Origin of the sequence: Cognatilysobacter terrigena, from assembly GCF_004361065.1 — a bacterium.
Taxonomy (GTDB): Bacteria; Pseudomonadota; Gammaproteobacteria; order Xanthomonadales; family Xanthomonadaceae; genus Cognatilysobacter; species Cognatilysobacter terrigena.
Window position 1 is genome coordinate 1 of the sequence record NZ_SELT01000005.1, and the last position, 115,343, is coordinate 115,343.

The following is a 115,343-nucleotide window of genomic DNA, read 5'->3' on the forward strand; positions in this document are numbered from 1 at the left end:
ACGCTCGCCAGCACGACATCGCCGCGCGCTGGGGCGGCGACGAATTCGCCTTGCTGCTCGTCGATTGCACGCTCGAGCAGGCGCTCAGCGTGGCGGAGCGCATCCGCAGTGCGGTGGAGGTGATCGACTGCGAGCCGTTCGCGCCGGGCTTCAACGTGACCGCGAGCGTGGGCGTCGCCTGGAGTCGCGGCCGTGCGCACAGCGCGAGCCTGCGTACGCTGGTGCCGCGCGCCGACGAGGCGCTCTATCGCGCGAAACGCGAGGGCCGCAACCGCGTGCGGGCGGCGGTCGAACCCGAACCCGCGGCCTGAGCACGGCGTCGCCACGATGCTCACGGCCCTTCGCTAGGCTGCACGCATGAAGACGCTGATCGCCCTCCTCCTCGTCGCCGTTCTCGCCCTCGCCGGTTATGTGGCCGCGGGGCCGTTCCTCACCGCACGTTCGATCAGCGACGCCGTGCAGCGGGGCGACATGCGAACGCTGGAGCAGGACGTCGATTTCCCGATGGTGCGCGCGAGCGTCAAGGCGCAGCTGGAGGATTACCTAGCCCGCAAGATGGGCGACCCCTCGACGGACAGCCGACTGAAGGAGCTTGGACGCCAGGTCACTGCGACGATGACGGGCGGCGTGGTCGATGCGCTGGCGACGCCCGCGGGCATCGGCGCGATCCTGCAGGGCCGCAGCGTCGTCCGTCGCGCGATGGGCTACCCCGTCGAGCATTCGAGCGAACCGGGCGGCAAGTTCGACCCGCTGCAGGGTGCGGCCTACCACTACGAATCGGCATCCCGCTTCACCGCGACCGTGCAGAACGCGGACGGTGTGCCGGTGGTCTTCGTGTTCACCCGCGACGGCCTCAAATGGCGCGTCACCGACGTGCGCCTGCCCGTCGACGACCTCGTCAGGTCGCTGACCGGCTGACGCCCAACACCGAGATCAGGCGCGCGGCGTGTTCGCGACGCCGTGCGGAACGTGGCCCGCCGCGACGTGATCGCGCGCCGACACGATGTTGTGTTCGGAATCGTCGAAGAAGATGTCCGCACCGAAGGCTTCGAGGAACGGGCCTTTCGGGCGGCCGCCAAGGAACAGCGCTTCGTCCAGTCGGATGCCCCACTCGCGCAGCGTGCGGATTACGCGCTCGTGCGCGGGGACGCTGCGCGCGGTGACGAGCGCCGTGCGGATCGGTGCGTCGTCGCCGGTCGGGAATGCCTGCTGCAGGCGATGCAGCGCATCAAGGAACCCGCGGAACGGGCCGCCGGACAGCGGCTCGCCCGCATGTTGCAGCTCGTGTTCGGTGAACGCCGCCAGTCCGCCCTCACGCGACACGCGCTCACCTTCGTCGTCGAAGATCACCGCGTCGCCGTCGAACGCGATGCGCAGCTGATCCGGATTGCGTGCGGCCGCGGAATGCGCGGAACGCGAGGTCGACGGCAGCAACATCGCCGCGGCGATGCCGGCGTCGAGCGCGGCGCGCACATCTTCGCCATGCGCGGACAGAAAGAGATCCGTATTGAACGGGCGGATGTACGGATACGGCGGTGCGCCGTTACTGAAGGCAGCACGTCGGATCGACAGGCCGTGGTGCGCGATCGAGTTGAAGATGCGCAGGCCCGTGTCCGCCGAGTTGCGCGAGATCAGGATGACCTCGACGCGCGGCGCTTCCGGCGGTGCGCCTTCGTTGAGGCGCAGCAGCTTGCGCACCAGCGGGAATGCGATGCCCGGCGCGAGCACGTCGTTCTCGCGGCTGCGCTGGTAGTCGGCGTAGGCCTCGAGGCCCTCGCGTTCGAACAGGTCGTGCCCTTCCTCCAGATCGAACAGCGTCCTGGAGGAAATGGCGACGATCAGGGGGTCGGCATCGCGGTCGGGCATGCGCCTATTCTGCACGCGCCCGCGTCGGCCGGCCGCACCTGACAACCGGCCGACGTTCGATCAGTGCAGCTTCCCGTAGCCCTTCATGACGTCCTGCGGGCCGCCGAACTCGTCCATCTCGATGTCGTTGATGAGCTGCATGATGTCCCGCGGCGCACCGTTGGCCTGTGCCGCCTGCAGCAGGTCGCCCTTGGTCGCCGGGTACTTCACGCCGGCCAGGTAGCGCTCCACGTTCGACGGCGATTCGCCGCCCAGTCCACGCGTCATATCGATCTCCTCTCTTCGGTCAGGTATTCGGTGTGCCGTGCGTGCGGCCGTCCTCGCTGGCGCGATACAGCGCGCCTTCGCGATCGCGCGATGCCGGTTCGTCGCGTTGCTGGCGGTCGGCCTGCATGGCGGACATGCGGTCGCCCACGCTCGGCATGAGCTTCGCCGTCATCGTGTTCATCTTCGACATGGCGCCGACCTTGACGTCGCGCCCGCCCTCCGTCGCCGCCTTGAGGATGGCTTCCGCGACGTCCTCGGGTTCGATCATCGGCGTCGGCAGTTTCGGCTCTTCTGCCATGTAGTTCGCGGCATGCTGCGGATACGGCGTGTCGACAGCGGTCGGCTGGATCAGCACGACTTCGACCGGCGCCTTGTCGATCAGCTCGAGTTCGACGCGCAGCGCATCGGTGAAACCTTTCACCGCGTGCTTGCTCGCCGAGTACATGCCCTGCAGCGGGATCACGGCGTCGGAGACTTCGCTGCCGACGTTGATGAGCGCCCCGCCCTGTCGCTTGAGGTACGGCAGCGCGACGAGCGAACCGTTCACCACGCCCCAGAAGTTCGTTTCGAACAGACGGCGGCTGTCCTCGTCGCTCACCTCGTCGAGGCGGCCGTAGATCGACACGCCGGCGTCGTTGATCCATGTATCGATGCGGCCCCAGCGTTCGATCCCCTTCTGCGCCGCTTCTTCCAGTGCGCCGCGATCGGCTACATCGGCCGGGCACACGATCGCGTCGCCGCCGGTGTCGGCCAGGCCCATGCGGACTTCTTCGAGTGTTTCGCCGCTACGCGCCACGAGGACGAGCTTCGCGCCCCGTTGCGCTGCCATGAGTGCAGTGGTGAGACCGATGCCGCTGCTGGCACCGGTGATGACGATCACCTGATCGGAAACGGGTTTGAGCTGCGCCTTCATCGAGACCTCCGGATCGAGGTCTTACATCCTTGCGATGCGCGCGTTAGCGATCCGGCAAGCCGGCGTCGAGATTCGCGAAGAACTCAGCCGCTGGTGAACTGTTCGGCAAGCATGCGCTCCTCGAGATTGTGTTCGGGATCGAACAGCAACGTCACCGTGCGATCGCGGGACTCGCGAATGGTGACTTCGACAGCGTCGCGCACTTCGTGCGAATCCGCGGTGGCACTGACCGGCCGCTTCAACGGATCGAGCACGCGGAAACAGACTTCCGTGTCGGCCTTGAGCACCGCGCCGCGCCAACGACGCGGCCGGAACGCGGCGATCGGCGTGAGCGCGATGACGTTCGCGCCGAGCGGCAGGATTGGCCCGTGCGCGGAGAAGTTGTACGCGGTGCTGCCTGCGGGCGTCGCGACCAACACGCCGTCGCAGATGAGTTCTTCCAGTCGAGTCTGCCCGTTGAGATCGATGCTGAGATGCGCGGCCTGGCGCGTCTGTCGCAGCAACGACACTTCGTTGTAAGCGAGCGAGCCCACCGTTGCACCGGATTCGCTCTGCACGATCATCTCGAGCGGCCGCAGCACCGCGGGCTCGGCCTTGTGGATGCGCTCGACCAGCGCGTCCACGCGCTGATGATTCATCAAGAAGCCGACGGTGCCGAGCTTCATGCCGTACACGGGCTTGCACAAGGCCGCGTGGCGATGGAGCGTCTGCAGCATGAAGCCGTCGCCCCCCAGCGCGACGAGCACGTCCGCTTCCGCCGGCGGCGTGTCGCCGTGCACGTCGACCAGCGCCGCGCGCGCAGCCTGGGCCTCGGGGGTCGGCGCGGCGAGAAAGGCCAGCCGGGGGTTCGCTTTCAGGAGCGTGTCGGTCGCCATGACCGCAGCATAGCGGCTCGAACGTGGAGGCGTGCGAGCGCCGCAAACGAAAAGCCCGCCGCGGATGCGGCGGGCTTCGTGACAGCCTCGGCGCGGGCGAGCCGCGCCGGCACTCCCGTTACGCGGCCTGCGCGAGCTGCGCGAGACGACGGACGGCCACCGACACCGTCGGGTAATCGAGCGACTTCTGCGACGCCAGCTCCGACAGCATCGTCAGAGTGAAGCGCAGGCTCGAGTCGTCGCGCTGCAGCCAAGCCTCGACCTTGCCGTCGGCCGGCTTGCGGCCGCCTTCGGCGAGGATGTGGCCGACCAGCGCACGCTGCTGCGCGCCCAGTTCGTCACGCAGCGAACCACGGGCCAGCGCCTGCCAGCGGCTATCGACCGGCAGCGCCTCGATCTGGTCGTACAGCCACGACAAGTGCAGCGCGCTGCTGAAGGCGAAGTAGGCCTTGGTGACCTCGGCCGCCGGCAGCTTGCGGGCGTGCGCGATCTCGACGATGTCGGTGACGGCGTCGAGCAGCGGCAGCGCGGCGAGCTGCTGCGCGAGCGCCGCCGGAATGCCACGACCGCGCCAATCCGCATCGCGCTTGTCGAACGCGGCCCGCAGGTCCTTCGTCATCGCGGTCGGCAGCGCAGCACGCACCGCGCGGATACCGTCGCCGTAGCGGGCAACCGCAGCCTCGATGGCGGGAATCGCACCCGGACGCGACAGCAGCCAGCGCGTGATCGAACGCATCAGGTGCCAGATCGCCATCAGCGCATCGACCTGCGCGGCCTCGGCGACCTTGCCGTCGAGCGCGTCGATCTGCGCCCACATGTCGCGCGCTTCCAGCGCCTCGCGGGCGATGGTGTAGGCCTTCGCGATCTCCGCCGGCGTGCGGCCGGTGTCTTCCTGCATGCGCAGCACGAACGTCGCGCCCATGCGGTTGACCATCGAGTTCGTCACCGCCGTTGCGATGATTTCGCGCTTGAGGCGATGGCCGTCCATCTGCTTGGTGTACTTCTCCTGCAGCGGCTTCGGGAAGTAGCGCACCAGCTCCTTGGAGAGGTACGCATCTTCCGGCACGTCCGACTGCACGAGCTGCGGGAACAGCACCAGCTTGCTGTACGACAGCAGCACCGACAGCTCAGGACGCGTCAGGCCCTGGCCGCGCGCCTTGCGCTCCGCGAACTCGGCGTCGCTAGGCAGGAACTCGATCTGGCGATCGAGCAGGCCCTGCGATTCGAGCGTGCGGATGAAGTGCTGCTTCGAACCGAGGCGCGACACGGACATGCGCTCCATCATCGACAGCGCCTGGTTCTGGCGGTAGTTGTCGGTGAGCACCAGCGCGCCGACCTCGTCCGTCATCGACGCGAGCAGCTTGTTGCGGTCGTCGAACGTGAGCTTCCTCTGCTGCACGGCGGCGTTGAGCAGGATCTTGATGTTGACCTCGTGATCCGAGGTGTCGACGCCCGCCGAGTTGTCGATGAAGTCGGTGTTGAGCAGCACGCCATGCTGCGCCGCTTCGATGCGGCCCAACTGCGTGAAGCCGAGGTTGCCGCCCTCGCCCACCACGCGGCAGCGCAGGTCGCGACCGTCGACGCGCAACGCGTTGTTGGCGCGATCGCCGACGTCCGCATGCGTCTCGCGGCTGGACTTCACGTACGTGCCGATGCCGCCATTCCACAGCAGGTCGACCGGCGCCTTGAGGATCGCGCTCATCAGCTCGGTCGGGCTCATCGACTCGACGGCCGCATCGATGCCCAGCGCCGCCTTGATCTGCGGGCTCAGCGCGATCGACTTCGCGCTGCGCGGGAAGATTCCGCCGCCCTTGCTGATCAGCTTGGTGTCGTAGTCCTCCCAGCTCGAACGGGGCAGCTTGAACATGCGTGCGCGCTCCTTGAAGGAGATCGCGGCGTCCGGCGTCGGGTCGAGGAAGATGTGGCGGTGGTCGAACGCGGCGACCAGCAGGATGTGCTTCGACAGCAGCATGCCGTTGCCGAACACGTCGCCGGACATGTCGCCGATGCCGACGCAGGTGAAGTCGTCCTTCTGCGAATCGCGGCCCATCGCGCGGAAATGGCGCTTGACCGACTCCCACGCGCCCTTGGCGGTGATGCCCATGCCCTTGTGGTCGTAGCCGACCGAGCCGCCCGACGCGAACGCATCGTCGAGCCAGAAGCCATGCTCGCGCGCGATGCCGTTGGCGATGTCGGAGAACGTGGCCGTGCCCTTGTCCGCCGCGACGACGAGGTACGGATCGTCGTTGTCGTAACGAACCACCTCGTTCGGCGGGACGATCTTGCCGTCGACGATGTTGTCGGTGATGTCCAGCAGGCCGTTGATGAACATCTTGTAGCAGGCGATGCCTTCCGCCTGGATCGCATCGCGATCGCCACCCGCCGGCGGACGCTTCACGAAGAAGCCGCCCTTCGAGCCGACCGGCACGATCACGGTGTTCTTCACCATCTGCGCCTTCACGAGGCCGAGCACTTCCGTGCGGAAGTCCTCGCGGCGATCCGACCAGCGCAGGCCACCGCGCGCGACCGGACCGAAACGCAGATGCACGCCTTCGACGCGCGGGCCGTAGACGAAGATCTCGCGATACGGACGCGGCTTCGGCAGGTCCGGCACCTTGGCCGAGTCGAACTTGTAGCTGACGTATCCGGTATCGGCGCCGCCGCGGGCGCCCTGATAGAAGCTGGTGCGCAGCGTGGCTTCGATGACGCCCATGAAGCTGCGCAGGATGCGGTCCTCGTCGAGGCTGGACACGCGGTCCATCAGACCGAAGATGCCTTCGCGCGTCGCCTGGACCTGGCCGTCGCGCTTGCCGGCGCGGGCTTCGATTACCGGCTTCACCGCTGCCGACAGCGCGGCGTCGTCACCGGCGAGGCGCTCGAGCTGCGCCTGGAACTTCTGCATGCCGGCGCGGATCTCGGCCTTGCTCTCCTTGCCGGTGCTCGGATCGAAACGCGCTTCGAACAGCTCGACGAGCAGGCGTGCGAGCAACGGATAACGCGCGAGCGTCTGCTCCATGTAGGCCTGCGAGAACGTCACGCCGACCTGCAGCAGGTACTTGCAGTACGCGCGCAGCATCGCGACCTGACGCCACGAGAGACCCGCAGCGAGGATGAGTCGATTGAACCCGTCGTTCTCGGCCTGGCCGCGCCAGATGGCGGCGAAGGCTTCCTCGAAGTCCTGGTCGATCTCGGTGACTTCGAGCGCGCGCGGATATTCGACTTCGAAGTCCTGGATGAAGAAGACCTTGCCCGCCGCCTCGATCCGGTACGGGTGCTCCGCGATCACGCGCAGGCCCATGTTCTCCATCATCGGCAGCGCGTCGGACAGCGGGATGTCGTCGCCTTCGCGATAGAACTTGAAGCGCAGGCCACCTTCGCCCTGATGCGAGCGATACAGGCTCAGGCGCAGATCGTCGGCGCCCTGCAATGCCGCCAGATGCTCGACGTCGTTGGCAGCCACTTCCGCCGACACGTTCTCGATGTAACCCGCCGGCAGCGCGCGTCCATAGGCGTTCGCGAGCGGCAAGCCGGTGTTTTCGCCGTGGCGCGCGATCAGCGCATCGCGCAGGTCGTCGGCCCAGTTGCGCACGATCTCGGCGAGACGCGATTCGATCGCCGCGACATCGACGTCCGGCACGGTGCCGGAATGCCCGTCCGACGGCTTCGGACGCACCATGATGTGCAGCTGCGCCAGCGGCGATTCGCCGAGCTGCACCGACGAATCCACGTGCTCCGCGTTGAGCATCTCCTTGAGCATCGACTCGATGCGCAGGCGCACTTCGGTGTTGAAGCGATCGCGCGGGATGTAGACCAGCGCGGAATAGAAACGCCCGTACTTGTCGCGACGCAGGAAGATGCGGCTGCGCACGCGTTCCTGCAGGCCGAGGACGCCCATCGACGTGCGGAACAGCTCGTCTTCGCCTGACTGGAACAGCTCGTCGCGCGGCATCGATTCGAGGATGTGTCGCAGCGCCTTGCCGCTGTGGCCATCGGTCGGCAGGCCCGACTTCTCCATCACGTGTTCGTAGCGGCGACGCACGAGCGGGATGTCCCACGGGCGACGGCTGTACGCGCTCGAGGTGAACAGGCCGAGGAAACGATCCTCACGCACCGGCTTGCCGTTCTTGTCGAAGCTCAGGACGCCGATGTAGTCCATGTAGCCGCGACGGTGCACGGTGGCGCGCGCGTTGGTCTTCGTCAGGATCAGTGCGTCGACCGAACCCGAGTGCTCCATATAGTGCGCGGCCAGCGTCGACAGCGCGCGCGGCTTGCCGCGCTCCTCGCCGTGCAGCAGGCCGAGGCCCGTACCCGGCACCGCCTGCAGCACTTCCTCCTTGCCCTGCTTCGCGACTTCGTACTCGCGGAAGCCGAGGAAGGTGAAGTGGTTGTCCGCCGCCCAGCGCAGGAATTCCTGCGCTTCCTTGACGATTTCGGCCTTCAGCGGCGACTTGCGCTTGCCGAGGTCGTCGGCGACCTCGAGCATCTTCGCCTGCATCGCCTGCCAGTCGCCGACCATCGCACGCACGTCTTCGAGCACGCGACGCACCGCGCCCTCGATCTCGCTCATCGACTCCGCACTCTGGCGATCGATTTCGAGATGCATCAGCGACTCGCGCTCACCCTCGCCCACGCCGGTCACGCGGCCCGCGCGATCGCGCGCGACCTTGACCACCGGATGCCCCATCACGTGCACGGCGATGCCGCGCTCGGCCAGCGCGAGCGTCACCGAGTCGACGAGGAACGGCATGTCGTCGTTGGCGACCTGCAGCACCGTGTGCGCGGATTCCCAGCCGTTCGCCTTGAGCGTCGGGTTGAACAGGCGCACCAGCGCCGTGCCCGGCTTGCGCGTGCGCATGAAATCGAGGAAGCCGGCGGCCAGCGAGGCCCAGGCCTCCGGCGAGTGCTGCGGAAATTCGTCCGAGCTCATGCGCTTGTAGAAGACGCGCGCGAAGGCTTCGGCGAGGCCCTGCTGCGTCTTCGGCAGCGTCGCGGTCAGCGCGTTGGCGATCTGGTCGACGGCGCCGACGTCGTTGGTGCGTTTGGTGGTGCGAGTGGCGGTGCGTTTCGTGGTCATGTGAGGCGACTCCCTGTGCCGGCATCCGTACGCCGGCGTTCGGATCCTTCAAAAAGGAAACGCCGGCGCCGGCATCGCGCCCGGATGTGCATCCGGGCATCGACGCCGATTCGCCGGCGAGCTGCTCATCGCGGGCTCAGCGCAGGCCCGTCTCGTTGCGTGCGATCACGAGGCGCTGGATCTCGCTCGTGCCTTCGTAGATCTCGGTGATCTTCGCGTCGCGGAAATAACGCTCGATCGGCATCTCCTTCGAATAGCCCATGCCGCCGTGGATCTGAAGCGCCTGGTGCGTGATCCACATGGCGGCTTCCGATGCGGTGAGCTTGGCGATGGCGGCTTCATTGCTGAAGCGCGCGCCGCCCTTGTCGAACTCGCCCTTCTGCCACGCGGCGCGCAGCGTGAGCAGCAGCGCGGCGTCGAGCTTGCACTTCATGTCCGCGATCTTGGCCTGCGTCATCTGGAACGTGCCGATCGGCGCACCGAACGCCTTGCGCTCCTTGACGTAGGCGAGCGTCGCCTCATACGCGGCGCGTGCAATGCCGATGGCCTGCGACGCGATGCCGATGCGGCCGGCGTCGAGCACGCTCATCGCAATCTTGAAGCCTTCGCCTTCGGCGCCCAGCACTTCATCGGCCTGCACGACGTAGTCGTTGAACTCGATCTCGCACGTCGCCGACGCACGGATGCCCAGCTTCGGCTCGGTCTTGCCGCGGCCGAAACCGGCGCGGGTGGTGTCGATCATGAACGCGGTGATGCCGCGCGCCCCCTTGTCCGGGTCGGTCATCGCGAACAGCACGATGTACTTGGCGACCGGGCCGGACGTGATCCAGCTCTTCTTGCCGTTGACGATGTACGTGCCGTCGGTCTGCTTCGTCGCCTTGCAGCGCATCGCGGTGGCGTCGGAACCCGACTGCGGTTCCGTCAGCGCAAACGCGCCGATCTCACGGCCTTCTGCAATCGCGCGGACGTAAAGCTGCTTCTGCGCCTCGGTGCCGTACTTCAGGATGCCGTTGCAGAACAGCGAGTTGTTGACCGACATGATCGTGGAGTGCGCGGCGTCGCCGGCCGCAATCTCAATCATCGCGAGCACGTAGCTGATGGGGTCCATGCCGGCGCCGCCGTACTCGGCCGGCACCTCGATGCCCATCAGGCCGTTCTCGCCCAGCGTGCGGATGTTGTCGAGGGGGAACTCGCCCGTGCGGTCGAAGTGCTCGGCGCTCGGCGCGATCTTGTCCTGCGCGATGCGCCGCGCCACGTCCTGGATCATCAACTGCTCTTCGGTGAAGCGGAAATCCACGTCGGCACCTCGAATTGGGCGAATGACAGCAAAGCCCGCGAATTGTACCGGGATGGACGTTCCGGCCGCCTCCCCGCTTGACCCCCGCGGCCCCGCAGCCGACACTTATCGCTCTATCGCGATACGTTGATAAATAGCCCCATGGACCTCGAAGCCTGGTCGGGCCAGCTCAAGACCTTCGCCGATGCCACGCGCGTTCGCCTGCTGGCGCTGCTCGAGCACGAGGAGCTCACGGTGGCGGAGCTGTCCTCGATCACCCGCCTCGCCCAGCCGCGCGTCTCGACCCACCTCGCGCGGTTGAAGGACGCAGGCCTCGTGCGCGACCGCCGCGCCGGCGTGTCGGCCTACTACCGGTTCGACGATGAAGCGCTCGACCCGGCGCAGGCGTCGCTCTGGCGCATGCTGCGCGATGGCAGCGACGACCCCCTGCTGCGGCAGGACGCCGAACGCGTTCCGGGCGTCCTCGCGGCGCGCGCGGTCGAGCAGAACTGGGCGGACACCGTAGCCGGCGACATGGAGCGCCACTACTCGCCGGGCCGCACGTGGGAGGCGCTGGCGCGATCGGCGTTGCCCCTGATGGAGACGGGCGACGTGCTCGACATCGCGTCGGGCGACGGCGTTCTTGCCGAACTGATCGCTCCTCATTCGCGCCGTTACGTCTGCCTCGATGCGAGCAGCAAGGTCGTAATGGCCGCCTCCGAGCGCCTGCGTCGCCTCGGCAACGTCGAGGTGCACGAAGGTGACATGCATGCGCTGGCGTTCGACGACGGAACGTTCGACCTCGTCGTCCTGATGCACGCGCTGACCTACGCGGACGAGCCGGCCAAGGCCGTCGCCGAAGCCGCGCGCGTGTTGCGGCCGGGCGGTCGCCTTCTGCTCAGCAGCCTCGCGAGGCACGAGCATCGCGCGGTCGTCGAGGCCTATGGCCACGTCAATCTCGGCTTCACCGAAAAGGATCTTCAGCGTTTTGCGACCAAGGCCGGTCTGGACGTTCTCAGTAGCGGCGTCGTCACGCGCGAGCGTCGACCGCCGCATTTCGAGGTGCTTTCGATCATCGCGCGCAAGCCGGATGCGGCCGCGCGCGCAAGGAGCGCACGATGAAGACCCTGCCCTGGCTCAACCCGCAACGCGCCGAAACGCTGCAGGCACTGCTCGCCGAGCGCATCCTCGTGCTCGACGGCGCGATGGGCACGATGATCCAGCGGCACGAGCTGTCGGAAGCCGACTACCGCGGCACCCGGTTCGCGGGCGGCTTCGACGACGCACGCACGGTTGACGGTCACACGCACGGCGCCTCGTGCGGCTGCGCGCACGACCAACGCGGCAACAACGATCTGCTGAGCCTCACGCGCCCCGACATCATCGCCGGCATCCACCGCGAGTACCTGCTCGCCGGTGCGGATCTCGTGGAGACCAATACGTTCAACTCGACGTCGATCTCCCTCGCCGACTACGGCCTGTCGCATCTGGCGCGCGAGCTCAACGAAGCCGGTGCCCGCCTCGCCCGTGAGGTTTGCGACGAGGTCGAACGTACCGACGGCCGCCCGCGTTTCGTGATCGGCGTACTCGGCCCGACCAACCGCACCGCCTCGCTGAGCCCGGACGTCAATCGCCCCGGCTATCGCGCCGTCACCTTCGATGATCTGCGGAACGCCTATCGCGAAGCCGCCGATGGCCTGATCGACGGGGGCGCCGACGTGCTCATGGTCGAAACCATCTTCGACACGCTCAACGCGAAGGCCGCGCTGTTCGCGATCGAAGAAGCGTTCGACGCGCGCGGCGCGCGCCTGCCGGTGATGATCTCCGGCACGATCACCGACGCCTCGGGCCGCACGCTCTCGGGCCAGACCGCGGAAGCCTTCTGGTACTCGGTACGCCATTCGCGCCCGCTCGCGATCGGCCTGAACTGCGCGCTGGGCGCGAAGGATCTGCGTCAGCACGTCGACGTGCTCGCCCAGGTGGCCGACGCCTACGTCAGCGCGCATCCGAACGCCGGCCTGCCGAACGCGTTCGGCGGCTATGACGAGACGCCCGAGGACATGGCCGAGGTGATCGGCGAGTTCGCGCGCTCGGGCCTCGTCAATCTCGTCGGCGGTTGCTGCGGCACGACGCCCGCGCACATCGCCGCAATCGCCGCCGTCGTGCGCGCTCTCGCGCCTCGCGCGCGCCCGCAGCTGGCGAACGCCGCCTGATCGCAGGCACCTGATTCACGCGATGCCCGCCGGGCGTCGCCCGCATTGCAGACCGATGACCGAACTCTTCCGCCATACCCGCCTCGCCGGCCTCGAGCCGCTCGTCGTCACGCCGCAGACGAACTTCGTCAACGTCGGCGAGCGCACCAACGTCACCGGTTCCGCGCAGTTCAAGAAGCTGATCCTCGAGGGGCGCTATGACGAGGCCGTCGCCGTCGCGCGCCAGCAGGTGGACAACGGCGCGCAGGTCATCGACGTCAACATGGACGAAGGCCTGCTCGACTCTGAGCTGGCCATGGTCACCTTCCTCAACCTGATCGCCGCGGAGCCCGACATCGCCCGCGTGCCGGTGATGGTGGACAGCTCGAAGTTCTCGGTGATCGAGGCCGGCCTGAAATGCCTGCAGGGCAAGGGCATCGTCAACTCGATCTCGATGAAGGAAGGCGAAGCGGAGTTCCTTCGCCAGGCCGAACTCGTTCGGCGCTACGGTGCGGCGGTGGTCGTCATGGCGTTCGACGAGCAGGGCCAGGCCGATACCATCCAGCGCAAGGTCGACATCTGCTCGCGCGCCTACGAGCTTCTGACCAGCGAAATCGGTTTTCCGCCGGAAGACATCATCTTCGACCCCAACGTGTTCGCGATCGCCACCGGCATCGAGGAGCACGACGACTACGCGGTCGCGTTCATCGAAGCCACACGCGAGATCAAGCGGCGCTTCCCGTACAGCCACATCTCCGGCGGCGTCTCGAACGTCTCGTTCTCCTTCCGTGGCAACGAGCCGGTGCGCCAAGCGATCCATGTCGTGTTCCTGTACCACGCGATCCGCGCGGGCATGGACATGGGCATCGTCAACGCGGGCGCCCTGCCCCTGTACGACGACCTCGATCCGGATCTGCGTGAGCGCGTCGAGGATGTCGTGCTCAATCGACGCAAGGACGCGACGGAGCGGCTCCTCGAGATCGCGGATCGCTACAAGGGCAAGAAGGGCGAGAAGAAGACCGAGGATCTCGCCTGGCGCGAGAAGCCCGTGCGCGAACGCCTGACGCATGCGCTGGTGCACGGCATCGATGGCTTCATCGACGGGGACGTCGAGGAAGCGCGCGCGCAGTCGACGCGCCCACTCGATGTGATCGAAGGCCCGCTGATGGACGGCATGAATGTCGTCGGCGACCTGTTCGGCGCGGGCAAGATGTTCCTGCCGCAGGTGGTGAAGTCGGCGCGCGTGATGAAGAAGGCCGTGGCTTACCTGCTGCCGTATATCGAAGCCGAGAAGCTGCGCACGGGCGACACCGGCCGCTCGAACGGCAAGATCGTGCTCGCGACGGTCAAGGGCGACGTCCACGACATCGGCAAGAACATCGTCGGCGTGGTGCTCGCCTGCAACAACTTCGAAGTGATCGACCTCGGCGTGATGGTGCCGGCGCAGGTGATCCTCGATCGCGCGAAGGCCGAGAACGCGGATCTGGTCGGCCTGTCGGGCCTGATCACGCCGTCGCTCGAGGAAATGAGCCACGTCGCTCGCGAAATGCAGCGCCAAGGCCTGGAGATGCCGCTGTTGATCGGCGGCGCGACCACGTCCCGTGCGCACACCGCGCTGAAGATCGATCCGCACTACAAGGCGCCGACCGTCTGGGTGAAGGACGCCTCGCGCGCCGTCGGCGTCGCGCAGTCGCTGATTTCGATGGACCTCCGCGCGCCGTTCGTTGCGGCCAACGAGGCGGATTACGCGGAGATCCGGCAGCGTCATCGCAACCGCGGCGACGGCAAGCGGCTGGTCTCGCTCGAAAAGGCCCGCGGGCAGCGCTTCGACGGCGAGTGGGCGACGCATGTGCCAGCCGCCCCGCGCATCACGGGCCTGCACCTGTTCGACGACTACCCGCTCGCCGAGCTTGTCGAGTACATCGACTGGACGCCGTTCTTCAACACGTGGGAACTGGCGGGCCGCTACCCCGAGATCCTCGACGACGCGATCGTCGGCGTGCAGGCGCGCGAGCTCTATCGCGATGCGCGCGCGATGCTCGATCGCATCGTCAACGAGCGCTGGCTGCGTGCGAAAGCCGTGTTCGGCATCTGGCCGGCGAACGCAGTCGGCGACGACGTCGACGTGCGTCTCGTTGCGGGCACAGCGGCCGTCGACGGCCCGCGTCATGTCGCGCCAGCGGCCGACGTCGCCGACTCGACCGTTCGCCTGCACTTCCTCCGTCAGCAGGTGGACAAGCCGGCCGATCGCCCCGACTTCTGCCTCGCCGACTTCATCGCGCCACAGGGCAGCGGCCGCGAGGACTGGATCGGCGCGTTCGCCGTGACCGCTGGCCTCGGTATCGAAGAGCATGTCGCGCGCTTCGAAGCCCAGCACGACGACTACAACGCGATCCTGCTGAAGGCGCTGGCGGACCGCCTTGCCGAAGCGCTTGCCGAACGCCTGCACCAGCGCGTGCGCCGCGAGTTCTGGGGTTACGCCGCGGATGAAACGCTCGACAACGATGCGCTGATCGCCGAGCGCTACGTCGGCATCCGCCCGGCGCCCGGCTATCCGGCCTGTCCGGAGCACAGCGAGAAGTCGACGCTGTTCCGTCTTCTCGACGCGCCGACGAACGCGAACGTCGACCTCACCGAAAGCTTCGCGATGTACCCGGCGTCGTCCGTGTCGGGTTACTACTTCAGCCACCCGAAGAGCCAGTACTTCGTGGTCGGGCGCGTGTCGAAGGAGCAGGTCACCGACTACGCGCGCCGCAAGGGCGTCGACGTCGTGCGGGCCGAACGCTGGCTGGCGTCGAATCTGGACTACGATCCGGAATGACGGCGCGGGGGCGCCCGACTTTCCGATCCGCATGGACAACGCCCAGTTCCTTCTTGAGCACGCCGGTCCCGGCCGTATCGGCCTGTGCGGCGGGCGCGATGCGATCAGCCGCCTGATCCGCAAGGCGCAGGCGCCGCTGACCGAGGACGGCCATCGAAGCCTGTGGTCGCATGCCTTCCTGTTCACCGAGCGTCGCATCGACGGACGCTGGTGGGTCATCGAATCGGACCTCGACGTGCGCTATCGCCAGGTGCGTCTCGGCGCGCAGGAAAACCGGCTCGATCGCTATTTCGACGTCGAGGCGTTTCCGAACGTGGCGGTACTCGATTTCGGCCTTGACGCCGCGCAGATCGCCGCCTGCCAGACGGCCGCGCTCGACGTCGTCTCGGGCCTCGCGCACTACTCGCTACGCGAACTCGTCGGCACCCTGCTCGGCATGCACAGCACGCGCTTGCGTCGCCGCGACAACCTGCTGGCGCGCGAAGGCGCGCTGTACTGCTCGGCGCTGGTGCAGCACTGCTACGCCGCGGCGGGCATCGAACTTCTTCCGCAGGTGACCGGGAAGAACGTCACGCCGCACGATCTCGCGCAGTCGCCGCTGCCGCACAAGGCGCATCGCATCGTCCGCGATCTCGGCGTGTCGAAGATGCGGCGCGTGACGCACGAGTTGGCCGACGCGCTCGGCGTCGACTGATCGTTACCAGACGAGGTCGTCGGGCACCTGGTACTGCGGATCGCTGTACGGGTCGTCGCCGGCCGGCGCATTCGGATCGATCTTCAACGCGACCGACTGCTCGAAGATCGCTTCGGCCTGCGCGAGAACCTCGGCCGTCACGAGCACATAGCGACCGTCCAGCTGCACCACGCCGAGCTCGCCCGCGTTCAACGCGCGGAGCTGCTCGGCATTGACGTAGATGCGCTTGATCTTGCCGCCGTACGGGAAGTGACGCGCGATGTCGGCGTCCTTGTCGTTGAGCGACTTGTCCTTCAGGAATTCGGCGAGCTTGACGCGCGCCTCGCGGCGCTTGCGCGCCTCTTCCTGGCGCGCGGCTTCCGCGGCGATGCGCTCGTCCTTCTCCTTCTGCGCACGCAGCGCGTAGGCCTTGCCGAGATCGATTTCTTCCTGCGAACGCGGCTTGCGCGGCGCGTTGCCGCGATGCTCCGGCTTGCGGGCATCGGGGCGACCGCCCTTCCCCGCCGGTCGACGATCGTCGCGACGCGGCGCGCCCGGCTTGTTCGCCGGCCGGTCGTTGCGCTTTTCGGGCTTGGGGGCCGGCTTGAAGCCAAGGCCGAGGAGCTGGTCGCGAAGGCTGTCGCTCATGACGGTCGATCAGTAGTGCGGGGGCGGCGGTTCGAGGCTCGGATCGCCCGTGAGGTCCGACGCGAGGCCGGCGCGGATCTGGCGCAGTTCGTCGAGCGCGCGCTGCAGCATCATCACCAGGCGCGCGTTTTCGGCGCGCAGGTCGGCGAGCGCATCGCTCAGTTCGACCAGCGAGTGTTCCTGGAAGGCGAGCCGCGTTTCCAGTTCGACGAGACGGTCGTCGAGCGTCGATTCACTCATGCGATGACCGAGCGCCCGCGACCGATGCCGTAGTACGCGAGGCCCGCGGCTTCGACTTCGTCCGGGTGGTAGAGGTTGCGGCCATCGAACAGCACGGCGTCGGCAAGACCGGCGCGCAGGCGGCTGAAGTCGGGGCTGCGGAACTGTTTCCACTCGGTGACGACGACGAGCGCATCCGCGCCGGCAAGCGCTGCATTCGCACTGTCACACAGGACGAAATCCTCGCGATCGCCGACGATGCGGCGCGTTTCCTCGCGCGCTTCGGGGTCGTAGGCGCGAACCGTCGCGCCGGCGTCCCAGAGCTGCTGCAGCAACACGAGGCTCGACGCCTCGCGCATGTCGTCGGTATTCGGCTTGAACGCGAGGCCCCACACCGCGAACGTCTTACCGGCGACGTTGCCGCCGTAGTGACGCTCGATCAGCTCGAACAGATGCTGCTTCTGGCGCTGGTTGACCGCTTCGACGGCGTGCAGCAGTTCGGCTTCGTAGCCGACGCCATGCGCCGTGCGCGCGAGCGCCTGCACGTCCTTCGGGAAACACGAGCCGCCGTAGCCGGCGCCCGGATAGATGAAGTGCCAGCCGATGCGCGGATCGGAACCGATGCCCTGTCGCACCGCTTCGATGTCCGCGCCGACGCGCTCCGCGATGTTCGCCATTTCGTTCATGAACGAAATCTTGGTGGCGAGCATCGCGTTCGCGGCGTACTTCGTCAGCTCGGCCGAGCGCACGTCCATGACGACGATGCGTTCGTGGTTGCGATTGAACGGCGCATACAGGCGCTTCAGGCGATCGATGACGTGCGTATCGCTCGCACCGATGACGATGCGATCCGGACGCATGAAGTCGTTGACCGCGTCGCCTTCCTTGAGGAACTCCGGATTCGACGCGACGCCGAATTCGATGTCGACGCCACGTGCCTTCAGTTCACCGGCAATCGCCTTGTGCACCTTGTCGGCGGTGCCGACCGGCACCGTCGACTTGTTGACGATGATGCCGGGGCGATCCAGGTGCTGGCCGATCGTGCGCGCAACGGCGAGCACGTATTGGAGATCCGCACTGCCGTCCTCACCCGGCGGCGTGCCGACGGCGATGAAGATCACTTCGCCGCGGACGATGGCGTCCGCGGCGTCGGTGGTGAACTGCAGGCGGCCCGCGGCGTGGTTCGCACGCACCATCGGTGCCAGGCCCGGCTCGAAGATCGGGATCTCGCCGCGTTGCAGCGCGGCGACCTTGCCCGCATCGATGTCGACGCAGACGACGTCGTGGCCGACATCCGCAAGGCAGGTGCCGGTGACGAGACCGACGTAGCCGGTACCGAAGATGGTGACGCGCATCAGGCGCTCCGTTCCGCGCTAGCGATCAATGCGCGGGCGACGTGCCGGCGCCGTTCGCATTCGCGATGCCGACGAGCTCGACGTCGAACACCAGCGTCGCGTTCGGCGGGATCGGGCCACCCGGCGTACCGGTTTCGCCGTAGCCCTGCGACGCCGGAATCCACAGACGGTACTTGCTGCCGACCGGCATCAGCTGGATGCCTTCGCGCCAGCCCGGCACGACCTGCTGCAGCGGGAGCGTCGCGGCGCCACCGTGGTCTTCCGAGCTGTCGAACTTGGTGCCGTCGAGCAGCTTGCCGGTGTAGTTCACGGTCACCTGGTCGTCGGCCTTCGGCTTCGGGCCGGTGCCCTGCGTCAGCACCTGGTACTGCAGGCCGCTCGCGGTGGTCTGCACGCCGGGCGCCTTCGCGTTCTTCGCGAAGAAGGCCTGGCCTTCCTTCGCGTTCTTGCTGGCCGCCTGCATCTGATCGGCGATGCGCTTGGCCTGCAGCTTCTGCGCGAACGCTTCACGCACCTGCTGCGCCTGCTGCTCGTTCATCAGCGGCTTGCTGCCGTCAAGCGCCGCCTTCAGGCCCTTCTCGAGCGTCGGAAGATCGATTTCGTCCTTCACCTGCTTGAGCGTGTTGCCCATGTCGAGACCGATCATGTAGCTCACGCGCGCCTTTTCGTCCTTCAGACCGGGAATGGCGTTCGGGTCCTTGCTGTTGGCCGCGGCGGTGTCGGCCTTCGGCGCGTTGGCGTCCTTGTTGCAGCCGACAGCGGTGAGCAGCGCGACGGACAGCGTGCCCAGCGCCACGAGGCGCATCGGAGAAACGTTCATTCGGAATCCTCTTGGAAGCGGCGCGAGCCGCGGTCAGGGCGAGATCGAGAGCAGTTCGACATCGAAAGTGAGTGCGGAGTTCGGACCGATCTGCTCGCCCGCACCCTTCTCACCGTACGCCAACTGCGACGGAATCCAGAAACGGTACTTCGCGCCGACCGGCATCATCGACAGGCCTTCGGTCCAGCCCGGAATCACCTGGTTGAGCATGAACTCCACCGGCTGGCCGTTCTTGTACGAGCTGTCGAACACGGTGCCGTCGAGCAGCTTGCCTTCGTAGTTCACACGGACGCGGTCGGTCGTCTTCGGACGCGCGCCCGAACCCTGGCGCAGCACCATGTACTGCAGGCCGGACGGCGTCGTGAACACGCCCTTCTTCGTCTTGTTCTCGATGAGGAATTTCTCGCCCGCTTCCTTGTTGGTGCCGGCCTGCGCCGCGCGCTTGGCTTCGATCTTCTGCTTCATCGCCGTGGTGAACTCGGTGCGCACGGCATTGCGCGTGGCTTCGTCGAGCACCGGCTCCTGACCGGCGAGAAGACCGGCAAGCGCCTGGAACACCAGCGGGAAATCGACTTCGTTCTTGATCGACGTCAGCGACGGGCCGAGGTCGGCGGCGACGAGGCGCGACACTTCGACCTTCGACACTTCCGGCACCGGGCCCTGCGTCGGCTGGCCGCGACGCGCGGCGATGCGCTGCATCAGCGCCTGGTTGAGCTTGGCAGCCTTCTCGCGATCGACCTGCGGGATCTTGCCGGCGTTGAGTTCCTCGACGCCCGCGCGGAACGCGTTGATGTCGAAGTCCGGCGCGATCGGCTTGAGCATCTGCGACAGATCGAACGCAACGACATAGCTCGCCTTCTGGCGCGGGGTGACCAGCGACTGCGCGCTGATGGTCGACGTCGACGCCGCAGCGGCCGGAGCGGGCTTGGCCGAGGCCTTCGGCGCTGGAGGAGCCGCGAACGCGACGGTGGCGGTCGAGGCGAGCAGCGCGGCGAGGCCGCGTGCGAACAGGTTCATTGCACGACTCCAGGTGCGGGCGCCGGATCGGCGCGAGGGGCCGTATTGTCACGGCCCGTCCTGAACCGGGCAAATCGGAGAGCGGCCGTATGCCATCAGTTGGGCATGGGGTTGTTGACGCTGGCCGAATCGGTGTTATAGTTGCCTACAACACCGGTCTACCAACGAGGAGGTTTGCCATGTACCGCAGGCTCCGTACTAGCCTGAACGCGCTCGTGGTCACGGCGGCCCTGTGCGCGACCGGCGCATTCGCCGCCGCGTCGATGCCGTTCGCGCCCGCCGCCCAAGCGGTGACTGCCCCGGCTGTCGCCGCCGCGGTCAGCGTTCCCCACAAGATCAGCCACACCAACCGCATCCGCCACGCGCTGGCGATGCCCTATTTCTCCTTCCTGCCGAGGGGCTGATCCATGGCCGCCATCCAATGGAGCGACGGCGCTCCCATCTACCGCCAGCTGAAGGAGCGAGTCATCGCGATGATGCTCGACGGACTTCTCAAGCCGGGCGATCCGCTGCCCTCCGTGCGCCAGGTCGCCGCGGAGTACCAGCTCAACCCCATCACCGTGTCGCGGGCCTACCAGGAGCTCGCCGACGAATCTCTGGTCGAAAAACGCCGAGGACTGGGCATGTACGTCACCGAAGAAGCCGCGAGGAAGCTGCTGGTCAACGAACGCGACCGTTTCCTCAATGAGGAATGGCCCCAGGTGATGGAACGCATTGCTCGCCTCGGGCTGAAGCTCGAGGAACTCATGGCCGCCGGCCGTAAGGAAGGCACGCAATGAACGCCCAGGTTGCTCCGTCCTCTCCTGCCCCGGTGGTGCGTGCCCGCAACCTCCGCAAGGGCTACAAGAACAAGCTGGCCCTCGACGGCGCGACGTTCGAGATCCCGGCGGGCCGCATCGTCGGCCTGATCGGTCCGAACGGCGCCGGCAAGACCACCGCCCTCAAGGCGATGCTCGGCCTGATCCCGTTCGACGGCGAACTCAGCGTGCTCGGCCGCAACCCCTGCACGCAGCGCGACGACCTGATGCAGGACGTCTGCTTCATCGCCGACGTCGCCGTGCTGCCGCGCTGGATCCGCGTCAAGGAAGCGATCGAGTTCGTCGCCGGCGTGCATCCGCGCTTCGACATGGCCAAGTGCGAGCGTTTCCTCGCCGGCACGCAGCTCAAGCCGAACCTCAAGGTTCGCGAGATGTCGAAGGGCATGATCGTGCAGCTGCATCTCGCACTGGTCATGGCCATCGACGCCAAGCTGCTGGTGCTCGACGAACCGACGCTCGGCCTCGACATCCTCTACCGCAAGCAGTTCTACCAGCGCCTGCTGGAGGACTACTTCGACGAGGAGAAGACGATCATCGTCACCACCCACCAGGTCGAAGAGATCGAGCACATCCTCACCGACGTGCTGTTCATCCGCGACGGCAAGATCACGCTCGACGCCGCCATGGACACGCTCGGCGAGCGCTACACCGAAGTGCTGGTCGACGGTGCGCATCTCGACGCCGCCCGCGCACTGAAGCCGATCGATGAACGTGCACTTCCGTTCGGCAAGACCGTGATGCTGTTCGACGGCGTTCCGGAAGCCCAGCTCGCCACGTTCGGGGAAACCCGCACGCCCGGCCTGGCCGACCTGTTCGTCGCCACGATGAAGGGGACCTACGCATGAACGCCATGACCGACACGATGCCGCGCGCGAAAGTCGCCGCGCCGCATGCCACGCACAAGTTCAAGCTGCTGCTCAAGCGCGAGTTCTGGGAGCACAAGGGCGGGTTCTTCTGGGCGCCCTTCATTGCCGGCGGCGTGTTCCTGCTGCTGTCGCTGATGGGCATGATCACGGCCGAGGTCGCCAAGAGCCGCGCCGCGGGTCAGGACATCGACATCAACGGCGCACACGTGCAGGTCGGCGCGCTGGATCTCTCGAAGCTGACGCAGCATCTCAGCGCCGAGGATCTCCGCCAGTTCGGCGGCGCCATCGACCTCACGTTGCTGATGTCGGCCGGCATCCCCTTCATCGTGCTGGGGTTCGTCGTCTTCTTCTACGCGCTCGGCTCGCTGTACGACGATCGCCGCGACCGCAGCGTGCTGTTCTGGAAGTCGATGCCGCTGTCTGATTCGCAGACGGTGCTGTCCAAGCTCGCCAGTGCCACGCTGGTCGCGCCGGGCCTTGCCGCCCTCGCCGGCATCGCGACGATGCTCGTCCTGATGGTGATGCTCAGCCTGTTCGTGCTGATCCACGGTGGCAACCCGAGCACGCTGCTGTGGGGTCCTGCGAGTCCGCTGTCGGTCGCCGCGACGTTCGTCGCCGGCATCCCGGTCTACGCGGCTTGGGCGATGCCGACCGTGGGCTGGCTGATGCTCTGCTCGGCCTGGGCGCGCAGCAAGCCGTTCCTCTGGGCGCTGGTCGTGCCGGTCTTCGTGGGCATCTTCGTCAGCTGGTTCGATCTGCTGCACATGTTCAACCTGGACACCGCGTGGTACTGGCAGCACATCTTCCTGCGCCTGCTGGGCAGCACGTTCCCGACCATGCTCGGCGCGGCGGCGAACCTGGACACGATGCAGGTGCACGGCCCTGAAGACATCGCTGGCCTGGCCTCCGTCCGCTCGCTCTACTCGCTGTTTGCCACACCGTCGATGTGGGTGGGCATCGTTGCAGGCCTGGCGATGATCGTGGCCTCCATCCGCCTCCGCCGGTGGAGGGATGAGGGGTGAGAGCGGCCCGCTCACGCGGCACTGCCGCGTGGGCCGCTCGAACGCCCGGCGCACTGCGCCGGGCCGGGCGACGAAACTCCCGCCACCCGCCTCATTTTCCAACCCGCATGTCTCCCGAGGACCCCGTCATGAAGACTCTCCACAGCGCCCTCCTCGCCACCGCGCTCGTCGCCAGCCTCACCGCCTGCCAGCAGCAGAACCCGCAGCCCGCGACGAAGTCGACCTCGACCACCGGCGTCGGCGACGGCATCGGCGACGGCATCGGCGACGGCGTCGGCGATTCGGTGGACCGTGCGATGGACCAGGCACGCGTCAAGCTCGAGAAGGAGAACGTCAAGCTCACCGAGAACGGTCGCCATGCGGAGATCACGCCGCAGGGCGACCTGATCATCGACGGCAAGACGATCACGGTGAACGCCGAGCAGCGTCGCTTGCTGCTCGAGCACCGCGCCCACATCCTCGAGATCGCCGGCGCTGGCATGGATATCGGCAAGGAAGGCGCCCGCATGGCCGGCCGTGCCGTGACCGAGGCGATCACCGGCATCTTCAGTGGTGACACCGACCGCATCCATGATCGTGTGGAAGCGCAGGCGCAGGGCATGAAGAAGGCGGCCGCCGCCCTCTGCGACAAGCTGCCGGCGATGTACGCATCGCAGCAGCGTCTCGCCGCCGCGATTCCGGAATTCGCACCGTTCGCGAAGATGAAGTCGACCGAGCAGGACAAGTGCCACGCCGACATCAATTCGGATGACGAGTCGGACTCCGACACGGATGCCGGTTCGAAGGGCGATTCGGGGAACGAGGCGGAAACCGCAGCCAATGCGGCCGCGAAGCCGGCCTGATCCTCAACGATCGCTTGGATACCTCAACGCGCCGTCATTGACGGCGCGGTGTTGTTTTCGGGGCTGAAAAGTTTCGCGCGAGGAAGTGGCCGCGACGAGCTAGTCGGGTGAGTCGGCAACGGCTCTGGTGGCCGCGCGGGTTGCCGGGCGATGCAGCGTGACCACGCTGTGCGACTTGGCCGAACCAAGCTCTCGCGTCGTCAGGTGCCATTGCTGAGGCAACACGTTCCCTCACCCGCCGCCCGACATCCCCTCGCGAATCCCGCCTTGCGTCAATGACGCAGGGTCGAGGAGTCGGCGCAACTGCTCGCGCGACATGCCCGTCGCCTCGACCGCGACATCCAGCACCGGGCGCCCATCCTTGTACGCCTGCTTGGCGATCGCAGCGGCCTTCTCGTAACCGATGACCGGATTCAGTGCGGTCACGAGGATCGGATTGCGATCCAGCGCCTCGCGCACGCGCTCGTTGCGCACCTTCAGGCCTGCGATGGTGCGGTCCGCGAGCAGGCGCGACACGTTGGACAGCAACGCGATCGAATCGAGCAGGTCGTACGCGATCAGCGGCAGCATGACATTGAGCTGGAAGTTGCCGCTCTGGCCGGCGACGGTGATCGCCACGTGGTGGCCCATCACCTGTGCGCAGACCATCGCCGTCGCTTCGGGAATCACCGGATTCACCTTGCCGGGCATGATCGAGCTGCCCGGCTGCAACGCCGGCAGTTCGATCTCGCCGAGCCCCGCCAGCGGTCCGGAATTCATCCAACGCAGGTCGTTCGCGATCTTCATGAGCGCCACGGCCAGCGTATTGAGCTGACCCGACAGTTCGACCGCGTCGTCCTGCGATGCGATGCCTTCGAAGCGATCCGCGGCGGCCTCGAACTTCACACCGGTGCGTTTCGCCAGCGCCTTCGACACCTGATCGCCGAAGCGCGGATGCGCGTTGATTCCCGTGCCGACCGCCGTGCCACCAATCGGCAGGCGGCGCAGCCGCACCAGCGCGTCCTCGATGCGCATGCGCGCCGAATCGAGCTGCGACGCCCACGCGCCGAACTCCTGTGCGAACGTCACCGGCATGGCGTCCATCAGGTGCGTACGGCCGGTCTTCGTGACCTTGCCGAGCGAGCGGCCTTTCTTCGCGATCGTCGTCTGCAGCTGCTTGATGGCCGGCAGCAGATCGCGTGTGCAGGCGACGGCCGCCGAGACGCGGATCGCGGTCGGGATGACGTCGTTCGAGCTCTGTCCGAGATTGACGTGGTCGTTCGGATGCACGCGACGGCGCGTGTTCGACGCCACGTGCGCGATGACCTCGTTCGCATTCATGTTGCTCGACGTGCCGGAGCCGGTCTGGAACACGTCGATCGGGAAGTGCGCATTGAACTCGCCGTCGGCGACGCGTTCGGCGGCCGACGCGATCGCCTTGGCCACGGCCGGATCGAGCAGCTTCAGCCGGCCATTGACCTCCGCGGCGGACGCCTTGATCAGCCCCAACGCCTCGATGAAACCGCGCGGCATGGGGCGTCCGGAGATCGGGAAGTTGTCGACCGCCCGCTGCGTCTGCGCGCCCCAGAGCGCATCGGCCGGGACCTGCAGCTCGCCCATGCTGTCGTGCTCGATGCGGACGTTCTCGTCGTTCCGGGCCATCGTCGTCTCCTGTCGAAGCGGCGAGCGTACGACGCGCGGCGTCAACGCGCGTCGGGCCTGGCGGCCGCGACGGGTAAAATCGCCGTTCCCTCCCCGCCCGGCCCGCCATGTCCTCGTCCGTCGAAACCACGCTCCTCGCCCTCTCGCCGCTCGATGGCCGCTATGCAGGCAAGGTCGACGCGCTGCGGCCGGTGTTCTCGGAATTCGGGCTGATCAAGGCGCGGGTGAAGGTCGAGATCGAATGGCTGATCGCGCTCGCGGCCGAGCCCGGGATCGTCGAGCTGCCGACGTTCCCCGCCCCGGCCGCCGAACGCCTGCGTGCCTTCGCCGACGGCCTCACGGTCGCGGACGCCGCGCGCGTCAAGGAGATCGAGCGCACGACCAACCACGACGTCAAGGCGGTCGAGTACCTCATCAAGGAAAAACTCAAGGACGACGCCGAACTCGCCCCCGCGCTGGAGTTCGTGCACTTCGCCTGCACGTCCGAGGACATCAACAACCTCAGTTACGCACTGATGCTGCGCGAGGCGCGCGACGACGTGATGGCGCCCCGCCTGCGCGAGCTGATCGCGAAGCTGCGCGACATGGCGCATCAGCACGCGGAACTGCCGATGCTGTCGCGCACGCATGGTCAGACCGCGTCGCCCACGACGGTCGGCAAGGAAATTGCGAACGTGGTCGCGCGCCTGGAGCGCCAACGCGAGGTGCTCGAAGCGCTGCCGATGCCGGGCAAGATCAACGGCGCCGTCGGCAACTACAACGCGCACATCGCCTCCTATCCGGACGTCGACTGGGCTGCGTTCTCGCAGCGTTTCGTGCGGTCGCTGGGCCTGACCTGGCAGCCCTACACCACGCAGATCGAGCCGCACGATGGCGTCGCCGAGATCAGCGATTCGATGAAGCGCATCGGCACGATCTGCGTCGACCTCTGCCGCGACGCCTGGGGCTACATCTCGCTCGGCTACTTCAAGCAGGCGATGAAGGCCGGTGAAGTCGGCAGCTCGACGATGCCGCACAAGGTCAACCCGATCGACTTCGAGAACGCGGAAGGCAACTTCGGTATCGCGAACGCGTTGTTCGAACATTTCGCGGCGAAGCTGCCGATCAGCCGCTGGCAGCGCGATCTCACCGACTCCACCGTGCTGCGCGCGCTCGGCACCGCGTTCGGCCATTCGCTGATCGGTTTCGACGCGCTGATGCGCGGGCTCGGCAAGCTCAGCGTGAATCCGGAGCGCCTCGCGGCCGACCTCGACGCCGCGTGGGAAGTCCTCGCCGAAGCCGTGCAGACCGTGATGCGCCGCTACGGCCTGCCGCAGCCGTACGAACAGCTCAAGGCGCTCACGCGCGGCCACGGCATCAGCGAGCAGGCGATGCGCGAGTTCATTGCCGGTCTCGACCTCCCGGCCGACGCCAAGCAGCGCCTCGTCGACATGACGCCCGCGAGCTACATCGGCCGCGCCGCCGAACTCGCCCGGAACGTCTGACGTGCGCGTCCTCGCCGTCGCGCTGCTCCTGGCCTTCGTCATGGCGCCCGCGAGCGCGGCGACAAAGGCGAAACCGAACCGCTGTGCAGACGACGCCGGCTGGAACGATCGCGCCGTGCCGCGCCACGTGTACGGCAACACGTGGTACGTCGGCACCTGCGGCATCAGCGCACTGCTCGTGACGTCGAAGGCCGGCCATGTCCTCATCGATGCCGGGACCGAGGACGCCGCGTCGCAGGTGGAAGCGAACATCCGCACGCTCGGCTTCCGCGTGCAGGACATCCGCGCGATCGTCGGCTCGCACGCGCATGGCGACCACGCGGGCGGGCTGGCACAGCTGCAGAAGGCCTCGAGCGCGCCCGTGTATGCACGTGCGGCGGCGCTGTCCGTGCTGTCGACGGGCAAAGCCGACCGCAGCGATCCGCAGCTGCTCGCACTCAAGCCGTTTCCGGCGGTCGCGAAGCTCGAACCCATCGAGGACGGCGGCCACGTCCGCGGTGGTCCGATCGACCTTGTCGCCCACGCCACGCCCGGGCACACGCCGGGTGGCAGCAGCTGGACGTGGCGCGAATGCGAGAACGGTCGCTGCGTCGACATGGCGTACGTCGACAGCCTCACCGCGGTGTCGGACGACGTCTACCGCTATTCCGACGATGCGGCGTACCTCGCGACATTCCGCAACACGCTCGACGCCGTCGCAAAACTGCCTTGCGACGTACTGGTTACGCCCCATCCGTCCGCAAGCGATCTGTGGGCGCGCCTGCCGCCCGAGTCGTCCAAGCCGCTGATCGACGCGACTGCATGCCGCGCTTACGCCGAGTCCGCCACGCTGCGCCTCGACGCGCGCCTCGCGAAGGAGGCGAAAGCCAAATGATCGAGATCGACGCACGCGGCAAGCCGCCGCTCGGCATGACGCCGGCGCGTTTCCTGCGCGAGTTCTGGCAGAAGAAGCCTCTGCTGATCCGCAACGCGTTCCCGGATTTCGTCACGCCGATCGAGGCCGAGGATCTTGCGGGACTCGCCTGCGAGGAGTTCGCGCTGTCGCGCATCATCGAACACGACCGCGCCACCGACCGCTACACGCTGCGCACCGGACCGTTCGCCGAGGACGAGTTTCCCGGCATGCCGGACCACGACTGGACACTGCTCGTGCAGGACGTCGACAAATGGGATGCGGACGTCGCGGCGATCCTGCCGCGCTTCGACTTCCTGCCGCGCTGGCGCGTCGACGACGTCATGATCTCCTTCGCGGCCACCGGCGGCTCCGTCGGTGCGCATGTCGACCAGTACGACGTGTTCCTGCTGCAGGCCAAGGGCCACCGCCGCTGGCAGATCGACGCGTCGGCGAATCCACCGCTCGCGTTCCGCGCCGACGCTGAGATCAAGCTGCTGCGCGAGTTCACGCCGACGCACGACTGGGTGCTCGGACCGGGCGACATGCTGTATCTCCCGCCCGGCGTGCCGCATCACGGCGTGGCGGAAGATCCGTGCCTCACGTTTTCGATCGGCATGCGCGCACCGTCTGCGGCCGAACTGCTCGGCGATTTCGTCGACACGCTGGCCGCCGATGCGGACGAGGCGATGCGCTATGCCGATCCCGATCTGGCGCCGGCGAAAGACACGTTCGAGATCGACGACGCCGCGATGTCGCGCGCGATCGAGGCGCTGAACGCGCTGCGCATGAACGATGCAGACCGCCTGTCCCACTGGTTCGGCCGTTTCATCACGGCGTATCGCAGCAGCGGAATCGTGGCCGCGCCCGGCACCGTCATCGACCGCGCGACGATCGAGCAGGCGCTCAACGAAGGCCAGACGCTGCATCGCAATCCGTTCTCGCGCATCGCATGGCGCAAGGTCACGCGCGGCGCGCTGCTGTTCATCGCCGGGCAGTCGTTCGCGATGACAGTCGCGGACGCGAAGCGCGTCGCTGCGTCGGCGGAAATCGATATCGGCGTCTACGCACGACTGGGCGACGCCGCTCGCGAAGCGGTCGCCGAGCTCGCGGCGGGCGGCCACTATCAGCTGGCTGGAGACGAAGAGGAATGAGCGACTTCCGCGTCGAACGCGTCGACTACGGCACCGCCCTGCCCGACCTGCGGGCGATACGCGACGTGGTGTTCGTGCAGGAACAGCGCGTACCCGTCGAGATCGAACGCGACGCGCTCGACGCGGCCTGCACGCACGTCCTCGCACGCGACGCCGAAGGCCGGCCGATCGGCACGGGCCGTCTCGCGCCGAACGGCAAGATCGGGCGCATGGCCGTGCTGGGCGACTGGCGCGGACGCGGCGTCGGGCGCGCGATGTTGCTGCAACTGCTCGACGCCGCGCGCGAGTCGGGCCTGAGCGACGTCATGCTGCACGCGCAGGTCGACGCCGAACGCTTCTACGCCGCCGATGGCTTCCTGCCCATCGGCGAGCGGTTCGAGGAAGCGGGCATCGTCCATCAGGAAATGCATCGCACGCTCGACCGGCCGGCGCCGGTCGACAACGCCGCGCAGGCGATCGCGGCGGTCGTGGGCATCGCGACGAACACGCGTCGCGCCATGGTGGTCTACAGCCGCGAGATGGATCCGGGCCTGCTGGACCAGACCGACGTCATCACCGCCCTGCGTCGCGTAGCGACGCGCGGCGGGGAGATCCGCCTGCTGCTGCAGGACGTCGAAGCGCCGCAGCGCGCGCATGCGCCGCTGATCGCGATCGCCCAGCGGCTGTCGTCGGCCTTCTCGATCCGCGTGATCGACGAGCCGGTCGACCTCACCTACCCGTCCGCCTTCGTCGCCAACGATACGGGCGGCTGGTACTTCCGCCCGCTGGGCCATCGCGTCGACGGCGAAACGCAGCTCGATGGCGCCGCCCGCGTCCGGCAGCTGCGGACCGTGTTCGACAGCGCGTGGGAGCGCGCGCGACCGGCGACCGAGCTCCGGGCGCTCGGGATCTGACGCCCCACGCCGCCGCAATCCTCGAGCAGCCGGCCTCGCAAGTGGCACCAGGAATGTCCGCGCTTCTGCAGCGATCTGCGCCCATTCGATGCGGAAGCCATCCGCAAGGGCCGATTCACCACACCGTTTCGGGCGCGATGCGCCCCCGTCCGGCTATAATCCCGCGTCTTTCGCGCCCGATCGCGATATGCGGCGCGACACCCCCAATTTCCCCGCCGAGCCAGACGCCACCGCCATCGTGGACAGCCTTCTGAAGCAGTTTGCCCAGACCTCCCAACTCGGCGCGAACGCCGCCTACGTCGAGGATCTGTACGAGCAGTACCTGGTCGCACCGGACAGCGTCGACCCGAAATGGAAGGCCTACTTCGATGGCGTGAAGAGCGGCTCGACGAACGAGGTGCCGCATTCCGCGGTGCTCGAGTCGATCGCCGAGGCCGGTCGCCAGGCCGCACGCGGCCTCGTGGCGGGCGGCGGCACCGAAGCCGGTGACGAGCGTCAGCGCGCCGTCGGCAAGCTGATCATCGCCTACCGCTCGCGTGGTCATCTGGCCGCCAATCTCGACCCGCTCGGCCTCGAGAAGATGCCGCCGGCGCCCGACCTCGAACTCGCCTTCCACGGTCTGTCCGAGAAGGACCTGTCCGTCGAATTCAGCACCGGCGGCGTGGGCGGCAAGGACCGCATGAAGCTCGGCGACCTCGTCGACCTGCTCAAGCGCACCTACACCGGCACCGTCGGCGCCGAGTTCATGCACATCGCCGAGTCGGACCAGCGCCGCTGGATCTACGAGCGCATGGAAAAGGCCGGCGGCCGTTACGCGCGGAGCGAGGACGACCGCAAGCGCGTTCTCGAACGCCTCACCGCCGCAGACGGCCTGGAGCGCTACCTCGGCACCAAGTACGTCGGCCAGAAGCGCTTCTCGCTCGAAGGCGGCGACTCGCTGATCCCGCTGCTCGACGACATGGTCCGTCGCGCCGGCACGCAGGACGCCAAGGAAGTCGTGATGGGCATGGCCCACCGCGGCCGCCTCAACGTGCTGGTCAACACGCTCGGCAAGCCGCCGCGGGACCTGTTCAACGAGTTCGAAGGCAAGTTCGAACACGTGCACAGCGACCTCGCCCACCAGGGCGACGTGAAGTACCACATGGGCTTCTCCGCCGACGTCGCCACGCCCGGCGGCCCGGTGCACCTTGCGCTCGCGTTCAATCCGTCGCACCTCGAGATCGTCGATCCGGTGGTCGCGGGCAGCGCGCGTTCGCGCCAGACGCGTCGCGGCGACGAAGGCCGTCGCCAGGTGCTGCCGGTGCTGATGCACGGCGACGCCGCGTTCGCCGGCCAGGGCGTGGTGATGGAGCTGTTCCAGATGTCGCAGGCCCGCGGTTTCGCGGTCGGCGGCACGGTGCACATCGTCATCAACAACCAGGTCGGCTTCACGACGAGCGAGCGCCAGGACGCGCGTTCGACGCTGTACTGCACCGACGTCTCGAAGATGGTCGGCGCGCCGGTGCTGCACGTGAACGGCGACGACCCGGATGCCGTGCTGTTCTGCGGCGAGCTCGCGCTCGATTTCCGCAATACGTTCAACAAAGACGTCGTCATCGACCTCGTCTGCTACCGCCGCCACGGCCACAACGAGGCCGACGAGCCGGCGGCGACGCAGCCGCTGATGTACCAGGTGATCCGCAAGCACGCGACGCCGCGCGAGCTGTACGCCAAGCGCCTCGTCGCCGAGAACGTGATCACCGAGGCCGACGCGCAGGCGATGGTCGACGCCTACCGCGCGAAGATGGATGCGGGCGAAGTCACCGCGGACGTCGTCGAGGTCAAGCCCGACGCGTTCACGCCGGACTGGTCGCCCTTCCTCACCGGCAAGCTGTCGGATCCGGTGGACACGAGGTTCGATCGCACCAAGCTCGTCGAGCTCGCGAAGTCGATCAACAGCGTGCCGGATCGCATCACTCTGCATCCGCGCGTCGCCAAGATCTACGAAGACCGCCGCAAGATGACCGCTGGCGAGCAGCCGGGCGACTGGGGCTTCGCGGAGAACCTCGCCTACGCCACGCTGCTGAGCGAAGGCTACAAGTTGCGCCTGGTCGGCCAGGACTGTGGCCGCGGCACGTTCTTCCACCGCCACGCGATCCTCCACGACCAGAAGACGGACGAGTACTACCTGCCGCTGCGAGAGCTGGTACCGAATCCAGCGGACGTCGCCGTGATCGACTCGCTGCTCAGCGAGGAAGCGGTGATGGCGTTCGAGTACGGCTATTCCACGGCCGATCCAATGACGCTCGACATCTGGGAAGGCCAGTTCGGCGACTTCGCGAACGGCGCGCAGGTGGTGATCGACCAGTTCCTGTCGTCGGGCGAAGCGAAGTGGGGCCGCCTCTGCGGTCTCGCGCTGTACCTGCCGCATGGTTACGAAGGCCAGGGCCCGGAGCACAGCTCGGCGCGCCTGGAGCGCTACCTGCAGTTGTGCGCGCTCGACAACATGATCGTCTGCACGCCGACGACGCCGGCGCAGGACTACCACATGATCCGCCGGCAGATGCGCATGACCACGCGCAAGCCGCTGGTGGTGATGACGCCGAAGTCGCTGCTGCGCCACAAGCTCGCGGTGTCGACGCTGGACGAACTCGCGAACGGCGAATTCCAGAAGCTGATCCCGGACAGCGTGACCACGCCGAAGAAGGCGAAGCGCGTCGTCGTCTGCGGCGGCAAGGTCTACTACGACCTGCTGGAAGACATGCAGAAGCGCGGCGCCGACGATGTCGCGCTCATCCGCGTGGAGCAGCTCTATCCGTTCCCGCGCGCCGAGCTGAAGGCCGAACTCGCGAAGTATTCGACCAAGGACGTGGTGTGGTGCCAGGAAGAGCCCATGAACCAGGGCGCGTGGTACCAGATCCGTCATCACCTCGTTGCCTGCCTCGGCGCGAAGCAGTCGATCCACTACGCGGGTCGTTCGCGCTCGCCGTCGCCGGCCGCCGGCCACTTCGCCGACCACGTGCGCGAACAGCAGCAGCTGATCGCCGACGCATTGGTCAATCCGCTCAATGGCGAGGTGTCGGAGGAGTAATCCCCGACGCCGCGCCGAACGCCTGCTGCACCCTTCCATTTCTCAAGGACGCTTTTCCATGAGCACCGAAATCAAGGTTCCCGTGCTGCCGGAGTCGGTCTCCGACGCCACCATCGCCACCTGGCACAAGAAGCCCGGCGACGCGGTCAAGCGCGACGAGAACCTCGTCGACCTCGAGACCGACAAGGTCGTGCTCGAAGTGCCCTCGCCCGTCGACGGCGTGCTCAAGGAAATCAAGTTCGACACCGGCGCGACGGTCAACAGCGAGCAGGTGATCGCGATCGTCGAAGCGGGCGCCGCGGCTGCGGCCCCGGCCGCGCCGGCCGCCGAATCGAAGGCCGACAAGGTCATCGACGCGAAGAACGACGCCGCGACGACGAATGAAGCGCAGCCGGTGCTGCCGAAGTCGGCGCCGCAGCAGCCCGCGCCGGGCGCGAATGCGCAGCTGCCGCCGGGCGCGCGCTTCGCCGCCGAAACGTCGGGCGTCAACGCCGCCGACGTGGCCGGCACCGGTCGCCGCGGCGCGGTGACCAAGGAAGACATCGTCAACTACGCCAAGTCCGGTGGCGTCGGCGCCGCGGGTGGCGCGCGTCCGGAAGAGCGCGTGCCGATGACGCGCATGCGCGCGCGCATCGCCGAGCGCCTGATGCAGTCGAAGAACTCCATCGCGATGCTGACCTCGTTCAACGAGGTCAACCTCGGCAAGGTCATGGCGATGCGTTCGGAGCTGCAGGACGACTTCGTCAAGGCCAACGGCATCAAGCTCGGCTTCATGAGCTTCTTCGCGAAGGCCGCGGCGAACGCGCTGCAGCGCCATCCGATCATCAATGCGTCGGTCGACGGCAATGACGTGATCTATCACGGCTACGCCGACATCTCGATCGCGGTGTCGACCGACAAGGGCCTGGTGACGCCGGTGCTGCGCAACGTCGAGCGCATGTCGTTCGCCGACATCGAGAAGGGCATTGCCGACTACGCCAAGAAGGCGCGCGACGGCAAGCTCGGCCTCGACGATCTGCAGGGCGGCACGTTCACGATCACCAACGGCGGCACCTTCGGCTCGCTGATGTCGACCCCGATCGTCAACCCGCCGCAGAGCGCGATCCTCGGCATGCACGCGATCAAGGAGCGCGCGATCGTCGAGAACGGCCAGGTCGTCGCGGCGCCGATGATGTACATCGCGCTGTCCTACGACCACCGCATCATCGATGGTAAGGATGCCGTCCTCTTCTTGGTCGACATCAAGAACCAGCTCGAGAACCCGCACCGCATGCTGCTGGGCATGTAATGCCCGACGGCCCCGCCACCGCGCGGGGCCTTTGCATTAGGCGAACAAGGAATATCTGAGATGAGCGAACAGCAGCAATTCGACGTCGTCGTCATCGGCGCCGGCCCCGCGGGCTACCACGCCGCGATCCGTGCCGCGCAGCTCGGCCTCAAGACCGCGTGCATCGACGCGGCGCTCGGCAAGGACGGCCAGCCGGCGCTCGGCGGCACCTGCCTGCGCGTGGGCTGCATTCCGTCCAAGGCGCTGCTCGATTCGTCGCGCCAGTTCTGGAACATGCACCACATCTTCGACCAGCACGGCATCAAGTTCTCGAACGAGAGCATCGACGTGCCGACGATGGTTGGTCGCAAGGACAAGATCGTCAAGCAGTTCACCGGCGGCATCGCGCAGCTGTTCAAGGCGAACAAGGTGGCTGCGTTCTACGGCTTCGGCCAGCTGCAGCCGGGTAACGTCGTCGTGGTGAAGCAGCACGACGGTTCGACCGTCGAGCTCAAGGGCACGAACGTGATCATCGCCGCGGGCTCGGATTCGATCGAGCTGCCGTTCGCGAAGTTCGGCGAGCACGTCGTCGACAACGTCGGCGCGCTCGATTTCACCGAAGTGCCGAAGCGGCTTGGCGTCATCGGCGCCGGCGTCATCGGCCTCGAACTCGGCAGCGTGTGGAACCGTCTCGGCTCGCAGGTCACGATCCTCGAAGGCATGCCGACGTTCCTGTCGGCCGCCGATGGCGAGGCGTCGAAGGTCGCCGCACGCGAGTTCAAGAAGCAGGGCCTCGACATCCGCCTCGGCTGCAAGGTGTCGAACACCGAGATCAAGGCCGACGGCGTGCACGTCAGCTACACCGACGACAAGGGCGCGACGCAGGAACTCGTCGTCGACAAGCTGCTGGTGGCCGTCGGCCGCCGCGCGGCGACGAAGGGCCTGCTCGCGGACGGCACCGGCGTGCAGGTCAACGAGCGCGGCCAGATCGTGGTCGACGAGCACTGCCACACCGGCGTCGACGGCGTGTGGGCCGTCGGCGACTGCGTGCGCGGCCCGATGCTCGCGCACAAGGGTTTCGAGGAAGGCATCGCGGTGGCCGAGCTCATCGCGGGCCTGCCGGGCCACGTCAACTTCGACACGATTCCGTGGGTGATCTACACCGAGCCGGAGATCGCCTGGGTCGGCAAGACCGAGGAACAGCTCAAGGCGGAAGGCGTGCCGTACAAGGCCGGCAGCTTTCCGTTCGCGGCGGTCGGTCGCGCGGTCGCGATGGCCGAGCCGGCGGGCTTCGTGAAGGTGATCGCACACGCGGAAACCGACACGGTGCTCGGCATGCATCTCGTCGGCGCGAACGTGTCCGAACTCGTGCACGAAGGCGTGCTGACGATGGAGTTCAAGGGTTCGGCCGACGACCTCGCCCGCATCTGCCACGCGCATCCGTCGCTGTCGGAAGCCGTGCACGACGCCGCCATGGCCGTCCACAAGCGCGCGATCCACAAGGCGAACTGATCGCCCCACGCGTGTCACGCGAGGCCGCCGTCATCCTGCGATGATGGCGGCTTCGTCGTTTCGGGAGACCGCAATGTCCGACGCAACGCCCGTCCGCAACGTGTCCGACACCGCCCGCTGGGTCGCGATCTATCGCGCGATGGAGAGCGAGCGCAGCGACGCGATCTTCAACGATCCGCACGCGCGACGCCTCGGTGGCGAGCGCGGCGAACGCATCGTGCGCGAGATGCCGCGCGGCCGCTCGATGGCGTGGCCGATGATCGTGCGCACCGCCGTGATGGACGAGATCGTGATGCGCTGCATCCACGAGGGTGCGCGCACCGTGCTCAACCTTGCCGCCGGCCTCGATGCGCGGCCGTACCGTCTCGATCTACCCGCCGACCTGCGCTGGATGCACGTCGACCTGCCGGAGATGCTTGCGTATTTCCGCGACGCCATGGCGCGCGAAACGCCGCAATGCAAGGTCGAGTTCCATGCGGTCGACCTGCGCGAAGCCGATGCACGTCGCGCGCTGTTCGCTGACGCCGCGACGACCGGCCCGGTGCTCGTCATCACGGAAGGTCTGTTGATCTACCTGGAACCCGATGACGTCGCCGCCCTCGCCCGCGACCTGCATGACGTCGCACGTGCACGCTGGTGGCTGAGCGACCTCGCCTCCCCGCTGCTCATCAAGCGATTCACGAAGCAATGGAACAAGAACCTCGCGGCCGGCAACGCGCCGTTCCGCTTCGCGCCGGCGGAAGGCACGTCGTGGTTCTCGCCGATGGGCTGGCGCGAGCGTGAGTTCCGCTCGATGTGGGATGAATCGCTGCGCCTGCAACGCACGGTGCCGCTCGCGCCGTTGTGGGTGCTGCTGTCGAAACTGCAACCGCGCGAGAAGCGCGACGCGATGCGCCGGATGTCGGGCATCGTGCTGATGGAGAGTGTGGACTGATGCGTGAGATCCGTTCCGTTGCCGTGTACTGCGGCTCCAATTCGGGCAGCCGCCCGATCTATGCCGAGCGCGCGGGTGCGCTGGCGCGTCGCCTCGCGAAGGACGGCGTGAGCATCGTCTACGGCGGTGGCAACGTCGGGCTGATGGGCATCGTCGCGGACGCCGCGCTCGAAGCCGGCGGCGAAGTCGTCGGCGTGATTCCCGAGCAGCTGGTGAACTGGGAGGTCGCGCATCGCGGCCTGACGCGGCTGGAAGTCGTCGCCGACATGCACACGCGCAAGGCGCGCATGTTCGATCTGTCGGACGCGTTCGTCGCGCTGCCTGGCGGCTTCGGCACGCTCGACGAAATGTTCGAGATGCTGACGTGGCGGCAGCTCGGCCTGGGCGACCGTCCCTGCGCGTTCCTCGACATCGACGGCTTCTATTCGCCGCTGATGTCGATGCTCGATCGCATGGTCGCCGAGCGCTTCCTGCATCCCGAGCAGCGCACCGATCTGTGGCACGGCGACGACATCGACGCGATGCTCGCATGGATGCGTGCCTACCGCCCGGCACAGGCGGACAAGTGGATGGACGAGAAGCGCCGACGCGAAATCCGCTGAGCGCAGGAGATCATGATGAGCCCGAGCAGCTTCCGCGCCTTCCGCATCCACGACGACGAACGCGGTTATCGCAGCGGCGTCGAGTCGATTTCGGTCGACGACCTGTCGCCCGGCGAAGTCGTCATTCGCACCGCGTATTCGTCGGTGAACTACAAGGACGCGCTCGCAGGAACCGGCAAGGGAAAGATCCTGCGCAGGGTCCCGCTCGTGGGCGGCATCGACGTCGCGGGCCATGTCGTCGAAAGCCGCGACCCGCGGTACCGCGAAGGCGATGCGGTGCTGGTCACCGGCAGCGGGTTGTCGGAAACGCGCGACGGCGGCTACGGCGAATATGCGCGCCTTGAAGCCGAATGGACGATTCCCCTTCCCGCCGGTCTCGACCTGCGCGAAGCGATGATCCTCGGCACCGCGGGTTTCACCGCTGCGCTCGCGCTGTACCGGATGCTCGAGAACGGGCAGACGCCCGAACATGGCCCGCTGGCGGTCACCGGCGCGACCGGCGGCGTCGGTTCGCTGGCGGTCGACATCTTCACCCGCGCCGGTTTCGAGGTGCATGCGGTCAGTGGCAAGCCCGAGCACGCCGACTACCTGCGCGCGCTCGGCGCGACCGACGTGCTGCCGCGCGCTGCGCTCGCGACCAAGCGTCCGATGGAGAGCGCGCGCTTCGGCGGCGGCCTCGACAACGTCGGCGGCGCCATGCTCGCCAGCCTGCTCGCGCAGACCGCGCCCTACGGCAACGTCGCGTCGGCCGGCCTCGCGGCCACGCCCGACCTGCCCGCCACCGTCATGCCGTTCATCATCCGCGGCGTGTCGCTGCTGGGGGTCGCCTCGGCGGGCACGGCGCGGGCGATCCGCGAACGCGTCTGGCAACACCTCGCGTCGGACTGGAAGCCCGCCCATCTGGACCGGATCCTGACGCGGGAGGTCGACCTCGTCGGCCTGCCCGCCGTGTTCGACGGCATGCTCGCGGGTGGATCACTGGGTCGCACCCTGGTGCGCCTCTGAGCTTGCCGTCCTGAGACGTCGCCCCGTTAGAATCGCGTCAACCTCCGAGAGCGCACCATGGCCCGAATCCTGATCGTCGACGACTCGCCCTCCCAGCTGATGGGCATCCGCCGCCTCGTCGAGAAGCTCGGGCATGAAGCCCTCACCGCCGAAGACGGCGCGGCCGGCGTGGAAGCCGCCAAGCGCGAGCTGCCCGACCTCATCCTCATGGACGTGGTGATGCCGAACCTCAACGGCTTCCAGGCCACGCGCGCGATCACGCGCGAAGCGACGACGAAGCACATCCCGATCGTGCTCGTGACGACGAAGGACCAGGACACCGACCGCATGTGGGGCCTGCGCCAGGGCGCGAAGGCGTACATCACCAAGCCGTTCAACGACAACGACCTGGCCGAAGTGATCGGCCAGCTGATGCCGGGCTGATCGCGCCGCGCATCGAAAAAAAGGCCGCGCAATGCGGCCTTTTTTTATGCGCGTGGTGGACCGCTTACACCCGCTCACCGGCGAACGCATCGCGCAGTGCTTCGTACGCCTGGATCTGCCCGACGGAATGCGCACGCGGCGCGGTGATCTCCAGTTCGACGATCTGATCACCCGGCGGATCACCCGGCAGTCCACGGCCGCGCAGGCGCAGTTTGCGGCCCGCGTCGGAGTTGGGCGGAATCCGCAGCTCGACGTTGCCACCGAGCGTGGGCACGCTGAGCGTTGCGCCCAGCGCCGCATCCCACGGCGTCACCTGCAGCACGTGGATGATGTTGCGACCGTCGACCTCGAACTGCGGATGCGCGGCGTATTCGACTTCGAGCAGCAGATCACCGCCCGTCGCCCCCTGCCCCGCGAGCCGGATCACCTGCCCCTCGCGCACGCCCTTGGGTACGCGCACGTCGAGCGTTCGGCCGTTGATGCCGATACGCACCGACTTGCCTTCGTAGACCGCCTCGAGCGGCACCGCGAGCTTCGCGCGGGTATCGCTGCGTGGCGGTGCGCTGCGACCCGGACCGGGGCGCGCACTGCCGCGACGCGCCTGGCCGAACAGGCTCTCGAAGAAGTCGCTGAAACCGCCGCCGGCGCCACCACCCGCAAAGATCTCCTCGAAGTCGACGCCGCCACCGGCGAAGTCGCCGTAATCCTGCGGCCCCGGGTGCACGTCGTCGCCGGGCCGGTAGCCGCGCGAGCGCAGCTGGTCGTAGGCCTTGCGCTTGGCAGGATCGCGCAGCGCTTCGTAGGCCTCGTTGACGGCCTTGAAGTGGTCTTCCGCGTCCTTTTCCTTGCTGACGTCCGGGTGGTACTTGCGGGCGAGGCGACGATAGGCCGTCTTGATCTCCGCATCGCCCGCGGTGGGCTCGACGCCGAGGATCTCGTAGTAGTCCTTGAACTGCATCCTGCGCTCCGCTGATCGATGGAAAACGAAAACGGCCCGCGGGCGATGCCGGCGGGCCGTCAGTGTAGTGGCCGCCATCGAACGACGCCGTGTGGTGGCGTCGTCCGGTGTCGAACCGTCGCGCTTACTGCCGCGTGGCGTCGCCCTGTGCGCCCGCTCCCACCTGGATGCGGCGCGGCGTCGTTTCCGGACGCTTGGGAATGCTGATTTCCAGCACACCGTTGCGACCGTTCGCGGTGATGCCCTCGGGGTCGGCGCTGTCGGGCAGTGCGAAGCGGCGGTGGAAGACGCCATAGCGACGCTCGACGCGCGAATAGCGGCCGGTCTGCGCGTTGATCTCGCTCTTGCGCTCGCCGCGGATCGACAGGATGCCCTTGTCCATCAGCACCTCGACGTCCTGCGGGTCGACGCCGGGCAGGTCCGCGAAGATCGTGAAGCGGTTCGGCTCCTCGACGATGTCCACGCGCGGCGCCCACTGGCTGGTCACCACCGACGACTCGTCGTTCGCGGTCTCGTTGAGGTTGAAGAAGCGCTCGAACATCTGCTTGAACTCGTCCTGGAGCTGCGGGCCCGGACGCTGCTGCGGAAACTGGTTCATTGCGGTGTCCTCATCGTGGAATCGCGGCCATGCCGCTCTGCCGCGATACGTAGTGGCCGGCCGCGCGCTTTCAAGAGCCGACCCGCGCGCCTGCCGACGGCCGTACACTGCCTTCAGACATCAGACAGGAGCTCCCCCCCATGGTCCAGCCCGGCGACCGCATTCCCGAAGTCGTGGTCCAGCAGATCACCTCGAACGGGATCGAGAAGACCGACACGCTCTCGCTGTTCGGCACCGGCAAGTCCGTGGTGTTCGCCGTGCCCGGCGCATTCACGCCGACGTGCTCGGAGCGCCACCTGCCCGGCTTCATCGAGAAGTTCGACGAGTTCCGTCGCCGCGGTTACGACGTCGCGTGCATGGCGGTGAACGATCCGTTCGTCATGCAGGCGTGGATGCGCAGCGCAGGCGTGCCCGACGGCATGAAGATGGTCGCCGACGGCAACGCGGAGCTGTCGCGTGCGCTCGGTCTCGATCTCGACGCCTCGGCATACGGCATGGGCATCCGCTCCAAGCGCTTCGCGATGGTCGTCGCCGACGGCGTGATCGCGCAGTTGTTCGTCGAAGCGCCCGGCGAGTTCCGCGTGTCGACCGCCGAGAACCTTCTCGACGCGACGGCGTAACGCTCAGCGCGACAGCACGTCGAACGAGATCCGCGCCCACGCCCCACCCTGCGCGAGCGCGGTGAGCACGTGGGCGCCGGGCTCGGCGAGTTGCAGGGGCAATGTCGCCGCACCCGTCGTCTGCGCGATGAAGCGGCCATCGAGCAGCCAGCGCACGTCGTCGGTCGTACCGAGCGCGCGCACCTCGACGCGCACGGACGCGCCGTCGCCCGATGCGAGCCGCGCGTTGTCGCGAACGCCGTCGATGTGAAGCGTCGCCGCGGCGGCGCGTCCGTCGTCGGCGCAGTCGGGCGATAGCGCGGGCAACACCGACGCCTCGCGCTCGCGTTGCGTCAGCCACGGCGATGCAAGCACGGGCCATCGCGCGAGCGATACCGGTCGCGTGACGTGCGTCCGCGCGCAGTCGGCGGAAACACGCAGGCCCGTCGACGCATCGACGTCGACATCCTCGCGACCCGCATTCCACGCACGCGCCTGACGCTCCGGGAGCGTCGGCGGCACGGTTCCGTCGAGCACCCACGCCGTCATGCGGCGCTCGCACAGCGCGGCGGGCTGCGCGTCGGCCGGTGTGCCGAGCGGCCAGCAGATGTCGGTCTGCGAGACGGACGACGGCCGCCGCGGCGACGCCGCCGTTCGCGCGCGCGGCAGGCTGTCGACGATCTCGAACAGCAGCGGCAACGCGGTGACCGCGCCGTACTGGCCCGGCATTGGCGTTCCGTCGGGTCGACCGACCCACACGCCGACCGTGTACGCGGGCGTCGCGCCGAGCGCCCACGCGTCGCGATAGCCGTAGCTCGTGCCCGTCTTCCACGCGAGTGGTGCACGGCCTCGCGCATCGAACAGGTCGCCGACGCTGCCGGGCCGCGGCGTGCGTTCGAGGATGTCGCGAATGATCCACGCGGCGCCTTCCGACATCACGCGCCGTTCGACATGCGGATCGTTCGGCGTGTAGCGCACGCGCCCCGCAACGCCGCCGCGCGCGAACGATGCATACGCGCCGACGAGGTCTTCGAGCTTCGCCCCCGTGCCACCAAGGATCATGGACAGGTTCGGCTTTGCGCCGTCGGGCCACTTCAAGCGCAGGCCTGCATGCGCGAGGCGTGCATCGAAATGTGCCGGACCGACACGGTCGAGCACATCCACCGCCGGCACGTTGAGCGACTGCCGCAGCGCGTCCGCGACGCTGATCGGCCCGGTGAATGCCGCATCGAAATTGCCGGGGCGGTAGTCGCCAAAGGATTGCGGCGCGTCGACCAGCAGGCTTTCGGAATGCACGATGCCGTCGTCCAGCGCCATGCCGTAGAGGAAGGGCTTGAGCGTCGAACCCGGCGACCGCCACGCGCGCACCATGTCGACGTGGCCCAACCGCGCGGCGTCTTCGATATCGAGAGATCCGACGTAGGCGCGCGCTTCGAGCGTGGCGTTGTCGACGACGAGCAACGCGGCCGACGTGCGCTCCGGAAGCGTCGAAAAATACGCGGCGATGCGATCCTCGACGACGCGTTGCAGGTCGCGATCGATGGTCGACGCGATGCGCGCCTGGCGCGGCGATGCACTGCGCAGGCGCTGGGCGAGCAACGGCGCGAGACGCGGCGCCTGCAGCGAACGCGCGACCACGGGTTCGATGCGCGCGTCGTGTGCGTCCGCATTCGTCCAGACGCCGAGCTGCGCCATGCGCGCGAGCACCTTGTCGCGCGCGGCGCGAGCGGCCTCGGGATGGCGATCAGGACGCAGCCGGCTCGGCGCCTGCGGCAGGACGGTGAGCAGTGCGGCTTCCGCGTGCGAGAGCCGCGACGCGGGCTTGCCGAGGTAGGCCCAGCTCGCGGCCTCCACGCCCTCGATGGCGCCACCGAACGGCGCGTGGTCGAGATAGAGCTGCAGGATCCCGCGCTTGCCGACGTGCACTTCGAGCTGCAGCGCGCGGAACACCTGCCGGAGCTTGCCGCCGACGTCGCGCGGATGCGGGTCGAGGATGCGCGCGACCTGCATCGTGAGCGTCGAACCGCCCGACACGACGTGGCGATACCGCAGCACCTGTGCGCCCGCCCGCGCGAGTGCATAGGGGTTGATGCCCGGATGCCGCCAGAACCAGCGGTCCTCGTAGCCGATCAGCGCCTGCAGGTAGAGCGGCGACACCGCTTCGGCGCGCACCGGATAGCGCCAGACACCACGACTGTCGGCGAATGCACGCAGCGGTGCGCCGTCTCGCGCCAGCACCACTGCGCCGCCATCGCGTGCATCGGGCAAGGGCAGCGGGAACGCGAGGTCGAGCAGCATCGCGAGAACGAGGACGCTTTCGATCGCGAGCAGCGCCGCTAGCGCGCGGCGTGCGAGCGAGCGACGTCGCGTCGCGCGCGGCGACTCGACGTCCACGCGCGCGACCGGCGATGAGCCATCGCCATCCCGTCGCCGCCTCGCGCGTTTTGACCATCGAACCGCCACTGCAACCTCGTCGGATCGAGCCGGGCTCAGTGCCCCGGCTCGCCCACGTTGACCTTCGCCGGTGACGCCTTGCCGACGCCGCGGATCCACGGCCGGTACATGTCTTCCACGAGCGACGGCGGCACGGTGTACGTGCCCGGCGTCACCGCGCGCACCATGTAGAACACGCGCGACGTGCTGCCCGACGAGAGCTTGAGCGCCGCGACGTAGCGATCCTCGCGGAACTCCTCGTGCTTCACCTCGGCCGCGTCCTTGCGGTCGGCGAGTTCGATGCCGTCGATGCTGACGTCGGCCCACTGCTTCTCGTCGCCGAGATTGAAGTTCTCGATCTCGAGGCCGGCCGGCAGCAGGTCGGTGAGCAGCGCGTCGGGCACGTCGTCCTGCGGCGTGATCGCGACGGACACGATCAGCGCGTCGCCTTCCTCGAGCTTGCCGCCATCCCACGGCTGGCCGTCCGGCGTGTACCACTTGCGGACGATGCCGATCTTCGAATCGTCGAACGCCGGCGGATCGCGCGGAATGCCCGCAACGTCGACAGTGGCGTAGAGCGTGCCGGTACCCGTCGGCGCGAAGGAGATCCCGCCGCGCACGGCCGTGATGTCGAACAGACGCGCCTGCAGCTTCGCCGCCGGCGCCTCGCTCGCCGCGCCCGCAACGCGCCACGCGCCCGCGACCTGCCGCGACGTGTCCACCATCAGCTGCTTGCCGAGCCGCGCGAGTGCGACCTGCTCCTGCGTGCTGAGGTATATGCCGTAGGCCGAACGTCGCGCATCGATTTCACGCACCAGCGCCATCAGGCGCGGATCGAACGCCTTGGGCGCGAGGCCGTGGCGCCGCGTGAGCGCGAGCATGAGGGCATCATCGCGAACGCGGCTGCCGTAATCGCCGAAGTAGCCGGTGCGCGCGTCGGGATCGCGATCGAAGCCGTCCTGGATCGCACGCACGCCACGCGCACGGTCGCCCTGCAGCGCGAGCGCGAGGCCGAGGTGCACGAGCGGCAGGCCGGTGATGCTCTGCTTGCGATCGTTGTCGTACAGGCCGCGGAGCGTGCCGAGCGGCGCACGGTTCACGCGCGCGAGCACGTAGCCGGCATACGCCTGGTACGCGAAGCGCAGGTGCTCGCGACGATCGTAGCCGTAGAAGCCGCTGCTGCCGCCGAGCAGGTCCTCGCTCATCGCCTTGAGCGCCTTCTGCAGCACGGTGTCCGGAATCGCGAAGCCGGCGTCGCGCGCGTCGAGCAGGAACTCGGCGACGTACGGCGTCAGCAGCGGATTCACGGAATCGTCGTCATCGCCCCACATCGAGAAATGGCCTGATGCGACCTGCATGCCCGAGATGCGTGCGAACGCGCCGTTCATGCGCGCAAGGCGCTTCTTCGCGTCGAGGCCCTTGACGCCGAGCGTGCGCGCCGTCGCGTCGTCGAGCAGCAGGCCCGCATAACCCTTGCTGGTCGTTTGCTCGATGCAGCCGTACGGGTAGTCGAGCGCGCCCTGCAGCGCGGCCGCGAACGGGATCGGCGGATTCGGGCTGACGGTCAAACGGGCGGCGACCGAGTCCGCGATCAGGCCGTCGACGATGTCCGCCGGCAGCGTCGTAGACGCGGGCGCATCGAAGGTCGACGTGCGCGTGCGCACGACCTGCGGCCACGCCGGGCGAACAGGAAGATCGAAACCGCGATCGACACGTGACGCATTGCCGTCGATCCGGATACGCACACGCCCGGTGCCGAAGCCTTCCTTCGCCGTGAGCGGGAACGTGAGCGAGACCTTCTGCTCCGGCGCCAGTGTCAGCGTTCGGGCGCCGTCGGCCAGCGCGAGCGGGCCCGTCGTGTCGACGTTGACCTTGAAGCTGCCGGCGCGGCCCGTGAAGTTCTGCACGTCGAGCGTGACGCGACTGCTGTCGCCCGGCGCGAGCACGCGCGGCATGCTGGGTTCGGCGAGGATCGGCGCGCGAATCGTGCTTTCCTTCGCGACGCTGCCGAAGCGTCCGCCCGAGTACACCACGGCCGACACGCGCAACGTGCCGTTGAAATCGGGCACCGCCACCTTCAGCCGCGCGATCCCCTTAGCGTCCAGCGCGACAGGACCGGCGAACAGGTCGACGGTCTGCACATGGGCGGTCGGCCGACGCGCCTGCGGCAGCGCGGGGAGCGCCATGTCGCCGCCGAACTTCAGGCGCGCGGTGCCGCCGTCGAAACTCTCGATCACGCGGCCGTAGATGTCGTACGCATCGACGCCGAGCCGGCGCTGCGCGAAGAAGTGCTTCGCCGGATCCGGCACCGGGAACTGCGTGATGTTGAGGATGCCGACGTCGACCGCCGACACGACGACGTGCGCGCGTTGGCCCGCGAGCTGCGGCGCCGCGATCGTCACCGGCAGGTCGCGCTCCGGTCGCGTCTTCGCCGGCACCGAGATGCCGACGGCGACGCGCCGATCTCGACGGTCCATCGGCACGTGCGCGACGCCGACCGCGCGCGCGGGCGTGACCTTGCTGGTCGCGCTGCCGCCGCGGAATACGAGCGCACTGACGTACACGTCGTGGCGTTCCCAGTCCTTGGTCACCGGAATCTCGAAGGTGCTGCCGGCTTTCACGTCCACCGACTGCACGTACAGCATGCGATCGGATTCGACGATCAGCAGGCCACGACCCGGATTGGGCGGTGTCACCGTCACCTTCAACGTGTCGCCAGCGCGATAACCCGTCTTGTCGAGCGCGAGCTTGACCTTGTCGGGGCGCGCGTCGAGGCCACGGTTTTCGTCGTTCCAGCTCCAGCCCGCGGTAAACGGATAGCGCGACGTGAGCTTCGTGACCGGGTCGTACACGTCGACCCGGTAGTCGCCCCACTCCACCGGGAAGTCGAACGGCACGGCGTCGTTGCCCGCATCGACGTTGAGCGTCTGCACGTTCTCGAAGCGACGGGTAAAGGCGTAATCCCAGCCGCTGTCTTCGTCGTAATCCCAGTGGTAGTCGCGACGCTCGCGCACCAGCGTGATGCGCAGGCCCTTCGCGGGGCGCGGGCGGCCCTGCGCGTCGACGCGCATGAGCTGGAAGCGCGCATTCGTGTTCGCGTCCGCGCCGTCGGTGGCGTCGAACAGCGGGCGTACGCCGACGAGCGCGTCGGCCGGCCACATCACGCGCTTCACGCTGCGATTCACGCTGCGGCCGCCGGTCTCGTACACGCTGCCGCTCAGCATGAGCGCGATCGGCGAAACCGGTTTCGCGTCCTTCGGTAGCGGCACGTCGACGTCGAGGCGACCGTTCGGGTCGAGCACGGTGTCCAGCACGTCCTCGGCCTTGTCCGGCAGCGCGAGCGTGGCGTCGCCGAAGAAGTAGCCGGGCAGCTGCTGCGCTTCGAACGGATGCTGTTCGACCGCGATCGCGAGGCGCGCCGTGAAGCGGTTGCCGGCGGCCGGCGCGCCGTACAGGTAGTCGCCCTGCACGTGCAGCTTGAGCGGCTGCCCCGGGGTGACGACGGGCTGTGCCGAGAGGTCGAGCTTGAGACGTTCCGGCAGGAACTCCTCGACCCGCAGCGTCATGCCTTCGACGGCGTCCTTGCTGCCGGGGTCGGTGCGGAACTCGACGCGCCAACGGCCCGTCGGTGCCTCGGACGGGATGACCTGGTCCTGACGCACGTAACCCTGCGCGTCGGGCTGCAGACGCGACTCGATCAGCGTTTTGCCGTCGGGCTGCACGTAGCGCACGTAGATCGGCTGCGGCGCTTTGCCGGCCGCGGTCGCGATGGGATTGCCGTCGTGATCCCGTAGCAGCGCCGAGAGATGGACCGTCTCGCCGGGGCGATAGAGATCGCGGCCGGCCCACGCGAACACATCGAACCACGCTTCCTCGCGCCCGGCGACGGCGAACTCGGAGAGATCGAGCGCCGGCGGGTTGAACGGCAGCATCGTGACGTCGCTGCCGCGGCGCGCGACCAGCACGTGGCTGGCGTCGAGCGTGTAGTCGAGCAGCGCGTTGCCGTTGCTGTCCGTCGTGCTCTTGAAGACGGGCTCGCCCTTGGCGTCGAGCACGCGCAAATCCACACCGCCCGTGCCCGAGCCGTCGAGCAGCGACGCGGTGTGGACGAACAACTTGTCCTTGTATGCACGCACGTGCACGCCGAGGTCGCTGACGGTGAAGAACGCGGTCTCGAAGTCGTCGCTGAAGGTCCCGGCCTTCTTCATCACCGCGAAGTACAGGCCGGGTTCCTGCAGCTCCTTGATGTCCTGGATCGGCAGGTAGGTCAGCACGCGCTCGTTGGCCTTGCCGCCGAGCACGAAGCGGTTGACGTAGACGGCGTCGGCGATCTTCGTGAGCGCGCGATGTTCCTCGCCGTTGTTGTCGAGGTCCCAGCTGCCGCGACGCCCGCCGCGCTGGTACTCGGCGAAGAACTTCGGCAGTTCGCTGTCCCGCACGCGCAGGAATTCGACGTCGACTTCCGGCACGTTGATCGACACCACCGGCAGGCCGCGCGTTTCGCGCGCCGGCAGCACGCTGCCCTGCGAGGCGAAGCCGACGACCGGATCGAGCGGACCGGTGTAGACCTTGCGCTCGAGTTCCTTGCCGATGCGGCTGCCGTCCGCCGCCGTCAGCCCGGGATAGGCGACGACGACGTAGTTCTTGCTCGGCTCGACATGGCGGAACCGGAGCACCTTGGCGCCGTCGTCGAGTACCCAACCGCCGTCGACGTGGCCGCCCTTGTCGTCGCGCACGACGATGAGCTTGTCGAACTCCTGCGTGGCGGCGAGCGGCCGACTGAATTCCACCGCGATGGCGAGTTCGTCGTCTGCCTTGTCGGGGTACGCCGACGCGATGGTGAACTCACCCGGGGCGACGCGCTTCGCGTGGATGGCCTCCCCGCTCGGTGCCGGCAGTTCGCCGTCGGTGTCCCGCTTGCAGCCACCGAGACCGAGGGTGAGTGCGAGGATGAAAACGATCAACGCGCCGACGCGGCGCGAGGCTGCGGATCCGTCCGCCCGATGCATGCCGTGCATGCGCGCCCCCTTAGTGATTGCGCGAAGTATTGGGCATCCACCAACGCGCGCAATCGCGTCCCGACGGACGGTGAAACGCGTCAGACGATGGACGTTTCGACCGCCGTCCGACGTTCGTCCAGCCAGCGCACCAGGTCGGCGGCGGGCATGGGTTTGGCGAACAGGTAACCCTGCAGGACGTCGCAGCCGAGCGCCATCAGGCGATCACGCGTCGCGACGTCTTCGATGCCTTCGGCGGCGACCGTCAGGTTGAACCGGTGCGCGAGGTCGACGACGAAGCGGATGATGTCGGCGCACGAGGGATCCGTCGCGAGTTCGGTGACGAAGGAGCGATCGATCTTGAGCTCGTCGGCCGGGATGTTGCGGAAGTACGAGAGGCAGGAGTAGCCCGTGCCGAAGTCGTCGATCGAGATCTGCGCACCGAGCGCGCGGATGCGCTCCAGCACCGGGAACGCCGCGCGTGCGTCCATGAGCGAGCTCTCCGTGATCTCGACGACCAACTGCACGCCCTCGCCCCAGAGGCGCAGTGCGTCCTCGACGAGCTCGGGCAGGTCCGGCTCGGTCGCGAGCATGCCGGGAATGTTGATCGACACCGACGGCGGGCCTGACGGGAAGCGCCATTGCGAGGCCTGCCGCAGCGCCGTGTTGAGCGCCCACACCGTCAGCTTCTTGATATGGCCGATGCGCTCGGCGACAGGAATGAACACCGCCGGCGACACGAAACCGCGCGTCGGGCTGTACCAGCGCATCAGTGCTTCGGCGCCGATCGGCTGCAACGGTCCGGCGGCGAGCTTGGGCTGGAACGCGAGCGACAGTTCGCCGCGCTCGATCGCGCCGCCGAGCTGGACCTCGAGGTCCCACTGATCGGAGATGTCGACGTCGCCCGCGGTGTCGGGCGCGAACATGTGGCGCACGCCGGCACGACGCGCACGCGACAGGGCCGCTTCCGCGCGGCGCAACAGGAACTCGGAGTGCGTGGCATGGCGCGGCGCCATCGCGATGCCCACCGTCACCGGCACGTGCAGTTCCGCCTGCCCTTCCCGCATCGGACGCGCGAGCAGCCGGAACAGCTTCTGCACCGCGAGTTCGACATGCCCGGCATTCATCATGCCGGTGAGGATGAGCGCGAAGCGGTTGTCGCCCAGCCGCGCAGCGTAGTCCTGCGGACGCGTCACGAACTCGAGCTGTCGCGCGAGATGCGACAGCAGGCGATCGCCCGTGGCGAAGCCGTGGATGCCGTTGACCTGGGCGAAGCCATCGATGTCGATGACGAGCAGCGCCATCGGGACGCGCTTGTCGGCCGCGAGCACGACCTGGCGGCCGAGCAACGACAGGAACGTGCGGCGGTCGCGAAGACCGGTCAGTTCGTCCTGGCCGGGCTGCATCGCGTCAGTCCAGGAACAGCGCGGCGCGATCGATGCCGTACGCGCCCGCGGGCAGGCCGCCGCGCACGTTCAGCGGTTCGCCGTCGGCATCCGTGGTGACCTCGGCGAGATCGATCAGCCTGAACTCGGCAAGCGGGCTCTTGTCCGCACCGAGCAGGAGCATTACCGACGGCCGCAGACGCTTGAGCGTGTTCACCGACATCACCACGCCGACGCTGCCGTCGGTGAGTTCGACCAGCGTGCCGGTCGGATACACGCCGCAGGTGCGAATGAACTGCTCGACAAGTTCGGCCTGGAACAGCCGATCGCGCGTCTGGTAGAGCTCCATCACCGCTTCGTGCGGCGAGCGCGACGCGGCGTACGGGCGCTGGCTCACCATGGCGTCGTAGCTGTCGACCAGGCCGGCGATGCGCGCGTACATCGGGATCGCGCTGCCGGCCAGGCCGTGCGGATAGCCCGAACCGTCATGACGTTCGTGGTGGCAGTCGACCACCTGATGCACGACCGGCGACAGACCCGGCGTGTCGGCGAGGATGCGCCGACTTTCTTCGACGTGCGCACGCACCAGACGCAGGTCTTCGGCATCGAGCGGACCGGGCTTGGACAGCAGGCCGTCCGGCATGCGCACCTTGCCGACGTCGCACAGGAGCGCGCCAAGCGCGAGGTCGCGCAGATCGTCGCGTTCGAGACCGAGGTGACGGCCGAATGCGGCCGCCCAGATCGAACAGGCGATGCCGTGCTGGTAGACGTAGTCGCCTTTGCGACGCATCTCCATCACCCACGGCAACGCCATCGGGTTGCGGGTGATCGAATCGAGCATCGTGTCGACGCCCACGCGCAGCTTCTCGGCGTCGAGCTTGCCGCCCGTGCGCAGCCCGTCGATGACGTCGCGCACGCCGGCCTCGAGCGTCTCCTGCGCCTTCTCCGCGGCGGCGACTTCGTTGCCGAACACGCGCGACAGGATGCTGCGTACGGGTCCGTGCGATGCTGGCGGAGGCGCCGCGGGTGCCGACAGCGAATCGTCGTCATCGAATACGACGAACTGCGGCGACGGCGACTTGCCGCGCGCGATGTCGACGACGACGTGCTTGCACATGACCTGGAGACGCCGCAGGTCGTCGTCCGTCTCGACCATCACGCCTTCGAACGCGAAGCCGCTGCCGAGCCACGGGCGATCGAGTTCGCTGACGAACATGCCGCGCTCGAGCCCGGCCGTGCTGATGCGCAGTTCCTGGCGGAACTCGGTCATCGTCGCGTTCACCGCGCGCATCCCCGGCCACGGCCACGAACGGCGGGCGACGCGCCGTGCGCGACTGCGATGCTCGTTCGGCTGTGGGCTGGGCGCTTCATGCGACGGTCCGACGTCTCCCCTCTCCGCTCGCTAACGGCCGCCCGGCGGGAAGCTTGAAGCGGCCGTTGGCCGGCCCGTACGGCTTGATGAATGGCGGGCCCGGAAACGACAACGCCGACCCGGAGGTCGGCGTTGTACGTGGAGCGATGGAGGCTCAGGCCGCGGGTTCGTCGTCCGCCGACTCACCGGCATCCGTCGCCGCGTCGGGGTCATGTCCCGCGACGTTCAGCACATGGCGGTCGACCGTCGGGTCGCTGCCGCCTTCGGTCGGTACTACCGCGCCGCTCAGCATCTCGTCCTCGTCGTCCAGCGACACGTCGACACGCTCGATCGCCTGCAGGCATTCGCCCTCGCCCAAGCGGATCAGCGTGACGCCCTGCGTGTTGCGGCCGACCTGCGAGATGTCCGCCGCCGGTGTGCGCACCAGCGTGCCGGCGTCGGAGATCAGCAGCACCTCGTGGTGATCGCTGAGCTGGATCGCGCCGACCATGCAGCCGTTGCGGTCGGTGGTCTTGAGCGCGATAACGCCCTGCGTGCCGCGACCCTTGCGCGGGAACTCCTCGAGCGGCGTGCGCTTGCCGAAGCCGCGCTGGCTGGCGGTAAGGATGTCGCCATCGCCGTCGACCACGATGAGGCTGACGACCTTCGCACCGTCCGTGCCCTCCTCGCCCTCGGCCAGGCGCATGCCGCGCACGCCGGTCGCGTTGCGGCCCATCGGGCGCACTTCGCTCTCGGAGAAACGCACTGCCTTGCCATTGCTCGCGAACATCATGATGTCGCGCGTGCCGTCGGTAAGTTCGGCGTTGACGAGCGCATCGCCGTCGTCGAGCGAGATGGCGATCTTGCCGCGCTGCAGGCGGAAGGCGAACTCGGTGAGCGGCGTCTTCTTGACCGTGCCGTTGCGCGTCGCGAAGAACACGTACTTGCCTTCGACGTACTCGCGGACCGGCACGACGGCCTGCACCTGCTCGCCGGCTTCCAAGGGAATCCAGTTGATGATGGGACGGCCGCGCGAGGTCGGGCCCGCCTCAGGCAGCTGGTGCACCGGCAGCCAGAACACGCGGCCCGTGCTCGTGAACGTCAGCAGCGTGTCGTGCGTGTTCACCAGCCACAGCTGGTCGATGAAATCCTCGTCCTTCGTCTTCGCCGCATTGCGACCGCGGCCGCCGCGCTTCTGCGCGCGATACGCGGCGACCGGCTGACGCTTGGCGTAACCCGCGTGCGACAGCGTGACCACCACGTCTTCCGGCGCGATGAGGTCGAGGATGTCGAGGTCTTCTTCGCTCTGGCGGATCTCGCTACGGCGCGCATCGCCGAACTCCGCCTTGAGGTCGAGCAGCTCGGTGCGGATGACTTCGCGCAGGCGATCGGGATTGACCAGGATTTCGATCAGCCCGCGGATGGTCTCCAGCAGTTCCTTGTACTCGTCGGTGAGCTTGTCCTGCTCGAGGCCGGTGAGGCGATGCAGGCGCATCTCGAGGATCTGCTGCGCCTGCGTCTCGGTGAGCTGGTAACGCGCGACGCCGTTCTCGTCGCGCAGGCCGACGCCGGCCGGCAGGTCGTCCGGTCGCGATGCATCCGCGCCCGCGGCGGCGAGCAGCGAACTCACGAGGCCCGCGTTCCACGTCCGCGCCAGCATGCGCTCGCGCGCCTCGACCGGGTTGGCCGACGTCTTGATCAGATCGATCATCTCGTCGATGTTCGCCAGCGCGACCGTCAGGCCTTCCAAGATGTGCGCACGCGCGCGCGCCTTGCGAAGGTCGAAGATCGTACGACGCGTGACCACTTCGCGGCGGTGGCGCACGAAGGCTTCGATGATCTCGCGCAGGTTCAGCAGCTTCGGGCGGCCGTCGACCAGCGCCACCATGTTGATGCCGAACACCGACTCCAGCTGCGTCTGCTGGTAGAGGTTGTTGAGGACGACGTCGGCCGATTCGCCGCGCTTGACCTCGATGTAGATGCGCATGCCGTCCTTGTCGGACTCGTCGCGCAGCTCGCTGATGCCCTCGATCCGCTTTTCCTTGACCAGCTCGGCGATCTTCTCGATCAGACGCGCCTTGTTCACCTGGTACGGGATCTCGGTGACGATGATGGCCTCGCGGCCGTTGTCCATCGTCTCGATGTCGGCCTTCGCGCGCATGCGCACGCGGCCGCGGCCGGTGCGGTAGGCGGCGACGATGCCGGCGGTGCCGTTGATGATGCCCGCGGTCGGGAAATCCGGGCCCGGGATGAACTCCATCAGGCCGTCGACGTCGATCTCGGGGTTGTCGATGAAGGCGACCGTCGCGTCCACCACCTCGTTGAGGTTGTGCGGCGGGATGTTCGTCGCCATGCCGACCGCGATGCCGGCGGAACCGTTGACGAGCAGGTTCGGCACCCGCGTCGGCATGACGGTGGGCTCGAGTTCCTTCTCGTCGTAGTTCGGCTGGAAGTCGACGGTTTCCTTGTCGATGTCCGCCATCAGCTCGTGCGCGATGCGCGACATGCGCGCCTCGGTGTAACGCATGGCCGCGGCCGAGTCGCCGTCGATCGAGCCGAAGTTGCCCTGCCCGTCCACCAGCATGTAGCGCAGCGAGAACGGCTGCGCCATGCGCACCAGCGTGTCGTACACCGCGGTGTCGCCGTGCGGGTGGTACTTACCGATGACGTCGCCGACGATACGCGCCGACTTGTAGTAAGGACGATTGCTGTGCGCGCCGAGTTCGTTCATCGCGTAGAGCACGCGACGGTGCACGGGCTTGAGGCCGTCGCGCACGTCCGGGAGCGCGCGGCCCACGATCACGCTCATCGCGTAATCGAGATAGCTGCGGCGCATCTCGTCTTCGAGGTTGACCGGGATGATTTCTCGGGCGAGTTCCGTCATCGGGATTCCGTGTGGGCCTGGGACGCACCCGTCGAAGCGGCCGTGCGACACGCGCTCTCGCGCCCGTCGAACCGCGTCCTCGGAAGGGTGTCCTGAAGAGGTGAAATCCTACCACGCGAGGCGGCCGGAAGCACGCGATTTCCAGCCTCAAAACAAGGACTTACGCGTGGAACCAAGGCGTGATTCAGACCGGTCGCAGGCGCTGCGACATGCGCCGCCGGAACGGCGCATCGCCAGGCGTTGGAAGCGGCGCTACACCGTCCCGAACGCCGCGCGCATGGCGGCTTCGTCCGGGCGCTCGATCACGCCCCGCTCGGTCACGATCACGTCGATCAGCTCGTGCGGCGTCACGTCGAACACCGGGTTCCAGGCTTCGACCCGCTCCGCCGCCGTGCGCACGCCGCCGAGCGAGAAGAGCTCGGTCGCTTCGCGTTCTTCGATGTGGATGGCATCGCCATTGGGCGTGTCCAGGTCGACGGTCGACGACGGCGCGGCCACCATGAACTTGACGCCGTGGTGGCGGGCCGCGATCGCGAGCTGGTACGTGCCGATCTTGTTCGCGGTGTCGCCGTTCGCGCAGATGCGGTCGGCGCCGACGACTACCCATTGCACGGCGCCGGTGCGCATCAGGTGCGCAGCCGCCGCATCGGCAATGAGCGTCGGGACGATGCCGTCCTGCTCGAGCTCCCACACCGTCAGGCGCGCGCCCTGCAGCCACGGGCGGGTCTCGCCCGCGTAGACCTTGTCGATGCGCCCCTGCGCGACACCCGCGCGGATCACGCCGAGCGCGGTGCCGAAGCCGGCCGTCGCGAGCGAGCCCGTGTTGCAGTGCGTGAGCACCTGGCTGCCCGGCTCGATCATCGCGGCGCCGAGCGCGCCCATGCGGCGATTGGCGGCCAGGTCTTCGGTGGCGATCGCTTCGGCTTCGCGCAGTAGCACGTCGCGCCACTCCGCGCCTGCGGACTGCACGGCGCGACGCAGGCGCGCGAGCGCCCATGCGAGGTTCACCGCCGTTGGCCGTGCTGCATTGAGCCGCACGAACGCGGGCTCCAGCTTCGCCATCGCGTCGGCGCCGTTGGCGGACTCGACGTCACGTGCCGCGAGCACTGCGCCCCACGCCGCCGCGATGCCGATTGCGGGTGCTCCGCGAACAGTCAGGTTCGCGATCGCATCGGCAACGGACGCGTAGTCGTCGCAACGCACGTATTCGACGGCGAACGGCAGCTTGCGCTGGTCGAGAAGTTCGAGGGCATCGCCCGTCCAGCGAATGGGACGGACGCGGTCGTAACGGTCGAAATCGAAAGTGGCATCCATCGCCGCATTCTACGGCGCAGTGCGCAAGGCGCCGTCGACGCGGATCAGCGACCGCTCGCGAACGCGCCGCCGCCGACTTCGAACTCGGCGCGACAGCCGTGGTCGACCCACAGGCCGCGTGCGTCGACGCCCCAGGTGTCGCCTTCGATACAGGCCGTATGCGAGAGCTGCTTCACGAGGCGCACGCTGCCCTCGGTCGAAATCGCACAGCTGTGCCGGCGCCCCTTGTCGGATTCGCAACGCAGGCGAGCTGCGGCCGGCGGCGCGGGCCGCTGCCATGTGCTGCCGACGACGCGGAACTCCGCGCGGCAGCCGCCGCTCACCCACACGCCTTCGCTGTCGAGGCCCCACGACTGGCCGCGGATGCATTGCGAACGCGACAGCTGACGAACGATTTCGATCTGCGCGCCGCGATGCGTCGGGCAGTGCGTCCAGCGACCGCTGTTGGAGCCGCAGCGGAACAGGCGGTCGCCGCTGCCCATCGAACCGACCACGCCGCCGGCGTCGCCGTTCGACAGCGCGAGGAACTCGCCGCGACAGCCTTCCGTCACCCAGATCGATCGACGCGTGCGGCCCCACGTTTCGCCTTCGATGCACGGCGACTTCGACAGCTGCTTCAGCAGCCGCGCACCGCCGGTCGCGTCGACCGGACATTCCGTCGTGTGGCTGTCCGTGGATTCGCAGCGCAGCGTGCGGCCGTCGGGCGGCTCACGCCAGGCGTGCGCACGCGGTATCGCGACGATGCAGGCACCGACGCCGATCAGTAGTCCGATCGTCCCGCGCGTCACCATGCCGGTTCTCCAACAGCCCCTTCGCGCCGACTGTAGCGCGGCCGCGTGAACGTTGCTCGGATTCCAACCCCGCGGTCGTCGTTCATTTACCTGCCGTCAGGCCCGGCCGAAATCGAACGCCAGAACGTCGGCAATGCGCGCCGCTCCCCGCATGGCCATCAGCAGGCGATCGACGCCCAGCGCGACGCCCGCGGAGTCCGGCAGACCATTCGCCAGCGCATTGAGCAGCGCGTCATCGCGCGGGACGTTCGGCGCACCCCATGTCGCACGCCGCGCGATATCGCGATCGAATCGCGCGCGCTGTTCGCACGCGTCCGTGAGTTCGTGATAGCCGTTCGCGACTTCGAGCGGACCAAGGTAAAGCTCGAAGCGCTCGGCCACCGGCGGATCGCCGTCGCGCACCCGTGCGAGCGCGCATTGCGACGCCGGATAGTCGTGAACGATCGTGATCGTGTCGTCGCGAAACGCGGGCTGGATGCGGTGCGTCATCAGCAGGTCGAGCCAGTCGTCGCGCGTCAGGCCCTCCGGATCGATGCGCACCTCGCCGAGCGCATGTCGCAACGCATCGATCGGATCGCGATGCGCGTCGACGCCGAGATGCGCGTGATACAGCGCGCCGTAGGTCGTCTCCTCGATGCGCGCACTGCGGCCGACGAGCGCGAGGCACGACTCGACGAGGTCCGCGACCTCGCGCGCCAGCACGATGTGGTCGATACCGACGCGATACCACTCGAGCATCGTGAATTCGGGATTGTGTCGGCCGCCCGCCTCGCCGTCGCGGAACACGCGGCCGAGTTCGTAGCAGTCGCCGATACCCGCGGCCAGCAGGCGCTTGAGCGGAAATTCGGGCGACGTGCGGAGCCAGCGCTCGCGCGGCGCGCCATCGGTGCGGCCGCTGAAGTGCGTCGCGAACGATGCGATGTTCGGGTCGGTGTTGCCGGCCATCGACATCACCGGCGTCTCGACCTCGAGAACGCCGCGCTCGGCCATGAACTCGCGGATGCGGCGGTTCACCGACGCGCGCAGTCGCAGCGCGTCGAGCGTGGCCGACGGCTGCCAGTGCTCGCTCACGCCGCGCCGTGCTTCGACAGGAATGCGACCAGCTTGTCCTCGTCCCAGACGTCGATACCGAGTTGCTGCGCCTTCTCGAGTTTGGATCCCGCGCTCTCGCCGGCGACGACGAAGCCCGTCTTCTTCGACACGCTGCCCGCCACCTTGGCGCCGAGCGCTTCGAGCTTCTCGCCAGCCTGTTCGCGCGTCATCGACGACAGCGAACCCGTCAGCACGACCGTCACGCCGTCGAGCGGGCCTGCAGATGCCGCAACTGCAGGCAGCGCATCGAGCAATGCCGACTGTGCAGCCAGCGATCGAACGAGCAGCGCGGCGTTTGCATCCTTGTCGCGCCACGCGACCAGCGACTCGGCAACTGCGTCCGGCACGCCCGCCGCGACCAGTGCCGCGACATCGATCGTCGCCAGCATGTCGCGATTCACGGCGCCCCCGATCTGCTCGGCGCGGAGTCGCGTGACCTTCGGAATCTCGAGATCGACCAGCAGCGTCGCCACATCGAGGCGTTCGCGCAGCTTCGGCGACGGCGCATGCTCCTCCGTCGGCGCGACGCCGCGCTCGAGCAGCGTGTCGATCACCTGCTGATTGCCGGCCTGGTCGAAGAAGTGGCCGAGCGAACGCGCGACCTCGCCGCCGATGTCCGGCAACGCCTTGAACAGCGGCCACGGGAGGCGACGCACGGTTTCCAGCGAGCCGAACCATGCCGCGAGCGCCTTCGCCGTGCTTTCGCCGACGTGCTCGATGCCGAGTGCGAACAGCAGACGCTCCAGTGTCGTGCCGCGGCTGCGGTCGATCGCGGCAAGCAGATTCTCCGCCCACTTGGTCGCGACCTTGCCGCGGGCCTTAGTTGCAGGCTCGGCGTCCGCAGGTTCGACTTCACGCGCATCGACCTCGCGCTTCATCGCGAGCAGGTCGTCGAGCGTCAGCGCATAGAGGTCGCCGAGCTGCTTGACGTAACCCAGGTCGCACAGGTCTTCGACGATGCGATCGCCGAGGCCTTCGATGTCCATCGCGCGACGCGATGCGAAGTGGCGCACGGCTTCCTTGCGTTGCGCGGCGCACGTCAGTTCGCCGGAGCAGCGCCACACGGCCTGCCCCTCCTCGCGAACGATCTCGGAGCCACAGACCGGGCACGCCGCCGGCATCTGCCAGGGCGAGGTACCGCGCGGACGCTCCGATTCGACGACGCGCACGATCTCCGGGATGACGTCGCCCGCGCGACGAACGATCACGGTGTCGCCGATGCGAACATCGAGACGCGCGACCTGGTCGGCGTTGTGCAACGTCGCGCTGGTGACGACCACGCCCGCGACATGCACAGGGCGCAGCCGCGCAACCGGCGTCGCCGCACCCGTGCGCCCGATCTGGATCTCGATGCCTTCCAGCACCGTCATCTGTTCCTGCGCGGGGAACTTGTGCGCGATCGCCCAGCGCGGCGCGCGCGAGACGAAGCCCATCTCGCGCTGGCCGGCGTAGTCGTCGAGCTTGTAGACGACGCCGTCGATGTCGAACGGCAGCGACGCGCGACGCGCGCCGATGCCGCGGTAGTAATCGAGCAGGCCGTCGACGCCACGCACCACGGCGTTCTCCGCGCTGACGGGGAAGCCCCAATCGCGCAGCTTTGCGAGCACCTGCGAATGCGTGTCCGGCAACGTGCCGCCTTCGACCGCGCCGATCGCATAGGCGTAGAACGCGAGCGGGCGCTGCGCCGTGATGCGCGGATCGAGCTGACGCAGCGAACCCGCCGCGCCATTGCGCGGGTTCGCGAGCGGCTTCCAGCCTTCGGCCAGCGCCTTCTCGTTGTACGCGTTGAACGCGGCAACCGGCATGAACACTTCGCCGCGCACTTCGAGCACGTCCGGCCAGCCTTCGCCGAGTAGTCGCAACGGCACGCTGCGGATCGTGCGCACGTTCGCGGTGACGTCTTCGCCCGTCGCGCCGTCGCCGCGTGTGGCCGCAACGGTCAATCGGCCGTGCTCGTAGCGCAGGCTGATCGCAAGGCCATCTAGCTTGGGTTCGACCGAGAACGCTGGCGACGTGACATCGAGGGTCTGCTCGATGCGACGAACGAAGTCGGCGACTTCCTCGTCGGCGAACGCGTTCGACAGCGACAGCATCGGCACGACGTGGCGCACCTGCGCGAACGCGGTGGCCGGCGCGCTGCCGACGCGCTGCGTCGGCGAATCGTCGCTGGCGAGGTCCGGGTTCTCCGCTTCCAGCGCGAGCAGCTCGCGCATCCAGAGGTCGTACTCGGCGTCGGGCACCGACGGATCATCGAGCACGTAGTAGCGGTGGTTCGCCTCGGCGATCAGGCGGCGCAATTCGTCGATGCGTGCAGCGGGTTTGGACATGCGATCAGCGGGCGGTCTTCGAGCGCTGCGAGAGCCATTCGTGGATGCCCTGCGGGATGTCGCGTTGCGCACGGCCGGACACGTAAATGCCGATGTGGCCACCGCGGAACGACAACTCGCTGTAGTCCTTGGTCCCGACGAGGCCGCGCAGCGGCTTCGAAGCATTCGGCGGCACGAGGTGATCCTGCTCGGCGTAGATGTTGAACACCGGCATGTCGATCGACTTGAGATCGACCGTGCGATCGCCGACGCGCACCGTGCCGTTCACCAGTCCGTTGTCCTGGTAGAACTGTTTGATGAACTCGCGGAAGGCTTCGCCGGCGAGGTCCGGCGAGTCGAAGATCCAGGTCTCCATCCGCAGGAAGTCCTCGACCGCGCGCTTGTCCTCGAGGATGTCGACGAGCCCGACATACTTCTGCACGAGCAGCCGGTACGGCTTCAGCGTGAGGTAGCACCAGTTCATGACGTCCGCCGGCACGTTGCCGAGCGTGTCGACCATCAGGTCGACGTCCAGCGCCCGCGCCCAGCCCGCGAGCATGTTGTCGTCGGTGTGGAAATCGACCGGCGTCACCATCGTGACGAGGTTGCGCACCTTGCGCGGGTTCAGAGCGGCGTAGCACAGCGAGAATGCACCGCCCTGGCAGATGCCGAGCAGGTTGATCGCGTCGACGCCGTGCGCCTTGCGCAGGTAGTCGACCGCGCCGCCAAGGTAGCGCTCGATGTAGTCCTCGAGCGTCTGGAAGCGATCGGAGCGGTCCGGATAGCCCCAGTCGATGATGTAGACGTCCTGCCCGCGTTCGAGCAGGCCGCGGACGATGGACTTGTCGCTCTGCAGGTCGACCATGTACGGGCGGTTGACCAGCGCATACGCGATGAGTAGCGGCACCTTCTCGGTCGCTTCCACGCCGTCGTGGCGGAAGCGGTAGACGGCGACCTTGCCGTCGCGCCACACCTCTTCGCGTTCGCTGGCGCCGACGTCGACCGGGTCCAGCGTCGACAGCGTTTCCATGCCCTTGCGCAGGCGCGCCTGCACCTGCAGCGCTTCACGCGCGAGCGCGTCGAGGCCGATGTCGATCGGCGATCCGAACATCGTGTCCATCAGCGCTTACCCGTCTTGGGTGGCGCGGCCTTCGCGGCGCGCGGCTTGGGTGATTCGGCCTGGTCGGGCTTTGGTGTCTCGGGCGCTCGTGGCGTACCCATCGCCTCGAAGGCTTCGCGCAGGCGACGCAGTTCACGCTCGAGCTGCGCGACCTTGCGATGCGCGGCGTCGACCTCGGCACGCCCCGGAATACCCCATTGCGCGCAGGCGACTTCGACTTCCTTCTGCATGGCGGCGCGCACGCGCATCTGCGCGTTGACGTAGTCACCGAACGCGGACTGGAAGCGGTCGCCGAGCGCGATGTCGGCGTAGGCGTCTTCCGCGGCGTCGATCCAGAGATCGAACAGGCCGCGCGCGCTGTCGACCGGCTTGCCGTCGCTGCCGCGCTTGGCGAGCAGTGATTCGAAACGCGCGAACGCGTCCTGGCCTGCTTCCGCGATGATCGCGTTGAACGCCTGCGACGCCTGCTGGAACTCCGCCGTCGCCTTCGCGAACGACTGCATGCGTTCCTGGTGTTCGCGCGTGTAGCCGAACGCCGGCAGATCGAACGGACCGCGAGGCGCACCGTTCGCGCCCGCACCGAAAAACGCCGCGGGCATGAACGCATTCGCGAACCCGGCCTGCGCGAACGGGTTGTCGCCGAGCATCGATCGCCATGCACGCGCGATGTCCGCGGCGTTCGTCTCGACACCGCCGCCGAACTGGGCGGCGAGCTGCTGCATCTGCGTCATCCACTGACCGGCGAGCGCGGTCGGATCGAACGACGACGCTCGCGGCACGGCCGGCTTCCACCAGCCGAACGGATCGCTCGGTGCTGGCGCGGGCGCGGCGCCCATTGCGCTGAACCACTGCCGGCTCATGCGCTCGAACGCGGCGGGATCGAATGCGGGAAATCCGAAGCCCGCGGCTCCGAACGGGGATGTCGACATGGTGGCCTCCGATCGAACGCCGATGATAACGAACGCGGCCTGTGCGGCGGTTACGGCTTGGGAATGTGCAGCGTCTTGCTGATCATCAGCGAGCCCGACAGCGCGAACATCAGCACCAGCGGATGCAGCTGCCACGGGCCGAGGTGCACCACCCCGCCCCACACCGCCGGCCCGATCGCCCCGCGCATCGCAGCGATCGCAAGCACGATCACGAGCACGAGGCTGGTTGGAATCGGCGTGCCCTCGAAATACTTCACCTTGCCTTCGGTGCCCGACAGCTGTTCCGCCGTGACGTTGTAGCGCGCGAGTCGGCTCACGCCGCAGCCGACGAAGTAGCTGAGCACCACCCAGTCCCATCCGCCCTGCAGGCCGCAGGCGTAGGCGAGCGACGCGGGCGCGACGCCGAACGAGATCACGTCGGCGAGCGAATCGAGCTCGCGACCGAGCGTCGACGCCGACTGCCTCCAGCGCGCGATGCGGCCATCCAGCGCGTCGAATACGAACGCCAGCGGGATCAGCGCCATGCCGACGAGCAGGTCGCGCACCACGCCCTCCTGCAGGAAGCGCATGGCCGCGAAGATCGCGCCCGAGCCGCAGAAGGCGTTGCCGAGGGTGAACCAGTCCGCGAGCTGGAAGTCGCGGAGCATCGAGAAGTGGCGTTGCTTCATCGGGTGCCTGTCCGGTGTTTCGCGGCAGGGTGCCAAACCGAGTGTGACGCCGGCAACACCAATTCACTTTGCCAAGCGGCGGCTGCCAATCTTTTGACGTCCAGCCGTGACGGGACTCCCGGTTCCGCATGTCACTGATTTCTATAGTCCCTCGCACTGGAGGGGGATCCAGGGACAGGACATGAAGCGAACCATCTATCCGATGCGGGCCAACCGCGTTGCCCGCCGCGGTGCGTTCTGGACGGTCACCCGCCGGGCCCCGGCCGCGGGCATGAGCCTCGCGCAGAAGTACGGCGACGGCCAGCGTATCCGCAGCCAGCCCTTCGTGGGCAGCGTGACGCCCGACGTCGGCGCCGGTGCGTCCGCTCTGCCTGCCGACGTGCTCACCCTCGCCCGCGCGCCGTTCGCGGTGCGCATGCTGCGCAACCTCAGCTTCGGCCCGACCAAGGCGTCGATCGCCGAATTCCAGGGTCTGGGCTCGACCGACACGCAGCGCCTCGCGAACTGGATCGACTGGCAACTCGACTACACGTCGATCGACGACAGCGCCGTCGACGCGCGCCTGTCGCGCGCCGGCTACACCACGCTCGGCAAGTCGCTCACGCAGCTGTGGGCCGACCACGTCGTGCCGAATCCCGCGTACGAAGTGCGCATGCTTCCGGCACTCGAGATGCAGCGCGCCGCATTCGTGCGCGCGACGTACTCGCGTCGCCAGTTGCTGGAGATGACGGTCGACTTCTGGCACGACCACTTCAGCATCTACGGCTACGACTACTCCGCCGGCCCGGTGTCGCCGAGTTACGACCGCGACGTCATCCGCAAGAACGCGTTCGGCAATTTCCGCACGATGCTCGAGGACGTGGCGAAGCATCCGTCGATGCTTTATTTCCTCGACAACTACTCGAACACCAAGGCCGGCCAGAACGAGAACTGGGCGCGCGAGCTGATGGAGCTGCACACGCTCGGCACCGAGAACTACTACGGCTTCCAGGACCCGTCGACGCTGCCGCGCGATCCCGCCGACTCGACGTATCCCGCCGGTTACACCGACATCGACGTCTACGAAGTCGCTGCCGCATTCACCGGCTGGACGCTGCGCGACGGCAACTGGCAGTACCCGAACGAGAACGACGGCACGTTCGTCTACCGCGCCGCATGGCACGACACGAACCCGAAGACCATCCTCGGCAAGCAGTATTTCCCCGAGCAGCCCGACATGAAGGACGGGCGCGACGTCCTCGACCGGCTCGCGTCGCATCCGGCGGTCGCGCGCCACATCTGCGCCAAGATCATTCGCCGCTTCATCAACGACGTGCCCTCGCAGTCGCTGATCTGGAGCGCCGCGAAGGTGTTCCGCGACAACTGGCAGGCGCCGGACCAGATCGCGAAGGTGCTGCGCCACATCCTCAACTCCACCGAGATGTTCAACGCGTGGGGCAACAAGACGCGCAAGCCGTTCACCGCGATCGTCGCCGCGATGCGCGCGGGTGGCTCCGACTGGACGCTCGCGACCACCGGCGATCGCAGCAACGAGTTCGCGTGGCGCTTCGGGTTCACCGGCCACACGCCGTTCGGCTGGCCGGCGCCGAACGGCTATCCCGACGTCACCGCGCCGTGGTCGGGCTCGAACAGCTACGGCCAGACGTGGCGCATGCTCGACTGGCTGACCGACACCACCGACGGCGGCTTTCCGCTCATCCCGGTGCTCGCGAACACGCGCGCGGACATCGCGGCAGGCTCGTGGACCGCGAACAACCTCGTCGACTACTGGTGCAACCGGTTGCTCGGTTACATCCCGGACGCGACGCGCCGCCAGGTGCTCGCCAAGGTCCTCGCGCAGAACGGTGACCCGGCGACGTACGTCATTACCGACACCGAAGCGTGGTCGGGCAACGACCTCAAGAAGCACTACAACCAGTCGCGGCTGAAGAGCATGGTCTCGTTGATCCTGCTCTCGCCCGAGTTCCTGAGCCGCTGAGGGCGACGCCATGCACACCACACGATTCAGCCGTCGTCAGTTCCTCAAGGGCGTCTGCGCGACCGCCGCGGCCACCGCGATCGGCCCGCGCCTCATGTTCGGCAACGAAGCGCATGCCGCGGGCACGGATGGCGATGTCGTCGTCATGCTGTTCCTGCGCGGCGCGATGGACGGCCTCAACTTCGTCGTCCCGCTCGGCAGCAGCGACCGCGTCTATTACGAATCGGTGCGCCCCAACCTCAACATCGCGGCGAGCGGCACCTACGGCGCATTGCCGCTGACGTATGCCGACGGCAGCGCGAGCAGCTTCGGCCTGCATCCGTCCGCGAGCGGCCTGCGCGATCTGTGGAATGCGAGCCGGCTCGCGGTCGTGCACGCCGCCGGCCTCACGACCTCCGCGTCGCGCAGCCACTTCGACGCGCAGATGGCGATCGAACAGGGCGTCGCGCGCGGGCTCAACACGGGCTGGATGGCGCGCGCGGTGTCGACGCAGACAGGCGTTGCGAACGCGAGCATGGCCGCGCTGGCCTGCATGCCGCGCGAGCCGGTGTCGCTCAACGGCACGACGCGCGCGATCACGATGGAGAGCCCGTCGGACTTCCAGCTCAACCTCGGCGCCTGGGCGTGGATGAAGACGCGCTCGGATTCGCCTGCGGGCCTCGTCGGCATGCAGGAAACGCTCAAGCAGATGTGGGGCGGACAGACCGCGCTCGAAGGCAACGGGGCGCTTGCGGAGACGGCGCTGCGCGTCGTCGCGGCGCAGCCCTACGGCGCGCTCCCAACGACGTGGCCGACGACGCAGATCGCGCAGGAGCTGTGGACGGTCGCGCAATCGATCAAGTTCGGCATCGGCCTGCGCTACGCGGCCGTCGACCTCGGCGGCTGGGACACGCACGACGCCCAGGGCACCGCGGGCTCGGGCTATCACTACTACCAGAACAAGATCGCGGAACTCTCGCAGGCGCTGTCGGCGTTTCAGGCGGAGCTCGAAGCGAACGGCAACGCGGGGCGCGTGACAACGGTCGTGATGTCCGAATTCGGACGTCGCATCCGCCAGAACGCCGCGGGCGGCACCGATCACGGCTACGGCAATCCCATGCTCGTGATGGGCGGCGCAGTGAACGGCCGGCGTCTCTACGGCCAGTGGCCGGGCCTCACCGACACCGTGGTCGCCGCGGCGAACGGCGACTTGCCGGTGACCACCGACTACCGGCGCGTCGTCTCGGAAATCCTCATCCGCCGCATGGGCAATAACAACCTGTCGACGATCTTCCCCGGCTATTCGGGGCACACGCCGCTCGGCATCATGCAGGGCACCGACATGACCGCCGCGATGGCGCCGATGAAGGCGAGCTCGTCCGCGATGGCGGCGACGCCGCAACAGAGCGAACAGGACATCGCGATCGAACAGGCGCTGCGTGCACGCGGTGGCTCGGTGCGCGACCAGATCCTGCGTCGCATGCTCTGATCGTTCGAAGTTGCACATGAGAAGAGCGGGCATTGCCCGCTCTTTTCGTTTGCGCCGGTATCGAGGTGTGCGCGGCGCGCATGTGGCGGGCGCAGCGACCGACAAAGAAAAAGCGGGCCGAAGCCCGCTTCTTCAGAATCCAGCAATGACCGCCGCGCTTACGCCGCCGGCGTGCCCTCGCCTTCCTCGACGGCATTCATCGACAGGCGGATGCGGCCCTGCTTGTCGACTTCCAGCACCTTGACCTTCACCACGTCGCCTTCCTTGAGCTTGTCGGACACCTTCTCGACGCGCTCGTTGGAGATCTGCGACACGTGCACCAGGCCGTCCTTGCCGGGCAGGATCGTGACGAACGCACCGAAGTCCATGATCTTCGCGACCTTGCCTTCGTAGATGCGGCCCGGCTCGACGTCCGAGACGATCTGGTCGATGCGCGCCTTCGCGGCTTGCGCGGCGGCGGCGTTGACCGAAGCGATGACGATCGTGCCGTCGTCCTGGATGTCGATCTGCGTACCGGTTTCCTTGGTGATCGACTGGATCGTCGCGCCACCCTTGCCGATCACTTCGCGGATCTTGTCCGGGTGGATCTTCATGGTGAGCAGGCGCGGCGCGTACTCGGAGAGCTCCGTGCGCGCGGTCGTGATCGCCTTCGCCATCTCGCCGAGGATGTGCAGACGGCCTTCCTTCGCCTGCGCGAGCGCGACCTTCATGATCTCTTCGGTGATGCCCTGGATCTTGATGTCCATCTGCAGGGCGGTGATGCCTTCCGACGTACCGGCGACCTTGAAGTCCATGTCGCCGAGGTGATCTTCGTCACCGAGGATGTCGGACAGCACGGCGAAGTCGTTGCCTTCCTTGATCAGGCCCATCGCGATGCCCGCGACCGGCGCCTTGATCGGGACGCCCGCATCCATCAGCGCCAGCGACGAACCGCAGACCGACGCCATGGACGACGAACCGTTCGACTCGGTGATCTCCGACACGACGCGAACCGTGTACGGGAACTCTTCCATCGTCGGCATGACGGCGAGGATGCCGCGCTTGGCAAGACGGCCATGGCCGATCTCGCGACGCTTCGGGCCCATCATGCGGCCGGTCTCGCCCACCGAGTACGGCGGGAAGTTGTAGTGGAACAGGAAGTGTTCCTTGTACTCGCCCGACACGGCGTCGATGATCTGGCCGTCGCGCGCGGTGCCGAGGGTCGCGATGACCAGCGCCTGCGTCTCGCCGCGCGTGAACAGCGCGGAGCCGTGCGTACGCGGCAGCACGCCGATCTTGCAGTCGATCGGACGGACCGTCGTCAGGTCGCGGCCGTCGATGCGCTTGCGCGTGCGCAGCACCGACTGGCGCATCGTCTGATATTCCTGCTCGCCGAATTCCTTCGACACGTCGCCCACGTTCCAACCGTTGGCTTCGACGTGCGGCTGCAGCATCTCGAGCGCGGCCTTCTTGAGCGTCTGGATCGACGCGCGGCGGTCGGCCGTGTTGACGACCTGGTACGCGGCGCCGAGGCGATCACCGATCGCATTGCGCAGCGCGTCGATCATCGACTCGTTCTTGGCCGGCGGCTGCCAGTCCCAAGGCTGCGTGCCGGCGTCGCGCACCAGCTCGTTGATCGCATTGATTGCGACCTGCTGCGCCTGGTGGCCGAACATCACCGCGCCCAGCATCACGTCTTCCGACAGCACGTCGGCTTCGGATTCGACCATCAGCACGGCGTCCTTGGTGCCGGCGACGACGAGCTCGAGCTGCGATTCCTTCAGTTGCGACGTGGTCGGGTTGAGCACGTACTGGCCGTTGATGTAGCCGACCTTGGCGGCTGCGATCGGGCCCTGGAACGGTGCACCGGTCAGCGCCAGCGCAGCGGACGCACCAATCATCGCCGGGATGTCACCGTCGATTTCCGGGTTGAGCGAGACCACCGTGGCGATAATCTGGACTTCGTTCTTGAACTCTTCCGGGAAGAGCGGACGGATCGGACGGTCGATCAGTCGCGACGTCAGCGTTTCCTTCTCCGTCGCGCGGCCTTCGCGCTTGAAGAAGCCGCCCGGGATGCGGCCACCGGCGTAGAACTTCTCCTGGTAGTCGACGGTGAGCGGGAAGAAGTCCTGGCCTTCGCGTGCCGTCTTGGCGGCAACGGCCGCAACGAGCACCACGGTGTCGTCCATCTTCACGATGACGGCGCCGCCCGCCTGGCGGGCAATTTCGCCAGTCTCGAGCGTGACCTGATGGGCGCCGTACTGGAAGGTCTTGGTAATTTTCGCCACGTTGTGTAATTCCTTGGATCGCTTGGTTTCGTCCGGAGCCCCTGCCCCGGCCGTACTGCTTTCGTTGCCCAAAAACGAACCGCGGCGCATCGCTGCGCCGCGGTCGGTGATTCTTTAGCGGCGCAGACCGAGCTTCTCGATCAGGGCCTTGTAGCGCTCGTTGTCTTTGCGCTTCAGGTAGTCCAGCAGGCTGCGGCGGCGGTTGACCATCTGCAGCAGGCCGCGACGCGAGTGGTGGTCCTGCTTGTGAATCTTGAAGTGCTCGGTCAGCTGCTCGATGCGCGCGGTGAGCAGGGCGACCTGCACTTCCGGCGAGCCCGTGTCGTTCGTGCCGCGGGCGTGCTCGCCAATGACCTTGGAGGTATCGATAGACATCGTTTTTCCTTGAGACGCGGAACCTGCAGAGACGCTCGGCGACGGAACTACCGCGCCGACGCACCGCCTGGTCCGTCGGGTGAAAAGAAGGGGTGCCCGAAAGGGCGCGCGTATTGTAGCCGCGGGGCTGGACCCCAACAAGGTGAACAGCACCGCGCCGCTAAGCGGCGGGCTCGGACGCCCAGCTGAAAAGCCGCTGTGGTCGCAGGCGGCCGCCGTCGATCGTCGCCAGGCCGAGCACACGGGCGCCGGTTCCTGCGACGACGACCAGATCGGCATCGCCATGGCTCGCGGCGCTCGATGCGGCTGCGTCGGACCGATTTGCGACGGGGGCGGCAGCTCCCGCGGGCAAAGCGACGGATTGCCCGTAGCCGAAGCGGCGGCTGGCCTCGGCGTCGAGATCGACGCGGACTCGATGGGCCAGCCCGTCTTCAATGGAGATCAACGAGGCGTCCAAGGCCGCTTCGTCGGCGGCCGCCAGCGCCTGCAGCGCGTCGAGCGTCCACATGCGCGGCGTCCGGAAGGGGTCGACCCACAGACGCCGCAGCGAGGTGACATGCGCGCCGCAGCCCAGCGACTCGCCGAGGTCCCGAACCAAGCTGCGCACGTAGGTACCGGAGCCGCATTCGACCGACAGCCGAAGCTCGTCACCATCGCGGCCGGTGAGCTGGAAGGAAGCGACATCCACGTCGCGTTCCGGCGCCTCGACCGCCTCGCCGCGGCGGGCACGTGCATACAACGGCTCACCGCCCTGCTTCAGCGCGGAATAGATCGGCGCGCGCTGGCGGATGCGACCGCGCAACGAGGACATCGCGGCGTCGATGGTGGCGTCGTCGAGTGCAGGCACGGGCCGCCCGCGCAGTGCGACGCCGTCGGCATCGTCCGTGTCGGTGGTGAGGCCGAGGCGCGCTGTCGTCTCGTACGCCTTATGCGCGCCGAGCAGAAGCCCGGCGATCTTCGTCGCCTCGCCGAAGCACACCGGCAGCAGGCCGGTGGCGAGCGGATCGAGACTGCCGGTATGGCCGGCCTTCTCCGCTCGAAAGAGAAGACGGACGCGCTGCAGCGCCTGGTTCGAGCTCATGCCCGACGGCTTGTCGAGCAGCAGGATGCCGTCGAGACGACGGAAACGCGTTCGCGACTTCATGGCGACGCCGCGTCAGCCCGCGACGTCGTCGCCGGCCTCGCCACGCGGACGCACCTGATCGAGCAGGCGGTCGATCTTCTCGCCACGATCGAGCGACTCGTCGTAGACGAAATGCAGCTCCGGCACGTGGCGCAACTTCACCGCGCGCGCGAGCTCGTAACGGATTTCCTTCGCCGCATCGCGCAGACCCTTGATGGCCTCCTGCGAGCGCTCGGGTTGCAGCGCAGTGACGAACACCTTGGCGTGCGCCATGTCGCGCGTCACTTCGACGTCGGACACGCTCACCGACGGAAGCCCGAGCTCGCGCACGGCCTCGTGCACGAGCGTGCCCAGCTCGCGACGGAGCTGGGCGGAAACGCGATCGGTGCGATGGAAGCTCTTCGAAGGCATGTCGATTACAGCGTGCGCTGGACCTCGATGCGCTCGAAGCATTCGATCTGGTCGCCCGGCTTGATGTCGTTGTACGCCTTGACGCCGATACCGCATTCGGTGCCCTGGCGCACTTCGTCGACGTTCTCCTTGAAGCGACGCAGCGACTCGAGCTCGCCTTCGAAGATGACCGTCTGCTGGCGCAGCACGCGGATCGGCTTGCTGCGCTTGACCACGCCCTCGACCACCATGCAACCCGCGACCGCGCCGAACTTCGACGATCGGAACACGTCGCGCACCTCGGCCGTACCGATGATCTCCTCGCGGATCTCCTTGCCGAGCACGCCCGAGGCGATCTGCTTCACCTGGTCGATGACGTCGTAGATGATCGAGAAATAGCGCAGGTCGACGCCCTGGTTCTCGATGACCTTGCGCGCCGACGCATCGGCACGGACGTTGAAGCCGATCACCGTGGCCTTCGACGTCGCCGCGAGCTGTGCATCCGACTCGGTGATGCCGCCGACGCCCGAACCGATCACGTTGATGCGGATCTGCTCGTTGGACAGGCCGGTCAGCGCATCGCGAAGCGCCTGCACCGAACCCTGTACGTCCGCCTTGACGACGAGGTTGAGCGTGAGCTGGCCGGCGCCCTCGCCCATCTGCGCGAGGATGTCTTCCATGCGGTTGCCGGTCTGCGCGACGAGGCGATGCTCGCGACGCTTGGCGTCACGCTGCTGCGCGACGTCCTTCGCGAGGCGTTCGTCCTCGACGACGACCAGATCGTCGCCCGCATCCGGCACGCCCGACAGACCGAGCACCTGCACCGGAATGGACGGACCCGCCGACTGCACCTGCTGGCCGTTCTCGTCGAACAGTGCACGCACGCGGCCGTACTGCACGCCGCAGACCACGTAGTCACCCTTCTGCAGCTCGCCCGACTGCACGAGCAGCGTCGCGACCGGGCCACGGCCCTTGTCGAGCGACGACTCGATGACGACGCCGGTCGCACGACCGGTCGGCACCGCACGCAGCTCCAGCACTTCGGCCTGCAGGCTCAGCGCATCGAGCAGATCGTCGACGCCCGCACCCGTCTTGGCGGAGAGCTCGACCATCTGCGTGTCGCCACCGAACTCTTCGGCCACGATGTCGTGCGCGAGCAGTTCGTTCTTGACGCGGCTCGGGTCGGCGTCGGACTTGTCGATCTTGTTGATCGCGACGACCAGCGGAACGCCCGCGGACTTCGCGTGCTGGATCGCTTCGATCGTCTGCGGCATGACGCCGTCGTCGGCCGCGACCACCAGCACCACGACGTCGGTCAGCTTCGCACCGCGCGCGCGCATCGCCGAGAACGCGGCGTGGCCCGGGGTGTCGAGGAAGCTGATGACGCCCTTCGGCGTTTCGACGTGGTACGCGCCGATGTGCTGCGTGATGCCACCGGCTTCGCCCGACGCGACCTTCGTGCGACGGATGTAGTCGAGCAGCGATGTCTTGCCGTGGTCGACGTGACCCATGATCGTGACGACCGGCGGACGCGGCACGCGCTCGCCCTGCGTCTCCTCGACGTGCGCGATGAGCAGGTCTTCCGCCGTCGTGTCATCGGCGCGAATGGCCGTGTGGCCCAGCTCCTCGGTCACGAGCACGGCGGTGTCGTGGTCGATGGTCTGGTTGATCGTGGCCATCACGCCCATCTTGAAGAGCGCCTTGACGACGTCGCCACCCTTGAGTGCGAGCTTCTGCGCGAGCTCGGCGACCGTGACGGTCTCGCCGATCGCCACTTCACGCCGCACCGGTGCGGTCGGGCGCTGGAAGCCGGTACCGGTACGGCTCTGGTCCGGCTGGCGACGCTGCGGCTTGCCACCCGGCTTGCCGCGACCGCCCGCACCGCGACGCGCGCGGTCGGCGGCGCTGAGGTGCATCTGGCCGGCAAAGCGGCTGGCGCGGTCGTCGTCCTCGACGCCCGCGACCATCGCGTGCGAGCCGCGGGTCTTGTGGGCCGGTGCATGCGACGGCGCGCGCGCCGGCTCGGCCGCACGCGGCGCCGGACGGCCATGACCGCCGGTCGGACGACGCGTCTCGGTTTCGACTTCAGCCGCGGCCTGCTTCTCGCGCTCGGCTTCGAGGCGCGCGCGCTCGGCGGCTTCGGCCTCCAGGCGCGTGCGCTCGATTTCCTCGGCGCGACGACGGTCCGACTCGGCGAGGCGCTGCTGCTCGTCGAGGTTGCGCTGACGCGATTCCTCGAGCTTGCGCAGGATCTCGGCACGCTCGTCGGTCTCGCCGCCCGCGCCGCCGGCTGCGTTCGCATCCGGACGCACGAGCGTGACCTTCTTGCGGACGACGACGTCGACCGTCTGCTTCGCCTTGCCGCCGCCGACGGTGATTTCCTGCTTGCGGCTGCGGTTGAGCGTGATCTTCTTGGGCGCGTCGACTTCAGCGGCCGCGCCGTCGCTCTTGCCGTGCGCACGCTTCAGGAAGCCGAGCAGCTTCACCTTTTCGATGCTGGTCACGACCTGATCGGGGCCGCTGAACGCCATGCCGGCTTCCGCCAGCTGTTCCAGCAGCTTCTCGACCGGCGTATTGACCAGTTCGGCGAGCTTGCGAATCGTGGTTTGCTGCGACATTCGGTTTCCGTTTCTCGTTGCGCGGCCGAAGCCGGGCGTATCCGTTGAATTCTAGCTCGGGCGTTCCGCCGCCCCGTCACCGGGGCGACCGCCGGACCCGGGCCGGCGGCCTGCGCAGCCGCTTAGCCGCCGCGTTCCAGGCGGGCGATCTCTTCGGCGCGGGCGGCAAGGATCAGCGCCGCGGCGCGCTCCTCGTCCAGACCCTCGATGCCGAACTCCGCGACCTCGTCGGCGCCCAGCTCGGACAGGTCCTCGCTGGTGCGAATGCCGTTGGCGGCGAGCGCGTGCGCGGTGGCTTCGTCCATGCCATCCAGCGCGAGCAGGTCGTCGGCCGGCATCTGGCCTTCCAGCGACTCTTCCTCGGCCAACGCGTCGTTGAGCAGCGAGTCGCGGGCACGCGAACGCAGCTCTTCCACGATGTCCTCGTCGAAGCCCTCGATGGCGAGCAGTTCGCCGACCGGGACGTACGCGATTTCCTCGACCGTGTTGAAGCCTTCCGACACCAGGATGCTCGCGATCTCTTCGTCGACTTCGAGCTTGTCCTGGAACAGCTGGCGCGACGCGGCCTGCTCGGCCTCGCTCTTCGCCTGCACCTGGTCGGCCGTCATGACGTTGAGCTGCCAGCCCGTCAGGCGGCTGGCGAGGCGCACGTTCTGGCCGCCCTTGCCGATCGCCTGCGCCAGGCGCTCTTCGGCGACGGCGAGGTCCATCGAATGCTTGTCCTCATCGACGACGATCGACTGCACTTCCGCCGGCGCCATCGCGTTGATCACGAACTGCGCCGGGTTGTCCGACCACAGGATGATGTCGACGCGCTCACCGTTGAGCTCGTTGCTCACGGCCTGCACGCGCGAGCCGCGCATGCCGATGCAGGCGCCGATCGGATCGGTGCGGTTGTCGTGCGCGAGCACCGCGATCTTCGCGCGGTCGCCCGGATCACGCGCACAGGCGCGGATCGTGACGAGGCCCTGGCCGACTTCCGGCACTTCGAGCTTGAACAGCTCCATCATGAATTCGGGCGCGGCGCGGCTGATGAAGATCTGCGGGCCGCGCGGCTCCGGGCGCACGTCGTACAGGAAACCGCGCACGCGGTCGCCGGTGCGCAGCACGTCGCGCGGAATGCCCTTGTCCTTCGGGATGATCGCTTCGGCGTTGCCGCCAAGGTCGACATAGATGTTGCCGCGCTCGACGCGCTTGACGATGCCGGTCACCAGCTCGCCGACGCGATCCTTCCACGCATCGATGACCTGCTGGCGCTCGGCCTCGCGCACCTTCTGCACGATGACCTGCTTCGCGGCCTGCGCGGCGATGCGGCCGAATTCGGCGTTCTCGACCTGCTCCTCGATGAAGTCGCCGACTTCCACGCCCTCGACTTCGTCGACCGCGTCCATCAGGCGGATCTGGCGATCCGGCGACTCCATGACGACGTCGTCGGCCACCACTTCCATGCGGCGGAAGGTCTCGTAGCTGCCGTCCTTGCGGTCGATCGAGACGCGCACGAGCACGTCCTCGTCGTGGTAGCGCTTCTTCGCGGCGGACGCGAGCGCGGCTTCGATCGCTTCGAAAATGACGTCGCGCGGGACGCCCTTCTCGTTCGCGACCGCGTCCACGACCATCAGAAGTTCCTTGCTCATCTCGATTACTCCGCCTCGGACGGGTTGGAGCCCGCCGGCTTAGGTTGGGTGTTCTTCTTCGGCGCCTTGGCGGCCTTGCCGCCCCGGCCCTTCGATTCCTTCTGCGGCGCGAAGCCCAGGGCGACCCAATCGGGCACCAGGCGCGCCTTTTCGACATTGCCGATCGCGACGTCGATGGCGAGCGGCTGACCGCCCAGGCCTTCGACCTCCATACGTACAACGTCGCCTTCGACGGCGACGATGCGGCCCTGCAGGCGACGACGACCGTCCTGGGGCAACTTCAGCGTGACCTTCGCTTCCCCACCGACGAAGCGCGCGAACTGCGCGGCGGTGAACAGCGGGCGATCGACGCCGGGCGACGACACTTCCAGCGTGTAGTGCACGCTGATCGGATCCTCGACGTCGAGCTGCGCCGACACTTCGCGGCTCACGCTCTCGCAGTCTTCGATACCGACCATCCGGCCGTTCGCAGCCTCCGCTTCCGGCACGTCGATGTACAGGCGCAGCACCGCGCTGCCCGGCGCGGGCAGGTATTCGACACCGATGAGCTCGAGGCCCAAGGCCTCAACAGTCGGTGCGAGAAGTCCGGTGATCTGGGTGGCTTTGTCCGCCATGCGCTCTACTCCGCTCCGGGCGGCATTCGCCGCGTCCGAAAACAACAAGGGGCCCATTGGGCCCCTTGTCCGGTGCTGCTGGATGTCGGTCGATCGCGTGGAGCCGCGACCGTCGAGCCCAAGCATTGTTTCGTCGGCGAACCGCGTTGCCTTCGAATCAATGTGGTAGCGGGGGCAGGATTTGAACCTGCGACCTTCGGGTTATGAGCCCGACGAGCTGCCAGACTGCTCCACCCCGCATCAGGCCGACAATTGTATGGGTGTCACGTTATTCGCGCAAGCCTGAATTGCGCGTCCCGACCCTGTATTCGGCTGACGCTCAGGCGAACGCGCGCTGGCACCAGGCCATAACCGGGCTCCACGCCACGCCCAGCCCCAGCAGTGCCAATGCATTGACCGCGAAGACGATGCGCAGCGGACGACCGGCAACGACCGGCTGCGCGTCCGCATCGGCGCTGTCGAAGTACATCGCCTTGACCACGCGCAGGTAGTAGAACGCGCCGATCACCGCGAACACGACGCCTACGATCGCGAGCCACATGAGGCCGCCGTCCAGCGCCGCGCGCAACACCGCGAGCTTTGCCCAGAAGCCGAGGAACGGCGGCAAGCCCGCGAGCGAGGCCATCACGCAGAGCACCATGCCGGCGAGCCACGGATGGCGCGCGTTGAGCCCCTTGTAGTCGTCGATGCGATCGGCCTCGAAGCCGCGCGACGACATCACCACGATCGTGCCGAACGCCGCGACCGCCATCAACGCGTAGCTGATCGCATAGAACATCGCGGCCGCGAAGCCCTGCGCACCGCCACCCGCGATACCCATGAACAGGAAGCCGACGTGCGACACCGTCGAGTACGCGAGCATGCGCTTGAGGTTGTCCTGCACCATCGCCCCGAGGTTGCCGATCGCAAGCGATGCCACGGCGATCACGGCGAACAACAGGCGCCATTTGTCGTCGAGACCGCCCGCGCCGACCTCGAACAGCCGATAGGCCATGCCGAACGAGGCGAGCTTCGGCGCCGAACCCACGAACTGCGTGATCGGCGTCGGCGCACCGGTGTAGACGTCGGGCAGCCACATGTGGAACGGCGCGCCACCGAACTTGAACGCGACGCCGCCGAGCATGAAGACCACACCCGTCACCAGCATCGTGCCGCCCTGCCCCTGCGAGACCGCGTCGGCGATGCGTGCGAGGTCGAGCGTGCCGGTCGCGCCGTACACCAGCGACATGCCGTATAGCAGCAAGCCCGACGCGAGCGAACCGAGCACGAAATACTTGATAGCCGCTTCCGATGCGAGCGGGCTGTCGCGATCGATCGCGACCAGCGCGTACGAACACAGCGCAAGCATTTCGAGGCCGAGATAGATCATCACCAGGCTGCCGGCCGACACGAGCAGCATCATGCCGAGCGTCGCGAACAGCACCAGCACCGCGACTTCACCGCGATAGAGCTCGCGTGCGCGCAGGAACGGCCACAGATAGAGCATCGACAGTGCGGACGTCACCAGCACGGCGACCTTCAGCACGTCCGCCGCGACATCGCGCACGAACATGCCGCCGAGGAACGTGCCGTGACCGCCGACGCCCGCGGCAATCATCCCGGCAACGGCAACGAGCGCTACGACCGCAAGGGCGTGCGTCACGATGCGCCGGCCCTCGTCGAGGAACAGATCGAGCATCAGGAGGGCGAACGCGGCGCCCACGAGCACCATCTCCGGGAGGAGTGGCATCAGGTCGGCGGCGGTGGGCATCGGAGCGATCATGGGCGGCGGTATTCCGTCGGCTTACTGCTGTGACAGCTTGGAGGACTCGATCTGCTTGGCGAGCTGCGCGATCGAAGGCTGCATCAGGTCGGTGAGAGGCTTGGGCCAGATGCCGAGGACCAGCACGCCGACCGCGAAAGCGCCCAGCACGAAGCCTTCGCGCTTGTTGATGTCGGTGAGCGCGGCGACGTGCGCATTGCCCACTTCGCCCCACACCACGCGCTTGACCAGCCACAGCGTGTACGCGGCGCCGATGATGAGCGTGAACGCCGCACCGAAGGCGAGCAGCGGGTGCTTCTGGAACGCCGCGAGGATGACCATGAACTCGCCCACGAAACCCGACGTACCCGGCAGACCCGAGTTCGCCATCGCGAAGAGCACCATGAAGGCGGCGAACCACGGCATCACGTTCGCGACGCCGCCGTAGTCCTTGATCATGCGGCTGTGCATGCGGTCGTACAGCACGCCGACGCAGCTGAACATCGCGCCCGACACGAAGCCGTGGCTGATCATCTGCACCATCGCGCCCTGCAGGCCGAGCTCGGCGCCGGTCGCATTGCCGTTCTCGCGAACCAGGCTCAGCGCGATGAACGTACCGATCGTCACGAAGCCCATGTGCGAGATCGACGAATACGCGATCAGCTTCTTCATGTCGTCCTGCACGAGGGCGACAAGGCCGACATAGATCACCGCGATGACGCTTAGCGCCAGCGGCAACCACGCCCAGGACCAGCTCGCGTCCGGCACGATCGGCAGCGCGAAACGCAGGAAACCGTAGCCGCCGATCTTCAACATGATCGCGGCCAGCACGACCGAGCCGGCGGTCGGCGCTTCGACGTGTGCGTCCGGCAACCACGTGTGCACCGGGAACATCGGCACCTTCACCGCGAACGCGATGAAGAACGCGAAGAACAGCCAGGTCTGTTCCTTCATCGTCAGCGACAGCGCGTACATGTCCGCAAGCTGCCAGCTGCCGCCCTTCAGGTGCAGGTAGATCAGCCCGACCAGCATGAACAGCGAGCCGAGGACCGTGTACAGGAAGAACTTCACCGAGGCGTAGATGCGACGCGGGCCGCCCCAGACGCCGATGATCAGGAACATCGGGATCAGCATGCCTTCGAAGAAGACATAGAAGAGCATCGAGTCGAGCGCGGCGAAGACACCGATCATCAGGCCTTCGAGGATCAGGAACGCCGCGTAGTACTGGCTGACGCGCTGGTCGACCGAGCCCCATGCGCCGATCAGCACCAGCACTGACGTGAACGTCGTCAGTGCGATGAGCGCCGCCGAGATGCCATCGATGCCGACGTGGTACTGGATGTCATAGGACGCGATCCAGACGCGCGCCTCCTCGAACTGCATGCCGGGGTTCGAGAAATCGAAACCGGTGAACAGCGGCACCGTCAGCGCGAGCACGACGATGGAGCTGACGACGGCGAACCACCGCGCAGCGTTCGGGCGGGCGTTGCCGAAGGCGAGCGTGATCACGCCCGTGAGGATCGGCAGCCAGATGAGGAGGCTCAGCAAGGGGAAGGTCCCGTTCAAGGGCTCGGGGCTCACGTCGCGATCCCTCGGGTCAGTGCCAGCCGCGGATGAGGAAGGCCAGAAGCAGGATCAGGCCGACGATCATCGCGAACGCGTAGTGGTAGAGGTAGCCGGATTGAAGTCGGCGCGTGACGCGCGCGACGACGTCGACCAGTCGGGCGCTGCCGTTCACCGCAACGCCGTCGATCACGAAGGAATCGAACATTCGGGACACGCGACCCAGGCCGATGCCGCCGCCCGCGAAGCCGTCGATCCAGAGATTGTCGAAGCCGTACTTGTTCTCGAGCACGCGGACCGGCCAGGCGAACGCGCGGCGCGCGCGAGCGGCGAGTTCCGGCTTCCACCGGTACATCGCGGTGGCGAGCAGGAAGCCGGCGAGCGTCAGCCAGAACGCGGGTGCGAGGAATCCGTGCAACGCCAGCGCGACCGGGCCGTGCCAGTCTTCCTTGCCGATCTCCGCCATGGTGTCGCGCGCGGCCTGCAGGTCGATCGCGCCCATGAAGAACGGGAACTGCTGCACGTGGCCGGTCCAGTCCGTACCGAACAGCATCGGGCCGGCGGTGAAGAAGCCGACGAGTGCCGACGGAATCGCCAGCACGATCAGCGGCACCGTCACCACCCACGGCGACTCGTGCGGCTCAACCGGGCCATGGTGACCGTGATCATCGTGATGACCATGGTCGTCGTCATGCAGCGGCTCGTGCAACGTCTGCGAGCCGTCGGCATGCGCGTCCACGTTGTGGTGCGCGTCCGACGGTGCAGCGTCGCGGAAACGCTCCTTGCCGTGGAAGGTCATGTACAGCAGACGGAAACTGTAGAACGACGTCACGAACGCGCCGAGGAGAACAGCCCAATACGCGTACTTGGGAATCCAGCCGTCGCGATGCTCCGACGCGAACTTCGCGGCCTCGATGATCATGTCCTTCGAGTAGAAGCCGCTGAAGAACGGCGTCGCGACGAGCGCGAGCGTGCCGATCAGGCTCGTCCAGTAGGTGATGGGCATGTACTTGCGCAGGCCGCCCATCTTCCGCATGTCCTGCTCGTGGTGCATGCCGATGATCACGGAACCCGCGGCGAGGAACAGCAGCGCCTTGAAGAACGCGTGCGTCATCAGGTGGTACACGGCCGTCGAGTATGCCGAGACGCCCAGCGCGACCGTCATGTAACCCAGCTGCGACAGTGTCGAGTACGCGACGACGCGCTTAATGTCGTACTGCACCATGCCGATCAGGCCGGTGAAGAACGCCGTCGTCGCACCAATGAACAGCACGAAGTTGAGCGCTGTCTGGCTCATCTCGAACAGCGGCGACATGCGCGCGACCATGAAGATGCCGGCCGTCACCATCGTCGCGGCATGGATCAGCGCCGAGATCGGCGTCGGGCCTTCCATCGAATCCGGCAGCCAGACGTGCAGCGGCACCTGAGCAGACTTGCCCATCGCGCCGATAAAGAGGCAGATGCAGGCGACGCTCATGACCGACCACGACCACATGCCGGTCGTCGCACCGGGGTGGTTGAACACGTCGCCGAGCAGATGGCCGGTCGCGACCGGCGCCCGTGCGAACACGGTGCCGTAGTCGAGCGAACCGAACGCGAACAGAACCAGCGCGATACCCAGCAGGAAGCCGAAGTCCCCGACGCGATTAACGAGGAACGCCTTGAGGTTCGCGAACACCGCGGTCGGCTTCTTGAACCAGAAACCGATCAGCAGGTACGACACCAGACCCACCGCTTCCCAGCCGAAGAACAGCTGGAGGAAGTTGTTGCTCATGACCAGCATGAGCATCGAGAAGGTGAACAGCGAGATGTAGCTGAAGAACCGCTGATAGCCCGGATCTTCTTCCATGTAGCCGATCGTGTAGATGTGCACGAGCAGCGACACGAACGTGACCACCACCATCATCATCGCGGTCAGCTTGTCCACCATGAAGCCGACGTTCGCCTGGAGGCCGCCGATGTCGAACCAGGTGTAGAGATTCTCGTTGAACGGGGGCGCGCCGTGGCCGACGAGCGACCACAGAACACTGATCGACAGCACGCAGCTGGTCGCGACGCCGAGGATCGTCACCCAATGAGCGCCGGCACGGCCGATCTTGCGGCCGAACAGGCCGGCGACGATCGAGCCGATCAGCGGCGCGAGGACGATCGCGACGAGGATGGACTTGGAGAGGGCGTGTTCCACACCGGGCATCGGATCAACCCTTCAGCGAATCGACTTCGGCGACGTTGATCGTGCGCCGGTTGCGGAACAGCGTGACGAGGATCGCCAGGCCGATGGCGGCCTCGGCCGCTGCGACGGTCAGGATGAAGAACACGAACACCTGGCCCGACGCATCGCCGAGTTGCCGGGAAAACCCGACGAAATTCACGTTCACCGACAGCAGCATCAGCTCGATCGACATCAGGAGCACGATGATGTTGCGGCGGTTGAGGAAGATGCCGGCGACCGCGATGCAGAAAAGCACCGCACCGAGCGCCAGGTAGTGGCCGAGCGTGATGCCCTGCGCCATCATCGGATTCATGCGTCACCTCCGGTGGGCTCGGTCGGCGCCTTCACAGGACGCGCGGCCTCCATGCGCACCATGCGCACGCGATCCGAAGCACGCACGCGCGCCTGCCAGGACGGATCCTGCGTCCGCACGCCGCCACGATGACGGAGCGTCAGCATGACCGCCGCGACGACCGCGATCGTGAGGATGACCGCCGCCACTTCGAACGGCAGGAGGAAGTCCGTGAAGAGCGTGCGGGCGAGCCAGACCGTGTTCGGCACGTCGGTGCTCGCCGCGGCGTTCGCCGGCAGGCCCGACGCCATGTTCGCGCGCACGCCGATGAGCGTGACGATCTCGACCAGCATGACCACCGCGACCACCAGGCCGATCGGCAGGAAGCGTACGAAGTGCTTGCGCAACGGCGCGACGTCGATGTCGAGCATCATCACGACGAACATGAAGAGCACCATCACCGCGCCGACGTAGACGAGGATCAGCGCGATGCCGAGGAACTCGGCCCCGGCGACGATCCAGGTGCAGGCGACCGAGAAGAACGTCAGCACCAGGCACAGCACCGCGTGCACCGGATTGCGCATCGTGATGACGGCGCCCGCGGCGACCGTGGCGGTCGCGGCGAACAGGAGGAAAGCGATCTGCGCGAAGTCCATGGCGGCCTCAGCGGAAAGCGGCGTCGGCGGCGCGACGTTCGGCGAGTTCGGCCTCGAGGCGGTCGCCGATCGCCAGCAGCTGCGGCTTGGTCACGATGTTCTGGCCGCGCGTGTCGAAGTGGTACTCGAGCACGTGCGTCTCGACGATCGAGTCCACCGGGCACGACTCCTCACAGAAGCCGCAGTAGATGCACTTGAACAGGTCGATGTCGTAGCGCGTCGTGCGGCGCGTGCCGTCCGCGCGCTTCTCCGAATCGATCGTGATGGCCAGTGCCGGGCACACCGCCTCGCACAGCTTGCACGCGATGCAGCGCTCTTCGCCGTTGGCGTAGCGACGCAGCGCATGGATGCCGCGGAAACGATGCGACTGCGGCATCTTCTCCATCGGATACATGACCGTGTACTTCGGCTTGAAGAGGTACTTCAGCGTCAGCCACAGGCCCTGCAGCAGCTCGAGGAGCAGCAGGCTCTTGAAGTAGGACGTGATGCGATTCATGGGGTCCGGGCGTCCGTCACTTGTAGGGCACGAAGACGCCGTAATAGGCCATCAGCGCGGTGACGCAGATCCACGCGATGGTCAACGGGATGAAGACCTTCCAGCCGAGTCGCATGATCTGGTCGTAGCGGTAGCGCGGGAACGACGCGCGGAACCAGATGAAGAGGCTGGCGAAGAAGAACACCTTGATGAGCAACCACCACCAGCCGTCGACGGACAGCAGCGGAATGCCGAGGCCCTGGAACGGGCTCAGCCAGCCACCGAGGAAGAAGATCGCCGTCAGGAAGCTGACGAGGATCATGTTCGCGTATTCGGCGAGGAAGAACAGCGCGAACTGCGAACCCGAATACTCGACCATGTGGCCGGCGACGATCTCCGACTCGCCTTCCACGACGTCGAACGGTGCGCGGTTCGTTTCCGCCACGCCCGAAATGAAGTAGACGACGAACAGCGGCAGCAGCGGCCACATGAACCACTCGAACAGCCCGGCGTTGCCGGCCTGCGCGCGCACGATCTCCGAGAGATTGAGGCTGCCCGCAGCGATCAGCACGCCGACCAGCGCGAAGCCCATCGCGATCTCGTACGACACGACCTGCGCGGCCGAACGCATCGCACCGAGGAATGCGTACTTCGAGTTCGACGCCCAGCCCGCGAGGATGATGCCGTACACGCCCAGCGAGGTCATCGCAAGCAGGTAAAGCAGGCCCGCGTTGACGTCCGCCAACACCACCTTCGTGTCGAACGGGACGACCGCCCAGGCGGCGAAGGCCGGCGCCAGGCCGATCAGCGGAGCGAGCACGTAAAGCACCTTATCGGCGCGCACGGGCTCGATGACTTCCTTGAACAGCAGCTTGAAGACGTCGGCGAACGCCTGCAGCACGCCCATGCCGACGTACATCGGACCACGCCGCACGTGCATCCAGCCGATGAGCTTGCGCTCCCAGACCACGTAGAACGCGACCGAGATGATCACCGGCATGGCGATCAGCAGGATCTTGAGGATGATCCACGCGACCGAGCCCGCGGGACCGAACCCGTCGAACCAGCCGTGCACCGCGTCAATGCGCTCGTGCAGCATCCGTCAGGCCCTCCCGGCGTCGACGCGCGCGGTGCCCAGCGGCGCCGTCGCGCCGTGACCGCCTTCGATATGGATCGTGCCGGGCGCGACCTTCGCGCTCACCTCGACCGGCAACTTGGCCGAACCCGCGGAGACCGCGAAACGACCGACCGCGCCGTGCTCGAGGCCGAGCGACTGCGCATCCTGCGGGTTCACGTATGCACGCGGCGCCTGGTTCAGCGGGTGCGACTGCAACGCGGGCGCGCGACGGACGACCGCATCGACACGATAGATCGCCGGCGAAACCGCGAGTTCGAAACCGCCCTGCCCCAGCTCCGGTGCACGACCGGCGGCAACGTTCACGCTGCGCGGCGCGATCGACGAACGCGCACCCGCGAGGTCGACGAACTCGAAGCCTGGCGCACCGAGTTCGGTCGCCAGCGCGCGCAGCACGCGCCAGCCGGGGCGCGCCTGATCGGGAAGCTTGCCGCCGGCAATCGTCGACTGCTCGTGGCCGTCGAGATTCGTCAGCGTCGCATCGATTTCCGGCAGCAGGCCGATCGGCAGGATCACGTCCGCGATCGCACGGGTCGACTCGCAGGCGAAGTGACTGAACGCCACGACCTGCGCGCCGTTGAGCGCGGTCATCGCCGTCGCGGTGTCAGCGAAATCGAGGCCCGGCTCGATGCCATAGATGACGTACGCCGAACGTGCGTCGGTCAGCATCGACTGCGCGTCGCGCGACGTCGGCAGCACGCCGTGTCGCGCCAGGCCGACCGCATTCGCACCCTGCGGCACGCGGCACAGCTTGGCGCCAGTCACGTCGGCGAGCTGGCGAGCAGCGGCGCGAATGCGAGCGGCATGCGGACCGTTCTCGGCGATCGCACCGACAATGATCGCGGCGGAAGTCGCGCCGCTGAGCGTGTCACGCAGCGACGCATCGCCGAGCGCGTCGGCCATACGCGACGGCGCGACGATCTGCTTGCCCGCGAGCTCGAACGTGAAGTCGAAATCGACCGGATTGACGACGTAGATCTTGGCGCCACGCGTCCACGCCCGGCGCAGGCGTGCGTGCACCAACGGCAGCTCGTGTCGGATGTTGGAGCCGACGATGACGATCGTCGAGGCCTTCTCGATGTCGGCGACCGGCATCGCGAACGTTTCCGCGACGGCGGCATCCGAGAGATCGGACTGCGCGATGCGATGGTCGATGTTGCCGGTACCCAGCGCGTCGGCGAGGCGTGCGAGTAGCGCGCCCTCCTCGTTCGACGTCGACGGATGCACCAGCACGCCGAGTTCGTCCGCGCCGTTCTCGCGCAGGATCTGTGCAGCACGTGCGAGCGCCTGCTCCCACGACGCCTCACGCCATTCGCCCGCTTCCTTCACCAGCGGCCGCGTCGCGCGATCGGCGGCATACAGGCCCTGGTGGGAGTAGCGATCACGGTCCGAAAGCCAGCACTCGTTCACCGCGTCGTTGTCGCGCGGAACGGTGCGCAGCACTTCGCCGCGACGCACGTGCAGGAAGAGGTTGCTGCCGAGCGCGTCGTGGTAACCGAGCGACTCGCGCGCCATCAGTTCCCACGGACGTGCCTTGAACTGGAACACCTTGTTCGTGAGTGCGCCCACCGGGCAGACGTCGATGACGTTACCGGACAGCTCGGTCGTCAGCGGCTTGCCGTCGTACGTGCCGATCTGCAGGTTCTCGCCGCGGTACATGCCGCCCAGCTCGTATGTGCCGGCGACTTCCGCGGTGAAGCGGACGCAGCGCGTGCACTGGATGCAGCGCGTCATCTCGGTGGCGACCAGCGGACCGATGTCCTCGTCCGGCACGGTGCGCTTGCGCTCGGAGAAGCGCGAAATCGATCGGCCGTAGCCCATCGACAGATCCTGCAGCTCGCACTCGCCGCCCTGATCGCAGATCGGGCAGTCGAGCGGATGGTTGATCAGCAGGAACTCCATCACGTTGCGCTGGCTCTTCAGAGCCTTCTCGCTACGCGTGACGACCTTCATGCCGTCCATCACCGGCGTTGCGCACGCCGGCGCCGGCTTCGGCATCTTCTCGACCTCGACCAGGCACATGCGGCAATTCGCCGCGACGCTGAGCTTGTCGTGGTAGCAGAAGCGCGGAATCGGGATACCGACCTTGTCGGCAGCCTGGATGATCATCGAACCCTTCGGCGCAGCGGTCTCGACGCCGTCGATGAAGACGGTAACGTGATCCGGCGGCAGGTTCGGGTTTACGGGTTGCGCGCTCATGCGGCCACCTTCTGCACGACGGTGCCGGCGGCTTCGTCATCGACGAGGAAGCGCTTGTTCACGATCGCGTATTCGAATTCATGCCAGAAATGGCGCAGGAAACCCTGCACCGGCCACGCGGCGGCCTCGCCGAACGCGCAGATGGTGTGGCCTTCGATCTGGCCCGCTGCGGCACGCAGCATCTGCAGGTCATCGAGCGTCGCTTCGCGGTTGGCGATGCGAGTCAGCATGCGGTACATCCAGCCGGTGCCCTCGCGGCACGGCGTGCACTGGCCGCACGACTCCTTGAAATAGAAGCGCGCGATGCGCTGGCAGGCGCGCACCATGCAGGTGGTGTCGTCCATCACGATGACAGCGCCCGAGCCCAAGCCCGAACCGGCCTTCAGGATCGAGTCGTAGTCCATCGTCAGCGACATCATCGTGTCGCCCGGCAGCACCGGCATCGACGAACCGCCCGGGATCACCGCCTTCAGCTTGCGTCCACCGCGCACGCCACCGGCAATCTGCAGCAGTTCGGAGAACGGCGTGCCGAGGCGGATCTCGAAGTTGCCCGGATTGGCGACATGGCCCGACACCGAAAACACCTTCGGGCCGCCGTTGTTCGGCTTGCCGAGGTTCGCGAACCACTCCGCGCCGTTGCGAATGATCGCCGGCACGGACGCGTAGGTCTCGGTGTTGTTGATCGTCGTCGGCTTGCCGTAGAGGCCGAAGTTCGCCGGGAACGGCGGCTTGTAGCGCGGCTGGCCCTTCTTGCCCTCGAGCGACTCCATCAGCGCGGTTTCTTCGCCGCAGATGTAGGCGCCAGCGCCGAGTGCGCCATAGATGTCGACGTCGATGCCGCTGCCGAGCACGTTCTTGCCCAGCCAACCGTTCTCGTACGCTTCCTTCAGCGCCTGCTCGAAGTGTTCGAACGGCTCGTGATGGAACTCACCGCGCAGGTAGTTGTACGCCGCGGTCGAACCCGTCGCGTAGCAGGCGATCGCCATGCCCTCGACGACGGCGTGCGGGTTGTAGCGGAGGATGTCGCGATCCTTCGCCGTGCCCGGCTCCGACTCGTCGGAGTTGCAGAGGATGTACTTCTGGCCCGGACCCTTCGGCATGAAGGACCACTTCAAGCCGGTCGGAAAGCCCGCGCCGCCGCGGCCGCGCAGACCCGACTGCTTGACCATCTCGATCACCGCCGCCGGCTCGATCTTCTCGGTGAGGATCTTGCGCCAGGCGCTGTAACCGCCGGTCTTGAGATAGTTGTCGTACGACCACGGCGTATCGAAGTGCAGCGTCGTATAGACGACGTTGTGCTCCTGCGGCGCCGGGCCGACGGGGCCGTAGCCCTTGGAATAGTCGTGGTGCGAGTGCGCCATCGCGCGATTACTCCAACCCGTTGAGCAGCTCGTCCACCTTCGCGGTGTCGAGCTTCTCGTGGTAATGCCCGTTGATGACGACGACCGGCGCACCGCAGCAGGCGGCGAGGCATTCCTCTTCGCGCTTCAGGTACACACGGCCGTCGGCGGTCGATTCGCCGAGCTTGCAGCCGAGCTTCTTCTCGGCGTGCTCGACCAGCTCCTGCGCACCGTTGAGCCAGCAGCTGATGTTGGTGCAGAAGGCGACGTTATGACGGCCGACCTTCTCGGTCTCGAACATCGAATAGAAGCTCGCCACCTCGTACGCCCACACCGGCGGAATGCCGATGTACTTCGCGACGGCAGCGATCAGTTCGTCCGACAGCCAGCCGCCGTTCTGCTCCTGCGCCGCGTGCAGGCCCTGGAGCACCGCCGAGCGACGACGGTCCGCGGGGAACTTCGACAACCAATGGTCGATGTGCGCGCGCGTGGCGTCGCTCAACGCGACCGCGGGGTCGACGTTCTGGCAGGCTTCGAAGTTGCCGGTGGCTTTCATTGCAGTGCTTGCTCCAGCGATCGACTCAGCGGTCGATCTCGCCGAAAACGACGTCGTAGGTGCCGATCATCGCGACCACGTCGGCCAGCATGTGGCCCTTGACGATCGCGTCCATCGAGGAAAGGTGCGCGAAACCCGGCGCGCGGCACTTCAGGCGGAAGGGCTTGTTCGCGCCGTCGGAGACGAGGTACACGCCGAACTCGCCCTTGGGCGCTTCGACCGCCGCGTACGTCTCGCCGGCCGGCACGCAATAGCCTTCCGAGAACAGCTTGAAGTGGTGGATGAGGGCTTCCATGTCGTCCTTCATCTCCTCGCGCTTCGGCGGGGCGATCTTGAAGTTGTCGACGATCACGGGGCCGGGATTGGCCTTCAGCCACTTCACGCACTGCTGGATGATGCGGTTCGACTCGCGCATCTCGGCGACTCGCACGAGATAGCGGTCGTAGCAGTCGCCGGTCTTGCCGACCGGAATGTCGAACTCGACCTGGTCGTAGCGCGCGTACGGCTGCGTCTTGCGCAGATCCCATGCGATGCCCGAGCCACGAATCATCGGGCCGGTCATGCCCCACGCATACGCATCTTCAGGCGACACCACGCCGATGCCGACCGTCCGCTGCTTCCAGATGCGGTTGTCCGTGAGCAGCGTTTCGTACTCATCGACGCGCGCCGGGAAATCCTTCGCGAAGGCTTCGATGAAGTCGAGCATCGTGCCTTCGCGCGCCTCGTTGAAGCGCTTGAGGCTGTTGCCCTTGCGCCACGGCGATTCGCGGTACTTGGACATGCGATCCGGGAGATCGCGATACACACCGCCCGGACGGTAGTATGCGGCGTGCATGCGCGCGCCCGACACCGCCTCGTACACGTCCATGAGCTCTTCGCGCTCGCGGAACGCGTATAGGAACACCGCCATCGCGCCGAGGTCGAGCGCATTCGATCCGATCCACATCAGGTGGTTCAGGATGCGCGTGATCTCGTCGAACATCGTCCGGATCCACTGCGCGCGTTCCGGAGCTTCGATACCGAGCAACGTCTCGATCGCACGCACATAGGCGTGCTCGTTGCACATCATCGAGACGTAATCCAGGCGGTCCATGTAGGGCACCGACTGGTTGAACGGCTTGGATTCGGCAAGCTTCTCGGTGCCGCGATGGAGCAGACCGATGTGCGGATCGGCGCGACGCACGACTTCGCCATCCATCTCGAGGATGAGGCGAAGCACGCCGTGCGCGGCCGGATGCTGCGGGCCGAAGTTCAGCGTGTAGTTGCGGATCTCCGGGCCCGTGTTGGCCGGGCGCAGCGGATCGGCAGCGGACGGAACGGCGCTCACTTCTTCACCTCCGCGCGCTGCGCGGCTTCGCCGGCGGACGTCTGGTAACGCGCGTCGTCGCGAATGACGCGCGGCACGCCGACGCGTGGCTCGATCGTGACCGGCTGGTACACCACGCGACGACGCTCGGCGTCGTAACGCACTTCGACGTTGCCGATCAGCGGGAAATCCTTGCGGAACGGATGGCCGACGAAGCCGTAGTCCGTGAGGATGCGGCGCAGGTCCGGATGCCCATCGAACACGATGCCGTAGAGGTCGAACGCCTCGCGCTCGAACCAGTTCACACCCGGCCAGACGTCCACGACGGATGCCACTGCAGGCACCGCATCATCGGGCGCGAACGTGCGGATCCGAAGACGCGCGTTGTGCTGCACCGACAGCAGATGGGCGACGACGGCGAAGCGACGCTCCGGCGCGATACCGGCTCCGTTCGGCTGCTCACCCCAGACGAAGCGACCGACGCCCTTGCCTTCGACGCCGCGCGAGAAACCTTCCGACGACACGTCGGTGTCCCACTCGTCGCTGCCGTAGCTCAGGTAATCGACGCCGCAGAGGTCGACGATCTGCTCGAAACCGAATTCGTCGCGCAGCGCGCGGGAGGCGGCAAGCCAGCCGTCGTGCGGAATTTCAAGCGTGACCTCACCGCGCGGAAGCGCGACGGTGACGACACCATCCGTGAACCGCTCGCGCAGACGCGCGGCGAGAACGGGCTCGATGGCTTCCGTCGGCACGGCGCTCATTCGCGCATCCCCTGGCGACGATCACCGAAGTTGGTGCCGCGACGGATCTTCTTCTGCAGCTGCAGGATGCCGTAGGTCAGCGCTTCGGCCGTCGGCGGGCAGCCCGGCACATAGATGTCGACCGGCACGATGCGATCGCAGCCGCGCACGACCGAATACGAGTAGTGGTAGTAGCCGCCGCCGTTGGCGCAGCTGCCCATCGAGATGACCCACTTCGGGTCGGGCATCTGGTCGTACACGCGACGCAACGCCGGCGCCATCTTGTTGACCAGCGTACCCGCCACGATCATCACGTCGGACTGGCGCGGCGACGGGCGGAACACGACGCCGTAGCGGTCGAGGTCGATACGCGCGGCACCGGCATGCATCATCTCGACCGCGCAGCACGCAAGGCCGAACGTCATCGGCCACATCGAGCCGGTGCGCGCCCAGTTCCACAGCGTGTCGAGGTTCGTGGTGACGAAACCCTGCTGCATGACCGGGTTGTCGGCCTCCGGCAGCAGGATGTCGTCCAGCCGCCCTTCGGGCAGCGGATTGAACATGAGGTCGGAAATACTCTTCATGGCGACAGCCGCCTCACTCCCAATCCAGGGCGCCCTTCTTCCACACGTAGGCGAAACCGATCACCAGTAGCGCGAGGAAGGTGCCCATCTCGACAAGGCCGAACGGCCCGAGTTCCCGGAACACGAGTGCCCAGGGAAATACGAACGCGATCTCCAGGTCGAAGACGATGAAGATGATCGCGATCAGGTAGTAGCGCACGTTGAACTGCATGCGCGCGTCTTCGAACGCGTTGAAGCCGCTTTCGTAAGGCAGCAGCTTCTCGACCGTCGGGCGCTTGGGCCCGAGGAAACGTCCGACGATGATGAGGGCGACGCCAATACCGCCGGCGACGATCAGGAACAGCAGGGTCGGCAGATATTCGGCCAGCACTCGTGTTCTCTCGGCTCTCGCGCGGCGGGCCGGCGGAGGCCGCGCGGCGCGCTTAGGACTCCCCGCGCCATCGCGGCCGGGGGATTCTGCGGTGTGGTGCCCAAGGGGGGACTCGAACCCCCACGACCTAAGTCGCTACCACCTCAAGGTAGTGCGTCTACCAATTCCGCCACCTGGGCAAAAACGTGTCATCCGCGACGTGTTCATCGGGTCGTTGTCGACCCACTCCGGCCTTCCGTGCCGGAGCAGCACATTGTAACTGAATTACAACGTTTAACCAGCCGGTGTCGTCGTATTCGGCGACGTCGTCGCAGGTGCAGTCGACGGCTGCGTCGGCGCGGAGGTCGCAGGCGCGGTCGGCGTCGGAGCCGGCGCTGCGGGAACGGTGCTCGGCGCAGCCGGAATCGCACCGGCCGGTGCTGCGGGAATCGCGCCACCGTTCGACGCCGGCGCATTCGGAACCTGCGCCATGATGCTGCCGCCTGCCGACGCATCGGGCTGACGCGCGCTGCGCGAAACGGTCCATGAAATCGCGAGGCTCAGCACGAAGAACGCGACCGCGAGCCACTTCGTCGACTTCGACAGGAAGTTCGCGGAACCGCGCGCACCGAAGACCGTGCCGGATGCGCCGCCGCCGAAGCCGGAACCGGCCTGGGCGCCTGCGCCGCGCTGCATGAGGATCAGCGCGATCATCGCGACCGCCAGCAGCACGTAGATGATGTTCAGAAACAGCAGCATGGGCACAGCCCCGTGGAAGCTCAGTGGGCGGCCGCTCGCGCGATCGCCAGGAAGTCGTCGGCCTTCAGCGATGCGCCTCCGACCAGTCCGCCGTCGACGTCGGGCTGCGCGAAGAGCTCGCCCGCGTTGTCGGCCTTGACGCTGCCGCCGTACAGGATCGGCAGCGAGCCGGCGATTCTAGCATCGCGCTGCGAAATCTCGCCACGAATGAAGGCGTGGACCTCCTGCGCCTGCTCCGGCGTCGCCGTGCGGCCGGTACCGATCGCCCAGACCGGCTCGTAGGCCACGACGGCGCCCTCGAGGTCCGCAACGCCTGCGCCCGACAAAAGCGGCTCGAGCTGCTGCTCGAGGCGCCACCAGGTGCGACCGGCTTCACGGTCCTCGAGCGTCTCGCCGACGCAAAGGATCGGCACGAGGCCCGCCGCCTTCGCCGCGCCGAACTTGCGCGCGACGAGCTCGTTCGATTCGTGGTGGTACTGGCGACGCTCGGAGTGGCCCACCAGACCGTACACCGCGCCGACGTCGAGCAGCATCGCCGCCGAGACTTCGCCCGTGTACGCGCCCGTCTCGTTCGCGCTGACGTCCTGTGCGCCGAACGCGAGGCCGCGCGCGCCGTAGCGCTCCACCAGCTCGCCGAGATACGGGAGGGGCGGAAGGATCACGCGCTCCACGCCCGCAGGCGCGGGTTCGGCGACGATCCCATCGAGCAACGACGCCGCGAATGCGCGATTTCCGTGCAGCTTCCAGTTACCGGCGACGATTCGACGACGCATCGCGTGCTCCCCTCCAAAATTCGGCGCGAAGTCTAGCCCACCCGCCGCTCTGCCGGACCATGACGACCCTCCACGGCCTGCCCCCGATCGAAAACCCGAACGCCCGCGCGCTGGTGCTCGGCAGCATGCCGGGCGGCGCGTCGCTGCGTGCCGGCCGCTACTACGCGCACGGCCAGAACCTGTTCTGGACCTTCATGGGCGACTTCGTTGGCGCGACGCCGGCTCTGTCCTACGAGGCCCGGATCGATCGCTTGCGGGATGCGGGCATCGCGCTGTGGGACGTCATCGCGACGTGCGAGCGCGACGGCAGCCTCGACAGCGCGATCCGCGGCGCCGTCGCGAACGATTTCGCCGCGTTCTTCGCGATGCATCGGCACCTGCGGGCCGTGCTGTTCAACGGCGCGACGGCGGAGGCGACGTTTCGACGCCAAGTGCCCGAAGACATCGTCCCCGCCGGCGTGAAGCTGGTGCGACTGCCCTCGACCAGCCCCGCGAACCGATCGATTCCGACGGATACCAAGCGCGACGCGTGGCGCGCCGCCCTTGCGGACGCGGGCGTGCGGTTGCAATCGCCGCCGGTATAGTCCGGCGATGCGCCCCACCCTCGCCCGCCTGCCGACACTGCCCTACCGCAAGCCCACCGAGGGGCGCGACTACTGGGTGGTCGACGACATCCTTCCGAATCCCGACGACGTGCGCGCACGTGCGCTGGCGCGCGACGACTGGACGCTCGGCTGGCCGCATCGCGAGGAAAGCTGGCCGGGCGCGCGGATCATGCCGGGCCTGGAACCCGACGAACTCGACCTCGTCGAGACACGCGTCAAGGCGCTGACCGGTGCATCGAAGTTGTGGGTGCAGGCCTCGCCTGACGGTGCGACGCTCAATCACAACTGCATCCAGGCCGTCGGCGACAACGAAGGCGAGGTGCGTCCGCACACCGATTCGCGCGCGCTCTGCCGCTATGCCGCGGTGCTGTATCTGAATCCGAAAGTGCCCGATGACTGCGGCACCAGCTTTTTCCGCCAGCGACTGCCGACGGGCCAGCTCGGCGGCAACTCGGTGATGCCGCCGCACAACAATCTCGTCGAAGCGCTCGGCACGCGGTTCGTCGCCGACGGCAGCTTCGTCGAAGACGTCGCCGTGCCGCATCGCTACAACCGGCTGCTCGTCTACCGCGCGAACATCATCCACAGCGCGACCCGCTACTGGGGCCGCACGCTCGAGACCAAACGCATGGCTGCGGTGTTCTTCTGGATGGCGTAACCCGCGCTCGTTATCCGAGCCTCTGAAGCCAAAAATCCCGGCCGAGGCCGGGTTTTTTTGACGCGCCGTTACTTGAGCTTGATCTCGCGCAGGCGCTCTTCGAGATAACCCTGCGCCGTGATCGATTCGGGATAGCGGCTGGGGTTTTCCGCCGTCACGCAGGACGGCAGCACGTCGATGACGAAGTCCGGATTCGGGTGCAGGAAGAACGGCGTCGAGTAACGCGGCTGGCGCGCCTTCTCACCCGGCGGGTTGACCACGCGATGCGTCGTCGACGGATACACGTGGTTTGTCAGACGCTGCAGCATGTCGCCGATGTTGACGACGATCGTGTCGGCCTGCGCGGTGAACGGAATCCACTCGCCCTTGCGCGACAGCACTTCCAGGCCTTCCGAACTCGCGCCGACCAGCAGCGTGATGAGGTTGATGTCCTCGTGCGCACCGGCACGCACGTTCGGCACGTCCGGCGTCGTGATCGGCGGATAGTGGATCGGGCGCAGGATCGAATTGCCCTGGTTCGTCACGTTGACGAAGTAGTCGCCCGGCAGGCCGATGTGCAGCGCCAGCGCCGACAGCATGCGCGAGCCGAGATCGTCGAGCGCCGTGTACAGGCGATAGCCGACGTCGCGGAATTCGGCGATTTCGGTCGGCCACACGTTCGGCGGCATCACGTCGGCGTACTTCGAATCGCGCGCGATCTCACGGCCGATGTGGAAGAACTCCTTGAGGTCGAAGTGCTGCGCGCCCTTCGCGGTCTCGATGCCGAACGGCGTGTAGCCGCGCGCGCCACCACCGCCCGGCACGTGGTACTTGCGCTTGACCTCATCCGGCAGCGCGAAGAACTCGGCGAACACGCGGTAGGCGTCGTCGATCAGCTGCTGCGGGATGCCGTGGTTGCGGATGCCGGCGAAGCCCCACTCGCGGTAGGTCGCGCCGAGCTCGGCAACGAAGGCGTCGCGCTCGGACGGATTGTCGAAGCGCTGGATGTCGAGGGTCGGGATCTGGCTCATGTCGGTTCTCTGGTCGAGCCGGCAGTGTGCGCCACGGCCGGCTGCGTCGATTTGATCGAAATCAGGCGGCGGCTTCGCGCACGGCGGCGGCGAGACGATCGAGCGTCGTCTCGACGAGTGCGTCGTCGTCCGCTTCCACGGTCACGCGCACGACGGGTTCGGTGCCGGAAGGACGCAGGAACGCACGCCCGCGACCGGCGACCGCCTGCTGCGCGTCCGCGAGCGCGGCCTTGACGCTATCCGCTTCGGCCGGCTTGCCACCTGCTGCATAACGCACGTTGACGGTCTTCTGCGGCACGCGCCGCAGGCCTTCCAGCGCCTGCGCGAGCGAGATGCCGCGTCGACGCAGCACTTCCAGCACCTGCAATGCGCTGACGATGCCGTCGCCGGTGCTGACGCGATCGAGGCAGAGCAGATGGCCCGATGCTTCCCCGCCCAGCACGCCTTCGTGTGCGACGAGCTGCTGGTGCACGTAGCGATCGCCGACCTTCGCGCGCAGGAAGTTGATGCCGCGCTGGCCGAGCGCCTGCTCGAGGCCGAAATTGCTCATCAGCGTGCCGACCACCGGACCGCGCAGGCGGCCGTGCGCCTGCCAGTCGGTCGCGAGCACGTAGATCAGGTCGTCGCCGTCGCGCACGCGGCCTTCGGCGTCGACGAACAGCACGCGGTCGCCGTCGCCGTCAAAGGCGATGCCGAGGTCGGCACCCTGCTCCACCACCGTCTTCGCGAGAAGTTCGGGATGCGTCGAGCCGACGCCGTCGTTGATGTTCGTGCCGTTCGGTTCGACACCGATCGTGGTGACGCGCGCACCGAGTTCGCGGAACACGATGGGCGCGATCTGGTACGTCGCACCGTTCGCGCAGTCCATGACGATGCGCATGCCGTCGAGGTCGAAACGCCGCGGCACGCTGCCTTTGCAGGCTTCGACGTAACGGCCCAGCGCCTCGCGCGTGCGCACGGCCTTGCCGAGTTCGTCGGACGCGACGGTGCGGAACGGTTCGTCGAGCGCGGCTTCGATCGCGAGTTCCGTCTCGTCGTCGAGCTTTTCGCCTTCCGCCGAGAAGAACTTGATCCCGTTGTCGTAATGCGGGTTGTGCGACGCCGAGATCACGATGCCGCCATCGGCGCGCAGCGAGCGCGTGAGGTGCGCGACGGCGGGCGTGGGCATCGGGCCCATCAGCTGCACGTCGACGCCCGCGGCGACGAGGCCCGCTTCGAGCGCCGCTTCGAACATGTAGTTCGAGATGCGCGTGTCCTTGCCGATGATCACGACCGGCTTGCGCCACGAGGGCGCCTTCGAACGCAGCGCATGCCCGTAGGCGTTGCCGAGGCGGAGCACGAAGTCCGCCGAGATCGCGCCTTCGCCCACGCGTCCGCGAATGCCGTCGGTACCGAAATAACGACGACTCATGCGGCCGCGACCTCGGGCTTCGGCTGCTTCATCATCAGCGCGAGCAGGTGCGAGAGGCGCTCACGCATCTCGCGGCGGTCGCAGATCATGTCGATCGCGCCGTGCTCGACGAGGAACTCCGAACGCTGGAAGCCTTCCGGCAGCTTCTCGCGTACGGTCTGCTCGATGACGCGCGGACCCGCGAAGCCGATCAGCGCTTCGGGTTCGGCGATGTTGAGATCGCCCAGCATCGCGAACGATGCCGACACGCCACCGGTGGTCGGGTGCGTGAGCACGGAGACGTACGGCAGGCCCGCTTCACGCAGGCGGCCGAGCGCCGCGGAGGTCTTCGCCATCTGCATCAGCGAGAACAGCGACTCCTGCATGCGGGCGCCGCCCGACGCGGAGAAGTTAACGAATGGGCAGCCGATCTCGAGCGCCGTTTCGGCCGCGCGGGTGAAGCGCTCGCCGACGACGGAGCCCATCGAGCCGCCCATGAACGCGAAGTCGAACGACGCGGCGACGAGATCGCGGCCATCGAGCGTGCCGCGCATCGCGATCAGCGCGTCGCGCTCGCCCGTCGACTTCTGCGCGGCCTTAATGCGGTCGGAATACTTCTTCTGGTCGCGGAACTTGAGGACGTCGGTCGGGCCGAGGTCCGCGGCGATCTCAGTGGTGCTGCCGGCGTCGAACAGCGAGGCCAGGCGCGCACGGGCCCGGATCGGCATGTGGTAGCCGCACTTCGGGCAGACCTCGAGGTTCTCCTCGAGCTCCGGGCGGTACAGCGCCGAGGCGCAGCGGTCGCACTTTTCCCAGAGACCTTCCGGCACGCTGCGGCGGCGCTGGGTGCCTTCGGTGCGGATGCCGGACGGCATCAGTTTCTTGAGCCAGGACATGCTGGAGGCTCTCCCCTGTCGGACGAACGGCCGTCTCGCGGCCAGCGGGTCAGTGTAGCGCAGCGCTCCGGGCCGGCCGGTCGCGTGGGCGGACCGGCCGAGGCGGGACTGCGACGGGCGTCAGGCGTCGAGGGCGGCGCGCAGCGGGGCCAGGAATGCCCGGGCAGCCGCGGCCGGGTCGGTGGCGTCGGCGATCGCCGAGACCAGCGCGCTTCCGACCACCACGCCGTCGGCATCGATGGCCATCGCGGCGGCGCTGGCCGCGTCCTTGATGCCGAAGCCCGCGACGACGGGGACATCGGTGCCGGAACGGATCGCTCGCAGGCGCTCGCCGGCGGCGCCGGCGTCGAGGCGGTCGGCCGCGCCGGTCACGCCGGCGAAGCTGACGTAGTAGAGATAGCCTCGCGCCAGGCGGCGCAGCATGTCGACACGGGTTGCCGACGACGTCGGCGACGCCAGCAGGATCAGGGCGACGCCCGCGGCCTCGAAGGCATCGCGGAACTCGGCCGCCTCTTCCGGCGGCAGGTCGACCAGCAGGATGCCGTCGACACCCGCCTCCGCCGCGAGCTTCGCGAACGCAGCCGGGCCGCGGATTTCCACCGGAGTGAGGTAGCCCATCAGCACGACCGGCGTCTGCGCGTCGCGCTCGCGGAACTCGCGAACGCAACGCATCACGTAGTCGATACCGACGCCGCGGGCGACTGCGCGCTCGGAGCTGCGCTGGATGGTCGGGCCGTCGGCCATCGGATCGGAGAACGGCACGCCGAGTTCGATCACGTCCGCGCCCGCCTCGACGAGCGCGTGCATGACGGGCACGGTCGCATCCAGCGACGGATCGCCGGCGGTGACGAACGGAACGAGCGCCTTGCGGCGGGCGGACTTGAGCTGCGCGAAACGCGTGTCGATGCGGGACATGGGATCCGGAAGTCGATGACGCACCTTCGTCGAAGGTGCCGGCGGGTGGCGAACGGTCAGTGCGACCGTCGCCATCGCGCGTGCATGCGCGTCGCTCGCATCAGAGCGAGAGGCCTTCGCGCGCCGCGATGGTGTGCACGTCCTTGTCGCCGCGGCCGGACAGGTTGCACAGCACCAGCGCGTCCTTCGGCAGCTCGCGTGCCAGCTTCATCGCCTGCGCAATCGCGTGGCTCGATTCGAGCGCGGGCAGGATGCCTTCGGTGCGCGCAAGCGTGTGGAACGCGGCGAGCGCTTCGTCGTCGGTGACGCCGACGTATTGCGCGCGACCGGTGTCCTTGAGGAACGCGTGCTCGGGACCGACGCCTGGATAATCGAGGCCGGCCGACACCGAATGCGTCTCGATGATCTGGCCGTCGTCGTCGCAGATCACGTACGTGCGGTTGCCGTGCAGCACGCCCGGACGACCCGCCGCGAGCGATGCGGCATGTCGGCCCGTATCGATGCCGTCACCCGCAGCTTCCGCGCCAACGAGGCGCACGTCGCGATCGTTGAGGAACGCGTGGAAGATGCCGATGGCGTTGCTGCCGCCGCCGACGCACGCCGTCACCGCATCCGGCAGACGACCGTACTCGGCGAGCATCTGCGCCCTCGCCTCGCGGCCGACGATCGCGTTGAAGTCGCGCACCATGCGGGGATACGGATCGGGGCCCGCGACGGTGCCGATGATGTAGAACGTGTCGCGCACGTTCGTCACCCAGTCGCGCATCGCTTCGTTCAGCGCGTCCTTGAGCGTCGCCGAGCCGCTGCTCACCGGCACGACCGTCGCGCCGAGCAGCTTCATGCGGTAGACGTTGATCTTCTGGCGCTCGATGTCGGTCGCGCCCATGTAGACGACGCATTCGAGACCGAGACGAGCCGCGACTGTCGCGCTCGCGACGCCGTGCTGGCCCGCGCCCGTCTCCGCGATGATGCGCGTCTTGCCCATGCGGCCGGCAAGCAGCGCCTGGCCGATGGTGTTGTTGATCTTGTGCGCGCCGGTGTGGTTGAGGTCCTCGCGCTTGAGCAGGATGCGCGCACCGCCGACTTCGCGCGTCAGGCGCTCCGCGAAATAGATGGGGCTCGGGCGACCGACGTAATGCGCGAGGTCGCGGTCGAACTCCTCGATGAACGCAGGATCGACGCGCGCCGCGTCGTATGCCGCGGCGAGCTCCTGCAGCGGACCCATGAGCGTTTCGGCCACGAACCGCCCGCCGAAACGGCCGAAGTGGCCGTCGGTATCGGGATAGGCGTTGTAGTCGTCGACGGAAAGCGGTGCGGCGTCGGACATCGGGAAACCAGCGAACGCGGGGAATCGCCCGCCAGTTTAGCGCTCAGCAGGCCGCAGCGATGGCGTCCGTATGGCAATCGGCGCGGCGCACTTCCTCGACGAAGCGACGCATGCGGTCGCCGTCCTTGATGCCCGGCTCGGCTTCGATGCCGCTGGAGACGTCGACCGCCCACGGCGTCGCGGTGGTCACCGCGTCGAACACGTTCTCCGGGTTCAGGCCGCCCGCCAGCGCGTAGGGCTTCTGCAGATCCCGCGGAATCTTCGACCAGTCGAACGTCTTGCCGCTGCCGCCGGACTCGCCGGGGCGGTGGCTGTCGAGCAGGAAGCCGGCCGCTCCGGGGAAGCGCAACTGCAGGTAATGCGGCGCCATGATCTCGTCGCCCATCGGCACGACCTTGAGGTACGGCAGGCCGAAGCTGCGGCAGAACGCGTCGTCTTCGCCGCCGTGGAACTGCAGCAGGCTCGGGCGCACCTGGCGCACGACGTCGCGCACTTCCTCCAGCGAGTTGTCCTGGAACAGCGCGACTGCGTCCACCAGCGGCGCGAGCGCCTGACGCATCGCACGGGCTTCTTCCGGCGCGATGCGACGCGGACTGCGCTGCGCGAACACGAAGCCGATGCCGTCGACGCCGAGTTCGCACGCAAGGCGCACGTCGCCCGGACGGGTGAAGCCACAGAACTTGATGCGGGTTCGGAAGAGCGTTCGATTCACAGGGTGACCTCGGGGGGAAGCTGCCACTCCGCGGGATACCGCGGACCCAGGAAAACCAGTCCAGACGACGGCGCCGTCGGGCCGGCGCGCGTGCGATCCCGACCTTCCAGCACTTCGGCGATCCAGCCTTCCGGCTTCTCACCGCGACCGACCATCAGCAGGCTGCCGACGATGTTGCGGACCTGGTGGTGCAGGAAGGCATTCGCCTGCACTTCGATCTCCACGACATCGCCAACGCGACGGACGATGATCTCCTGCATCTCGCGTCGTGCGTGCGCAGCCTGGCAGTGCACGGTGCGAAATGCCGAAAAATCGCGCTCGCCGAGCAGGGACTGTGCCGCCCGATGCATCGCGGCGGCGTCAAGCGGTCGACGTTCCCATGCAAGCACCTGTCGATGCAATGCCGGACGGACTGAACGGTTGAGGATGCGGTAGACGTACCGTCGCGCGCGCGCCGAGAAGCGTGCACTGAACGCATGCGGCATCTCGCGACACCACAACACGGCGACTTCCGGCGGCAGCTTCGATGTCGCGCCGAGCGTCCATCCGCGCGGATCGCGGCGCACCGGCGAGTCGAAATGCGCGACCTGACACGCCGCATGCACGCCCGCATCGGTGCGGCCCGCGCAGATGAGTTCGATCGATGCCCCCGCGACGAACGACAGCGCGGACTCGACGGTGGCCTGCACCGTCGGCAATGGCGTGGGCTCGGGTTCGCCGTGTGCGGACAGCCGCTGCCACCCGCTGAAACAGGTGCCGTCGTACTCGACGCCGATCGCGTAGCGCGTGGACTCGCCCGGGGCCGGCTCCGTGGCCGCGCCGTCGGTCATCCCATTTCCTGCAGCATCTTCGCGGCGACGCCGCGCGCGGTGGCATCGCCGCTTTCGGCCACTTCGGTAAGAAGACCGCGTGCGCGTTCGGTGTCGCCCATGTCGAGGTAGGCCTGCGCGAGTTCGAGACGCTCGACGTTCGCGCCTTCGGCCGACGGCGTATCGAGCGGCAGGCCGACCGCCGGCGCGGGCGCCGGAGCAGCCGCCTTTGCAGGCGTGCGACGGCGCGAACGCGTCGCCGTAGCGGGTGCGCGATCCCAGGACGGCGTCGCGTCGACCGGCTCGTCGACCACGGCCGGCGCCGGTGCGGGCGCGGGCGCCGCCGGGAATGCGTCGGCCAGCGACGAGCGCGGCTCGGTCGACGGCGCGCGGAACGTCGGCGCCTGACGGCCGCGGCGACGCATCCACAACGCGGCAAGCACGCCGAGCGCCACCACGATCGCACCACCGATCCACGGCAGCGGCGACGACGGCGCAGGCTGTGGCGGTGCCGGAGGCGGCGCCTGCGTGGCCTTGCGCTGCTGCGCAGCGGCCATCTGCGAGTTCTGCATCGCGATCAGCTTCTGCTGGTCGTTCTGCAGCTTCTCGAGCTCGGCAACGCGACTCTTGAGCTCCTGCACCTCGGCGTCGCGCGCGGCGAGCGTTTCCTTGGTGGTGGCCAGTTCCTGTCGAAGCATTTCCCCCTCGCCTCCGGCGTCGATGCCGGACTGGGTGCCGCCGCGAGCCTTGCGGCCCGCGCCCGGCGGAACGATTTCGAGACGGCCGCCGGCGTCCGCCGGGGCCGCTGCCGTGCGTGGCGCGGGAGCCTGTGGGACCGGCGCCTGCGGCTGCGTGCGCGCCTGTCGCACCTGATGCGTGTAGGTGTGCACGAGGTCGGCGGCTTCGCGCGCCTCGATCGCCTGCAGCTCCGGCGTCGCCGGCACGCGCAGCACGCTGCCGCTGCGCAGCTGGTTGAGGTCGCCTGCGATGAAGGCTTCGGGGTTCGCTCGGAGCAGGCCCACCATCGTCTGCGCGTTCGTCACCCCTTCCGGCGCGACGCGCGAGGCGATGACCGACGCGGTATCGCCGCGACGGACGCGATATTCGCCCGGTGCGGGCGCCGAGCCCGACGGCTGCGCGGCGACCGGCGACGGTGCGGGGGTGGGGGCCGGGGTGGCGGGTGCCGCAGGCGTCGCCGCGACAGGTGCCGGAGCCGGCGTCGGTTCGAGCGCCACCGGGCGCTCCACCACCGCGGGTTCCTCCGCCGTCGGCGCCTCGACGACCACGGCCGGTTGCGCGTCGATCGAGCCGGGCGTCGACACGGTCGCCGTGTACTCCCGGACCAACCGGCCCTCGCCCCAGTCGACCTGGACGAGGAAGTTCAGCAGCGGCTGGGTGACCGGCTGGGCCGTGGTGATGCGGATGACCGGGCGCCCTGCCGTGTCGCTGCCGACCACGAAATGCAGGTCCGCGACGATGCCGATCGGCGGCTCGAGACCCACCCGTGTAAAGGTTTCGGGCGACGCCAGCGCGGCTTCGAGATCGACCAGTTCGGACGGGTCGTTGCTGACCACGGGGATCTCGGCCAGCAGCGGCTGCCCGAGCCCCGACTTCACCTGGATCTGTCCGAGCCCGAGCGCGTGAGCCGAGCCACTCGCCAGCGCGAGGGCCAGCAACACGGCATTTCGCAGACTTGGCCTCACCGATCTCTCCCCTTCGTTACGCGCCGACTCTAGCAGGACGCGCCCGCATCGCACGAGCCCGTGCGACGCGGGCGGTCGGGCCTACTCGGCGAGCACGAGTTCCGCAAGCTGCACCGCGTTGAGGGCGGCACCCTTGCGGATGTTGTCCGCGGTGACCCACAGCGAGAGGCCGCGCGGGTGTGAGATGTCCTCGCGGATGCGGCCGACGTAGACCGGATCGTTGCCCGACGCATGGGTCACCGGCGTCGGATAACCACCCGCCTTGCGCTCGTCCACCAGCTCGATGCCGGGCGCGGTCGACAGCAGCTCGCGTGCGCGTTCGGCGCTGATCTTCTCGCGCGTCTCGATGTGCACGGCTTCGGAGTGGCCGTAGAACACCGGCACGCGGACCACCGTCGGGTTCACCTGGATCGTGTCGTCGCCGAGGATCTTGCGCGTCTCCCACACCAGCTTCATTTCCTCGCTGGTGTAGCCGTTGTCGAGGAAGTCGCCGCCGTGCGGGATCACGTTGAACGCGATCTGCACCGGATATACCTCCGGCTTCGGATCCTGGAAGTTGAGCAGCGCGGCGGTCTGGCGACCGAGCTCTTCGAGCGCGCGACGGCCCGTGCCCGATACCGACTGGTACGTCGCGATGTTGATGCGCTCGATGCCGACTTCGCGCTGGATCGGGGCGAGCGCGACCATCAGCTGCATCGTCGAACAGTTCGGGTTCGCGATGATGCCGCGCGGACGGTTCTTCGCCGCCTCGGGATTCACTTCCGACACCACGAGCGGCACGTCGTCGAGGTAGCGGAATGCCGACGAGTTGTCGATGACGACCGCGCCCGCCTCGGCGAACTTCGGCCCATAGTCCTTCGAGATGTCACCACCCGCCGAGAACAGCGCGATGTCGACGCCCTTGGGGTCGAACGTGGCGAGGTCCTGCACGGTGATGCCGCGGCCCTTGAAGGCGATCTTCTCGCCGGCCGAGCGCGCGCTCGCAAGCAGGTGCAGCTCGGCAATCGGGAAGTCGCGCTCGTCGAGCACCTTCAGCATGGCTTCGCCGACGGCGCCGGTGGCGCCCACGACCGCAACGTTCACGGGGTTCTTCATTGGATTTCGGTCTCTCTGGTGGCGGTCGCGCCGGCCTCGGGCATCGTGCAGGACCGCAAAATTGGATGAATTCGACATCACACCGCGGCGCAGACGCGCGACACGCCCGCAGGCGCGCGCTGACGACTGGCCGCTATCGTTTTTTCACGTCGCCGCACTGCGCGCGATGACGCAGCGCCTGGTCCATCAGCACCAGCGCGAACATCGCTTCGCAGATCGGCGTCGCACGAATACCGACGCAGGGATCGTGGCGACCCGTCGTCACCACTTCGACCGCATTGCCGTCGACGTCGACGCTGTCGACCGGCAGGCGCAGGCTCGACGTCGGCTTGAACGCGACCGAGCAGCGCACCGACTGGCCGGTGCTGATGCCGCCGAGGATGCCGCCGGCGTGGTTGCTGTCGAAATCGGGCAGACCGTGCGGGCCGGGGCGCATCGCATCGCGGTGCTGCGAACCGTGCATCGCGACCGCATCGAAGCCGTCGCCGATCTCGACGCCCTTCACCGCGTTGATGCTCATCAGCGCCGCCGCGAGTTCGGCGTCGAGCTTGCCGTAGATCGGCTCGCCCCAACCCGCCGGCACGCCGCTCGCGACGACTTCCACGCGCGCGCCGACGGAATCGCCGGACTTGCGCAGCGCGTCCATATAGGCCTCGAGTTCGCCGACCTGATCGACGTCGGGCCAGAAGAACGGATTGGATTCGACATCGTTCCAGTCCGGCACATGCGGGCGCGAGGACCGGATTTCGCCGAGCTGCGACAGGTAGCCGCGCACTTCGACGTCGAACGCCTGCGCGAGCCACTTCTTCGCGATGACACCGGCGGCAACGCGCATCGTGGTCTCACGCGCGCTGGATCGGCCACCACCGCGCGGGTCGCGCACGCCGTACTTCGCCTGATACGTGTAGTCGGCGTGCCCCGGACGGAACTGCTGCGCGATCGACGCGTAGTCCTTGCTGCGCGCGTCGGTGTTGCGAATCAGCAGTGCGATCGGCGTACCGGTGGTGACGCCTTGGTACACGCCGCTGAGGATCTCGACCTCGTCGGTCTCGCGACGCTGCGACGTGTGACGGCTCCGGCCGGTGGCGCGACGCTCGAGATCGCGCGCGAAATCTTCGACCGCGATCGGCAGGCCCGGGGGGCAGCCGTCGACCACGCAGCCGATCGCCGGACCGTGGCTTTCGCCGAAGGTCGTGACGCGCAGCAGGTGGCCGAAGGAGTTCATGCGATCAGGCGCGGGCGTCGGCGAGTTCGCGGATGCGCGCGTGGTGCTCGACGAGGTCCGAGCGCTCGACGACGAAGATGCCCATCTGGCCGACCTTGAACTCGACCCATGCCATCGGCAGTTCCGGCAGCAGCTCGACCAGCGCGTGCTCGGCTTCGCCGACTTCGCAGATCAGCAGGCCGTTCTCGCTGAGATGATCGGGTGCGTCGCGCATGATGCGCAGCGCGAGATCGAGGCCATCGTCGCCCGCACGCAGGCCGAGTTCCGGCTCGTACGAATACTCGCGCGGCAGCGCGTCGGTCTCGTCGTTCGTGACGTACGGCGGGTTGGTGACGATCAGGTCGAACATCTCGCCCTGCAGGTCCTCGAACAGGTTCGACTTCACGAACGAAACGTTCGGAACCTGCAGGCGTTCCTTGTTCTCTTCGGCCAGCGTCAGTGCTTCGTCGCTGATGTCGATACCGACCACGTCCCAGTTCGGGTGGTAGTGGGCGGTCGCGATCGCGATGCAGCCCGAGCCCGTGCAGAGGTCGAGCACGCGGTCGACGTCGCGCTCCCCCCGCCACGGCTCGAAGCCCGCGATGATGAGTTCGGCGATCGGCGAACGCGGCACCAAAGCGCGGCGGTCGGACTTGAACGACAGGCCGGCGAACCACGCTTCGCCCGTGAGATACGCGGCGGGAACGCGCTCGTCGATGCGGCGACGGAACAGGTCCATGACGCGGCGCGCTTCCTCGTCGGTGACGCGCGACGCGCCGTACACCGGGCTGAGGTCGTGCGGCATGTGCAGCGCGTGCAGGACGAGCTGCGTCGATTCGTCGAGCGCGTTGTCGTAGCTGTGGCCGAACGTCAGGCCGGACGCATTGAACAGCGAGCCGCCGTAGCGGATGAGGTCGATGATCGAGACCTGCTGGAAGGTCGGAAGGCCCGCGTCCATTGACGTCGCACACGCATGAAGGCCCGCGATTATAGCGGGCGGCCGGTATCATCGCCGGTCCCGTCGGGCCTGGAGCCGACCATGTTCAACCGGACGACGCTGCTCGTCATCGCCTCCGCCCTCGCCGCGGGCCTCGGCCTCGTCGCTGCGCGCCACGTGTTCGCACCGGCCGCCGCCGACGCCCCGGCGCTCAAGGCGGTTCACCTCATCGACCCACGCGAGATTCCCGCGTTCTCCCTGCGCCAGTCCGACGGTACGCAGCTCGTGCCCGGGGAACTCAAAGGCCACTGGACGCTCGTCTTCCTCGGCTTCACGCACTGCCCGGACGTCTGCCCGACCACGCTCGCCGAAATGGCGAAGGCGCAGAAGCAGTGGGAAGCGCTGCCGGAAACCACGCGCCCGCGCCTGCTGTTCGTGTCGGTCGATCCGGACCGCGACACGCCCGATCGCGTCGGCGAATACGCGCACGCCTTCCATCGCGACACGCTGGCCGCCACCGCGGACGTGCCGACGCTCGAGCGGTTTGCACGCTCGGTAGGCCTCGTCTTCGAGAAGATGCCACCGGCCGCCGGCGCACCCGCGGACGCCTACGCCGTCGATCACAGCGCGACGATGGTGACCCTCGATCCTGAGGGCCGGATGGCGGGCCTCGTGCAGCCGCCGCTCGATCCCGCCGCGATCGCCGCGGACCTCACGACTTTGACGAAGACGACGCGATGAGCCTGGTCACCCGCCTCACCTACGCCCTGCCCCATCGTTTCCTGTCGTCGCTCGCGCGATCGCTCGCGTATTCGAAACATCCGAAGGTCAGCCGCTGGCTGATCGACACGGTGACGCGGAAATTCGGTGTCGACCTCGAGGAGGCCGCGAACGCCGACCCGCGCTCGTACGATTCGTTCAATGCGTTCTTCACCCGCTCGCTGAAGCCGGGCGCGCGTTCCGCGCACGTCGACGCCGACTCGATCCTGATGCCCGCCGACGGCCGCATCAGTCAGTGCGGTCCGATCCGCAACGGCGAGATCTTCCAGGCCAAGGGCCGCAGCTTCACCGCGGGCGAACTGCTCGGCAGCGCCGTCGACGCACAGCCGTTCGCCGACGGCGTGTTCGCGACCGTGTACCTGTCGCCGCGCGACTACCACCGCGTCCATATGCCGTGGACCGGCACGCTGACGCGAACCGTGCATGTGCCGGGTCGCCTGTTCAGCGTCGGCCCGAACGCCGTGCGCCTCGTGCCGCGCCTGTTCGCGCGCAACGAGCGCCTCGTCTGCCATTTCGACACCGACTTCGGGCCGATGGTGCTGGTGATGGTCGGAGCGCTGCTGGTGTCGGGCGTGGAAACCGTCTGGGGTGGCGTCGAGATCCCGCAGTACGGGCACAAGATCACCGAGAAGCGCTACGAGAACGGCATCACCCTCGAACGCTTCGCGGAGATGGCGCGATTCAACTACGGCTCGACGGTGATCGTGCTGCTGCCCGCGGGCGTGGCGACGCTCGATCCGTCGCTGCACGCGGAGTCGCCGGTGCGCCTCGGCCAGCGGCTCGCGACGCTGCTGCGTCGTTAGCACCCGGTTATCTCGACGGACGGCGGCATCGCGGTCCCGTCGTCCGCCTAGCATCGGCGCTTCCTGAAGCGAAGGAAGCGCCATGCGCTCCATGCACGTCCTGTTGTTGACCCTCGGCTTGACCGCGGCCGGCCTCACCGCTGCGCAGACGCCGCAACCAGCTGCGAAGCCCACGCCCGTTCGCGTGCCGACCGCCAGCGCCGGCCGCACGACGCCGTCGCCCGCGATCATCGTGCAGGGCGGCATCTCGCCGCAGCCGGGCTGCTCGCCGGCGGCCGGCATGAACGGGACGGCGAGCGCTGCGATCGGTCCGAAGCAGGACGACCCGGTCGGACCGCATCCGAACAGCCAGATGGCGTCGACGGTGGCTGCGTCATCGAAGCGCGCGGTGGCGATCGGTCCCAAGCAGGACGATCCCAGCCCGCCGCCTCCGCCGGCCGCCGGCCTCAAGTGCACGCCTGCCGCGCACTGAGTTTCCCTTCGCCAGCGCTAACGAAAAACGCGCCGTTGCCGGCGCGTTTTTCTTTGCGACAGATCAATCAGCCTTCGCAGCTGGACAGCTTGAGCGCCTGGCCGCGCTTCAACGCGTTCGAGTGCTTGATGCCGTTCGCCTTGGCGAGATCGTCGACGTCGCAGCCGAACTTTCGCGCGATGGTCGACAGCGATTCACCGGTCTGCACGCGATAGCTGCGCGGCGTCTTCGACTTCTTCGACGACTTCGCGTCATCCGCCTTGGCGCTGCGGCGTTCGTCGCGAGCTGCCTCCTTGGGCGCACTGCGACGCTCGTCGCGTGCAGGCGTCGCGACCGGCTCGGGGCGTGACGGAATGGCCGTGCTCGCGAGCGGCGCGGGCGAGCCCGTCGACACCGTGTCGGACGGCGCGGAATCGCTGTCGTCGGAGGCCGGCAGCGTCTGCAGCGGGCCGGTACGCACGATCGCGCGGCTCGGATCGCTCAGCACCAGCGTGCGCGCGAGGTCGGCGCGTGCGCCGTTGGTGCACCAGCGGTTGTAGGCGCCGACGATCTTGGTGTTCGCGTTGATCACCGTGCCGGTCGGCAGGAACGTCTCCGGCTGGTAGCGCGGGTTGAGGTTTCGCAGCGTGCGCATGTAGCCGTCGTGCACACCCTTGTTTCCGAGGCAGACGGTGAGCTGGTAGATCGACGCCGGCTGCGTCAGGCGCAGGGACGCCGGCTTCGCCGACACCTTCGGGAACGTCAGGCCGTATTCCTTGGGATGCATGAACAGCCACGCCGCGCCGATCACCATCGGCACGTAGTCGCGCGTCTCCGCGGGGACCTGGTTGTAGACGGACTCGTCCCAGAACGACTTCGCGCCGGTGCCCTGGTAGACGCGCAGCGCGCGGCCTTCGCCGCCGTTGTACGCCGCGAGCGCGAGTTCGATGTTGCGATTGAGCTGGCCCATGCGCTCGTTGAGGTACTCGGCGCTGGCCTGCGCGGCGGAACGCGGGTCGTAGCGCGTGTCGAAGCCGGTGCCGTCGTCGCCGAGGCCGAAACGACGACCCGTCGCCGGCATGAACTGCATGAGGCCTGCCGCGCCGGTGCGCGACGTCGCGTGCACCTTGCCGTTCGATTCCTTCGCCATGATGCCGAACAGCAGCGCTTCCGGCAGGCCGCGACGCTCGTACTCCGGCCACATCAGGTAACGCAGCGACTGGTAGTTCTCGTAGCTCGAGATCAGCGAGCCGCGCATGTCGGTGAGCCAGCGACGGATCGCCTGCTGCACGGCCGGGTTGTACTCGACCATGCGATCGAAGCGGTGATCCTCCGACAGCAGCGCCGCGGCGCGCGCGGCTTCCGGCACGTTGGCGGCGACGCCTTCGTGGCCGATCGAATCGGCGGGAAGCTCCTCGTCGTCGCTGTCGTCCGCGTCTGCGTCGACCGACTGCTTCAACAGGCGGTTGTACGTCGCAAGGAAGGTGTTCACCGGGCAGCCGCGCAGGCGGATGCAGGCGTTCATCACGTCCTCCATGTCTTGCAGCGCGGCGTCGCTTTCGGTCTGCGCGCCGGGGTCGTCGTTGCGCACGCCGATCGCGGCCTTGGTGAAGCGGCTCTCGGCAGCCTGCATGCGCGAGGTCAGACCGTCGATGGAAACGGTCTCGCGCTTGGCGGCGAGGACGAGCGACGGCGCGAGCAGCAGCGCGGCGCAGGCAAGCGACAGTCGGTGACGAAGCGGCAGTGGCATCGGTAATCGGGGGACGTACGGCGGGAACGGGCGAGCGTAGGTGCGACGCCCCGCCGCGGCAAGCAAAGTCGTCCGCATTCCTGAGCACGCGCGGTGCGTGGTTAGAATCCGGTCATCCCCCGCTGCGAGCGCCCGATGACGCTTTCGATCCTGCTCGGCAAGACCGCACCACCCGAGCTGCAGCCCGTCGAACTCCCCGCCCGCACCGGCAACCGCCACGGCCTCGTCGCAGGCGCCACGGGCACCGGCAAGACCGTTTCGCTGATGACCCTCGCCGAGGAGTTCTCGCGCATCGGCGTTCCGGTGTTCATGGCCGACGTCAAAGGCGACGTGGCCGGGCTCGCGATGCCGGGTACGCCCAACGAGCGGCTGCAGGCGCGGCTGACGACGCTCGGCATCACCGACCACGCGCCGGCCGCGAATCCGGTGATCTTCTGGGACCTGTTCGGCACGTCAGGCCATCCGGTGCGCGCGACGGTGTCGGAAGTCGGGCCGATCCTGCTGTCGCGCATGCTCGAGCTCAACGAGACCCAATCGGGCGTGCTCGACATCGCGTTCAAGCTCGCCGACGACCAGGGCCTGCTGCTGCTCGACCTCGAAGACCTGCGCGCGGTGCTCGCTCACGTGGCCGAAGAGCGCAAGTCGATCTCGACGCAGTACGGCCTGGTGAGCGCGCAGTCGATCGCCGCGATCCAGCGCGCGTTGCTGCGCCTCGAGTCCGATGGTGGGCATCAGTTCTTTGGCGAGCCCGCGCTCGAGCTGCCCGACCTGATGCGCACGACGCCGGACGGTCGCGGCGTGATCGGCGTGCTCGCGGCGGACAGCCTCGCGCTGAAGCCGCGCCTCTACTCGACCTTCCTGCTGTGGCTGCTGTCCGAACTCTTCGAGCAGTTGCCGGAAGTGGGCGACGTCGACAAGCCCAAGCTCGTCTTCATCTTCGACGAAGCGCACCTGCTGTTCGACGACGCGACGCCGGCCTTGCAGCAGCGTGTCGAGCAGGTCGTGCGACTGATCCGATCGAAAGGCGTCGGCGTCTACTTCTGCTCACAGTTCCCCGACGACGTGCCTTCCGAGATCCTCGGTCAGCTCGGCAATCGCGTGCAGCACGCGTTGCGCGCCTTCACGCCACGCGACCAGAAGGCGGTGCGCGTGGCCGCCGAGACGTTCGTGCCGAATCCGAAGATCGACGTCGAGGCCGCGCTGACGCAGCTCGCAATCGGCGAGGCGCTGGTGTCGGTGCTGTCGGCCGAGGGTGTGCCCTCGCCGGTCCAGCGCGTGCTGATGGCGCCGCCGCGCTCGCGCCTCGGGCCGGTGACGGCGGCCGAGCGGCAGCAGATCCGCGCGTCGAGCCCGGTCGGCGGGAAGTACGACCAGCCGCTGGACCGCGATTCGGCCGCGGAAATGCTGGCGCGTCGCGCCGAATCGCCGCCGCCTGCGGCGCCGTCGGCGCCCACCGCGTCGCCGCGCCCTACCCCAGCGCCGCGTGCGTCGAATCGCCAGGGCATCGTCGAGACCATGGCCAAGCAGGCGGCGCGTACCGTGGGCAGCCAGCTCGGCCGGCAGATCGTGCGCGGATTGCTCGGCGGGCTGCTGGGCGGACGCGGGCGAAGCAGTTGGTGACGATCGCCCGCTATCGACGAGTCGCTGCCACTCCGTCGCGTCGTGCACCGCGCCACGCGTTCGACGCGTCCCGGCGCTGATCGATGGGCCGCTGGCGTCCGCCTGCCGAGCACAGCACCGCGCTGATCACGCGCGACGGTTTCGAGCGCATGAAGGCCGAGCTCGACGACCTCTGGCGCGTGAAGCGACCCGAGATCGTGCGCGCGCTGTCGGCCGCTGCTGCGGAAGGCGATCGCTCGGAAAACGCCGAATACATCTATCGCAAGAAGCAGCTCGGCGAACTCGATCGGCGCGTGCGCTACCTCAGCAAACGCGTGCCAGCGCTCAAGGTGATCGAAGAGGCGCCGGCCGATCGCGACGCGGTGTTCTTCGGCGCGACCGTCGAACTCGAGGACGCGCAGACGGGCGAGTCGCTGCGCTACCGCATCGTCGGGCCGGACGAAGCCGAGCCGTCGAAGGGCGACATCAGCATCGATTCGCCGGTCGCACGCGCGCTGCTGAAGAAGCGCGTCGACGACGAAGTGGAAGTGCAACTGCCGACCGGACCGCGGCGCGTCGCGATCGTCGACATCACGTACGCGGTATGACTACCGCCGCCGTTCGGCGTCCAGCGCCGCGTCGATGAGATCATCCGGCGTATCGATCAGCGACATGCACACCGCGCCGGGTGCGCGCTTCGACACACGTTCCGGCGCGGGCTTCTTCGTCGAGCCCTGCGCCCACATCCGCTGCGAAATGAACTTGCCGGTGAGCAGGTTCCAGCTGATGCGGTAGCCGTCGTTCGCGCCCATGCGGTCGTAGCGCGAGGCGTCGAGGCCGATCAGGCCCATGCAGTCCTGCTCGGGATCGAGGCGGAAGCGGTAGGTCGCCTGCGTCGCCATCGTGCCGCCGGTCATCTGCTCGATGACGACGACGCGCTTCTGCACGCTCACGTGAGGCGGATCGAACGGCGACGATGGAAGCTCGAGCTGGTCGATGACGATCGGCTCGGCCTCGCGCGGTTTGCGATCGAAGTGCGCGACGGCGACGCGATGGCCCTCGTCGCCGCTGTAGACGAACACGGCGTCGTCGCTGCCCTCGCGCAGGATCGGCGCGTCGACGCGTTGCACGAGCTTCATGCCCGGAAAGTGATTCGCGAGCGGCGTCGCCGCCAATGCCGCGAACGCCAATGTTGCGAGTCCCACCGCCAGTACGAGACGCATCCTCCGCCCTCCCCGTGCGGCGCCTGCCGCCGGGCGATGCTACGCCCGGATCGGCAGCGGCGTCAGCGTCGGCAGTTCGGGGACCAGGGCCTCGCCGAACAGGTCGTGCTCGTCGCTGCCCATGATCTCGACGTCGACGAACTGACCCGGCTTCAGGCCTAACTCGCCGCCGTTCTGGATCTGTACGACGCCGTCGATCTCCGGCGCATCGGCCTTCGAACGCGCGATCGCGAGATCGCCATCCACGAGGTCGACCAGACACTGCTGCACCGTGCCGACCTTGGCTTCCAGGCGCGCGGCGGAAATTTCCGCCTGGCGCTCCATGAAGCGCGCGAGGCGCTCCTGCTTCACGTCCTCCGGCACCGGATCCGGCAGGCCGTTCGCGGCCGCACCTTCGACCGGCGAATAGGCGAACGCGCCGACGCGATCCAGCTGCGCCTCGTCGAGGAAGTCGAGGAGTTCCTCGAACTCGGCCTCGGTCTCGCCCGGAAAGCCGACGATGAACGTGCTGCGCAGCGTGAGGTCGGAGCACATGCGGCGCCAGTTCTGCACGCGCTCGAGCGTCTTCTCGACCGCGCCGGGGCGCTTCATCAGGCGCAGCACGCGCGGGCTGGCGTGCTGGAACGGGATGTCGAGGTACGGCAGCACCTTGCCTTCCGCCATCAGCGGAATGACGTCGTCGACGTGCGGATACGGATAGACGTAGTGCAGGCGTGACCACACACCCAGCTGCGACAACCCTTCGCACAGCGACTTCATGCGCGTCTGATACGCACGGCCGCGCCATTCGCGCTCGGCGTAGCGAACGTCGACGCCGTAGGCGCTGGTGTCCTGCGAGACGACCAGCAGTTCGCGCACACCGCCCATCACGAGCTTTTCGGCCTCGCGCAGCACGTCATCGACCGGACGCGACACGAGGTCGCCGCGCATCGACGGGATGATGCAGAAGCTACAACGGTGGTTGCAGCCTTCGGAAATCTTGAGGTACGCGTAGTGCTTCGGCGTCAGCTTGATGCCGACGTCGTCCTGCGCCGCCGGCAGCAGATCGACGAACGGATTGCGCGGTTGCGGCAACGCCGCGTGCACCGCCGACATCACGCTCGAATAGTCTGCCGGGCCGCTGATCGCGAGCACGTCCGGATGCGCTTCGCGGATCACGTCCGCGCGCTTGCCGAGGCAGCCGGTGACGATGACCTTGCCGTTCTCCGCCAGCGCTTCGCCGATGGCGTCCAGCGATTCCTCGACCGCGCTATCGATGAAGCCGCAGGTGTTGACGACCACCACGTCGGCATCGTCGTACGTCTGCACGAGGTCGTAGCCCTCGACGCGCAGCTGCGTGAGGATGCGTTCGGAGTCGACGAGAGCCTTTGGGCAGCCGAGGCTGACGAAACCCACCTTGGGGTTCCGGACGGGATTCTGGGCGGACATAACGGTCGGTCTCGAGGGGCGGTCGGTTCGACGGCCCGGAGGCCGCGACGTCCGTCGCGGCGGGCGTCCAGTATAACGGCCGGGGGCGGCCCGCCCGAGCGGCCGTAAATCGCATTCAGGAGGCGCGATGGGTACGTGGCAGGAACTCGAAACCCCGCAGGGCCGCGTGCGGACGTGGCACGCGACGCCCGCAAACGAGCCACTGGGCGGGATTGTCCTGATCCAGGAGATCTTCGGCGTGAACGGGCACATCCGGGACGTCGCGGAGCGGTTCGCCGCCGAAGGCTTCGAAGTCGCGACGCCGCCGCTGTTCGATCCCGTCGAGCCGAACGTCGAACTCGGCTACGACGCCGAAGGCATCGCGCGCGGCCGTGAGCTGGTCGGCAAGCTCGGGTTCGAGAACGCGATCGCGATCGTCGGCGCGGCCGCGGATTGGTTGCGCGGTCGCGGACGTACCGTCGGCGCGGTCGGGTTCTGCTGGGGCGGCAGCGTCGCCCTGCTCGCGAACACGCGCCTCGCGCTGCCATCGGTGAGCTACTACGGCGCGCGCTCGATGCCGTTCCTCGACGAGCCCCTGCTCGCACCCATGATGTTCCACTTCGGCGAACGCGATCGAAGCATCCCGCCGGAGGACGTCGAGGCGCATCGTCACAAGCACCCGCTGGCCGAGGTCTACACCTACGACGCCGGTCACGGCTTCAACTGCGATCGGCGCGACGACTACGACCCCACCGCGGCTGCGCAGGCGTGGTCGCGAACGGTGCGGTTCTTCAAGGACGCGCTGGCGTGAGCGAGTGGTCGCTGCATCCGCAGCTCGCGGCCGACACCGCATTCGTCGTCGGCCTGGCGGTGTGCGACGTGCGCCTGATGAACGATGCGAACTATCCGTGGCTCATCCTGGTGCCCCGCGTTGCCGGTGCGCGCGAACTGATCGATCTGGACGACACCGTCCGCCACCAGCTGACGGACGAGACCGACACGGCATCGCGTGCGCTGCGCAGTGCGTTCCGTCCGCACAAGCTCAATGTCGCCGCGCTGGGCAATGTGGTTGCGCAGCTGCACGTGCACGTCATCGCGCGCTTCGAAGACGACCCGGCGTGGCCGGCCCCTGTCTGGGGTCGCGTGGCCGCGCGTCCGTATGCGCCGGACGAACTGGCGGAGCGACTGGCGCGGCTGCGGGACGCGCTGCGCCGCTGATGGACTGGCGCATCGGCCGACTGGGCGATGCCGCCCTCCTGCTCGAATTCGATGGCGGAATCGACGCCGCAACCAACGCGCGCGTGCATATAGTCGCGAACGCAGTCGCGGCGCGACGCGCGGCGTGGATCGACGAACTTGTGCCGGCCTACGCGAGCATCGCGATCCATTTAGACGACGCAGCATTGGACGGTCACGCGGATCCGCTCGGCGATGCCGAGCGTCGCCTGCACGCGCTGTTGCAGGAGCTTGCCGCTAGCCCAGCCGAACGCGCGCCGCGGTGCGTCGAAATCCCGGTTCACTACGGCGGCGAACACGGCCCCGATCTGCAACGTGTCGCGGACAACGCTGGCCTGACGGTCGAGGAAGCCGTCGCGCGCCACGCAGCCGGCGATTACACGGTCGCGATGCTCGGCTTCGCGCCGGGCTTTCCGTATCTTTTGGGTCTCGACCCGCGGCTCTCGACACCGCGCCTGGAGACGCCGCGCACACGCGTCCCCGCAGGCAGCGTCGCGATCGGCGGTGCGCAGACCGGCCTGTATCCGCATGCCGGACCGGGCGGCTGGAACCTCATCGGTCGCACCGACCTCGTGCTGTTCGATGCGCGGCGCGATCCGCCGACGCTGCTCATGCCCGGCGACCGCGTGCGGTTTGTGGCGGTGGGCGGCGCATGAGCATCGAGGTGCTGTCGCCGGGGCCGCTGACCACGGTGCAGGATCGCGGACGCACGGGCTGGCGCCATCTCGGCGTCGGCGTCGCCGGGGCGCTCGATGACGACGCGCACGTGCTGGCCAATCTGCTGGTCGGCAACCCGCCCGATGCGGCAACGCTGGAAATCACGCTCGCCGGCCCTCGCCTCCGCTTCACGCAAGCAGCGCTCGTAGCAGTGTGTGGCGCTGACATCGAGCTGCGCTGCGACGGTGCTGCGCTGTCGACCGCGCGTCCCATCGCGCTTCCGGCGGGCGCCGTGTTGGGCATCGGCGGCTGTCGTCGCGGCACGCGGGCGTATCTCGCGGTTGCCGGCGGCGTCGATGTTGCGCCGGTGCTCGGCAGCCGAAGCACGGATCTGCGCGGCGGTTTCGGCGGACTGGATGGACGACCGCTGCGCGCCGGGGACGTGATTCCGGTCGGTCTGTCAGACCGCCCCGAGGTCGACGCACCACAGGTCGCGCTGTGGTGGATCGACGACGCGCACGACGCGCCGGTCGACGGCTGCATCCGCGTGCTGTCCGGAGCCGACGCGACGCCGCCCGTCGATGCGCTGTTCCAATCCCCGTGGCGCGTCGCGACTCAAAGCGACCGCCAGGGCCTGCGACTCGAAGGCGCGCGCATCGTCGTGTCGGATGCCGGCGAACGCATTTCGGCGCCGGTCACGCCCGGCACCGTCCAGCTTCCACCCGACGGGCAGCCCATCGTGCTGCTCGCCGACGCGCAGACGCATGGCGGCTATCCGCGTATCGGCCACGTGATCCGTGCCGATCTTCCACGTCTTGCGCAGCTGCGCCCCGGTGACGCCGTGCGCTTCGCGCCGTGCGCGCCGGTCGAGGCGCATACGGCATTGCGCGCGCGGCGACAGGCGTTGGCTCGCCTCGCGCTGATGATCGAGACGCAGACGCGCATCGGTCTTTGAAACCGCACGGTGCGTGATTCGGAAGCGGAGGGTCGACATCGGAACGGGGGCGAAGGCGGTCCACCACGAGTGCTAGGCTCGAGCCCGATCGACGTAGTGAACGCGCTGCGTCCATCGGTTCGACGGACTCAACCTTGTTGCGGAACACGCAATCGGCACGCGGTCGCTTCGCATCGAATAGCTTCCAACCTGCATGGTCTTACGATGA

The 115,343-nt window shown here is 67.7% G+C and carries 98 protein-coding genes, 2 tRNA genes and 1 pseudogene; 36 read left to right on the forward strand and 65 right to left on the reverse strand.

The features are described from left to right. The coding region (locus EVS83_RS04800; RefSeq protein ID WP_133499893.1) for a GGDEF domain-containing protein at positions 1–311 on the forward strand (311 nt) is incomplete at its 5' end. A gap of 46 nt (positions 312–357) precedes the next feature. Beyond that, positions 358–918 (forward strand): DUF2939 domain-containing protein, encoded by a 561-nt coding sequence (locus EVS83_RS04805; RefSeq protein ID WP_133499894.1) that lies wholly within the window; start codon positions 358–360, stop codon positions 916–918. Between the two features lie 15 nt (positions 919–933). Here the strand turns inward: EVS83_RS04805 and EVS83_RS04810 are convergent, their stop codons facing one another. From EVS83_RS04810 to EVS83_RS04835, 6 genes are all read right to left on the reverse strand, one after another. Then, positions 934–1,866 (reverse strand): 5'-nucleotidase, encoded by a 933-nt coding sequence (locus EVS83_RS04810; protein ID WP_133499895.1) that lies wholly within the window; start codon positions 1,864–1,866, stop codon positions 934–936. A gap of 60 nt (positions 1,867–1,926) precedes the next feature. Next, the gene (locus tag EVS83_RS04815) at positions 1,927–2,133 is read right to left on the reverse strand and encodes a DUF2795 domain-containing protein (RefSeq protein ID WP_133499896.1); all 207 of its coding nucleotides are present in this window, start codon (positions 2,131–2,133) and stop codon (positions 1,927–1,929) included. Positions 2,134–2,152: 19 nt separating this feature from the next. Then, positions 2,153–3,046: an SDR family oxidoreductase gene (locus tag EVS83_RS04820; RefSeq protein ID WP_133499897.1), complete on the reverse strand. Its 894-nt coding sequence runs from the start codon at positions 3,044–3,046 to the stop codon at positions 2,153–2,155. A gap of 83 nt (positions 3,047–3,129) precedes the next feature. Continuing rightward, positions 3,130–3,903, reverse strand: a complete 774-nt coding sequence (locus EVS83_RS04825) for an NAD kinase (RefSeq protein ID WP_133500008.1) — start codon at positions 3,901–3,903, stop codon at positions 3,130–3,132. A gap of 136 nt (positions 3,904–4,039) precedes the next feature. Then, positions 4,040–8,995: an NAD-glutamate dehydrogenase gene (locus EVS83_RS04830; protein ID WP_133499898.1), complete on the reverse strand. Its 4,956-nt coding sequence runs from the start codon at positions 8,993–8,995 to the stop codon at positions 4,040–4,042. Between the two features lie 136 nt (positions 8,996–9,131). Next, positions 9,132–10,316, reverse strand: a complete 1,185-nt coding sequence (locus EVS83_RS04835) for an acyl-CoA dehydrogenase family protein (RefSeq protein ID WP_342774927.1) — start codon at positions 10,314–10,316, stop codon at positions 9,132–9,134. Positions 10,317–10,433: 117 nt separating this feature from the next. On the opposite strand from EVS83_RS04835, the gene EVS83_RS04840 reads away from it, so the two are divergent. From EVS83_RS04840 to EVS83_RS04855, 4 genes are read left to right on the forward strand one after another with little or no spacing between them, the layout of a single operon-like run. Continuing rightward, a complete protein-coding gene (locus tag EVS83_RS04840; protein ID WP_133499900.1) occupies positions 10,434–11,393 on the forward strand; it encodes an ArsR/SmtB family transcription factor in 960 nt (319 codons plus the stop codon). After that, positions 11,390–12,484 (forward strand): homocysteine S-methyltransferase family protein, encoded by a 1,095-nt coding sequence (locus tag EVS83_RS04845; protein ID WP_133499901.1) that lies wholly within the window; start codon positions 11,390–11,392, stop codon positions 12,482–12,484. The genes EVS83_RS04840 and EVS83_RS04845 overlap by 4 nt, the downstream gene beginning before the upstream one ends. Before the next feature lie 55 nt (positions 12,485–12,539). Beyond that, positions 12,540–15,284 (forward strand): methionine synthase, encoded by a 2,745-nt coding sequence (metH, locus tag EVS83_RS04850; RefSeq protein ID WP_133499902.1) that lies wholly within the window; start codon positions 12,540–12,542, stop codon positions 15,282–15,284. A gap of 31 nt (positions 15,285–15,315) precedes the next feature. Continuing rightward, positions 15,316–15,978: a hypothetical protein gene (locus tag EVS83_RS04855; protein ID WP_133499903.1), complete on the forward strand. Its 663-nt coding sequence runs from the start codon at positions 15,316–15,318 to the stop codon at positions 15,976–15,978. 3 nt (positions 15,979–15,981) lie between these two features. On the opposite strand, the gene EVS83_RS04860 is transcribed toward EVS83_RS04855, so the two are convergent. The 5 genes from EVS83_RS04860 to bamJ are packed head-to-tail and all read right to left on the reverse strand — an operon-like array spanning position 15,982 to position 20,016. Then, complete coding sequence (locus tag EVS83_RS04860) at positions 15,982–16,605, reverse strand: DUF2058 domain-containing protein (protein ID WP_133499904.1); 624 nt, start codon at positions 16,603–16,605, stop codon at positions 15,982–15,984. Between the two features lie 9 nt (positions 16,606–16,614). Beyond that, positions 16,615–16,845, reverse strand: coding sequence for a SlyX family protein (locus tag EVS83_RS04865; protein WP_133499905.1), 231 nt, complete (start codon positions 16,843–16,845; stop codon positions 16,615–16,617). Then, complete coding sequence (locus EVS83_RS04870) at positions 16,842–18,179, reverse strand: UDP-glucose dehydrogenase family protein (protein ID WP_133499906.1); 1,338 nt, start codon at positions 18,177–18,179, stop codon at positions 16,842–16,844. Before EVS83_RS04870 ends, EVS83_RS04865 begins: the two co-directional genes overlap by 4 nt. Before the next feature lie 25 nt (positions 18,180–18,204). Next, a complete protein-coding gene (locus EVS83_RS04875) occupies positions 18,205–18,999 on the reverse strand; it encodes an FKBP-type peptidyl-prolyl cis-trans isomerase (protein ID WP_133499907.1) in 795 nt (264 codons plus the stop codon). 33 nt (positions 19,000–19,032) lie between these two features. Next, complete coding sequence (bamJ, locus tag EVS83_RS04880; protein WP_133499908.1) at positions 19,033–20,016, reverse strand: BamJ family beta-barrel-assembly machinery protein; 984 nt, start codon at positions 20,014–20,016, stop codon at positions 19,033–19,035. 179 nt (positions 20,017–20,195) lie between these two features. Here bamJ and EVS83_RS04885 point away from each other — a divergent pair, with 179 nt between their 5' ends. The 5 genes from EVS83_RS04885 to EVS83_RS04905 all read left to right on the forward strand — a co-directional run bounded on the left by EVS83_RS04885 (position 20,196) and on the right by EVS83_RS04905 (position 23,564). Then, positions 20,196–20,420, forward strand: coding sequence for a hypothetical protein (locus EVS83_RS04885; RefSeq protein WP_133499909.1), 225 nt, complete (start codon positions 20,196–20,198; stop codon positions 20,418–20,420). Positions 20,421–20,423: 3 nt separating this feature from the next. Next, the gene (locus tag EVS83_RS04890; RefSeq protein ID WP_133499910.1) at positions 20,424–20,795 is read left to right on the forward strand and encodes a GntR family transcriptional regulator; all 372 of its coding nucleotides are present in this window, start codon (positions 20,424–20,426) and stop codon (positions 20,793–20,795) included. Further along, positions 20,792–21,679: an ABC transporter ATP-binding protein gene (locus tag EVS83_RS04895; protein WP_133499911.1), complete on the forward strand. Its 888-nt coding sequence runs from the start codon at positions 20,792–20,794 to the stop codon at positions 21,677–21,679. The genes EVS83_RS04890 and EVS83_RS04895 overlap by 4 nt, the downstream gene beginning before the upstream one ends. A gap of 17 nt (positions 21,680–21,696) precedes the next feature. Then, entirely contained in the window at positions 21,697–22,722 is a 1,026-nt protein-coding gene (locus tag EVS83_RS04900; RefSeq protein WP_133500009.1) for a hypothetical protein, read from the forward strand. Positions 22,723–22,850: 128 nt separating this feature from the next. Next, positions 22,851–23,564 carry a DUF2884 family protein gene (locus EVS83_RS04905; RefSeq protein ID WP_166636806.1) on the forward strand — a complete coding sequence of 238 codons (714 nt, stop codon included), beginning with the start codon at positions 22,851–22,853 and terminating at the stop codon, positions 23,562–23,564. 231 nt (positions 23,565–23,795) lie between these two features. On the opposite strand, the gene EVS83_RS04910 is transcribed toward EVS83_RS04905, so the two are convergent. Continuing rightward, a complete protein-coding gene (locus tag EVS83_RS04910) occupies positions 23,796–25,205 on the reverse strand; it encodes a class II fumarate hydratase (protein WP_133499913.1) in 1,410 nt (469 codons plus the stop codon). Between the two features lie 107 nt (positions 25,206–25,312). Between EVS83_RS04910 and purB the strand changes: the two genes are divergently transcribed. The 11 genes and pseudogenes from purB to EVS83_RS04965 all read left to right on the forward strand — a co-directional run bounded on the left by purB (position 25,313) and on the right by EVS83_RS04965 (position 38,441). Beyond that, positions 25,313–26,689: an adenylosuccinate lyase gene (gene purB, locus EVS83_RS04915; RefSeq protein ID WP_133499914.1), complete on the forward strand. Its 1,377-nt coding sequence runs from the start codon at positions 25,313–25,315 to the stop codon at positions 26,687–26,689. A gap of 1 nt (position 26,690) precedes the next feature. Further along, positions 26,691–27,563 (forward strand): subclass B3 metallo-beta-lactamase, encoded by an 873-nt coding sequence (bla, locus tag EVS83_RS04920; protein WP_208108689.1) that lies wholly within the window; start codon positions 26,691–26,693, stop codon positions 27,561–27,563. After that, positions 27,560–28,732: pseudogene (locus EVS83_RS04925) on the forward strand (ribosomal protein uL16 3-hydroxylase); the annotation flags it as partial. The gene bla and the pseudogene EVS83_RS04925, both read left to right, overlap by 4 nt. After that, a complete protein-coding gene (locus tag EVS83_RS04930; RefSeq protein WP_133499916.1) occupies positions 28,732–29,628 on the forward strand; it encodes a GNAT family N-acetyltransferase in 897 nt (298 codons plus the stop codon). The pseudogene EVS83_RS04925 and the gene EVS83_RS04930, both read left to right, overlap by 1 nt. Before the next feature lie 238 nt (positions 29,629–29,866). Beyond that, positions 29,867–32,698: a 2-oxoglutarate dehydrogenase E1 component gene (locus EVS83_RS04935; protein WP_133499917.1), complete on the forward strand. Its 2,832-nt coding sequence runs from the start codon at positions 29,867–29,869 to the stop codon at positions 32,696–32,698. A 58-nt stretch (positions 32,699–32,756) separates the two neighbouring features. Next, on the forward strand, positions 32,757–33,986 hold the full coding sequence (gene sucB / locus EVS83_RS04940) for a dihydrolipoyllysine-residue succinyltransferase (protein WP_133499918.1): 1,230 nt from the start codon (positions 32,757–32,759) through the stop codon (positions 33,984–33,986). 60 nt (positions 33,987–34,046) lie between these two features. Further along, a complete protein-coding gene (gene lpdA / locus EVS83_RS04945) occupies positions 34,047–35,477 on the forward strand; it encodes a dihydrolipoyl dehydrogenase (protein ID WP_133499919.1) in 1,431 nt (476 codons plus the stop codon). 73 nt (positions 35,478–35,550) lie between these two features. Further along, on the forward strand, positions 35,551–36,411 hold the full coding sequence (locus EVS83_RS04950; RefSeq protein ID WP_166636807.1) for a class I SAM-dependent methyltransferase: 861 nt from the start codon (positions 35,551–35,553) through the stop codon (positions 36,409–36,411). Between the two features lie 8 nt (positions 36,412–36,419). After that, a complete protein-coding gene (locus EVS83_RS04955) occupies positions 36,420–37,013 on the forward strand; it encodes an LOG family protein (protein ID WP_133500011.1) in 594 nt (197 codons plus the stop codon). 15 nt (positions 37,014–37,028) lie between these two features. Next, complete coding sequence (locus EVS83_RS04960; protein ID WP_208108691.1) at positions 37,029–38,018, forward strand: YhdH/YhfP family quinone oxidoreductase; 990 nt, start codon at positions 37,029–37,031, stop codon at positions 38,016–38,018. Between the two features lie 57 nt (positions 38,019–38,075). Further along, on the forward strand, positions 38,076–38,441 hold the full coding sequence (locus tag EVS83_RS04965; RefSeq protein WP_133499922.1) for a response regulator: 366 nt from the start codon (positions 38,076–38,078) through the stop codon (positions 38,439–38,441). Positions 38,442–38,505: 64 nt separating this feature from the next. On the opposite strand, the gene EVS83_RS04970 is transcribed toward EVS83_RS04965, so the two are convergent. Continuing rightward, positions 38,506–39,399 carry a DnaJ C-terminal domain-containing protein gene (locus EVS83_RS04970; protein ID WP_133499923.1) on the reverse strand — a complete coding sequence of 298 codons (894 nt, stop codon included), beginning with the start codon at positions 39,397–39,399 and terminating at the stop codon, positions 38,506–38,508. Positions 39,400–39,523: 124 nt separating this feature from the next. Next, positions 39,524–39,997 (reverse strand): Hsp20/alpha crystallin family protein, encoded by a 474-nt coding sequence (locus EVS83_RS04975; RefSeq protein ID WP_133499924.1) that lies wholly within the window; start codon positions 39,995–39,997, stop codon positions 39,524–39,526. Between the two features lie 140 nt (positions 39,998–40,137). Between EVS83_RS04975 and EVS83_RS04980 the strand changes: the two genes are divergently transcribed. Then, positions 40,138–40,617, forward strand: a complete 480-nt coding sequence (locus EVS83_RS04980) for a peroxiredoxin (protein WP_133499925.1) — start codon at positions 40,138–40,140, stop codon at positions 40,615–40,617. Between the two features lie 3 nt (positions 40,618–40,620). On the opposite strand, the gene pbpC is transcribed toward EVS83_RS04980, so the two are convergent. The 12 genes from pbpC to pssA all read right to left on the reverse strand — a co-directional run bounded on the left by pbpC (position 40,621) and on the right by pssA (position 61,866). After that, complete coding sequence (gene pbpC / locus EVS83_RS04985) at positions 40,621–42,990, reverse strand: penicillin-binding protein 1C (RefSeq protein ID WP_425456064.1); 2,370 nt, start codon at positions 42,988–42,990, stop codon at positions 40,621–40,623. A 95-nt stretch (positions 42,991–43,085) separates the two neighbouring features. Beyond that, positions 43,086–48,038, reverse strand: coding sequence for an alpha-2-macroglobulin family protein (locus EVS83_RS04990; RefSeq protein WP_133500013.1), 4,953 nt, complete (start codon positions 48,036–48,038; stop codon positions 43,086–43,088). An 89-nt stretch (positions 48,039–48,127) separates the two neighbouring features. Beyond that, entirely contained in the window at positions 48,128–49,432 is a 1,305-nt protein-coding gene (locus EVS83_RS04995) for a putative bifunctional diguanylate cyclase/phosphodiesterase (protein ID WP_133499926.1), read from the reverse strand. 4 nt (positions 49,433–49,436) lie between these two features. Continuing rightward, the gene (locus EVS83_RS05000; protein WP_166636808.1) at positions 49,437–50,681 is read right to left on the reverse strand and encodes a cyclic di-GMP phosphodiesterase; all 1,245 of its coding nucleotides are present in this window, start codon (positions 50,679–50,681) and stop codon (positions 49,437–49,439) included. A 256-nt stretch (positions 50,682–50,937) separates the two neighbouring features. Further along, positions 50,938–53,646, reverse strand: a complete 2,709-nt coding sequence (gene gyrA / locus EVS83_RS05005; RefSeq protein WP_133499928.1) for a DNA gyrase subunit A — start codon at positions 53,644–53,646, stop codon at positions 50,938–50,940. A 252-nt stretch (positions 53,647–53,898) separates the two neighbouring features. Then, a complete protein-coding gene (gene mtnA, locus EVS83_RS05010) occupies positions 53,899–54,960 on the reverse strand; it encodes an S-methyl-5-thioribose-1-phosphate isomerase (protein ID WP_133499929.1) in 1,062 nt (353 codons plus the stop codon). Positions 54,961–55,004: 44 nt separating this feature from the next. Beyond that, positions 55,005–55,751 (reverse strand): DUF3011 domain-containing protein, encoded by a 747-nt coding sequence (locus tag EVS83_RS05015; protein ID WP_133499930.1) that lies wholly within the window; start codon positions 55,749–55,751, stop codon positions 55,005–55,007. Positions 55,752–55,847: 96 nt separating this feature from the next. Beyond that, entirely contained in the window at positions 55,848–56,822 is a 975-nt protein-coding gene (gene epmA / locus EVS83_RS05020) for an EF-P lysine aminoacylase EpmA (protein ID WP_133499931.1), read from the reverse strand. Beyond that, positions 56,819–59,170 (reverse strand): NAD-dependent DNA ligase LigA, encoded by a 2,352-nt coding sequence (gene ligA / locus EVS83_RS05025; protein ID WP_133499932.1) that lies wholly within the window; start codon positions 59,168–59,170, stop codon positions 56,819–56,821. Before ligA ends, epmA begins: the two co-directional genes overlap by 4 nt. Before the next feature lie 4 nt (positions 59,171–59,174). Continuing rightward, a complete protein-coding gene (locus EVS83_RS05030; protein WP_133500014.1) occupies positions 59,175–60,260 on the reverse strand; it encodes a class III poly(R)-hydroxyalkanoic acid synthase subunit PhaC in 1,086 nt (361 codons plus the stop codon). An 8-nt stretch (positions 60,261–60,268) separates the two neighbouring features. Further along, complete coding sequence (locus EVS83_RS05035) at positions 60,269–61,198, reverse strand: poly(R)-hydroxyalkanoic acid synthase subunit PhaE (protein ID WP_133499933.1); 930 nt, start codon at positions 61,196–61,198, stop codon at positions 60,269–60,271. A 50-nt stretch (positions 61,199–61,248) separates the two neighbouring features. Then, positions 61,249–61,866: a CDP-diacylglycerol--serine O-phosphatidyltransferase gene (gene pssA, locus EVS83_RS05040; RefSeq protein ID WP_133499934.1), complete on the reverse strand. Its 618-nt coding sequence runs from the start codon at positions 61,864–61,866 to the stop codon at positions 61,249–61,251. Positions 61,867–62,047: 181 nt separating this feature from the next. Here pssA and EVS83_RS05045 point away from each other — a divergent pair, with 181 nt between their 5' ends. Together EVS83_RS05045 and EVS83_RS05050 are read left to right on the forward strand one after the other, a co-directional pair. Beyond that, positions 62,048–63,844, forward strand: coding sequence for a DUF1800 domain-containing protein (locus EVS83_RS05045; RefSeq protein ID WP_133499935.1), 1,797 nt, complete (start codon positions 62,048–62,050; stop codon positions 63,842–63,844). Positions 63,845–63,854: 10 nt separating this feature from the next. Continuing rightward, positions 63,855–65,312 carry a DUF1501 domain-containing protein gene (locus tag EVS83_RS05050; RefSeq protein WP_133500015.1) on the forward strand — a complete coding sequence of 486 codons (1,458 nt, stop codon included), beginning with the start codon at positions 63,855–63,857 and terminating at the stop codon, positions 65,310–65,312. 158 nt (positions 65,313–65,470) lie between these two features. On the opposite strand, the gene pnp is transcribed toward EVS83_RS05050, so the two are convergent. From pnp to tpiA, 25 genes are all read right to left on the reverse strand, one after another. Further along, positions 65,471–67,579, reverse strand: coding sequence for a polyribonucleotide nucleotidyltransferase (gene pnp, locus EVS83_RS05055; RefSeq protein WP_133499936.1), 2,109 nt, complete (start codon positions 67,577–67,579; stop codon positions 65,471–65,473). A gap of 114 nt (positions 67,580–67,693) precedes the next feature. After that, on the reverse strand, positions 67,694–67,954 hold the full coding sequence (rpsO, locus tag EVS83_RS05060) for a 30S ribosomal protein S15 (protein ID WP_133499937.1): 261 nt from the start codon (positions 67,952–67,954) through the stop codon (positions 67,694–67,696). Positions 67,955–68,114: 160 nt separating this feature from the next. Next, positions 68,115–69,098, reverse strand: coding sequence for a tRNA pseudouridine(55) synthase TruB (truB, locus tag EVS83_RS05065; protein ID WP_133499938.1), 984 nt, complete (start codon positions 69,096–69,098; stop codon positions 68,115–68,117). Positions 69,099–69,110: 12 nt separating this feature from the next. Continuing rightward, on the reverse strand, positions 69,111–69,488 hold the full coding sequence (gene rbfA / locus EVS83_RS05070) for a 30S ribosome-binding factor RbfA (RefSeq protein WP_133499939.1): 378 nt from the start codon (positions 69,486–69,488) through the stop codon (positions 69,111–69,113). Positions 69,489–69,493: 5 nt separating this feature from the next. Further along, positions 69,494–72,085, reverse strand: a complete 2,592-nt coding sequence (gene infB, locus EVS83_RS05075; protein WP_133499940.1) for a translation initiation factor IF-2 — start codon at positions 72,083–72,085, stop codon at positions 69,494–69,496. Between the two features lie 122 nt (positions 72,086–72,207). After that, entirely contained in the window at positions 72,208–73,719 is a 1,512-nt protein-coding gene (gene nusA / locus EVS83_RS05080; RefSeq protein ID WP_133499941.1) for a transcription termination factor NusA, read from the reverse strand. Positions 73,720–73,724: 5 nt separating this feature from the next. After that, on the reverse strand, positions 73,725–74,333 hold the full coding sequence (gene rimP, locus EVS83_RS05085) for a ribosome maturation factor RimP (protein WP_133499942.1): 609 nt from the start codon (positions 74,331–74,333) through the stop codon (positions 73,725–73,727). A 163-nt stretch (positions 74,334–74,496) separates the two neighbouring features. Continuing rightward, a tRNA-Met gene (locus tag EVS83_RS05090) sits at positions 74,497–74,573 on the reverse strand. A 79-nt stretch (positions 74,574–74,652) separates the two neighbouring features. Further along, positions 74,653–76,107, reverse strand: a complete 1,455-nt coding sequence (gene nuoN / locus EVS83_RS05095; protein WP_166636811.1) for an NADH-quinone oxidoreductase subunit NuoN — start codon at positions 76,105–76,107, stop codon at positions 74,653–74,655. 9 nt (positions 76,108–76,116) lie between these two features. Further along, positions 76,117–77,655, reverse strand: a complete 1,539-nt coding sequence (locus tag EVS83_RS05100; protein WP_425456065.1) for an NADH-quinone oxidoreductase subunit M — start codon at positions 77,653–77,655, stop codon at positions 76,117–76,119. Between the two features lie 16 nt (positions 77,656–77,671). Next, complete coding sequence (gene nuoL, locus EVS83_RS05105; protein WP_133500017.1) at positions 77,672–79,822, reverse strand: NADH-quinone oxidoreductase subunit L; 2,151 nt, start codon at positions 79,820–79,822, stop codon at positions 77,672–77,674. A 13-nt stretch (positions 79,823–79,835) separates the two neighbouring features. After that, complete coding sequence (gene nuoK / locus EVS83_RS05110) at positions 79,836–80,153, reverse strand: NADH-quinone oxidoreductase subunit NuoK (protein ID WP_246022782.1); 318 nt, start codon at positions 80,151–80,153, stop codon at positions 79,836–79,838. Positions 80,154–80,158: 5 nt separating this feature from the next. Next, a complete protein-coding gene (locus EVS83_RS05115) occupies positions 80,159–80,797 on the reverse strand; it encodes an NADH-quinone oxidoreductase subunit J (protein WP_133499944.1) in 639 nt (212 codons plus the stop codon). Between the two features lie 7 nt (positions 80,798–80,804). Beyond that, positions 80,805–81,293: an NADH-quinone oxidoreductase subunit NuoI gene (nuoI, locus tag EVS83_RS05120; RefSeq protein ID WP_133499945.1), complete on the reverse strand. Its 489-nt coding sequence runs from the start codon at positions 81,291–81,293 to the stop codon at positions 80,805–80,807. A gap of 16 nt (positions 81,294–81,309) precedes the next feature. Further along, positions 81,310–82,371: an NADH-quinone oxidoreductase subunit NuoH gene (gene nuoH, locus EVS83_RS05125; protein WP_133499946.1), complete on the reverse strand. Its 1,062-nt coding sequence runs from the start codon at positions 82,369–82,371 to the stop codon at positions 81,310–81,312. 3 nt (positions 82,372–82,374) lie between these two features. After that, a complete protein-coding gene (gene nuoG / locus EVS83_RS05130) occupies positions 82,375–84,606 on the reverse strand; it encodes an NADH-quinone oxidoreductase subunit NuoG (protein WP_133499947.1) in 2,232 nt (743 codons plus the stop codon). Next, positions 84,603–85,967, reverse strand: coding sequence for an NADH-quinone oxidoreductase subunit NuoF (gene nuoF, locus EVS83_RS05135; RefSeq protein WP_133499949.1), 1,365 nt, complete (start codon positions 85,965–85,967; stop codon positions 84,603–84,605). The genes nuoG and nuoF overlap by 4 nt, the downstream gene beginning before the upstream one ends. A gap of 7 nt (positions 85,968–85,974) precedes the next feature. Continuing rightward, on the reverse strand, positions 85,975–86,502 hold the full coding sequence (nuoE, locus tag EVS83_RS05140) for an NADH-quinone oxidoreductase subunit NuoE (protein WP_133499950.1): 528 nt from the start codon (positions 86,500–86,502) through the stop codon (positions 85,975–85,977). Positions 86,503–86,527: 25 nt separating this feature from the next. Continuing rightward, entirely contained in the window at positions 86,528–87,829 is a 1,302-nt protein-coding gene (locus EVS83_RS05145; protein WP_133499952.1) for an NADH-quinone oxidoreductase subunit D, read from the reverse strand. Beyond that, positions 87,826–88,569, reverse strand: coding sequence for an NADH-quinone oxidoreductase subunit C (locus EVS83_RS05150; protein WP_133499953.1), 744 nt, complete (start codon positions 88,567–88,569; stop codon positions 87,826–87,828). The genes EVS83_RS05145 and EVS83_RS05150 overlap by 4 nt, the downstream gene beginning before the upstream one ends. Next, positions 88,566–89,132: a NuoB/complex I 20 kDa subunit family protein gene (locus tag EVS83_RS05155; RefSeq protein ID WP_133499954.1), complete on the reverse strand. Its 567-nt coding sequence runs from the start codon at positions 89,130–89,132 to the stop codon at positions 88,566–88,568. The genes EVS83_RS05150 and EVS83_RS05155 overlap by 4 nt, the downstream gene beginning before the upstream one ends. Before the next feature lie 13 nt (positions 89,133–89,145). Then, complete coding sequence (locus EVS83_RS05160) at positions 89,146–89,502, reverse strand: NADH-quinone oxidoreductase subunit A (protein ID WP_133499956.1); 357 nt, start codon at positions 89,500–89,502, stop codon at positions 89,146–89,148. Between the two features lie 94 nt (positions 89,503–89,596). Then, positions 89,597–89,681: transfer RNA gene (locus tag EVS83_RS05165), tRNA-Leu, on the reverse strand. Positions 89,682–89,775: 94 nt separating this feature from the next. Then, complete coding sequence (secG, locus tag EVS83_RS05170) at positions 89,776–90,240, reverse strand: preprotein translocase subunit SecG (RefSeq protein ID WP_133499957.1); 465 nt, start codon at positions 90,238–90,240, stop codon at positions 89,776–89,778. Between the two features lie 20 nt (positions 90,241–90,260). After that, positions 90,261–91,013 carry a triose-phosphate isomerase gene (gene tpiA, locus EVS83_RS05175; RefSeq protein WP_133499958.1) on the reverse strand — a complete coding sequence of 251 codons (753 nt, stop codon included), beginning with the start codon at positions 91,011–91,013 and terminating at the stop codon, positions 90,261–90,263. A 59-nt stretch (positions 91,014–91,072) separates the two neighbouring features. On the opposite strand from tpiA, the gene EVS83_RS05180 reads away from it, so the two are divergent. Together EVS83_RS05180 and EVS83_RS05185 are read left to right on the forward strand one after the other, a co-directional pair. Then, positions 91,073–91,597 (forward strand): DNA-deoxyinosine glycosylase, encoded by a 525-nt coding sequence (locus tag EVS83_RS05180; protein ID WP_133499959.1) that lies wholly within the window; start codon positions 91,073–91,075, stop codon positions 91,595–91,597. Positions 91,598–91,604: 7 nt separating this feature from the next. Further along, positions 91,605–92,276 (forward strand): DUF6445 family protein, encoded by a 672-nt coding sequence (locus EVS83_RS05185; protein WP_133499960.1) that lies wholly within the window; start codon positions 91,605–91,607, stop codon positions 92,274–92,276. 68 nt (positions 92,277–92,344) lie between these two features. Here the strand turns inward: EVS83_RS05185 and EVS83_RS05190 are convergent, their stop codons facing one another. The 11 genes from EVS83_RS05190 to prmB all read right to left on the reverse strand — a co-directional run bounded on the left by EVS83_RS05190 (position 92,345) and on the right by prmB (position 104,295). After that, complete coding sequence (locus EVS83_RS05190) at positions 92,345–93,286, reverse strand: isopenicillin N synthase family dioxygenase (protein ID WP_133499961.1); 942 nt, start codon at positions 93,284–93,286, stop codon at positions 92,345–92,347. Between the two features lie 61 nt (positions 93,287–93,347). Next, complete coding sequence (gene glmM / locus EVS83_RS05195; protein WP_133499963.1) at positions 93,348–94,697, reverse strand: phosphoglucosamine mutase; 1,350 nt, start codon at positions 94,695–94,697, stop codon at positions 93,348–93,350. Next, the gene (accD, locus tag EVS83_RS05200) at positions 94,694–95,572 is read right to left on the reverse strand and encodes an acetyl-CoA carboxylase, carboxyltransferase subunit beta (RefSeq protein WP_133499964.1); all 879 of its coding nucleotides are present in this window, start codon (positions 95,570–95,572) and stop codon (positions 94,694–94,696) included. Before accD ends, glmM begins: the two co-directional genes overlap by 4 nt. A gap of 120 nt (positions 95,573–95,692) precedes the next feature. Then, positions 95,693–96,487: a tryptophan synthase subunit alpha gene (gene trpA, locus EVS83_RS05205; protein ID WP_133499965.1), complete on the reverse strand. Its 795-nt coding sequence runs from the start codon at positions 96,485–96,487 to the stop codon at positions 95,693–95,695. A gap of 100 nt (positions 96,488–96,587) precedes the next feature. Continuing rightward, on the reverse strand, positions 96,588–97,814 hold the full coding sequence (trpB, locus tag EVS83_RS05210; protein WP_133499967.1) for a tryptophan synthase subunit beta: 1,227 nt from the start codon (positions 97,812–97,814) through the stop codon (positions 96,588–96,590). A gap of 43 nt (positions 97,815–97,857) precedes the next feature. Next, complete coding sequence (locus EVS83_RS05215; protein ID WP_133499968.1) at positions 97,858–98,526, reverse strand: phosphoribosylanthranilate isomerase; 669 nt, start codon at positions 98,524–98,526, stop codon at positions 97,858–97,860. Beyond that, positions 98,523–99,356, reverse strand: a complete 834-nt coding sequence (truA, locus tag EVS83_RS05220) for a tRNA pseudouridine(38-40) synthase TruA (protein WP_133499969.1) — start codon at positions 99,354–99,356, stop codon at positions 98,523–98,525. Before truA ends, EVS83_RS05215 begins: the two co-directional genes overlap by 4 nt. Continuing rightward, on the reverse strand, positions 99,353–101,014 hold the full coding sequence (locus EVS83_RS05225; protein WP_246022777.1) for a type IV pilus assembly protein FimV: 1,662 nt from the start codon (positions 101,012–101,014) through the stop codon (positions 99,353–99,355). The genes truA and EVS83_RS05225 overlap by 4 nt, the downstream gene beginning before the upstream one ends. A 105-nt stretch (positions 101,015–101,119) precedes the next feature. After that, positions 101,120–102,133 carry an aspartate-semialdehyde dehydrogenase gene (locus EVS83_RS05230; protein WP_133499972.1) on the reverse strand — a complete coding sequence of 338 codons (1,014 nt, stop codon included), beginning with the start codon at positions 102,131–102,133 and terminating at the stop codon, positions 101,120–101,122. Between the two features lie 133 nt (positions 102,134–102,266). Beyond that, positions 102,267–103,358: a chorismate synthase gene (aroC, locus tag EVS83_RS05235; RefSeq protein ID WP_133499974.1), complete on the reverse strand. Its 1,092-nt coding sequence runs from the start codon at positions 103,356–103,358 to the stop codon at positions 102,267–102,269. A gap of 4 nt (positions 103,359–103,362) precedes the next feature. Next, on the reverse strand, positions 103,363–104,295 hold the full coding sequence (gene prmB, locus EVS83_RS05240; protein ID WP_133499976.1) for a 50S ribosomal protein L3 N(5)-glutamine methyltransferase: 933 nt from the start codon (positions 104,293–104,295) through the stop codon (positions 103,363–103,365). 81 nt (positions 104,296–104,376) lie between these two features. Here prmB and EVS83_RS05245 point away from each other — a divergent pair, with 81 nt between their 5' ends. The 3 genes from EVS83_RS05245 to EVS83_RS05255 all read left to right on the forward strand — a co-directional run bounded on the left by EVS83_RS05245 (position 104,377) and on the right by EVS83_RS05255 (position 106,329). Then, positions 104,377–105,015 carry an SCO family protein gene (locus tag EVS83_RS05245; protein ID WP_133499977.1) on the forward strand — a complete coding sequence of 213 codons (639 nt, stop codon included), beginning with the start codon at positions 104,377–104,379 and terminating at the stop codon, positions 105,013–105,015. Beyond that, on the forward strand, positions 105,012–105,857 hold the full coding sequence (gene asd, locus EVS83_RS05250) for an archaetidylserine decarboxylase (RefSeq protein ID WP_133499979.1): 846 nt from the start codon (positions 105,012–105,014) through the stop codon (positions 105,855–105,857). Before EVS83_RS05245 ends, asd begins: the two co-directional genes overlap by 4 nt. An 82-nt stretch (positions 105,858–105,939) precedes the next feature. Next, on the forward strand, positions 105,940–106,329 hold the full coding sequence (locus EVS83_RS05255) for a hypothetical protein (RefSeq protein ID WP_133499980.1): 390 nt from the start codon (positions 105,940–105,942) through the stop codon (positions 106,327–106,329). A gap of 67 nt (positions 106,330–106,396) precedes the next feature. Here the strand turns inward: EVS83_RS05255 and EVS83_RS05260 are convergent, their stop codons facing one another. Then, complete coding sequence (locus tag EVS83_RS05260; RefSeq protein ID WP_133499981.1) at positions 106,397–108,058, reverse strand: transglycosylase SLT domain-containing protein; 1,662 nt, start codon at positions 108,056–108,058, stop codon at positions 106,397–106,399. Between the two features lie 135 nt (positions 108,059–108,193). Here EVS83_RS05260 and EVS83_RS05265 point away from each other — a divergent pair, with 135 nt between their 5' ends. Then, the gene (locus EVS83_RS05265) at positions 108,194–109,678 is read left to right on the forward strand and encodes a helicase HerA-like domain-containing protein (RefSeq protein ID WP_133499982.1); all 1,485 of its coding nucleotides are present in this window, start codon (positions 108,194–108,196) and stop codon (positions 109,676–109,678) included. An 83-nt stretch (positions 109,679–109,761) separates the two neighbouring features. Beyond that, on the forward strand, positions 109,762–110,265 hold the full coding sequence (greB, locus tag EVS83_RS05270; RefSeq protein ID WP_133499983.1) for a transcription elongation factor GreB: 504 nt from the start codon (positions 109,762–109,764) through the stop codon (positions 110,263–110,265). Here greB and EVS83_RS05275 read toward each other — a convergent pair whose 3' ends face one another. Together EVS83_RS05275 and rimO are read right to left on the reverse strand one after the other, a co-directional pair. Beyond that, positions 110,266–110,880: a hypothetical protein gene (locus EVS83_RS05275; RefSeq protein WP_133499984.1), complete on the reverse strand. Its 615-nt coding sequence runs from the start codon at positions 110,878–110,880 to the stop codon at positions 110,266–110,268. It abuts the gene before it with no gap. A gap of 39 nt (positions 110,881–110,919) precedes the next feature. Further along, positions 110,920–112,308, reverse strand: coding sequence for a 30S ribosomal protein S12 methylthiotransferase RimO (rimO, locus tag EVS83_RS05280; protein WP_133499985.1), 1,389 nt, complete (start codon positions 112,306–112,308; stop codon positions 110,920–110,922). Between the two features lie 127 nt (positions 112,309–112,435). On the opposite strand from rimO, the gene EVS83_RS05285 reads away from it, so the two are divergent. The 4 genes from EVS83_RS05285 to EVS83_RS05300 are packed head-to-tail and all read left to right on the forward strand — an operon-like array spanning position 112,436 to position 115,135. Then, on the forward strand, positions 112,436–113,098 hold the full coding sequence (locus tag EVS83_RS05285) for a dienelactone hydrolase family protein (RefSeq protein ID WP_133499986.1): 663 nt from the start codon (positions 112,436–112,438) through the stop codon (positions 113,096–113,098). After that, entirely contained in the window at positions 113,095–113,505 is a 411-nt protein-coding gene (locus tag EVS83_RS05290; protein WP_133499987.1) for an HIT family protein, read from the forward strand. Before EVS83_RS05285 ends, EVS83_RS05290 begins: the two co-directional genes overlap by 4 nt. Next, positions 113,505–114,179 carry a 5-oxoprolinase subunit PxpB gene (gene pxpB / locus EVS83_RS05295; protein ID WP_133499988.1) on the forward strand — a complete coding sequence of 225 codons (675 nt, stop codon included), beginning with the start codon at positions 113,505–113,507 and terminating at the stop codon, positions 114,177–114,179. Before EVS83_RS05290 ends, pxpB begins: the two co-directional genes overlap by 1 nt. Then, on the forward strand, positions 114,176–115,135 hold the full coding sequence (locus EVS83_RS05300; protein ID WP_133499989.1) for a 5-oxoprolinase subunit C family protein: 960 nt from the start codon (positions 114,176–114,178) through the stop codon (positions 115,133–115,135). Before pxpB ends, EVS83_RS05300 begins: the two co-directional genes overlap by 4 nt. Positions 115,136–115,343 lie beyond the last annotated feature (208 nt).

Coding starts and splice junctions, on each gene's coding strand:
- EVS83_RS05030 (WP_133500014.1), bottom strand. CDS start 60,260: ATGTTCGGATCGCCGATCGACATCGGCCTCGACGCGCTCGCGCGTGAA.
- sucB (WP_133499918.1), top strand. CDS start 32,757: ATGAGCACCGAAATCAAGGTTCCCGTGCTGCCGGAGTCGGTCTCCGAC.
- pssA (WP_133499934.1), bottom strand. CDS start 61,866: ATGAAGCAACGCCACTTCTCGATGCTCCGCGACTTCCAGCTCGCGGAC.
- purB (WP_133499914.1), top strand. CDS start 25,313: ATGTCCTCGTCCGTCGAAACCACGCTCCTCGCCCTCTCGCCGCTCGAT.
- EVS83_RS04890 (WP_133499910.1), top strand. CDS start 20,424: ATGGCCGCCATCCAATGGAGCGACGGCGCTCCCATCTACCGCCAGCTG.
- EVS83_RS04990 (WP_133500013.1), bottom strand. CDS start 48,038: ATGCATCGGGCGGACGGATCCGCAGCCTCGCGCCGCGTCGGCGCGTTG.
- EVS83_RS04860 (WP_133499904.1), bottom strand. CDS start 16,605: ATGAGCGACAGCCTTCGCGACCAGCTCCTCGGCCTTGGCTTCAAGCCG.
- nuoK (WP_246022782.1), bottom strand. CDS start 80,153: ATGATGGCGCAGGGCATCACGCTCGGCCACTACCTGGCGCTCGGTGCG.
- EVS83_RS04805 (WP_133499894.1), top strand. CDS start 358: ATGAAGACGCTGATCGCCCTCCTCCTCGTCGCCGTTCTCGCCCTCGCC.
- EVS83_RS04975 (WP_133499924.1), bottom strand. CDS start 39,997: ATGAACCAGTTTCCGCAGCAGCGTCCGGGCCCGCAGCTCCAGGACGAG.
- EVS83_RS04820 (WP_133499897.1), bottom strand. CDS start 3,046: ATGAAGGCGCAGCTCAAACCCGTTTCCGATCAGGTGATCGTCATCACC.
- EVS83_RS05035 (WP_133499933.1), bottom strand. CDS start 61,198: ATGTCGACATCCCCGTTCGGAGCCGCGGGCTTCGGATTTCCCGCATTC.
- EVS83_RS04855 (WP_133499903.1), top strand. CDS start 15,316: ATGGACAACGCCCAGTTCCTTCTTGAGCACGCCGGTCCCGGCCGTATC.
- aroC (WP_133499974.1), bottom strand. CDS start 103,358: ATGAACTCCTTCGGCCACCTGCTGCGCGTCACGACCTTCGGCGAAAGC.
- EVS83_RS04965 (WP_133499922.1), top strand. CDS start 38,076: ATGGCCCGAATCCTGATCGTCGACGACTCGCCCTCCCAGCTGATGGGC.
- greB (WP_133499983.1), top strand. CDS start 109,762: ATGGGCCGCTGGCGTCCGCCTGCCGAGCACAGCACCGCGCTGATCACG.
- EVS83_RS04875 (WP_133499907.1), bottom strand. CDS start 18,999: ATGAACGTTTCTCCGATGCGCCTCGTGGCGCTGGGCACGCTGTCCGTC.
- EVS83_RS05115 (WP_133499944.1), bottom strand. CDS start 80,797: ATGGACTTCGCGCAGATCGCTTTCCTCCTGTTCGCCGCGACCGCCACG.
- EVS83_RS05275 (WP_133499984.1), bottom strand. CDS start 110,880: ATGCGTCTCGTACTGGCGGTGGGACTCGCAACATTGGCGTTCGCGGCA.
- glmM (WP_133499963.1), bottom strand. CDS start 94,697: ATGAGTCGTCGTTATTTCGGTACCGACGGCATTCGCGGACGCGTGGGC.
- EVS83_RS04815 (WP_133499896.1), bottom strand. CDS start 2,133: ATGACGCGTGGACTGGGCGGCGAATCGCCGTCGAACGTGGAGCGCTAC.
- tpiA (WP_133499958.1), bottom strand. CDS start 91,013: ATGCGTCGTCGAATCGTCGCCGGTAACTGGAAGCTGCACGGAAATCGC.
- nuoG (WP_133499947.1), bottom strand. CDS start 84,606: ATGAGCGCGCAACCCGTAAACCCGAACCTGCCGCCGGATCACGTTACC.
- nuoF (WP_133499949.1), bottom strand. CDS start 85,967: ATGGCGCACTCGCACCACGACTATTCCAAGGGCTACGGCCCCGTCGGC.
- pxpB (WP_133499988.1), top strand. CDS start 113,505: ATGGACTGGCGCATCGGCCGACTGGGCGATGCCGCCCTCCTGCTCGAA.
- EVS83_RS04865 (WP_133499905.1), bottom strand. CDS start 16,845: ATGAGTGAATCGACGCTCGACGACCGTCTCGTCGAACTGGAAACGCGG.
- prmB (WP_133499976.1), bottom strand. CDS start 104,295: ATGGACGCGGGCCTTCCGACCTTCCAGCAGGTCTCGATCATCGACCTC.
- EVS83_RS05300 (WP_133499989.1), top strand. CDS start 114,176: ATGAGCATCGAGGTGCTGTCGCCGGGGCCGCTGACCACGGTGCAGGAT.
- EVS83_RS05045 (WP_133499935.1), top strand. CDS start 62,048: ATGAAGCGAACCATCTATCCGATGCGGGCCAACCGCGTTGCCCGCCGC.
- nuoH (WP_133499946.1), bottom strand. CDS start 82,371: ATGCTGCACGAGCGCATTGACGCGGTGCACGGCTGGTTCGACGGGTTC.
- EVS83_RS04830 (WP_133499898.1), bottom strand. CDS start 8,995: ATGACCACGAAACGCACCGCCACTCGCACCACCAAACGCACCAACGAC.
- EVS83_RS04870 (WP_133499906.1), bottom strand. CDS start 18,179: ATGCGCGTCACCATCTTCGGTACCGGCTACGTCGGTCTCGTCACCGGC.
- EVS83_RS05155 (WP_133499954.1), bottom strand. CDS start 89,132: ATGAAGAGTATTTCCGACCTCATGTTCAATCCGCTGCCCGAAGGGCGG.
- gyrA (WP_133499928.1), bottom strand. CDS start 53,646: ATGACGGAACTCGCCCGAGAAATCATCCCGGTCAACCTCGAAGACGAG.
- nuoE (WP_133499950.1), bottom strand. CDS start 86,502: ATGAAAGCCACCGGCAACTTCGAAGCCTGCCAGAACGTCGACCCCGCG.
- truA (WP_133499969.1), bottom strand. CDS start 99,356: ATGACCGACGGCGCGGCCACGGAGCCGGCCCCGGGCGAGTCCACGCGC.
- EVS83_RS04960 (WP_208108691.1), top strand. CDS start 37,029: ATGAGCCCGAGCAGCTTCCGCGCCTTCCGCATCCACGACGACGAACGC.
- ligA (WP_133499932.1), bottom strand. CDS start 59,170: ATGTCCAAACCCGCTGCACGCATCGACGAATTGCGCCGCCTGATCGCC.
- rpsO (WP_133499937.1), bottom strand. CDS start 67,954: ATGTCTATCGATACCTCCAAGGTCATTGGCGAGCACGCCCGCGGCACG.
- EVS83_RS05230 (WP_133499972.1), bottom strand. CDS start 102,133: ATGAAGAACCCCGTGAACGTTGCGGTCGTGGGCGCCACCGGCGCCGTC.
- EVS83_RS04905 (WP_166636806.1), top strand. CDS start 22,851: ATGAAGACTCTCCACAGCGCCCTCCTCGCCACCGCGCTCGTCGCCAGC.
- EVS83_RS04995 (WP_133499926.1), bottom strand. CDS start 49,432: ATGCAGCCCGGCCAGGACGAACTGACCGGTCTTCGCGACCGCCGCACG.
- rbfA (WP_133499939.1), bottom strand. CDS start 69,488: ATGCCTTCGAAGAGCTTCCATCGCACCGATCGCGTTTCCGCCCAGCTC.
- trpA (WP_133499965.1), bottom strand. CDS start 96,487: ATGTCCCGCATCGACACGCGTTTCGCGCAGCTCAAGTCCGCCCGCCGC.
- EVS83_RS05185 (WP_133499960.1), top strand. CDS start 91,605: ATGCGCCCCACCCTCGCCCGCCTGCCGACACTGCCCTACCGCAAGCCC.
- EVS83_RS04885 (WP_133499909.1), top strand. CDS start 20,196: ATGTACCGCAGGCTCCGTACTAGCCTGAACGCGCTCGTGGTCACGGCG.
- EVS83_RS05000 (WP_166636808.1), bottom strand. CDS start 50,681: ATGACCGAGTTCCGCCAGGAACTGCGCATCAGCACGGCCGGGCTCGAG.
- EVS83_RS04810 (WP_133499895.1), bottom strand. CDS start 1,866: ATGCCCGACCGCGATGCCGACCCCCTGATCGTCGCCATTTCCTCCAGG.
- truB (WP_133499938.1), bottom strand. CDS start 69,098: ATGAAGTCGCGAACGCGTTTCCGTCGTCTCGACGGCATCCTGCTGCTC.
- EVS83_RS05260 (WP_133499981.1), bottom strand. CDS start 108,058: ATGCCACTGCCGCTTCGTCACCGACTGTCGCTTGCCTGCGCCGCGCTG.
- secG (WP_133499957.1), bottom strand. CDS start 90,240: ATGCTGCTGTTTCTGAACATCATCTACGTGCTGCTGGCGGTCGCGATG.
- EVS83_RS04840 (WP_133499900.1), top strand. CDS start 10,434: ATGGACCTCGAAGCCTGGTCGGGCCAGCTCAAGACCTTCGCCGATGCC.
- EVS83_RS05245 (WP_133499977.1), top strand. CDS start 104,377: ATGTTCAACCGGACGACGCTGCTCGTCATCGCCTCCGCCCTCGCCGCG.
- nusA (WP_133499941.1), bottom strand. CDS start 73,719: ATGAGCAAGGAACTTCTGATGGTCGTGGACGCGGTCGCGAACGAGAAG.
- EVS83_RS04895 (WP_133499911.1), top strand. CDS start 20,792: ATGAACGCCCAGGTTGCTCCGTCCTCTCCTGCCCCGGTGGTGCGTGCC.
- EVS83_RS04930 (WP_133499916.1), top strand. CDS start 28,732: ATGAGCGACTTCCGCGTCGAACGCGTCGACTACGGCACCGCCCTGCCC.
- rimP (WP_133499942.1), bottom strand. CDS start 74,333: ATGGCGGACAAAGCCACCCAGATCACCGGACTTCTCGCACCGACTGTT.
- rimO (WP_133499985.1), bottom strand. CDS start 112,308: ATGTCCGCCCAGAATCCCGTCCGGAACCCCAAGGTGGGTTTCGTCAGC.
- EVS83_RS04950 (WP_166636807.1), top strand. CDS start 35,551: ATGTCCGACGCAACGCCCGTCCGCAACGTGTCCGACACCGCCCGCTGG.
- metH (WP_133499902.1), top strand. CDS start 12,540: ATGACCGAACTCTTCCGCCATACCCGCCTCGCCGGCCTCGAGCCGCTC.
- lpdA (WP_133499919.1), top strand. CDS start 34,047: ATGAGCGAACAGCAGCAATTCGACGTCGTCGTCATCGGCGCCGGCCCC.
- asd (WP_133499979.1), top strand. CDS start 105,012: ATGAGCCTGGTCACCCGCCTCACCTACGCCCTGCCCCATCGTTTCCTG.
- trpB (WP_133499967.1), bottom strand. CDS start 97,814: ATGTCCGACGCCGCACCGCTTTCCGTCGACGACTACAACGCCTATCCC.
- EVS83_RS04910 (WP_133499913.1), bottom strand. CDS start 25,205: ATGGCCCGGAACGACGAGAACGTCCGCATCGAGCACGACAGCATGGGC.
- EVS83_RS05265 (WP_133499982.1), top strand. CDS start 108,194: ATGACGCTTTCGATCCTGCTCGGCAAGACCGCACCACCCGAGCTGCAG.
- mtnA (WP_133499929.1), bottom strand. CDS start 54,960: ATGGATGCCACTTTCGATTTCGACCGTTACGACCGCGTCCGTCCCATT.
- EVS83_RS05190 (WP_133499961.1), bottom strand. CDS start 93,286: ATGAGCCAGATCCCGACCCTCGACATCCAGCGCTTCGACAATCCGTCC.
- EVS83_RS05050 (WP_133500015.1), top strand. CDS start 63,855: ATGCACACCACACGATTCAGCCGTCGTCAGTTCCTCAAGGGCGTCTGC.
- EVS83_RS04845 (WP_133499901.1), top strand. CDS start 11,390: ATGAAGACCCTGCCCTGGCTCAACCCGCAACGCGCCGAAACGCTGCAG.
- infB (WP_133499940.1), bottom strand. CDS start 72,085: ATGTCGCAGCAAACCACGATTCGCAAGCTCGCCGAACTGGTCAATACG.
- nuoI (WP_133499945.1), bottom strand. CDS start 81,293: ATGAATCGCATCACGTCCTACTTCAAGAGCCTGCTGCTCCTCGAGCTG.
- bamJ (WP_133499908.1), bottom strand. CDS start 20,016: ATGAACCTGTTCGCACGCGGCCTCGCCGCGCTGCTCGCCTCGACCGCC.
- accD (WP_133499964.1), bottom strand. CDS start 95,572: ATGTCCTGGCTCAAGAAACTGATGCCGTCCGGCATCCGCACCGAAGGC.
- EVS83_RS04900 (WP_133500009.1), top strand. CDS start 21,697: ATGCCGCGCGCGAAAGTCGCCGCGCCGCATGCCACGCACAAGTTCAAG.
- EVS83_RS04980 (WP_133499925.1), top strand. CDS start 40,138: ATGGTCCAGCCCGGCGACCGCATTCCCGAAGTCGTGGTCCAGCAGATC.
- EVS83_RS05255 (WP_133499980.1), top strand. CDS start 105,940: ATGCGCTCCATGCACGTCCTGTTGTTGACCCTCGGCTTGACCGCGGCC.
- EVS83_RS04970 (WP_133499923.1), bottom strand. CDS start 39,399: ATGCAGTTCAAGGACTACTACGAGATCCTCGGCGTCGAGCCCACCGCG.
- EVS83_RS05015 (WP_133499930.1), bottom strand. CDS start 55,751: ATGGTGACGCGCGGGACGATCGGACTACTGATCGGCGTCGGTGCCTGC.
- EVS83_RS05285 (WP_133499986.1), top strand. CDS start 112,436: ATGGGTACGTGGCAGGAACTCGAAACCCCGCAGGGCCGCGTGCGGACG.
- EVS83_RS05150 (WP_133499953.1), bottom strand. CDS start 88,569: ATGAGCGCCGTGCCGACGGAAGCCATCGAGCCCGTTCTCGCCGCGCGT.
- EVS83_RS05180 (WP_133499959.1), top strand. CDS start 91,073: ATGACGACCCTCCACGGCCTGCCCCCGATCGAAAACCCGAACGCCCGC.